This is a genomic window from Bacillus sp. P4_E1 (genome assembly GCF_056401715.1).
Map to the genome: position 1 here is coordinate 1 of NZ_JBFUIV010000015.1, position 115,343 is coordinate 115,343.

A 115,343-nucleotide genomic window follows, 5' to 3' on the forward strand; every position below is an offset into this window, starting at 1 on the left:
CTAGAGTTTATACTGAGCTGAGTAGAATGTATAGCGCTTTTCAAAGGCCTTTTCACCTGAATATTCATATCGTCTAATCCACTCGCGAAGTAAAACAGGAGTAACTCCTATAGATTTAGCAATTGTTTCTCCACTTTCTGAACCATCTAAATATCGTTTCACCGCTTGGATTTTTTCTTTTGAAGAAAATTTAGCCATAAAAAATGCACCTCCAATTGTTAGACCGTGTCTAACAATTGGGGTGCACTTCAACTAGGCCCATGACTTTTTCTATTTATATATATTCAGGGAACACTTTACAACTCTTTTCCTGCTCTATATCATGTCCAAAGAAAACAATTGGGTTCTCTTTCCTAACAACTTCTTTTAAACGTTTAATTGAAGATAAAGCTAATTCCGAATCAAATCCAGCGAACCGCACTTCATCTTCAAAATTTTCTTTCGTATACGATGCATCGATCGTTAATAACACTGGGCCAGAGTTCTCTGTCTCAATGAATAGCGACTGATGCCCCGGAGTATGTCCTGGTGTATACAATAATTGAACTCCTGGTACGACTTCATAATCCCCTTCAATGATCTTGTATTTCAAATTCGGCAATATACATTCTTTCATATATTCTTCACTATGTTGTGCCGCCTCATATTCAGCACGCTGCACAATAATCGGTGTATTTGTAAAAGCACCATTTCCTCCTGCATGATCAAAATGTAAGTGAGAACTAATAATATACAGAAGGTCTTCCGGCTCATAACCAACGCGTTTTAAAATATTCACGATTCTATCTTCTTCAGTCATTTTCGGTAAAATCTGTCCTTCAACAAATGTACCGTTAAAAAGGCCTTCATTATTAATCGCACTTTCTGGCATACCTGTATCTACTAAAATAGGTCCTTCTTCAGTCTCCAAAAGATAACACCAAACCGGTAAGTCTAATAATTTTCCTGGTGTTAATGTACTGTTAACAGACGAATGATCCAACATACAACGACCTGCTGGGACGAAATAAAGCTTTTTTACCGTCATTATGTATCCACCTTTACATTTAGTTTCGGATAAAACAATACAGTAAAGAATTCCTCTTGTTAGAAATAAACTCCTTCTCACTTTTCATTGTTTCAGCTATTATTTTCGAGTCATTCACAAATTCTCCTTACATCGTTAATTACTATTCGTTACCTCCTAAAAATCGAGAGTAATAAAACAACTGTTTGTATTCTGAAATAAAGTTCGAAGTAAGAAAGTACTTTAAGCAATACAGAAACAAACGCTAGTATACGAATGGAAAGGATACACACTTAAACGAATGTTACATATAAAATAACCGACTACCTACATGTTGAGAAAAGGAGTCGGTTATTTTTCTTATTTATTATTGCTCTTTATGTGTGGCGAGCTGAGTTTATAAAAGATAATATGCTATTGTTTTTTTACTGTAATATTTCCGTTATGTGTGTTTAATTTAATTACATTTTCTCCCTTTCCAATAACCGTATTCCCGTTATATTTATCCAGGATATTCGCGTTGCCATTGTCGACAGAAACATTAAATTGCACATTAGTTGGTTCTTTTTCGGTTTCAATATTAATTTTTCCATTGTGAGCCGTAAAATTGAGATTTCGATCCAGTTCATTCGTTTTCAGAGTAAGACTTCCATTTTTAGTTTGCCCCTCTATTTCACCTTCAACATGGTCTAGCATTATTCGTCCGTTGCTCGATTTCACATGAATATTTTGTGCCAATATATCTTTGAAATCCATAATTCCATTGTTTGTTTCCGCGATAATTTTTGGCGAATTGATTTCTCTTAATTCAACACGTCCATTGTTTGTATTTGCATTCAAATGCGTTGTGTTTAATTTTTTTATAGAAACGAAACCATTACTATTAGAAACTTTTAATGAATCATATTGTTTTTCGGGTAGATACACATTTAATGTTAATGGCGCCAATACTTCAGAAATATTAAAATTGAACCAGCTCTGTTGTTTTTCTTTGTAAGAAATAAGAAGCGTCGAATCTTTCTCATCCGTAGCTAATGTTCTTTTTATGTTAGGATTAACTTCGCCATCTAATTTTACTTTAATGTTACTATCTGTTGTAGGATTGATGTTAACACGAACGTTATTCGTATCGATAATGACGCTTGACACATTATTATTAATGACCTTTTCTTCTGAAATTGGTACTGCAGCAATTGAACGATAAGTGAATAAACTTCCGATAATACCAATAATGAAAATAATACCTGCAATAATTGAAAGACTTTTTTTATTTATCATGCTTCAAACCACCTTTTACTAGTGCTATATTGAACTTTAAATAACGAACAAATCCATTCTTTGCTAGCTTCGTCAAAAATAACATAGCAATAACAATGAAATATCCAAGTCCACAAAGTGCTAAACAAACGAAAAGATTAAATAACAAGAATGTATTTGGATGTATAATAGTATCAACTAAAACAAGTAATGGTGCACCTAAAAATGAGATACCTAGAACCCATCCTGAAAAAATCAATGCCGCTAATGTAATTGCAGGTCCAAGTACGATTAACAAATTGAAAAAACCTAATCCAATTACTGCCCAAATTGCCCGAAAAACATTTCCTGTTGTTGCACTTGTTGTTACTTTCTCAATATGATAATCTGCTAATAACTCTTTGGCGATTTGAGCTGGAGAACCTAATGAAGCTACAATTTCTTCTTCACTTTTCCCTTCCTCTAATCCGAAAGTAAAATGTTCTTCATAATCTTTTAAAATATCTGCACGCTCTTTTTCAGATAATCTTTTTAGAGATGCATTTAATTGTTGTAAAAATTTATTTTTCGTCATTACGTACACCTTCTTTTATTAATTGATTGACACCTTGTGAGAACTCATTCCATTCCTCCAAAAGTTGGTACAAATACGTTCTACCTTTATCCGTCAGTGTATAATACTTCCTTGAAGGCCCTTCTGAAGACTCCTGTAAATACGTTGTAAAATATTCTTCTTTAGTTAATCTACGAAGTAGAGGATAAACAGACCCTTCTGATATTTCAATTTGATTGGAAATACTTCGAACTAATTCATACCCATAACGGTCTTGCTGATCAAGTAAGACAAGAACACAAAGTTCTAAAACTCCTTTTTTAAATTGTACATTCAATATTCATTCACCCTATTCTAATTGACATCTACTACTGTTTATTATTTAGTACTGTTTTATAATAAGTAACTACAAGTATAATATAACACTCGGTATTGTTCATTGCAAGGTACACTGGAAAAATAAGTATACCTTTCATCCGACGCTTATAAAATCAAAACGATGGCTGGTCCTCTCCAGTTACAAAGTACTAAATGCGGCTGAAACAGGCCTTTTAGAAAATGGAAAGGACTCAACTTTTTACATAATGACACTTTACCTACTATAATAAAAGAGAAAAACTCTTACTTTAATGGAGGGAATAGAAATGAAAGCAATTGGTTTACATGAATACTTACCTATTGAAGAAGAAAACAGTTTAATTGATATTGAAGTTGAAAGACCTGTTGCCACAGGAAGAGATATACTTGTAAAAATTAACGCTATTTCCGTTAATCCAGTTGATACAAAAGTTCGATCTCCGAAAGATAAAAAAGAAGATATAGCAAAAATACTTGGCTGGGATGCTAGTGGTGTTGTCGTGCAAACTGGCGATGGTTGTACGTTATTTAAAGAAGGCGATGAAGTGTTTTACGCTGGAAGCATTACAAGGCAAGGTACATACAGTGAATACCATTTAGTTGATGAAAGAATTGTTGGTAAAAAACCAAAAACGTTAAGTGATGCTGAATCTGCAGCACTTCCTTTAACAGCCATTACCGCATGGGAAGGTTTGTTTGAACGTTTAGGGATTGATTATAATAAGAAAGATGAAAATTCATTTAAAAACATTTTAATTATCGGCGGAGCTGGTGGTGTTGGCTCGATTGCTATTCAGTTAGCTAAATGGGCTGGACTAAACGTAATCGCAACCGCATCCCGCAACGAAACTATACACTGGGTGGAAAAATTCGGTGCCGATTATATAGTTAATCATCACCAACCTTTAAAAGATCAAATATTAGAATTTGGGCTAAAAGATGTAGATTATATCTTCTGCTTAAACAATACTGATCAGCATTGGCATGCGATGGGTGACATCATTAAACCACAAGGGAAAATTTGCTCTATCGTAGAAAATGAGCATCCTCTTGAGATGGGGATTTTAAAAAATAAAAGTGCCACATTCGTTTGGGAGTTTATGTTTACAAAAGCGATGTATGAAACTGGTGATATGAGTACGCAGCACGAACTTTTAAATAAAGTAAGCGAGCTATTAGATGAAGGTATTCTTCAAACTACTTTAAATGATACGTTAACACCAATTAATGCAGAAAATCTTAAAAAGGCACATGCATTGCTTGAGAGTGGACGTACAATTGGGAAGATTGTATTAGAGAAATTTTAATAACAAAAAGTCCGATTTCTAAATAAGAAATCGGACTTTTTTATTACCTTTATTTACTTGAAATCTCTTGATCATTTTGAACGTCTAACGGAGCTCGCTTCCCTATTCCGAAAGCATAGAAACTAATTGTTACGATAGCTAAGAAAACAATACCTACAATTAGTGAAATACGTGTATCATCGTTAAACCACATTCCGATTAATACCATAATTAAAAAGGCAATTGTTAAATAGTTTGTAACAGGAGCAAATGGCATTTTGAATGGATGATCTTTCATCTCTGCTCCCTTTTCTTTTCTAAAACGAATTTGACTAATTAAAATGACAAACCATGGCACCATACCTGGAAGTACACTCGCACTATATACATATACGAATAAGTTTTTTGGTGCAATATAACTTAAAACAACACCAACCGCTAAACCGACAATTACACCAACTGTACCGAATAAAGGTACACCGTTATTCGAGATCTTCGTAAAGTATTTCGGTGCTTGTCCATTTACACCTAGTGTATAAAGCATACGTCCAGCACTATAAATACCACTGTTACAACCAGACATTGCGGCTGTAATAACAACGAAGTTAATAAGTCCCGCAGCTGCCGTAATACCAACTTTCGCAAAAGTTGCTACGAACGGACTACCAATTGAACTTAATTGATCCCAAGGATAAACAGTTACAATAACGAAAATAGCACCAATATAGAAAATTAAAATACGCCAAATTGTACTTTGAATTGCTCTAGTAAGTGTCTTCTTCGGATCTTTCGCTTCACCAGCAGTAATCCCGATTAATTCCACACCTTGATACGCCCCAACTACAAGTGATAATGCAAAGAAGAATCCTGAAAAACCACCTGTGAAGAAACCGCCGTTTGCCCAAAGATTAGATATGCCGATTGCTTCTCCTCCATTCCCAATTCCGAAGAAAATGAGGCCGAATCCGGCAATAATCATTAATAAAATCGTAACGATTTTAATCATCGCAAACCAAAATTCAAATTCACCAAATGACTTAACCGAAATTAAGTTAGCCGCACCAAGAATAACCATCGCGATAATACCAGGTATCCAAGCCGGTAAATCCGGGAACCAATATTTCATATACGCTCCAACTGCGATAATCTCTGACATCCCAACAATAACCCACTGGAACCAGTTACTCCACGCTGTCATATAACCAGCTAACGGATGAATATATTTGTGACCAAATGTCGCAAATGAACCTGTGCTTGGCTCCATATACAACATTTCTCCCATGGCACGCATAATGAAGAAGATGAAAACACCTGCGATTGCATATGCAAGCATTACTGACGGACCTGTCCATTTAATCGTGCTGGCTGACCCCATAAACAAACCAACACCAATTGTTCCGCCTAAAGCAATCATTTGAATATGACGTGCTTCTAAACCTCGTTTCAATTCTTTGTTTGCCACTTCATTTCCCCCTCTTAGATGATTCATAGCCGCATTTAAAGTAAGATGGTGTACCCTAATTCCTGTTTGGCCCTGAAAATGATGAAACAAACGTCATTTTAGACTAACTTTAAAGCTATCCTAAAATCTCATTTTGCCTCTTATAAAATTTCCAAAACCCCTCATCTTCCTATTTTCTATAAAATTTAAAATTGCTCACTTCATATTAATTCATTTATCTGAAAAGTTCAATTATTTTTTCAGTAAATTATTATATATTAGTTTGATTAATTTTTAACTAAATTAACAATAAAATACATCTATTCAATATGATTCCGGTATGAATGTTATTACAATATAAATAACCGAGGAGAAAATATCCGCCTCGGTTTCATACTGTATATACTTCACTCTTTATAGTTTGTACTGTAATTGCTTACACATGCGATTAACGTATCACGCAGAAATTTAATATATTAGTAGAACTACAAAGTCACTAACTTCTACTTTTCTTAATTATCCCATTATCACAGCTGAAAATTCTCTTTCCCATCTCCTACTTTAAGAAAAATATAACCGCACTTAAAACAATCAACAATACACCGGAAAGAGGAAAACTCTTCTCCTCAGCTTTTATCTTTTCCTTAATAATACCTTTAATTTTTGTCTTTATATCCTCTGGGCATTTTCTAAATAAAATATTAGTTGTATGTAATGGCCTATTCAATATTCGAATTTTAACAGGAGATTCTGATAAATATATATTATTTTTATCCAATGTAAATTCTATGTTCGCTTCGGTTAACCCGTCTTTCACTAATATATTCACTCGGCTAGAAGGTAGATTAAATACCGTATAATCGTTAAAAGCGAGCCCTCTAATCTCGAAATGTGAGTATATAAGAATAAAAGTTATCAGCAACAAACATAGTATCAATATAGTTTTTGTTAACGAAAGTTGCTCTAATACGTAGGAAGATGTTGTCATATAAGCGCAAAAGAATGCCATTAAATTACAAAGATAATGATTTAAAATGAAATTTTTTCTCACAACTATAATAAGTCCGGAAATGATTAGTAGAGCGCATACTAGGTTCATTAACATATTTTCACCCTCCCCAATAACTATAACTATAACTATAACTATAACTATACAACTTTGCTACATTTTAACATTAATTACATATTCATACCTATAGTTATGTTCATAAAATATAAAAGAGTCTCATTAAAAAATGAGACTCTTTTACAATTTCATATTTAAATCATTTTTGAAGTTTGTTTACCTAAAATAAACACTTTAGTAAATACCATCATGATAACTACTATAGCCAGAAAATAAAGCGGCATCACCATTAACGAGCCCGTATGAAGCTGACTCATTCCCCAAATTGTCATCGTTACAATTACATAGTAGCCTAAGCTAAACAATGCTCCAGCTGTACCAATGACATCTTGAAAATCTACTAATGCTAAGCTAAGACAATTCGGTAACGCTACCCCAATTCCTAATAGCAATATAAACATCGCTACTAAAAATCCAATCATATATATTATGTTTGGATTTGATCCAAATGAATTAATAACAGTTAAGAAGATAGCTCCTCCTGTCATTACAAGACAACCGATATATATAATTTTCTCTGGTTTATAAGTAGCAAGTAACCGCTTTGAAACTTTCGCTCCAATAATAGAAGCGGAAGCAACAACAATTCCTAGAAATCCGTACATACTAGGCGATAACTGAAAGTATTCAATAAAGATAAACGGCGCTTCTGCATAGTAGCTAAATAAAACACCATTCGCTCCTCCAATTAATAATCCATACGTTACTACTTTCGGATTTGTAATCAACCGTTTTAATACAGAAAATACATTTATTTTACCCGTTATTGCGTCCGTTTTTGTTTCCGGAAGCGAAACAAACGTATATAACAAAATCCCAACACTCATAACAACTAAACTTAAAAATACTATTTTAAATCCAAACATTTGATCAAGAAAGCCCCCAATTAGTGGACCTATCGCTGGTGTAAAAGCAATGACTGCCGAAATTTGAGCAAACATAACATGACGTTTATGCCCCTCTACACTTTCACGAAGAATCGTTTGTGTCACAACTGAACCAGCACTTGCTCCAAATGCTTGAATAAAACGACTAAACAATAAAAATTCAATAGAATTTGCAATATAGCATAAGAAACTTCCAGCGCCATATACTACAATTCCAAATAACATTGCTGGGCGACGACCAATTATATCTGATAACCATCCAATAAAAAATACACCTAAAGCAAATCCAGCAAAATAAACACTAAGTGTTAACTGTACCTCATTATTACTTACGTGCAACGCCTTTGAAATATCCGGTAAAGACGGTGTGTAAATCGTTTCACTAATTTGCGGAAATGCCACAAGAATAATCATTAACCAAAGTGATGGTACTGAGACTTTTTTCACTTTTAATACCCTCCTATAACTTTGAAAATCTCAGAAATGAATAGACTTTCCTTAGCTATGGAACAGGAGGGGCCATTATAGAAATTCGATCATAAAACAACAAAGAAAACACCTCAATTACGCATGTTAATACTTATAGGAGGGTAATATTAACATTGATTTTAAAATATAGTCTTTCAATTATATGATAGGTTGTGTTCGTTTTCTAGTGTTCATAATCTGAATATTTGTTAGTAGACGAATATCCTTTCAATTCTCTCGGAAAATTAATACGATTTGAAAAGCGCAACTAAACAACTGAAACGCCCCTTCAATTGTTAAAATCATTCTCACAATTGAAGGGGCGTTTTTTTATTGCTACATTTTCACTGATTGTTCTTTTTGATAGATAATTTCACCATCAATAATTGTTGTTTCTACTTTTAAATCTTTAATTTGGTTTGGATTGACACTTAAAATGCTGTCATTTAATATAACTAAATCCGCCAGTTTTCCGACCTCTATGCTTCCTTTTATCTCTTCTTCAAAACTCGCATAAGCACCATTCCATGTGTATAGTTTAATAGCTTCCATTACGCTTATAGATTGATTAGCACCAACCTCTATTCCAGACTTAGTTTTTCTATTGACAGCAACATGAATTCCTAATAAAGGATTATAGTCAGTAACTGGTGCATCCGAACTACCTGCTGCAATGATGCCACGATCAATAAAATCACGAGCAGCGTACATGTGATTAACACGATCACCATAGTGCTCTACATATATCTCTCCGAATTCATATGGAAATGGAGGATTTGGAATAGGAATCATCTCGAGTTTTTTCATTCTCTCTTGTAAATCTGGTGAAGAAATTCCCGCATGCTCGATTCGATGACGGTGATTTTTTCTTGGTGATTCCTCTAGCGCCCTTTCTACACAATTCAAATACATTTCAATAGCTTTATCACCTTGTGCATGTACAGTGATTTGATAACCTTTTTTATGCGCTTCACCTAAAACCTTATAGATTTCTTCCTCACTATAATAAAGAATGCCGTAATTGTTAGGGTCACTTGAATATGACTTACGGGTTGCAATTGTAGGCCCCGTGCTACTTCCATCTGTAAACAATTTAGCTGGTCCAACTTTGAATCTTTCATCTCCGGTACCAGTTACCACACCAGCTTCGACCATTTTATTAACAAATTCATGAGAGTTATTTATTTGACATATCATTGCATATATTCGGACACGAATATCCCTACTCTTCACAGCTCGCTGTAGTAAACGAAAACTCTCCGGTCCATCTCCACCTGCGTCATGTATACTTGTTATGCCAGCTGCAACGAAATGATCTGATGCAATTTTCACAGCCTTCATCATTTCACTTTCTGTATAACTTGCAACCTCGCTCATACTCATATTTGCTGCTTCAATTAACTTTCCTGTAAGCCTTCCTGCCTGATTTTTTTCAATAACTCCCCCACTCGTATCCGGTGTGTTCTCGTTAATTTGCGCAATTTCTAACGCTTTGCTGTTCACCACGCTTATGTGGTGACAAGTACGAGTTATAATAATAGGGTGTTCAGCTGAAATTTCATCGAGCTCAGTAATTGTTGGATAACGCTTTTCCTTCACAGCGGTTTCATTAAAGCCCCAAGCACGTATCCATTCACCTTTTGGCGTTTCTAAGGCCTTCTTTTTCAGATCATCTAATAAAGCATCGATAGAATCAATATGTTCAGCTTTACAACTGACAGCCAACTGATTTAGTCCATGAGAAATGATGTGAAGATGCGAATCAATGAATCCAGGAAGAAGCGTTTTCCCTTGCAGGTCAATTACATCCGTATTTTCTCCTATAAAACTCTTAACCTCCTGATTTGAGCCAACAACTACGATATGATTATCTTTTATTGCTACAGCTTCGACTACTGTATTCTTTTGGTCTACTGTAATAACTTCTCCATTTATCAATACAACATCAGCTTTCATAAACTCAACCCTTTCGGAATTACTCTTTTCGAGTAATTCATTCAGTATTTAAAGTTACATCTCCTAATAGGCTCATCCGCTTTTTAACAAGATTTATCAATAATTAATTAAAGTTGAGCTAAAGTGAAACTTTAATCAGTGGGGGGGTTTTTGTTCATCCCCCACTGATTATTAGCCCTCACCAATCGGGCTTTTACGGGCAGTTGATCTCCCACCTAACTTCTTTGCTCCAGCCGCATTTTGAGGTGGGAGTTTTACTGCCCGTTAATGCGGGATAAACATTCTTTCATTGTTTTAACGATAAAAGTAAAGTCTTCCTCTGTGATGCTTAATGGAGGAGCAAGCTGTAAAATATTATTGTAACCTGCAACAGTGTCACCATTTTTACCAATAATTAGGCCTTTTTCTTTACAAGCATTGATGACTTTGTTCATCTTTTCAATGGAAGCCGGTTCTTTTGTTTGCTTATCTTCCACTAGTTCAATGCCTAAAAGAAGGCCCTTTCCGCGAACATCCCCTACGTTTGGATGCTCTTTTACATCCTCTAGCTCATATAACAGTCGTTCACCCAATTCTTTGGAACGTTCAATGAGTTTCTCATTCTCCATAATTTCTAAATTCTTCAAAGCTAAAGCGCAAGCAGCAGGATTTCCTCCGAACGTATTTACATGGCGGAAGCGATCATAATCATCACTACCTACGAATGCCTCATAAACCTCTCGTCTAACTGCTGTTGCTGACAAAGGAAGATACGCACTTGTAATACCTTTTGCCATTGTTATGATATCTGGTTTGACGCCATAATTCATAAATCCAAACGGCTTCCCTGTTCGTCCAAATCCACATATAACTTCATCACAAATGAGCAACGCACCGTGCTTCTCGCAAATTTCTTTTACTTTTTCCATATATCCATCAGGAGGCATTAAAATTCCGCCCCCGGTAATAATTGGCTCCATAATCACACCGGCTACTGTCTGGCTTAACTCCCATGTCATGACACGATCGATTTCATTAGCACTTGCCAGTGTATGAACATCATCTGGATTTCGATACGTATCCGGCGGTGCTACATGCAGGAAACCTTGCCCGAGTGGTTCATATTTATACTTTCGCTGTGCTTGACCTGTTGCTGCAAGAGCCCCCATTGTGTTACCGTGGTAAGCACGATAGCGTGAAATAAACTTATAGCGTCCATGATCACCTTTTTGTTGATGATATTGACGAGCAATTTTAAATGCTGTTTCATTCGCTTCCGATCCACTGTTAGAAAAGAAAATGACGTATTCATCATCAAGCCATTCATTCAATTTTTCTGCTAATTTAATAGCAGGAACATGACTTTGAGTCAGAGGGAAATACGGCATTTCTTCAAGCTGCTCAAACGCCGCTCTTGCAAGCTCTTTTCGACCATACCCAACATTCACGCACCAAAGACCGGACATACCGTCTAAATAACGGTTTCCATCAATATCCGTCACCCATGCCCCTTCTGCTTTTGTGATAATTAAATTCGTTGGACTAGGGGCTGCTCCTCTCATCGCATGCCAAAGGTACTTTTCATCTGTTTTTTTCAAACTTTGTGTTTGCTCCGTCGCTTGCACAATCACCAGCTCCATTCTATCTTTTTATGGTTTTACATCACGCTTTCAATAACGAGCCGTAAGCATTTTCTTGCGAGTATAGAATTCTACGCCATCTTTTCCATTTGCATGGAGATCACCATAGAAAGATTTCTTATAACCTGAGAACGGGAAGAATGCCATTGGAGCAGGAACTCCAAGATTAACCCCAAGCATACCTGCATCAATTTCTTCACGGAATTCACGAATAGCTTTCGCGCTATTTGTGTACAGACATGCACCATTTGCGAATGGTGATGCATTAGCAACATGAATCGCTTCCATCAAGTCTTTTACGCGTACAATAGAAAGAACCGGTGCGAAAATTTCATCTTGCCAGATTTTCATTTCCTGTGTCACATTGTCAAAAATCGTTGGGCCAACAAAATAACCTTGGCTGTTTGCTACATCGTCTTCACGTCCGTCACGAATAAGTGTCGCTCCCTGCTCTACACCGGATTGAATGTATCCGAGTGTCCGCTCTTTATGTCCTTCACGAATAACAGGACCAAGGAAAACACCTTCTTCCAGACCATTACCAATCGTAATTGCATTAGCCTCTTGAAGCAGTCTATTAACGAGCTCATCTGCAACGTCTTCTTCCACGACAACAACAGCCGCTGCCATGCATCGTTCACCAGCTGAACCGAAGGCAGCACTTGTAATTTCTTTCACTGTAGAACTAAGGTCCGCATCTTTTAATACGATCGAATGATTTTTTGCCCCTGCAAGAGCTTGTACACGTTTACCGTTAGCTGCTGCTGTTTTATATATATACTCAGCCACAGGTTGAGAACCAACGAAAGATACAGCTTTCACATCCTCATTGTCAAGAATGCCGTTAACGACGTCATGTGCACCATGCACAATATTTAGTACTCCATCTGGAAGACCTGCTTCTTTAAACAGTTCAGCTATGCGATTAGCCAATAGCGGTGTTCTTTCAGATGGTTTTAATACAAATGTATTCCCGCATGCAATCGCGAGTGGAAACATCCAGCATGGCACCATCATCGGAAAGTTAAATGGCGTTATTCCTGCGATTACTCCGATCGGATAACGATACATCCCTGATTCAACACCAGTAGCAATATCGGGAAGTTGCTCTCCCATCATTAAAGTGGGTGCGCCTGCGGCAAATTCAACACATTCAATCCCCCGCTGCACTTCACCGTATGCTTCCTTATAACTTTTTCCGTTTTCCAAGGTTACGAGTTTAGCTAACTCTTCCCAGTTTTCAATCAATAGCTGTTGATAGCGAAATAGAATCCGAGCACGCCGAGGCACAGCGACCTTTCTCCATGTTTTGAATGCTTCTTTCGCAGTTGCTACAGCTCTATCTAAATCTTCTTTAGTCGAAAGAGGCACACGAGCAATAATCTCTCCTGTTGCTGGATTTGGTACATCTTCAACTTGCTTACTTGTGGATTCTATCCATTGTCCGCCAATATAATTTTTCAACGTTTGTACATTTTTCATTACTACCATGGTGAAGCCTCCTATTTTAAGATAACCGTCCTATGTTATCGTCCCCAAAAAGAAAGCGCATTCATTTGACGGTATGTAAACTTATTTACATACATTTCTTCAACATTATTAATCTTATTCATTGAATACGCAGGAGCAGTCATCTGCTTAGCATTTGTCCACTCCCCAGTTCACATTATTTCAGATGGATCTCATGGTTCATCTTATAATTCTTTTTCAAAAATACTGGGCAATCCCATTCACAAACAAGGTCCTTAGCCAAGGAAACGATCCAGTCCTTTGTAATATGATACTTTTCCCCATCAACAGTAATAAACACTTCACCATCTGTCACATAGAAAACTTCCTGCTCTTCTACATGCCACGTTCCTTTATTCGGTTCGCCTACCCACGGTTCCCATGCGTTGGCACCTAGTTGCTCTGCTTCTTCTGCTGTAAGTTTTTTCGCAAAAAACATGACAATCCTCTCTCTTTCTCTTTCTTATTGGTAATTTTGAAGGAATAAGTCTATAAATCTACTGTCTTAACATTTGTATTTTTTAAACGTTTAAACTCTTTTTTCATAAAGTATATGGCAATGAGAACACCTGGAATTTCTGCAGCAGGAGCAGCGTACCATACACCTTCTACACCCCAGAATTTCGGGAAAATAAATAGAAACGGTAACATGAACAACAATATTTTGCTTACACTAATAAACGTTGCGGACCAGTTTCTCTCTTGCGATTCGAAATAACCGGAGATAAGCAGGCTAACTGCACTAAGCGTAAACAAACAATTGAATACAACTGTCGTCCAAATGCCCAGTTTTTGCAATTCAGGATTACCACCGGAAAAAAATGACACAATTGGATCTGCAAAAATGACTAGTATGGCTGTCACGATTACAAAGAAGGAAACTGTAAAAATGAGTCCCATCTTAATTGCTTGTTTCACACGATCAAGGTTGCCCGCACCGTAATTATAACTAATAATCGGTTGAAGCCCTGTCATCCCACCAAGCGCTGCTAAGGCGAGGAGATTTGTAATGTAACCGTTTTGAATCGTGAAAGCTGCAACGTGCAGACCACCACCGTAGCTTTGCAGTAAGTTGTTGGTGAAAATAATTGCAATAAACATCATGAACTGACTCGAGAAAGATGCAAAGCCCGTCCAAACCACTTCACCAATCTTCTTGAGATTAATCATCATATCTTTCATTTTTGGCTTAAGTTTTGTTTTACCAAACCAGAAATAAAAGATTAGGAGAACAGGAATCGATTGCGAAATCGTATTAGCCCATGAAGAACCCATCATCCCCATGTCATACTTCACTACCATAATCCATTCCATAGTCCCAGCAACAACCGCTGCGACTAACCAACTGTTCATTGATAATATAGGCTTTTCATCGATATTAGCTAAAATACTTAATACAACGGCCAATATCGTTAATGGCAACGAAATCCATAGCAGTCGGCTATATTGCACCGCATACGGAAGTGCTTCATCACTTGCTCCGAATAAAATCATAATATCATTTTCAAAGACCAACCCAAGTATAGCTAACAAAGAAGACAGGAAAAGAGTAAACCATAAAGTTTGTCCCATAATACTTCTAGCTTCTTCGATTTTCCCTTTCCCCAGTCGAAGTGAAATGACCGCTCCGGCTCCCACACCTAAAAGAACACCAATCATACGGGTAATAACCATGACCGTAAATCCAATTCCGATCCCTTCGACTTCCAGCTCCTGAAAGCCACTGACGAAATAGCCATCAACAACCGATACAACTCCTAAAATTACGTTAGCCATAATTCCCGCCAAAGCAAACCGTAAATATAGTAACGGAATACTTTTGGTTCCTAGCACTGAATCATCCACCGGCTTATTCATTACTTCTGGTTGCTCTATTTTTGATGACGGACCGTTGTCCACTATTTTCATGAGCATATCCCCTTATAAATAATTTATATAGCACGTTTTGCTCAATTAATTCGCATACCACCCTACCGGATTTGCATGCTGGTGGATATTGATTTGCTTCGTTTCCATAAAGTGCTCCAGTCCGGCCACACCTAACGCTCTACCGATGCCACTTTGCTTATACCCTCCCCAAGGACCTTCCACATAAGCGAGATGATAACTATTAATCCAAGTAATTCCCGCACGCAATTTACTAATGACACGTTTTGCCAGGTCCATATCTTCCGTAAATACAGCACCGGCTAATCCATAAATAGAATCATTCGCTTTTTGGATGGCATCTTCCTCACCTTTAAATTTTTGTACAACAAGGACTGGGCCAAAAATCTCTTCCTTCACAATACACATATTCTCATTTACATCAGCAAAGATTGTTGGTGCAATGAAAAACCCTCGATCAAGCCCATTTTCTGTTAAGCGCTTACCACCACAAACTAATTTTGCACCTTCTTCGATTCCTCTCTGAATATAATGTAAAACTTCATTCATATGAGACTCGTTTGTGAGAGCTCCCATTTCAATATTCTCACTTTCCCCGTTGCCAACTACAATTTTGTTCGCACGCTCGGCCAATCTTTCAACAAACTTATCATAAATAGTCTCTTGTACAAGTAAACGAGATGCTGCTGAACAAACTTGCCCAGCATTGTGGAAAATACCAAACATCGCATTATCGACTGCGGTTTCAAAATCAACATCGTCGAACACAATAAGTGGAGATTTACCACCTAGTTCAAGTGTGATTTTTTTCATATTGCCTGCAGCTGCGCGCATAATACTTTGACCTGTTTTTGTTCCACCAGTAAAGGCAATTTTGTCGACATCATGGCTCTCTGCAAGCTCATTCCCAACCTTTGAACCAGGTCCCAATACTAAGTTTGCTACTCCATCCGGAAGTCCAACCTCTTCGATAATTTCAAATAACTTGAATACGCTTACAGGAGTGACGTCAGCAGGCTTAATTACAATTGTATTCCCTGCGGCAAGTGCAGGAGCAATTTGCCAAACAGCTAACATAAGCGGGAAATTCCAAGGTACAATAAGTCCACAAACACCAATCGGTTCATGAATAATAATCGTTTCTGAAGCATCATCACGAGTGTAAGATTCCTTTTTCATACCTTTAATCAAGTCAGCATAATAGCGGAAGCATTGAATCGATACAGGAATATCTACATAGGTTGTTGCACGGATAACCTTACCGTTATTTGCAGTTTCCAAACGGGCAATTTCAGCTGTATTCTCTTCAAGACGGTCTGCAATCTTATATAGATAGTCAGCTCTTTCATCAGCCGATAAACCCGACCAGATCCCGCTATCAAACGCTTTACGAGCCGCCTTAATTGCTATCTTCGCATCATCTGCTGATCCATGAGCAGACGTTGCGATAACCTCTCCGGTTGCAGGATTGATAATGTTTCGTCTAGCACCCGATAATGCTTCTACCCATTTCCCGTCAATGAACATGTTAATTTTCATAAACACCTCTCCTTTACGCGATAATATCTACGAGTTTGAAACCAATATGTGCTATATTGACCAGCATCGTTTTCTGATTATAAAATGGGAATGATTTAAGGCGTTCTTTTTCAAATCGATATCCACCTGCACTCCCCGTAACGATCCATTGTGCCAATAACTTACCAAACAATGTCGAGAGAGACGCGCCATGCCCCGTATAACCCGTTGCAAAATATGCGCCTTCTTTGGATCTACCGATAACCGGGAACGTATCAATTGTAACCCCGATAAATCCACCCCACCTGTAATCAATCTTGCTTCCTTCTAGTTTTGGCATTATTTTAACCATGGCATCGTAAACATTTTGATAAACAGCATCACCTAAGTTTGGACGAATATCGCCACCGCCAAATATGATCCGATTATCTGGTGTACGCCTGAAATAGTAAAGGAAACTGCTTGTATCAAAAACCATGCGATCTTTAGGAATGACGGCATTCACCAGTGATTCTGGAAGCTGTTCAGTACCAATAATACGTGCCGAAATTGGCAGTACGCCTTTATTCAATTCAGCCATAATTTTTCCGGAGTAACCATCTGTAGCCACAATAATGTCTTTCGCTGTAACAGTACCTTTTTCTGTAATAACTTTCACACTATTTCGGCCGTACTCAATAGATAGTGCTTTCGAATGCTCAAAGATTTTTGCACCGATCGATTTAGCTGCTTCTCCCAAACCAATTGCATAGTTCAGTGGTTGGAACGAGTAACTCGAGTCGTCGACTAAGCAACCATAATATTGCGGGGAATCAATTTCTTGATGCAACTGACTTCGATTAAGCACGCTACATTCATATCCAAAATTTTTGTTTAAGTATTCACTTTCAAGTTTCAACCCTTCAAAATGCTTGGCTTTGTAAGCCGCCACAATGTGACCTGTCTTTCTGAAGTTACAGTTGATTTGATGCTCGTCAATAATGTTTTTAACTAATTCAACACTAAGCAGAGAAAGATCGTTAAGCTGCCTCGCCTCTTCGGCACCATACTTCTTGGCAAGCTCCTGCATCGTTGACTTATAGCCTGGCAATACCATCCCGCCGTTGCGACCGCTTGCGCCATATCCGATTGTTTCCTGCTCAAGGACAATGACACTCTTCCCTAACTTTTGCAAATGATATGCAGAAGAAAGACCTGTGAAACCTGCGCCAATAATGACAACATCCGCCTCTTCATTTCCTTCAAGAGGTTTTCCTTTGTCATATCTGTTTGCAGTCGCTGTCCATAGTGAGAGTGTATCCATATGATCCATCTTATCCATAGCTAATCCTTCTCCTTTCATGACATGTATGTTACAATACAGTCAAAAATATTCTTAATATTCAAACTTATTGAGTTAATAATATGACTTGGAGTTCCCTCCAAGTCAATAGCCATTTGAGAGTTTTTTGAATTCATTTTGCGAAAAAAGTGGAGTAACTCCACTTTTTTCATCAGGGGGTACATCTATGAAAATTGGTACATTTGCGAAGCTTTTTCATGTTACGACTGATACCGTTCGTTATTATATTGAACTAGGATTATTAATACCAGACAAAAAAAACACTCAGTATCAAATGAACCAATTGTGTTTCGACGACATGGCTTTTATTACTGAGCTGAAAAAATTTCATTTTTCATTGATAGAAATCCAACGAATTTTATCATATCGACGTGTCACAAACTTCTCGGACCATGAGGATATCGACTACTACAACAACTCGCTCATTGATAAAAAGGACGAGCTAACCAAGAAAAAAGAAGACATATCAAAAGCTATCCAATTGATTGAAAAAGCGGTTCAAACTAGCTCGCCTTCATCCAAAGAAGAAAGTATTACAGGAATCCCGCTTGACTTTGTAAATTTTCTCTATTGTCCAAAATGCCGCATTCCACTTGAAATGAAAGATGTAACGATTAAAAAAGTCTACATTCACACGGGGAGTTTAACTTGTAGCTGTGGATACGAAGCAGCTATCGAGGAGGGTATTATCATTACCGCGAACTTGTACGAGACGTCTCCTTATCCATCTTATTTTTACGATAAAGAAACGATTAAAGAGATCAATCCCAAAATGATTAACTTATTTGAAAAAAGTAATTTTCGATTTCAAAAAGTTCTACAAAATATAGATTTGAAAAACAAATTAATTGTGGAAACAAACGTTGATGCTTTTGTATCACTACCCAAATATATCGATGTTCTTGAACCAAGCGCAAACTATGTATTCAGTGGCTATTCGCTTGCAATGCTCAAGAAGGTGAGAAATAGAATTGAGCGTATGAATCCGAAGCCACGCGTCCTTTATATTTTGAATTCCGATTTAAATCTACCATTGAAACCGCTTAGCATCGATGTTTTTGTGGATAGTTTTACAATAACTGATTTTTCACTGCTCAACCCAGAGTTCCCAAGTCATGTTCTAAAAAACTATTTACATAACAGTTCAACAATTGTCGGTGGATACTCGTATTATGATAACTCGGCCAAATCCTTGAAAAATATTTCAGCCTTATATCCAAATTCCCATGAGCATATTTTACATCCAAAATACTTAGAAGAAAATTTATCAGTTAACGGATTTCAAATCATGCAAAATGAAAATATCGGTTACTGTACAGATCCAGGACCTTATTTCGATTATCATGTAAGAGACGAAAAATTCCACATGCTCATGTATTTGGCTAATACGAAACAATAGCACAAAAAGCGCCATCACAAGTGACGGCGCTTTTTCTATGTAAGAGCTACTAGAAGGTACCCTTCTAGCCTACTCCCATTTATAAGTCCAAAACTGTTCAAGTTGCAGCCATTTTAATGTTGCTGCATCTTTGTTTTTTATTTTTGCATGCGTTTCTTCTAGCATCGCTTCCGTTTGTGAACGATGCGCGCCTAGTGCAGCTAATTTATGTTCAAATACTTCACTAATATTATTTACAACATCCGGTTCACCGAGTACTGCTTCGCGATTTCTCGTAATCGCAACCGCATGAATGGCTGGACGTTCTTCTTTTGGCATACGTGATACAGCGCGAACTACAGCGCGGCCAAATGCATCATGATCCGGATGTACGCCGTGTTCTGGATAAAATGTAATAATTCGAGATGGATTTACTTCTTGAATAATCGCTTCGATTTTATCGGCAACAAAATCAACATCTTCAAATTCTAACGTTTTATCATGGAAACCGAGCATTCTTAAATCTTGAATCCCCATCGCTTCACATGCATCTTTTAATTCTTTTTCACGTATATTTGGAATCGTTTCACGGTTAGCGAATACCTTTTTCCCCATGTTACGTCCCATTTGTCCAAGAGTACCACATGCGTACGTTACAGGTACTCCTTGATCTGTTAATAAGCGAATTGTTCCTCCCGCAGCAAATGCTTCATCATCTGGATGCGGAAATACAACAAGTACATGTCTCTCCATAAGTTTCCCTCCTTCTTACTTAAATGGCGTTAAGCTTAGCTCAAGCGCTACCGCTAAGCGGCCTTGGTTATCATGCCCTGCTAGTAATAAACGCTCTTTATCGTCTACTTCCCAGTGCGTAATGCCTTCTGCATATACCCAGCCATGATCCATTTTCAAACCAACTCGGTATGGGTTTGTTCCAGTTATTTTCCCACGCTCAAAGCGAATAATTGCATTTCGAATGAATGCTCCTACTGTCATCATCTTTTCATTAAAGTGTGACGCATACGCTCCATTCGTCGTTTCTAAATGAATATATACATCTTTATTTACAAAACGTTCAATTTCATTTTGAATAAGAGAACTATCTTTTACTATTTCCATCGGAATTCACCTCTTTAAACCATTTTACGCAAAAATAATGTAAATTGCTATCTCTATATTAGAGGACAACGCCCACTTTTCCTAATAATTTGCACTGTGTTTTTTATATTTTTTATATGATATGTAAAAATCACATTTTTTCCTTCACTTTGTTAAATAGTTTTCTTTCTTTTTTGAATTTGCTACAATGTATTTTATCCCGTATTAATACAGCGAGATACATTTCGACAATTGAATACATACTTTAAAGAAGGTGACATGATTGGAACAATCAGCACATGAAGTAGCAAATTGGCAATATTATTTTACAATTGCCGTATTTTTAGTCACGTACGGTTTTATTATTTCTGAGAAATTGAATCGTGCTGTAATCGCACTATTCGGTGCTGCTATTATGATTATTTTTGGAATTGTAGATTTACATACTGCTTTCACATCGCATATTCAATGGGAAACGATTACCCTTTTAATTGGGATGATGATTCTCGTACATATTACGAGTCAATCAGGCGTATTTGAATTTGTAGCCATAAAAGCAGCAAAAGCAGCTGGCGGAAAACCAATCCGCATTTTATTATTACTATCCCTATTAACTGCTGTCGGTTCTGCATTTTTGGACAACGTAACAACCGTATTATTAATCGTACCTGTTACACTATCCATTACACGTATTTTAAAAGTAAATCCTGTTCCTTATTTAATTTCAGAAGTATTATTTTCAAATATAGGCGGAACAGCAACATTAATTGGTGACCCGCCGAACATTATGATTGGATCAGCTAATAAACATTTAGACTTTAATGCCTTTTTACTAAACTTAGCTCCAATCGTAATCATTATTTCTATCGTTACACTTGGCATTATTTACTTCATGTATCGCAACAAACTAAAAACAACACCTGAGCAAATCGAAAAGCTAATGGCATTAAATGAAAAAGATTATATTAAAGATCAGAGCCTCCTTTTAAAATCCATTACGATTTTAGGACTAACTATTTTAGGCTTTGTACTTCATTCTATTATTCATGTAGACGCTGCCGTTATTGCGATGACAGGTGCTACACTTCTTATGTTAATCGGTGTGAAAGAACATGATATTGAAGATGTATTTGCCCACGTTGAATGGGTAACAATTTTCTTCTTCGCCGGACTATTCGTTCTCGTTGGCGGATTAATTGATATCGGACTTATTTCTTCACTCGCAAAAGAAGTACTCGACGTAACAAATGGCGATATCGGTTTCGCTGCTATACTTATCTTATGGGTATCTGGCATCGCATCTGCGACAATTGATAACATCCCATTTGTCGCAACGATGATTCCACTTATTCAAGATTTAGCTACAGGACTCGGACTATCTGTCGATTCTCCGCAAATTGAAGTACTATGGTGGGCGTTATCACTTGGAGCTTGCCTAGGAGGCAACGGAACATTAATTGGAGCATCAGCAAACGTAGTCGTTGCTGGTATTGCAAAACGTGAAGGACATGGGTTCTCTTATATGGACTTCTTAAAAATCGGTTTCCCCTTAACGATCATTGCGCTATTGTTATCACATGCTTACATTTATTTACGTTATTTAATGTAGAAGTTGTATTGCATGAAATTATGTCGTCAAATAAAAAAGGTTTGCAGCACTATGCTACAAACCTTTTTTCATCACCAAAATATACCTATAATTGCTAATCCACCTAAAATCATACCACCAATTTGTCCGATGATTGCTGGTGATAATTGAACACCTTTCCTCACTTCAACAACCGGCCTTTCGTGCCTTAGTTGCTGCACTTCACTTTGAAGTTGATGTACACTTCCATGTAATTCTTTAATAAGTTCTTTTAATTCAGCGACCTCTTCATTTACTGGCTTACTTTTTTCTAAGTTCATCTCGCATAACTCCTTATAAATTCAATCAGTTCACTGTAAAATTTCGCCAATTATCGTTATATCTCCTGCATACTACATATATAATATGGAATGTACCTTTATTAACAAGACCCTTTTAAGAACAAATTTAGATATTTTAGAAAGACAACTTTCATTAGTTCTTTATATATATAAAGGACTAATATATTCAACAATTCTATTCTTTATAGTTTCTTTTTCATACAAAAAGCTTCACTAAAATTTAGCAGGTGTACCTTGATGAAAATACATTTGCCATCTTCCTTCTCTAAATTTCCATATCGAACTACGTAACGAGTGTTGATTATTTATTTCATTGAATATTCGATAAGTAGTTAATGCTACATCTTTGGATAATGGATGTACTTCGAAATCACTCAAAGTCATTTTTACCACACCAATTCCACTTTTATCGATATCCTCATTTTTATATAAAACTTTACCAGAACTCCCAAACTCAAAAAAATCAGCGGCAAGTATCTTTTTAAGCTCCTTTTGAGATGTGCGAACCCCTGGTTTAAGTAATCGTTCCTCTAGCTGATATAAACACTCTCTTAATGAAGATAAACCTTCCATTAGTACACTCCTCCGCTCATCATTACCCAAATATTACAACTTTTCACTCTACACTACACAATTATTCTGTATGTTTTTGCTAGTTCTGCAGCTCTATCCATTCATCCCGCAATATCCCCATAATCATACGATCAAAACACTTTCCGTCTCGCTGAACTGCTTCTCTCATACACCCTTCCATCTGAAAACCCATCTTTTTATACAACGCAATGGCTGCTTTATTATAAGAAATAACATCGAGACCGACGCGGTGTAAATTCATTTCATAGAACGCATACTTTAGAATAATATGTATCGCTTCTTTCCCATATCCCTTCCCTCTATCATTTGCCTCTCCTATACCAATTGCTAATAGACCTGTTCTGTTATTCCACTCTATGCCGTGAATTGCAACAAAACCAATTAAACGATCATCTTGAACTGTTCTTAACATGAAAGAAATACTATTCGATCTCCGTCCCTTTAATAGCCCATCACTCGCTATTTCATGTAACGATTGCGGGAATGCTAAGTCTGTATCTACATTTCTTAAATATTCACTATCTTCTTGCCACACAGCCATTACTTCAGCATCTGTCGCTCTAATAGCTGATAATTTAATAGTTTTATTTTGAAAAAGATTCATTGTCATCTAAAACTCCCCTTTTTTTAAAATAGCGGGGACAATTATTCTAGCCTATTTATCCCCTTGTTCCATAAACTGTTTTTTTAACGGGATACTTACAATAAGCGCTGACATTGGCACATCTCCCTTGCATTGAATTAACTTCATTGTATAATTTTTCATTTATTCTAACAATAACAACGATAAAAAGACCCTCCAAATTTAGAGGGCCTTTCCTAATAGCAAAACTGTATTATTTCGTAAACATTTTCTCTGCTTCATCCATTGCCATTTTGTTACCTAAAGCAGAATAGTCAAGCCATGGTTGATCATTAATAATGTATACGTGCTTACCTTTAACAGCTTTTAAGTCTTTCCAAATTGGTGTTTCTTGCAGTTGTTTAAATGCTGCTTTCGCTTTATCGTCTCTGTTTACGACAACAAAAATAGCATCCGCATCAAAGTCAGGTAATACTTCTTGTGAAATTACTTCGAAAGGACGGTTTCCATCAATTTTCTCTACACCATTTGCAGGTTGTAATCCTAAGTCTTGGAATAGAATTGGTCCCATCGGTCTTTTCGTACTAAATACACGTAATTCTTTTGCAGTAACGCGAATTGCCATTACTTTTTCGTTATTACCTAACTCTTTATCTATTAAACTTTTTACTCGTTTTGATTGTTCTTCATAGTCTTGAATATATTTATCTGCTTCTTTCTCACGGTTTACAAGTTTACCTACTTCTTTTAAATGATCTCTCCACGTACCTTCATCTAAATTAAAAGTATGTGTTTTTGCAATTTTTTCGTATTTCGCTAAATCTTTACCAGCATATTTTTCATCAACATAAATTTCAGATGGCTTTAATTGAAGTAACGCTTCCATATTCGGATCTGTTACAACGCCAAGTTTCTTCGTATCTTTCAACTGTTCTTTCACGTGAGGTAAGAAATCTTTTAAATCTCCACCAATTACAGAACCTACCGGTGTAATTCCTAATGCAAGTAAGTTATTCGTTAAATGAATAGACATAGAAGCAATTTTTGGATCATTACTTTTTTCAGTTTTTTTAGTTGCCTCTTCACTAGATTTCGTTTGACCACATGCTGATAATACTAAAATAAACATAATGCTAAATAAAATAGTAAGTTTCTTTTTCATATGTTCTCCTCTTTGAAGTATTTATTTTGTTTTTGTAAGTAAATAAAGAAAATATGGCGCACCTAAAGCCGCTACTACTACACCAGCTGGAATAGAGTTTGGCTCAAATAAAGATCGTCCTATCGTATCCGCGAGTACTAAAATAATCATTCCAATTATGCCAGCTAACGGAAGAAAATGTTGATATGTACTACCTACTAACTTTCTTGCGATATGCGGAGAAACTAAGCCGATAAAGCCAATTCCCCCTGCCATTGATACACTTGCACAAGACAATCCTACCGCTGTAGCTAAAAGCAGTAACCGTTCTTTTTGAACAGATACACCAAGTCCTGCTGCTACACTATCACCTAGTGACAGTGCATTTAACGTTTTGGATTTCAGCCATGCGTACGGAGTTAGTATCAAAATCCAAGGTAATAATGCTAGGACATGAATCCAATCTCTTCCCCACACGTTACCAACTAACCACCTAGAAGCGAATGTATACGTCTCATCATTTAACTTGAGCGAGAAAAATAACGAAAGTGCACTAAAACCAGCTGAAACTGCAATACCAACAAGAATAAGTCTAATGGGAAGTAAACCTTTTGACCGATCACTCGCAAGCAAAACAATAAGAAATGCAGCTAGCACTCCTCCGCCAAATGTAAATAACGGTATTAAAATCGATGCACTCTCGTTAATAGAATGAAAGAAAGTAACAAATACAATAAGCCCGAAAGATGCACCCGAGTGTAATCCGAGAATACTAGGATCTGCGAGAGCATTCCGAGATAATCCTTGCAAAATCGCACCGGAAACTCCAAGGCCAATACCAGCTAACATTGTGATTATAATTCTTGGCATACGATAATCGTATAGCACGGTTGCACTCTCAAAATCACCATAGCCAAAAAGCGTTTGAATTACTTTGAGCGGTGCGATGCTCAGCGTTCCCGTATTTAAGCTAATCAAAACTATAGCAATACTTATACATCCGAAAATTGTAGTTACAGTAATAGCTTTCTTTTTATCCGTGCTAAAAAGATTCTTCACTTATAGCTCACTCCCAACTTTACGTGCTATATAGAGGAAGAACGGAACTCCAACAAGAGCTACCATAATTCCTATCGCAAGTTCTTTAGGAGGATTTACTGTTCTTGCTCCTAAATCAGCTAAAACTAATAAAATAGCTCCTAATAATGCTGACATAGGAATAATAAGTTGATAATTAACACCTACTAATTTTCTAGCAATGTGCGGGATGACCAATCCTACAAATCCAATGGAACCAACAGCTGAAACAGAAACACCTGCTAGAATCACTACCATAATCATCCCGAGTATTCTCGTTCGGTTCGTTTTTACACCTAAATTTGTAGCGACATCATCCCCCATGGATATGAGTGAAATAGATCGCCCTAGCGCTGTCGCAAAAACAATTGTTATGAGAATAATAGGCACTAAAAATTTCAAGTGTTCCCACTTAACTCCCGCAACACCACCAGCATACCAAAACGCTAAATCTTGGCTTAAGTCATAATAAATCGCGACACCTGAACTTAACGAATGTAAAAGCGCGGCCATAACTGCCCCTGCAATCGTTAACCTCATCGGCGTTAGCCCGCCTGATGTTGCTGATCCAATAATAAAAATGAGTACTGTACTTAAAACTGCTCCAATAAAGGAGACAATCATTAAATAGGAATACGGCATATGCGGGAAAAAAGCAAAGCTAAGTGCTACTACAAACATCGCACCTGCATTTATTCCAAGTACACCTGCATCAGCTAAAGGATTTCGTGTTACCCCTTGCATAACAGCTCCAGCGACTGCAAAAGCAGCTCCTACAACTGCTGCGCCAATTACCCTTGGGAGCCTTAATTCATAAATAATTTGATGCTGTGTTAATTTCGGATTATAATCAAAAACCGCTGCCCACACAGTTTGCAAATGGATATCCTTTGCACCAAATGCAACGGCTAAAAATATAGCTCCAATTAAACATATAATTGTTAAGCTCATGAAACATATGAACTTAATATGTATCCAGCGATTATTGCCAGCATGTACAGTAGACTTATGTAACATGTTTCATTTCATCCTTTATATTCAGTTCTTTTTTATAATTATTTTTTATTTATAATCATTATTGATAATAATTATCATTTTCATTTAGATATTATATCCCCACTTTTTTTAAATAGCAAACTATTTTTTTACTTTGTTAAACTATCAAAATACTTATTACAATTCCCTTCTAAAACTTCCAAATACATGCAAAATGATGTACTGTTTTATTTTCAAATTTGTAGTATACTAAGTTATTATTTTGATTTTTCAAATAATAATCCTGAAGGTGAAAACATGTTTTATGTAAAACAACTACTCTATTTTACTTATGAACAAGCATTATCCTGTTTGTTCCCTGTCGTTATTTTTTTAACACTTGCTCTTTCAAAAATCATATCGATTCCAGGGCTGTACCGATATGATTTCATACTCATCGTATGTCTTCTTATGCAGTGGATTATGTACAAAACAGGTCTTGAAACAAAAGATGAACTAAAAGTAATTACTGTCTTCCACCTCATCGGCCTTTTACTAGAAATATATAAAGTACATTTCGGTTCATGGAGTTATCCTGAAGAGGCGTATTCAAAAGTTTTCGGAGTTCCGCTTTACAGCGGTTTTATGTATGCGAGTGTCGCAAGTTACATATGCCAAGCGTGGAGAAGATTGCATTTACAAATGCATCATTGGCCGAAAGCTATTTTTGCAATACCTCTAGGAGCAATGATTTACTTTAATTTTTTTACACATCATTTTCTATATGACTTTAGATGGGTATTAACTTTAATTTTATTCATTGTTTTCTTTCGCACATTTGTGGAATTTTCATTACGAGGCGTTACATATAAAATGCCGCTCGTACTCTCATTTTTCCTTATCGGATTCTTTATTTGGATTGCAGAAAACATCGCTACCTTCTTCGGAGCATGGCAATATCCAAATCAACGGGAAACATGGAGCCTCGTTCACTTAAGCAAAATTAGCTCATGGTTTTTACTCGTTGTTATTAGCATTATGATTGTTACACAACTCAAACATTTGAAGGAATCGAAAAGATAATGCTAATTATGTAAAAACATTAAAATAACAACTTATCTTCCTTACCCAATAAAAAATCCACTCTGTAAAAACAGTTAGCCCATCACTCATTAGAGAGTGATGGGCCTTTTTTATTAATATTTTTTAAACCGTTCTCATCAAAGAGGTTATAGGTTCATCATAATTTACAAGCGCATAAGCAGTTGCACATTATGAACTAGTACTAGCAGAAGAGGTTGCTGCAGATGAAGCGGCAATCGTTGCCATCATAGCTGCCTGTTGTGCTTGTATTAGGACTTCTATCATAGTTTGTAAACCTGTGTTGGTAGCTTTACTCTCCTCACCTTTCTGACTTACAAACAGTTGAATAGCAATAAGAATATTCGTATCTGTATGCCAACGGAATAATTTCTCCCCCTGCAATTTTTCAATCAACGCTTTAATAGAATGAATCTCTTTTTCTCCATCCTCAAGTAACGCTAGTAGCCCGATAGCTGGATAATGCATCTGTTTCACTTTTACCTTTTCTTGTTTTAACAACTTCCATATGTTTGTGCATTTTGCAACTAACATTTCTTCACGGACATCCTTCTTTAGTGAGAGGATATGACTTAAAAACTGAAGATCATTCCCTTTACGCAAACCAGCTTTCGCTAGTTTCTGATAAAGACGTTCTACTCGGTCCATAAGTGTTTCTACATTCTCTGATTGTCCTGCTAGTAAAACCGCGAGTGGATAATCATTTGTACCTGTAAGAAAAAGATGATCCTCTTTCATCCGTTTATATACTTGCATCGAACGCTGAATGTGCGTGCCATGCTGTTCATTTTCTTCTGTTAAAAGCACAGCTGCTGCGAGATAAGTAAATATACTCCGGCTAAAGCCACCAGCGACCAATTGTTCATATAAATCTAAAAACCTCTGAAAAGCTTCCTTGTAATCTGTAAAGTGAATATCTAATGTTGCGGACACCACAAAGCGATGATAAGACTTTAAGTATGAAAACATCCCTACCTGATTCTTAATATAACTACTAATTTCTAAAAAACGTCCGAGATCAAACAGTTTATCACTACCTGCATACATAGCAGCAATCATCATACCTGTTCGAGAATCACTCGTTTTCCATTTTAGTTCTCCCTTTAACTGTGCATATGTATGTGTGTATTGCTCCAACTTTTGTTCCAATGTAATCATAGTATTCCCCCATTTTCTAGTTCCTCTCTTTTATTATACGTATATTCCATATTTAGGAATACCCTATTTCATACAGATTTTGCAACCTTATACTTTCTTCTGTATTATTTTCAATATTTTTCTATTAAGTAATACAAAAAAAATAATAACTACCATAAAATTTAGGATGTTTCTTTATCCTAATTGGTTGGTTGGTTTTCTTTCCTTCTTCATCAGCATCACGATGATTAGCGTTCATAATCCTTAATCCTTCAAGAAGTTCAACAACAAAAAAGGATAGATAATAAATTATCTACCCTTTTTTGTCTATATATTATTTAACTTTACCCAAAACTAAAGAGCCTTAATAATACGTTCCATCGCCTTCATTTGCCCAATATGGTCTGCTTCATGATAAAGCATCATACCGTATAGCTCTCCTACTGTTTCCAATCCTAGGAATGGCTCTGGAAGTTTATTTTCAAATGCTTCTGCTGGAATTTCTTGAATGCGCTTCGCTTGTTCTTTTAATTGAACCGTTAACACTTCTAATGATGGCCCTTCTGTTTTCCATTTAGATGGTCTTGAACCATATCCAAACATACCTGGATATTCAGTTGGTAATTGTTTAAATTCTTTTCCAAACATGAAAACTTCTGCTGCCGTTAACACGTGACCGATATGCCAGCGAATTGTATTGTTAAAACCCTCTGGCTGCGTATCCACAGTTTTATCATCTAACGTTTCCATAAATTGAAGTAATGCCCCACGCGTTATTTCAAATTGTTTTAAACCAATTATTCTATTCATTTTATCGTCTCCTTTTTTATGTACAATTTATTATGAACTAAGGATGTTAAACTTATTAAAGTTTCACCTTGTTTAATCTATCAGAAACAATTAAAAAATACATCTAATATGCTTACTGAAAACAATAAAAAAGGACCACTCCTCATAAATATAGAAATACTTACTGCACAAATATTACAGTAAACAAAAGAGGAGTGTAATTACATGTTACATGTTTTAAAACAACAATATAATCTTATTCGTTCTACAAGAGAAAATCTATTTACATTTTTGGAAGAAATTCCACGAGAAAAATTGCACAGTACAGTTCCTAATTTCGGAAGTGGCAGCATTTTAAAAACCCATATTCATGTAGCCGATTGCTACCGATACTGGCTTGGATCATTCGCATTCAAGCAAAAACGAGCAGATTTTTCATTCGCTAGTGATTATGAAATTGAGCATGCAGATGTCGAGAAAGTTCGTGCTAGATTTAAGTTAGTCGATGAGGTTGTAATGCGTTTTTTAGATGAATACAATGACCGTTGGCTCGAAAATATAGCAAATGAAGTAAAATGGCAAAAAGAACCTTGGAGCACAACTCCGTTATGGCTTTTAACTCATGCGGAAACACATGAATTTCATCATAAAGGTCAAATTGTATCAATGGCTCGTCACCTCGGATACACTCCTCCTGACACAGACCTTAGTTAATTAATTACTGCAACTGAACTTAATAAAGTGAAGGCTAATAATCAGTGGGGGCTTTGTTCGTCCTCCACTGATTATTAGCCTTCACCAATCGGGCGTTTACGGGCAGTTGATCTCCCACCTAACTTCTTTGCTCCAGCCAAATTTTAAGGTGGGAGTCTTACTGCCCACAAATAGCGGGATAAACACAAAAAGAAAGAGCACGTTTTGATTAATCTATTTCAAAACATGCTCTTTCTTTCCGTAAATAAGTTAATCGTTTATTATATTAATTCCTCACTTATAACACCCGTTAATTAAAAGACTCCCTCGTCACCTCAATAAATTGCTGCAGTGGCGCTGTCATCCATTTATCTTTATGCCAAGCAATTTGCGTATAGATCGGAGTGATTGTATTCTTTAAGACTAATTCCTTTATCGTTCCCTCTCGTATATCTTTTTCTACTACTATTGCTGGCAAAACTGCTATACCTAAATCTGCAATAACGCATTGTTTAATTGCCTCGACACTAACAAATTCAATCTTATTTGCTGGGTATACATCTTCCGCACGGAATAACTCTTCAAATAAAGTCCGATACGAGCAACCTAGTTCTGTTAGTAAAAGTGTTTCGCTTTCTAAATCTTTTGTAGAAACGGAAGGTTGTTCAAGTAAACGATGCGTAGGAGCAGCTACTACTTTTAATTCTTCTTTCATAAGTGGCTCCACATGTAAAACATCCTCTGTTTTACATTCGTCCAAAATAAATACAAGATCTACTTTCCCCTCCATCAATTGTTCCTTCGCATCTTTATTGGAATGTGCAGGTTTAAATATAAGCTTTATTTGGGGAAATTGTGCTTTAAATTTCTTTAATATAGATGGAAGCCTATATGTACATTGACTTTCTTGTGCACCGATTATTAACGTACCCGCTATTTCCTCATCATCTTTCACAGCCATTTTCGCTTCGTTACTGAGTGCAATCATCTTATCAGCATATAGTTGAAACTTCCTGCCTGCTTCAGTTAAGAAAAGACGTTTTCCTAATCTTTCAAATAATGGCGTACCGAGCTCAGCCTCTAACGTTTTAATTTGCGCCGTTACGCTCGATTGTGCAAAGTTTAATTTCTTCGCAGTTTGTGTAAAGTTCAAAGTCTCTGCAGCTATTTTAAATGTAATTAATTGTTTTATCTCCATTTATCATCCCTCTTTTCAATCGATATTTCCGATTGATTTTATCGAAATAATCCTCTTTGCCTATTGATATTTGTATTGTATGATAAAGAACATCGACAAACAATATAAATGGAGGTATTCCATATGAAAGCACTTTGTTTCGAAGCATTCGGAGACGCTGATGTACTACAATATAAAGAAATACCTGATCCAATCATACATCCAAATGAAATTCTTGTTCGCATGCAAGCAATCGGTTTAAATTTCGCTGATATTTATAGACGCCGCGGCGATTATCATCTCGCTGGTAACCCGCCTTATATATTAGGCTATGAAGGCGCTGGTATTGTTGAAAAAGTAGGAGCTAACGTTACTACTATCAATCCCGGGGACCACATTGCATTTGCTGACGTTCCATTCTCAAATGCAGAATTAGTTGCCGTTCCATCTGAAAAAGCAATTACACTTCCAGACTCTATTTCTTTTGAAACAGCCGCTTCTGTCTTATTACAAGGATTAACAGCACATTATTTAACGAAAGATAGCTATCAAATAAAACAGGGTGATATAGCTTTAGTACATGCCGCAGCTGGTGGTGTTGGTCAGCTTCTCATCCAAATGATTAAACTACAGGGCGGAAAAGTAATCGGTCTTACATCATCAAAAGAAAAAGCACAAGTAGCTACGTTAGCTGGTGCTGATCACGTATTTTTATATACTGAAGCATGGCATACGAAAGTACTTGAATTAACTAATGGTGCCGGAGTAAATGTTGTGTATGAATCCGTAGGTTCTACATTAGAAGAAAGCTTTAAAGCGACTAAAGTTGGTGGTACTGTCGTATTTTACGGAATGGCTGGCGGTAATCCAACGCCTGTAGATCCACGTATGCTTATGGATACTTCAAAGACTTTAACCGGCGGAGATCTCTGGAATGTGCTTACGACTCACGAAGAGCGAAAAGAGCGTTCCTCTCAATTATTCGAATGGATTACAACTGGAAAACTAAACATTGCAAGTCCTACTACATTCTCTTTACAAGATGGTGCTCTTGCACATGAATTATTAGAGAGCCGAAAAAGTACTGGGAAGATTTTATTAACCCCATAATTTACAAAATAAGAAAGGGAAGCTAGATTTTCTAGCTTCCCTTTCTTATTTCTATTTGAGATATAATTATATTTCCACACTTTCTTTCCCTTTTGCAACATAACTCATATCTCCAACAGACTCGACTGTGTATGTTCCATCTTGATATACAATCTTCGTCACACTAGCATTTTCCACTCCAAGTTTTGTTTTACTACTGTCTAACATTTCTATTAAGGCAGTAATCAAAAGCCCATGAACGACAACTAGAACGTTGCCACCTCCATTTTTAGCAGCTTCTTCACTAATTTTATCAATCTCTGTTTTTATGCGAGTAGAAAATAATTCCCAATCTTCCGCCTGTTTCGTAGGGTCTGCTGCTCTAATAAGATTAATCACTTCTTGAATAGAAAACTTCATGAGTTCTTCTGGAGATGCAACGCCCGCAGCTTTTCCAACCACATCCCACATATTTTCAAGTTTTTCACCTTCAAAAACACCAAAATTTAATTCTCGTAAATCTTTTCTTTTCTCAAGTTTCAATTTTGATTGCTCACTATATTTTAATACTAAATTAGCAGTTTCAATCGCTCGGCCGCTATCACTACTATACGCATTCGCAAAATGAACATCTTTTAATCCCGTTCCTAAATTAGAGGCAACTTCCACACCTTTTTCTACTAACGGAGAGTCTGCCCAACCTTGCGCGCGATGATTCGCATTTAATATTGTTTTACCGTGTCTTGTAACATATAACGTAACTACATTCTCATTGCTATCTGTTTCTCGCTTCTTCATTCTATTCTCTCCCTTTACATTTCTATATCAATTTTACCATCTCAATTATTCATTGAGCAAAATATACGTAAGTAGATCTGCTTAATAAAAAAAGCTATCTTTCTGTATATCCCTACAAAAAGATAGCATCTTTTATGATTACATTTCTTAATCGATTCTCCTACTCAGCAAAAGCACTCGAATACTGTACAACCCCTTCTACACCTTCAAGAGCATTTTCTGTTAATTCCATTACCATAAACACTTCTTCAGGCACTTCAAATGGTGCTTTTATATTCCACTCACTTGCTTTTTTAAATCCGAATTTCGGATAGTACTCTGGATGTCCTAATACTACAACTGACCCGTATCCAAGTTCTTTCGCTTTTTCTAACGCAGCTCCAATAAGCTTTCCACCAATTCCTTTCTTCTGATGGCCCCTAGCTACTGAAACTGGTGCAAGTGCTAATGAATCTACAGTAGTCCCATCTTGTTCTATTGTAATTTTCGATAACATAATATGCCCGACTATTTCCTCATCTACTGCAACGATTGATAATTCAGGAATAAACGCGTCACATTCTCTAATACGTTTTACAAGTTCATGTTCCTTTTTATCACTAAATTCTTCATTTAAAAATGCCTCTTTTACAACTTCTTCTGTCTTTCTATAATCATTTTTTTGTTCTTGTCTAATCGTTACCATTCTATATTATCCTCTATTCTTTCTTATTTCTTTTTCAATTTTACGAAGCGCTTTTTTCGATCCGCGCTCAATATCGTGTTGCATTTTTCTTTCTTTATAATCAACAAATAGTGTATTTAAATCATATCCTTCTGGGTATAATTCTTTCGCCGCTACCTCTAAAGTAATACGTTTCACATTCACTTCAACGAATTCACCGTTATAATATACAACGACATTATAGAAATTATCTTTTTCCTTATATACAATCCCGAAATCGTTATGATCTAACAAATTCACACGGTCGCCGATTTTATATTCATAGTCATTTTCTCTTTTTTCTTGCACCATTTTCGGTTTTCTAATCTTACTTTCATTCACTTTTTCTATAGCGTATTCTTTATTTCCCATATACTCTTTCGCTCTTTGCAGTACATGTTCTCTCACATTCATTTTATTCGCAATCCAAAGTGCATTACTTTCACCTGATTTACCTATCACTAATTTATAAAGTGGCTCTAGTGTTTCACTATTAAATTGCATTGCTGCGTTCATAAAATCATCGTGCATTTCTGAAAAGCGTTTAATTTCACCGTAATGCGTACTCGCAATTGTAATACATCCCGCAAGATAAAATTCTTCTAAAATAGATATCGCAAGCGCCGCACCTTCATTCGGTTCTGTACCGCTTCCTATTTCGTCAAATAACAGTAACGTATTATTATTTGACATCCTCATAATCTCAGAAAGATTTTTCATATGAGATGAAAATGTACTTAGTGCATTTTCGATACTTTGGTTATCACCAATGTCTACAAATACATTTTCGAAAATAGCAATTTCCGTTTCTTTATCTCCAGCGATGTGAAGGCCTGACATTGTCGCTAATGTTAACAATCCAATTGTTTTTAGCACAATTGTTTTCCCGCCTGCATTCGGCCCAGTAATAATTAAACTACGGTATTCTTGACCGATTTCAAAGTTTAATGGTACTACTTTTCCACTTAAAAGCGGATGCTTACAATTCATTAAATGAATGTAGCCATGATCGTTTAATTTCGGCTCTATTCCATCGATTGATTTACTAAACTTCGCTTTCGCAAATACCATATCATATTGGCTAATTAGTTCCATATTAATTTTTATATGATAAATATTTTCTAATACCATTCCTGATAAAGTCGCTAAAATTTGATACTCTTCCATCGCTTCTTCTGCTTTCCAACTTGCGAGTTCCGTATTTAACTTTGTAACCGTATGCGGTTCTATAAATACAGTTGAACCTTTAGCGGAAGCTTCAACTATACTTCCCGCAACTTGATTTTTATAAGAAGATTTAATTGGAATCGTATACCTATCGTCCTTCTTACTAATAAAGAATTCCTGAATATATTTCTTATTTGCACTACTATTTAAAAACTTCGTTAAACGTTCTTTTATTTTTCCGTCTACAGAATCAATGTTATTTCGAATTCGTTTTAACTCTTTACTCGCAGCTGCATCAATGCTATTTCCTTTAATTGAAAAGTTAATTTCCTCTTCAATACTTTTATATTCAGTCATTGAATTCGCATAAGAAGCTAATACTGGCGCAAAAAATTCTTTATCTAACATAAAATTTTTAATCTTTCTACAGCCACGTAAAAAGTCTGAAACACTTACTAACTCTGCTGGATCTAAAATCATCCCTTTTTCTAATTTTTGAATTGTACTAGCGATATTAGAAATTCCGAAGAAAGGCACATGCCCTTCTGCATCTACTATAGCTCGTGCTTCTGTCGTTTCATTCAAGCGATTCCTCACTACTTTTATACTCGTACTCGGCTCTAATTTATTTAATAGTTCTTTACCTAATCCACTTACACAATAAGATTTCACTATATCCTTTAATTCGTTATATTGTAACTTTTCAAAAGTCATCGTATTCATTTTGTTTCTCCTCACTATGATTGGTTTTTATCATCAATGAAGATACCTACTCATTAGATTCCAATGAGTTCTACATTATTCAATTATCATTTTTATACATTAAAAACATATACAAAAAAGCTGCGGGGATACCGCAGCTTTTACATTTACAAGGCATGTGTAATAACATATGAGAAAATAAGCCATAAAAACAGATGGCAATCCCCTTATTACACGCTTTATAAAGTATTGTAGGTATCTTCATAGGTTTCGAAATAAATGCATGACAAAATTAGGGGTATGATATACATAAAAATCCCCTGGTCTTATCCGATTTATTTCATTAAATTTTTCCTATTTAGTACCTACCGCACTCACAAAAAGCACCTCTCATTAATTTATATTTTATGTTCATTGAAATCTAATTTATTGAAATCATCATACTATATGTTTTGTAATAAGTAAAGATGTCAGACTTTTGCCCTTCACACCTGAGGAAGGACAATTTTTTCGGATAATGCTTTTTTCACTTTGTAGACTGTAAAACTTTCATATAATCAACCTTTTTCTCAAGGGTCTTTTTCGCATCTTCAGCCGTTACTATATAATCTACAGCAATATTTTGTAATACATCTTTATTAGTATTTGGCAGCTGAATCGTTATATCTTCTACACTACTTTTACTATTTTCAATCGTTTTATTAAATTCCTGAATACTTCTTGCAACCTCCGCTAATGTTTCCATATGTACAGGATTATTTACATCTAAAACAGTATTACTTCTAAAAACTACCGTATAATACTGCTGTAAATTTTTCTTCGCTATTTCTTTCTCAGCATTCTTATCGGAAACATTATCCCCAGTCTGCATTTGATCAAAAGTAAGTATAGTGTTATTCTCTTTTTCTCCATAGTATGTATTAAATTTCTTTTGTAAATCATATGTTTTCTTTTTCATTTTATAATTGTCATTATTTACTTCTGGAGAGATTTGTCCATCAAAATAAAGTTGAAATTGCAAATGCGGTTCATCGACTTGCTGCACAGAAGCTATTCGCCCCTTTGGACCAAGGAAATCCTTTCCGTTATCCAGTGTTTCAACTCCGTTTAATTTAACAGACATACCATATTCCGCTTTTGTATAATTTTGTGCTTTTTGTTCAATTTCTTCATCCGATATATCACATGATGTTAATAGTAATAAACTAAAAAATATGCTATATTTCATTTTTGTTTTTTTCATATTGCCTCTCCTTTTGCTACTACTTCCTCTAATAACCGCTACATCAAATTGTCTTCGCTGACTTGAATAATAAAAACTCATCATCTTGCTTTAGAAAAAACTAATAACCACAAGTGTAAAAACACCCATTTGTTATCACTTTACACTTATAGTGTATTTTTACACTATAATCATTTTATCGTAAAGCAAATATAACATCTATTAAAATCACGTTAAAAACATACTAATATTTAGTTCTATAGCAATCACAGTACGGTTTTTATCGTATCCAATTTTAAAGTAGCAACTTTAATTTCGTTGTAGAATAATTAAATAAGCGCCTCCGCTATTGCGAATGTCATTTACTTACCCTAATACATTTAATAATTATGACAAGCAGTCATAGGAGGTTACTATATGAGCAAAGAAAATATTATTTTACATGGACCTGCTCTTGAACCAAATTTAATTGGCCCCACACTCCCACCAATTCCACCATTTACATTCCCAACCGGACCTACTGGAATCACAGGACCTACCGGTGCGACAGGTTTTACTGGAATTGGAATAACTGGTCCCACTGGGATTATAGGACCTACTGGAATTGGAATAACTGGTCCTACTGGTGTTACAGGAATTACTGGAATCGGAATAACTGGTCCTACCGGCGCTACTGGAATTGGAATAACCGGTCCCACTGGAGCGACCGGTTTAGGAATTCTCCCGGTATTTGGAACAATAACTTCTGAAGTAGGTATCGGTTTTTCAGCAGTAGTTAATACAAATGTTAATTTGACAATTCCAGGACCTGTTAGTGGAACTACTCTAACCCCAGTAGACAACTCCATTACAATTGATACCACTGGTGTGTACTCTGTATCTTTTTCAATTGTATTTGTGATACAAGCTATTTCGTCTAGTATATTAAACCTTACAATAAATGATTCCATTCAATTCGCCATTGAAACACGAGTTGGTGGTGGTTCTGGGGTAAGAACTACATCCGCTAGAACTGATCTATTACCTTTAAACCAAGGAGATGTCCTTCGAGTACGAATAAGAGAAGCCACGGGTGACATTATTTATTCCAATGCATCTCTTGTTGTTTCAAAAGTCGACTAGTTCATTTATTAAAATAAAGATTTAGGAATGATAACAATGTAAAAAGAAGAGGAAACTTATATTTCAGTCTACCTCTTCTTTTCATCACCAATTTACTGCTGAACATATATGGAAACTGAGCCTCCACTTACATAGAACTGCCCCCATCCGTCCTTATTAATTGTTACAGTATTTGTTTGATTACCCGTAATATCGTACCATACTTCCCCAGCGTTATTCTTTCCAACATCCATCCACTTTGATCCTCCTGGTCCGTCCGAGAGTAATGTCGCTAAACCAGAATTAGCATGTACACCATCGCCTTCTCTTGTCCAGCCAATCACATCTGGATGGTCTAAATAATCACGCTGCGTACCATATGCAAAGTTTTTTCGTGCCGTCAAAATTGGATCAATTTTACCTTTTAACGCTGGAATTTCATAACTACTATTTCCGCTTGTCCCATAGTAATCACCATAGAAAACTGAAGGATAGCCCTCTGCACGAGTTAAAATAAATGCATATGCCAGCGGCTTAAACCACGGACTTACTACAGATTCCAATGACTGCCCAGGCTGAGAATCATGATTCTCAACGAGAGTAACTGCGAGTGCAGGGTGATTTTTCATTACTGTTCCATTTAAAATATTTCTCATATCATAATTCCCATTTCCTGTTGAAGCATAATGAAAATTGTAATGAAGCGGTGCATCAAACACAGATTGATTATAATTGACTTTCGCTAAATAATTGTTTAAAGCCTGAACATCATTTTGCCAATATTCAGCTACTGTAAACATTTCTTTCCCCGTTTGCTGTCTGGCATGATTTACCCAATCGCGTAAATATTCATGATCAATATGTTTAACAGCGTCCAAACGAAAGCCATCTAAATTTAATTCATTCGCATACCATGTTCCCCAATTTTTCATCTCATTCGCAACATCAGGATGATCAAAATCAAGATCTGCATACATCAAATAATCATAATTTCCATTTTCGCTAGACACTTCCCAATCCCACGCTTTATCTACACCCCTAAATTTATAAATTCGATTTAATTTCCTTCCTTCATCCCAATCCGTTCCGTCAAAATGATACCATTTCCATTTGAAATTAGAATAAGCATCTCCGCGACCTGGAAAATTAAACCCCGTCCATGCACTAATTTGATAATCACCTGATACTTCAATATTTCGATTGTTACGGTCTACCTCAACAGCTGTTACGGTTTCAGTATAATCAGCCCCACCTTTATGATTCATAACTACATCACCATATACGTCGATGTTTTGCTTATGTAATGCGTCAATTGCAGATTTCAACTGTGCTTTTGTCCCATATTTCGTCCGCACCGTTCCTTTTTGATTGAACTCCCCTAAATCATATAAATCATAGGCCCCATACCCTACATCATTTTGCGAAGTCCCTTTATATGCAGGTGGTATCCATACAGATGTGATTCCTTTATGAGCTAAACTTTCAGCATCGGAACGCAAACGATTCCAATGATTCCCATCATTCGGAGCGTACCACTCAAAATACTGCATTAATGTTCCATTGTTCACTGTTGCTGCTTCTGCCTTATTTCCCTCATATATATTAGGAAAAAGCAAAATAAACAATAAACAGACTACCGTAATCCTTTTCAACATATTTACACCATCCCCTTCAAGAAAACGTTTGCATAATTTATTAAAGTTATTATAATATTCGTTCTACAGTTAGTAAAGTAACAATCTTTTAATCTCTCACATTATTTTTCAAAATATGAATTCAACTATTCCACAAGTACCCCATATAGTTTAAAATTCACATCGGATTCAAAATTGTTTACAATTTATCTATAAAAGCATAACGGAGGGATTTCTATGACCGACTTTCAAAAACAATTTTTCGCAAGATTAAATATAGAAGAAAAACACAAAGTTTCATTTGAAGATTTACCTAACATTATGTATGCAATGGCACAAACTGTCCCTTTTGAAAACTTAAATATTCTCGAAAACAACTTTAAAGAAATATCAAAAAAAAATCTAAAAGAAAAAATTTTAATAAACAACCGTGGCGGTCTTTGTTATGAATTGAATCCGGCTATGTATTACTTCCTTAAAGACTCTAAATTCGATGTCCATCTCGTTTCAGGAACAGTTTATAACGCTGCAAATTCTATATGGGCTGTAGATTCAGGGCATATCGCAACTGTTTTACAACATCATAATGAACTTTACTTAATTGAAGTAGGTTTCGGATCATATTTACCCCTTTCCCCTGTTCCTTTCTCAGGTGAGATCGTTCATTCTGTAACAGGCGACTATCGTATTCGTAAAGAAACGACTGAAAAAGGTAATTATATTTTAGAAATGCGTAAAAGCAATGAGTTTCTAGATCAATCTTCTACTGATGATTGGACAGTAGGTTATGCATTTTACTTGGAAGAAGTGGATGAAACGAAAGCAAATGCAGCACAAAAAATAATTGTTGAACATGAAGGTTCACCATTTAACAAAGTACCTCTTGTTGTAAAACTTACTCATGACGGGCACGCATCATTAACAAAAGATAGCCTTACAGTAACGAAAAATAGAAATAAAACAAAAGAAACAATTACAAAAGAGCAATATACAAACCTCCTTCATTCAACGTTCGGCATTACATTATAACTTTTAAAGCCTCGCCATTTCCGGCAAGGCTTTTCATTTTCCAGCAGGGATTTTTTGCAATTTGTTGTATTTCATAGTTATATAGGAATATAACTACATATTTAGAAAGGAAATGATTATGACTGAACTTAAAGATCGACTACAAGTAGCTGATAAAGAAAAATGGGATTTAACGGATATTTATCATACAATTGAAGATTGGGAAAGCGATTTTCATAAAATTGAAGTATTAACGAATGAATTACACAAGTTTAATGGAAATATTCACGATGGCAATAGTTTATTAGCTTATTTAACAAAGAGTGAAGAAATATCTAGCATAATATCTTTAATGTTCGCTTATGCACGATTACAATCTGATCTTGATACACGCGATACTGACGCTCAATCCCTTGTCGATAAAGTATCACAATTACACGTGAAAGTAAGTGCGGCTAAATCTTTCTTTTCCCCATTCTTACTTAGTGTAGATGAAAACACATTACAATCTTACATAGAAGAAACCGAAGGCTTACACTATTATAAAGAAGACTTATTTGAGCTATACCGTTATAAAAAACACGTTTTGAATAAAGACCAAGAAGAGATTTTATCACAAATGGGTGAAGCACTCTCCTCCCCGCAGCATACATTTGGCATGTTAAATAATGCAGATATAATTTTTGGTGAAGTGACTACTGATGATGGAGAAAAAGTAAACTTAACACGTGGAATGTATTCAAAGCTAATAGAAGATGAGAATCGTGAGAAACGTGAAGAAGCCTATAAAGCTTATTACAAACCATACGTTCAATTAAAGAATTCTATCGCTTCTACTTTGTCCGCAGCTATTAAAAACAATGTTACTGTCTCAAAGCTACGAAAATATCCATCAGCTTTAGAAAAATCATTATTTGGCGACATGGTTCCGAAAGAAGTATATGAAAATTTAATTGAGACAACGAAAAAAAACATTCAATCATTACATACGTATAATGAACTTAGAAAAGAAAAATTAAATGTAGATGAACTACGACAATACGACTTGAGTGTTGATTTAGTAAAAGGTGTAAAACAAGACATTCCATACGACGAAGCGTTTGATATAATGATCGCGTCACTAGCTCCTTTAGGTAAAGAATATATCGAAACATTAAAAAACTTTAAAGATAAACGCTATATAGACGTGAGAGAAACACCAGGAAAACGTTCTGGCGCTTATAACTTTGGTGTATACGGTGTTCATCCTTTCATTCTTTTAAATCATCATGATGATTTAAATAGCCTTTTCACTCTTACTCATGAATGTGGACACGGCATGCATACACATTACTCACACGGATACCAACCAAGAATTTCTGCACACTATACTATCTTTGTTGCAGAAGTCGCTTCTACAGTAAATGAAGTGCTATTAATTCATTATTTATTAAAAGAAGCAAAAGAAACGAACGTACGTAATCATTTAATTAACTACTTTATCGATAGCTTTAAAGGTACTTTCTTTACACAAATCATGTTTGCAGAATTTGAAAAAATCACACATGAAATGGCCGAACAAGGTAAACCATTAAATGCCAAAGTCTTTAGTGAAATTTACGAAAACTTATTTAGAGAATATAATGGCGACTCCCTCGTATTTGACGAAGAAGTAAAATATGGCTGGTCTAGAATCCCTCATTTCTACCGTCCATTTTACGTATACAAATACGCAACTGGATTCGCTTCTGCCATTCAAATCGCCGATAAATTATTAAGCGGTGATCCAAATGCTCAGAAAAACTATATTGAATTCCTTAAAGGCGGAAGTTCTGACTATCCATTAAACCTACTGAAAAAAGCTGGCGTTGATTTAACTACACCAGAACCGATTGAAAGTGCATTAAATCGATTCACCCAACTTGTTGAAGAGTTTTCAGCATTATAGAAAAAAGCATGCAGATTATAGAATCTGCATGCTTTTTTCATTTCGGTTACTTTATGCTAAATGTTGCTGTGTCACACAGTGAATCATACCACCATACGCATACAGTTCATTTACATAAACACCGACAATTCTTCTTCCTGGAAACTGCCCTTCAATGATTTGAAGTCCTAACTTATCATGTTCATCACCGTATATAGGAACTAATACAACTTCATTTCCAATATAAAAGTTCAAATACGAGCCCTTACAGTCTGCTTCTTTTACCACTTTTCTTGTTACCGGTACTGGGATGAGCTGAAATGGATTTCCATCTATATTTCTCGCTTGTCTAAATTCTTGATAATGCTTTTCGTACGCCTCCAAAAGGTAGGATTCACTCTCCCCAAAAGGATCATATTCATAAAGAATTGTATTTTCATTTACAAAACGCGCTGCCCCATCAATATGGTAATCTGTATCTTCATCATAATTATCCTCTCCGCGAATACCAGTTATCCATATAAAATTCGTTACTCCCAAATACTTCGTTAACTCTATTTCAATCTCTTCCTGATTTAGTGTAGGATTTCGATTTTCATTTATAATAGAAGTTTTTGCCGCCATTAAGGTGCCATTTCCATTTATCTCTATTCCTCCACCTTCTATACAGACACTAGAATTAACTTTTGGAATGTTATACATTTCACTTATTTTTTCCGGAATACCCGCATCATTTTCATACGGATATTTCTCACCCCACCCATTAAAAATCCAGTGTGTTAAGCAGAGCTTGCCTTTCTTATCTTTTACAAAGATCGGTCCGTTATCTCTTATCCATACATCATCCGTTTCTTCAATTAAAAAATCAATTTTATCCATATCTACATTCGCTTCAATTAACTTCGATTTTACATGTACTTTTTCTTCCTCATCAAATACAACAATATGCACATTCTCACCGTAATGAAGCTCCTTTGCCATCGTTACCCAAATATCATCTAGCTTAGATTTGTAACCTTCACCTCTATGAGCTTTATCATGAGGCCATTGGAGCCATGTCCCCTCATGCTTTTCCCACTCAGCTGGCATATAAAACAAACTATTTTCCATATTTCTCATACGTGTTCACCCCTTCTTCGAATGTAAGTTCAGTCTAAACTTTGACATCATGTTAAGGTCAACAGAAATATATTAACTACTTCATAAACTGATTCTTTATTTTCCCTTGTGATACACTACTTCTCCTTGTAAAACCGTCACTAAAACTTTCGCATTCGGAATCTTATCGACACTCATTTTAGTAATATCTTCATTTAGCAATACCATATCGGCTGATTTACCTACTTCAATTGAACCAGTAATATTATCAAGACCTAGTGCTTTGGCGGGCTTAATTGTATATGCATCAATAGCTGCGTATATATCAGATAAGCCTTTCTCTTCAATACTTAACGCATTCGAAATTGTCACAAGTGGATTCAGTTCGTTTACGTCCCAATCACTACTAAGCGATACATTTGCTCCTGTTTTCCAAATGCGTCCTAACGGCATAATTCGTTTCATCTGTTGATTTGTAAAATACGCACTTGCCCAGCTTTGTTTAGGATCTTCTGCAAAATCATGACCTACTTGGAAATCAGCGCTAATACCTAACTTAGCAAAACGATTTATATCACTATCTTCTACCATTTCCACATGTGTAAGCGTATAAGGTTGATTCGCCCCTTCTTTTTTCGCTGCTTCAATTGCATTTAAACTTTCTCTTACTCCGCCATCTCCAATTGTGTGGATGAGTGCACCGTAACCAATTTTATTGAGTTCACTCAACCACCACTTCATTTTTTCTTCTGGAATATAGTTCAAACCGTACGGTGTTCCTTTAAACCACTCAAATTTATATTTTTCTAGTATTTTAGCTGTGCTGTTAATGCTAATTCCATCACTATACATCTTCACTTGATTAATAAGCATTCTAGATGATACATCATCACGCTTAATTTTTTTGAAATACTCCATTTGCTCTGCTTCATTTAAGTTCGGATATACCCACGGACGAAGTACTACTCGCGACGTTAACTTTTTCTCATCATTAACTTTATTCCAAACATCTAGCCAGCCTCGTTTCCAATAAAGACGTCCATCGCCGACTGTAGTAATACCATTCTTCGCAACCTCATCTAAACCGTCTAACAAACCTTCATAATTTTTTTCAAAGAGATTGGGCTGGGAATTCCATGCTTTTTCCATCACGATATCCCCTGCTGTATCATACAGAAGCCCGAAAGGTTCTCCTGTTTCTGGATCCCGGATGATTCTTCCGCCTTGCGGATTTTTCGTCTCTTTATTTATTCCTGCTGATTCCAATGCTTTTGAGTTAACCCATACAGAATGAGAAGTTCTTTCCATAATTAATACAGGGTTATTAGGAAATAACTCATCAAGAACTTGTAATGGCGTTTGTTGTTCAGATTTTTCGTCCATATCTTTTAACAGCTCTTCCAAACTAAATCCTGTTCCGCTTATCCATTCGCCATCTTTCACATCTTTTTTACAAGCCTTTAAATACGAGCGTTGTTCTTGCAGCGCAGCATCTGGCGAGACACTACAATTCCCTGCTGCTGGTGATTTCGCCTCAAATATATGATTGTGATTGTCCACAAAACCAGGAAGAATAAAACGTCCTTGTAAATCCACCACTTTCGTATCTTCATTTATAAATCCTTCTACATCTTTGTTTGAACCAACAAATGTAATTTTCCCTTCTTTAACGGCTACAGCCTCTACAATGTCTTGCTTGTCATTTGAAGTATAGATTGTACCATTTTTAAACACTACATTTTTTGGCAACTGATTTGGTAGAACGAAGCTACCATTCTCACCTTCTCCTACTCCAGGAGTACACGCTGAAACCCATGTCATACTTAGAATCAGACAAATAATCATGATTGTTCTTTTCATATTCTTTCTCCTTTTTATTATGATGAATTACTTACATAAATAGCATAAGGATTGACATAATGTTAATGTCAATCCTTATTCTCAGTCTATTTTCATAACTAAAAAACAAATTTGTGTCACATACTCCTCTACTAAACAATCACATTCAGGTCCCTTTATGTAGACCTCATATGGTGAACCATCTATTACATAACCATTTCTTTCAATCCATTTTTCTAACGCAATATAAGCGTAGCCTATATAGTCATAACTTCCATAATGCATAGTAGTAACGATTTGATGTGGATTTAATTTTTTTATTTCATATTCTTGTACTACATCTTTATTGTTCCCATGCATGACCGGAATCCTTAATTCAACATCACTTTCATTTGGAATATACTCTTCATCATAAAAGACCGTAGAGGGCGAACCGACCATTTGTAAGTTATGCTTTTGTACTTTTTCATATAAGTCATAAAAATAATCATCCATATCCTCTATATTTATTTGCAGTCTTTGAGCAATTACTGTTATTTCATTTCTCATTCCAATAAATATATCGTAATTTCTATGACAAGCAGTATTTAAAGCATGATTCATATTTACCATTTCATTCATTTCTGAAATAACCTGTAAATTTTGTTTCACCTCATGAGACAACTCTATAATTTGTGATTGCATATGTTTAATAAATGAATCTTGATCTGATGATTGAAGAATTATTTTAATTTTCGGTAAAGGGAACTTGTACTCCCTTAGCTTTTTAATTTTCAACGCTATTTCAAGCTGTCCTTGCTCATAATATCTATATCCATTTACCGGATTCACATATGCTGGTTTCAATATTTCCTCTTTATCATAATGCCTTAACATTCGTGTACTCATTTTACAAATCCGTGAAAATTCAGTAATTGTATACATATAAATACCCCTTGAATACATTTTCTTATATATAAGCTTATTTATTAAAACCAATCAAATATTTTTCTGATTGAAGAACCTTCATTCTGATCGTTCAGCCTTTTCATTTTTGAAGGTAACAAATGACTAGGACAATACCACGTTAAACAATTCATGGCGCCTCCCATTGTCGATATTTCTCCTACATGACTTTGAATAACTTGTTTCTCAGTATGCTGTTGAATATATCGTAAAACTTCCTCATCTTTAGCTAATCCAAACTTAGGAACGTAAAGCGTATCACATGTTTCTAACATATTTATATATAAACCTTTTGCTGACGCTATCTCTTCATCGTATTGACCCTTCTCTGTATATGACGAAGGAACAACTATAAATTCAGCCTCTGGCATTTGCTCTTGAATAATCTCTTGAACCTTATATCTAAATTCATGATCCCCTAAAAAATCACTAATAAACATTGTATGTTCATCAATAAATTTAACCATCCCGTCTGCGTGTGCAAGTACATCTCCCTCTTCAGTAGGAATAATAATAACCCGACTCACATCTAAATCCCATTCCAGTTGCTCTATAATTTCTTCTTCCGTCCAATCATAATTATCATCAAATATGCGTTCCGTTAATATAACGGTATCTTTTTTATTCCAAATAAGATTTCCACCGTCTAATATCAATGGAGATGTCACATATTCAAAGTCGTTCTTTTTCAACCATTTATTAAATTGTTGATCTAAATATCGTCCTTGATCTTTCGGTAAGTAATTTGGTTGATATTTGAATTTAACTAGATGATTTGTTACAACTGGTGCAACATCTCTTAGCCAAATATCATCATACTCAAAAAAGTTTGTATGAAAGTCTTGCTCTTCAACAGATAAAGATATAAGTTGATCGGTAAATGCTTTATTTTCATTTAAGTATTCATTAAAATAAATAATGTCTTCATAAAATGGTCGATAATATTCATTCGATTCATCTGGTATTGCAGTAAAAATAATGCCACTATGTTTTTGTTCCATATTACTTACCTCGCTTTTTAATAATGATTGAATAACTGTTTTCAATAAGCCAACTATTCCCCAATTCATTTCTCTTTTCATTACAATTTTTGAAACGTGCACATTTCATGAATGGATTATAGCACGGAGAAATATTATATATTTATATAAAAAATATAAAGCCGTCGTTAAGCCGTAAACTGACTCTTGACAAGATTTTTAAATTTTAATCGCCGTACACGATGACGGATTAGATGATTTTTTTATCAAGATTCAAATCCATTACTTCTAATAGAGCGTTTTGATTATATAAATTCACTAAATGTGTTTCTACCCCTATGCAAATCCCTTCTAGCGGAAGATCGTTTGGATCCTGACCAAATGGATCCTCAATTTCAACCCCTATTGCTTCAATCCCTATAAATGCAAAACTTATGAACGTAGTTGCAAGTACTGTAAACCATCCAAGACTATCAACAAGACCAATCGATAAAGTCCCGCAAAATTTGAGCAGTAAAATTTTAATATGAGCAAAATATGCAAAAGGAATAGGCGTTGTTTTGATCCGATCACATCCACCCACAGCCGTAAGCAGAGTATTCAAATCAGCTTCCATATTAATTATTGCATTTGGGTGAATTTGACCCGTTTTCAAACCTTTTGATAGTATAGTTTTTAACATAAAAACTATACTAATCGGTAAATGAATAGACTCAGCCAACATTTCTTTTTCCTTCTCAGAACAAATATCAAACAATGCTTTTATTTCGGATAAATCTTTTTCGTCTCTCAAATGTCCTTTCGCTATCTTTGGAAAACCAATTAACAAATGTAAAAATTTTAATTTTTCCTGATCCGTCTTTTTCCCTTCAGACTCCCAATAACATAAAAAACTAACTGCCAAATTTCTAGTACAAGCACCAACCGTGCCAAATAACTTTCTACCTTCCCAATACCTATCATAGGCAGTGTTAGTACGAAAAACTAACAGTAGACCTAAAGCTCCTCCAACAATTACCCAAGGAGTTTGATTAATTTTTATTTCTACATAATAATAATTAATCACAGTTACTATCGTTGAAATACATATATATAATAAAATTTGTGGGAAAATATCTCTTATAACTGTTCCCTTTAATGTAAATATTTGATGTAAACTATTTTGATTATTGTAATGAACCATATTTACAAAAACCTCTTTCCTTATTAACCTTTTATTCTTTTAAATTATGAAAGTATACAATTAAATAGTAGAATCATAAACCCTATTATTATAAAACTGGTTAAGATTATTTCTTTCAATACTGTTACTCCTTTTTACCAAAAGATAAAACATCTTTTTTGATTTAAACAACAAACGTTCACTCTTCTAAATCACGACGCATTATTTTAGAATTTGCAATGAATAAAGCACTAATTAATACAAGAATCGCGCAAGCATATATCAATGAATCCATTGGACTATCATGGTCTATAATAATTAGACGAACGATAGCCGTAATACCTATATATATAAAATAACGTAATGGAAAATGAAAGTTCATTTGAAAATACTTTATAATCATTACGATGAATTCAAAATATAAAAAAAATACGACAATGCTATCAATTAAATGATAACTAGATTCCTCACTATTTAATTTAAGTTCTTGTATAAATTGAATGACTTCTTTCATAAGAAACACACTTAAAACAATTCCCAAACAGATCAAAGCTACATTTATAATGTACTGTAGAACGATAGGGAAAAACGAAAATACTCTTTTAAAATTCTTTAACACAAACATTTTTCTCCTTTTCCATATAAAACAATAATGACAATATACTTTTATTTAATTATCGTTACATTAAAATTATACATTACTATCTTGTTACAGATGTTAAAACAAGACAAAATAAGTAAAGATAGCATTTCACCTATTTTGTCTATAAAGCAACATAACGAAACTATAATCGATTACTTCAATTGAATCGGTTGTTGCTGTGTCACACAATGGATCATTCCGCCATTTTTATAAAGCTCTCTCACATCAATTCCCACTACTTTACGATCCGGGTATAATGTCTGAATCGTATCGTTTGCGATTTTGTCATTTGGATCATTATAGTTAGGCACCAATATAACTGTATTCCCAACATAATAATTGATATATGACCCCTTATAATCTAGAGTTTTTCCACCTTCTAAAGTAACTTTATCTTTACTAAGCGGTAAGTATTCGTACTTATATTTCTGTCCTGAAGCATTTTTTGCATCTAACAATTTATCCATATCTTTGTTTGACAAGCCCCATTCAGCCAAGTCATCTTCTGCCATCGTTACGATTGTAGATTGATCATGGAATTTAGCAAATCCATCAATATGAAAATCAGTAATATCTAAATTAGGCACTCCATCTAACCAAATAAAGTTTGTCACCCCAAGGTCACTTATATATTTTTCAATTTCCGCTTCTGATAAATCAGGATTTCTATTTTTATTCGTTACTGCGCTTCGAGTTAATAAAGCAGTCCCATTGCTGTCTAATTCAATTGCGCCACCTTCAAGGACAAACTTCCCCCAATCAATTCTTTCAACCCCTAATTGTTTACTAACATTCTCACGTATACGGGCATCATTTTTATATGGCGTTTTCTTTCCCCAACCATTAAATGCTGGATCTAATATTTTCAGATTTTTATTATTGTCATAAACAAAAATCGGTCCACTATCTCTTGCCCACACATCATCAGTAGGAGCGATAAAGAAATCAACTTTATCCATATTCAGCCCTTTATCTATTAAAAGCTTATTGATTCGCTCTTTCTCTTCCTCATCATATGCAACAATGTGGACTTTTTCACCCTCAGTTAAAGCACTTGCCATCTTAATCCAAATAGGTTCAACTTCTTGTTTATACTCTTGACCATATGTGTATTCATGAGGCCATTGTAGCCATGTACCTTCATGTTTATCTTTTTCATCCGGCATCGTATATTTTCCAGCGTTTTTCTGTACCTCTACTTTTTTATCCTCTTTCTCTTTCCCTTTGGCATTTTCATTATTCCCTTCAAAAGAACATCCACTAATAATCGTTGTAGATAATGTAGCTATTAAACAAAACTTTACTATTTTTTTCATTTTTCAACCTCCTGTTCATGTCTACAATACTGTAAGGCTTAACATAGTGTGAAGCTCAAGCTTTTTCATCAATGTAAAAATTACCAATTATTCTTCCGCATGATAATCACATAATTTCAATACAAATAGATGACATTCACAAAATACACTTCCTATATTTAACATCCATATCATTTAACTTCCTTCATAAATTTATTCTAATACTAATCCCCTCTCATACATGCTTGTTCACTAAATAAAAAAATCGGTATTGATAATTTTATATCAATACCGATTTTTAAATAATTATTTTCCTTCTATTAAATCATTCGCTAATTTCCTAAACTCTTGATTAAATGTATCATTCATACCATTTTGTACGTTAGAGAATAATATTACAAACGTTCTTTTATCCCAGTTAAAATTATTAAAAGTGTTCCAGCCAGCTAATACACCGTGGTTATGATAATAATCTGGGTAAATATAGAAGCTAAATCCATATTTTCTCGCAGGTGATACTGTAAACATATCTGATAAGCTTTGTTTAGAAATCAGCTTTCCATCCATAATAGCCTCATCTAATCTTTTCATATCTTCAACGGTCGTATACATTTCACCACAACCATACAGCCAGTTCATTTTTAAGCGGGGTGCAGCTATTAACTCATTATCTTTTTTCGTGTAACCTTCTGCTAAGAAAATATCTTCAGGGAGAGTTGCACCCATACCAGATTCATTCATTTCAACAGGAGTAAAAATGTTTTCTTTCACATATTCAGCAAGCGGTTTATTCGATATCTTTTCTACAATATACGCAAGCACCATATAATTATAATCTGTATATTTCCATCCTGTCCCTGCAGGAAATTGCAACTTTTGCGCTCCAATCCACGTTACTAACTTTAAACGTGATGCCGCATCAACACTACCTTGTCCCTGATCTGGTAACCCGGACGTATGTGTTAACAAATTTCGTAACGTAATGTTTTTATCTGCTGGAAACGATGGAATATACTTATTTACATTGTCTTCAATATTCAATTTCCCTTTTTCTCTTAGCTGTAATATAGATATTGCAACTACTGTTTTCGTTATGGAACCGATGCGATATTTTGTTCTTGGCGTTGTTAAAACTTTATCTTTTACATTCGCATACCCGTAGCCTTTTCGTAAAACCACATTATTTTTATCCGTTACGAGAACCGTCCCGTTAAATCCTTTATCTTTTAAATATTGATCGAGTTTCGTTGCTGCAATATCATAACGTTTTTGCTGATTCGCATCAACTTTCGGTTGAACATTTCCAACTTTATCCTCAAAATTTGAAAATGCCTTCAAACTGTATTTCTTTTCTTTATTTGCATGTATGAGTGCAGCGACACTCCCACAAAAAATAGCAAAAACAAAGAAAGCGATTAACCATTTCTTAAACATATGGGAACCCTCTTTTATCTAGTTTCACTTTATACTTTTCCATTCCATTCTATTCTATATCTTTTAGTTTTTAAATATCTTATAATCTATCTACTCTATTATTCCTCATAGTAAACTAGATTCCTTTTTCTAACGTTCAAATTTTAACTACTCTCTATTGTAGTTCTTTTTTACAAAATTTCCACCTTACAATCGGATACATCCAACTTTAATTTTAATTTTTTATGTAACATTCGTTACACATTGACAAGAATGGAGGCGTTAATTTGAAAAAGACCGATAAGCGCAATCGTTTAGATGATATGATGTTTCATTATCGAGTAACAAAAAACAATATAGTTTTAATTGAATATTACGGAAAACAGATTATAATTTTAAAAGGAAATGATGCTGAAAAATTTTTAAACAAAATAAATCGGATAAGTAACGAAAAAGAAAAACAGCTTATTATGGCTAAAATTACAGGTAATTTCAAAAGAGGAAATGAGCGTTAATGAAAACGAATCTCATTTATAACTTGATTATACAACATATTAAAAAAGAAATGTCACTCCCACGACATTTCTTTAGATTTTCTTCATAAAAGATTTACATTTTTAATATTCGTTTACTTTTACATAAACTCACTGCTGAAACGCTTAGTAATGCAGCTATCCCCATCCATGCATATGTGTAGCCTTTTCCATCTACTATATAACCAAACAAAGCAGGTGCAAAGATAATAGCAATTTGATTAAGTGTAAGCGCAAAACTCACTGTTAGGCCTACCAATTCCTCACTTGCAGACTCAGCAACTTCAACCATAAAAAGACTAAACCAACCGATCGCAAAGAACCCTAGCAGTCCGCTCATCACAAACAATGCCTCAAGTGTCATTGTGTTTATACTCATTACAACAACTAAAATTAAGCAAAAAGATATACATACAGTTATTAATAAAGGTGTACGACGATCACCTTTGTAATATGTATCACTTATTGTAGCTAATATAATTCGCCCAATCATTCCTGCAACTAGCATAACTGAAAATACTTTCCCTGCTACAATAGGTGTTATCGATTTTTCAATGACTAAAAATTTTATAAAATGTCCGACTAATATCATTTGTAAAGAAATCATGCAAATACCTGTAATAAAAATTGGATACAGCTCTTTTTTACATATTACCTTTTTTAACTGCATCCAAAAAGAAATACTTACATTTTCTTGGCTCGTGTGTTCTCGTACGTACGATTCCTTATAAAATATGAAAAACAATAACCCGCCTATTATACATATAGTTGCAATTACATTTATCGTATAAGCTAAACTAAATTTAATTGTAAGCAAAGGGATCGTTACTCCTGCTAACGCCCCACCAATAGGTATACCAGCTTGCCGTATTCCCATAGCTAATCCGCGAATCTCTTTCGGAAACCATTTCAAGATTACTTTACTTCCCCCTGGGTGGGATACACTATAAAAGGTCCCTATTAAAAGAAGAACAAATAATAACCCAATAAATCCCCTTGCCATATGAGCAAGTAAAAGCGCCCCGCCAAGTAATACAGTGCTCGCTCCAATTAATATTCTTTCATTATATCGATCAAGTAACCTTCCGGCAAAAAGCATACAAAACAGCGGACCAATATTTACAGCACTTATTAACAACCCAACCTGCATATTCGAAAGTACATATTTCTGTTTCCAAAATAAAGCGAGTACCCCTACTCCATATGTTATAAGTGTTGCACTTGCCTGTGCTACCGTTGCCAAAGTTAACATGATCCATTTATTAGAACTACTGTACTTTTCAATTTTTTCTTCACTTATCAACGTTATCTCCCCCATATCCCTTTCATTGTATGAAGGTTCTGATATCATGTAAAATAAGTGTTAATAATAGAATCCATCAAAAAAATTGATACCTTTTTCGGGGTGATAATAAATGGACATAAAAGATTTAACGGTTTTTTACGAAGTTGCGACAGTAGGAAATATATCTCATGCTGCTAAAAACTTAAACTATGTACAATCAGCTGTAACGATGCGTATAAAACAACTAGAAATTGAGTTAGGTATGCCTTTATTTTATCGAAATGGAAAAGGCGTTACTTTAACTTCTAACGGAGAAATTTTATTAACATATGCAAAACAAATCATCCATCTAATCGATCAATCCATTCAAGCTGTCCAAAGTAACGGAACCGAGCCAAAAGGCACGTTAAAAATCGGGTGTACAGAATCGACAACAGCCGTTCGTCTCCCGCCTATATTAACGACCTATTATGAAAAGTATCCAGAAGTTGAATTGATTCTAGAAACAAATACGACAGACCAATTAACTCAGCTCGTTTTAGAGCGAAAACTAGACGGGGCTCTTATCGCTGGAAATATTCAGCATACTGAACTTCATACACTTTCATTTCGAGAAGAAGAACTCGTTCTCATTAGCAAGACTCCTCTATCTTCCTTTAAAACAATAGAAGAACTGAATTTACTCGCTTTTAGTCAAGGTTGTTATTACAGAAAACTATTAGAAAACTGGCTTCAAGAAGAAGGGATTTCACCTAAAAGAATACTAGAGTTCGGAACAATTGAAGCAATACTTGCATGTGTAAAATCAGGTATGGGTACGGCTATTATGCTGAAATCTATTATTCCAGATTACGAACATGGTTTATCTTTAAATACATTACCAAATCACTTTAGAAAGGTTCCTACTACTTTTATTATTCGAAAAGATATTTTCCACTCAGCTGCCTTGCAAAAATTTATGGAGATGATCAACAATGCGTGAAAAAAAATACGCGGAATGAAACGAAAAACAAAAACTCTTATAAAAAGAATTGAAGACTCTACTAAAGCATTTCCGTCTACTTTCTATAACGATGAATACTGGCATATGCCTTTACCAGGCTCTCAAGCTTTTATCGATTCTAGTACAACACCTAGGAAAGTAAAGCGATTGTGCATTCAAACCCTGTTAAATCAAGCGAATCAATTAATGACAATGAAACCGAACGATACAAATACATATCGAGTCGTTGTTATGATCAAAATAGCAAGCTTATGGAACTCACAAATCATCATATTTAAAAACGATGACTACTTTCAAAATTTTTTCAATAGAGATAACGAATTTCAAAAATGGATTCCCCTCTCCAATGCTTCCGACTTCGGGCATGAATGGAAAATATCAATTTCTAACAGTGTCCAAACATTGCATTTCCAAGAGATAATCAAGGATGAAGATGGATTTTATGATGAAGGAGAACTTTTGTTTATAGGAGAGTTATCATAAAAGGGGAACTGTCAAATGAAAAACTTCCCTTTTTCCACTAAACAACATCGCTATATAATGAATTTAACATTTCACTATATAGGAGGTTTTCATATGGTAATCCCTAAATACCCTGAAGTCCCACATCTTACGAAAAAACAAATTGAAGAAATAACCGAAATCGCTTTCCTAAAAGAATCAACACCACAACAGTGTGATGCAATTTTCGTTTTCGGTGGTTCCCATCCTGGTAATTGGCAAGCTCCTTTACATGCTTATCAACAAGGTTTAGGTGCACAAATTATCGTCACAGGTGGTACTAGTTTACATGGAATGAAACATCCAAACTGGAATTATGGAGATTTATCAGAATCAGAAGTAATTGTTAACAAGTTAATTGAACACGGTGTACCGGAAGATGCTATCATTTTCGAGAAAAACTCTCTCCATTCTATCGCAAATGTAATTGAAGCTAAGAAGATCTTTGATTTTACAACAATTAATAGTTTACTATTTGTATGTAAAAGCTTAGGAGCAGGCCGGCAATATAGAGTATTAAAAAAACATTTACCAAAACATATAACTTGTATTCCATATACATTTGATACAAGTTTTGATGGTGATTTTATAATTAATAGATATAATTGGATGGAAAATGAGAAAAGTCGCTCTATGATTTTCGGCGAATACTTGAGAAATGTTTGCTACGGCCGAAAAGGTGGAATTGAACCTCCTGAGAAAGAGATTGAAGGATTAGAAAAATACGTAGTATATTACCAACATCTTGCATAATATTTTTTCAACATAAAAAATATCGGGAAGCCAATATAAAGGCTTCCCGAACATTCTAATGATGCATAAATAACACTAAAATTACTTTTCCTCTTTCATTTTCCCACATTTCAACAAAGAAGAGATATTCATCTGGAAAATCTTCTAAAGATACTGGTTCATCAGTAAGACAAATATTATTGTGATATTTTGTATCCCATTCGGCTCTCACATCATCTATTGATTCACGCTCTAAATTACTTTTTCGATCGTCAAAATAATCGGATATAAACACTTCTTCTATTCCACCGTTATAAATCATTTGTTTCAGTTCTGCCAACGTAGGATTATTAGAATATATTTTATTTGAGAATACGATGTCATTGTTGTATAACCGCGTACTCTCATTGTCTATAAAATAACCTTTTCTTCTCATAACGCTCAGCCCTTTATGTTCATTTTATTATACAGATAAGGCATAACTAGCGATATATTATCATAGACGCCTACCATTGTACACATATTAAGCCAACGCAGCTGGCGGCAATAATTGTGGTCCTTCCCCGGTGCGCGCCAATACCCAATCATCGTAATACCACATTTCTGTTTGGCGACGACTCATCATATAATCCCAGCGTACTTCTCGCTCAAATTCAATGATTTGTCCGTCACCACCAATTGTCACCCAGTTAAAACTTCCGTTATTATGCATCATCTTTATCCATAGAACAGGAAACTCCACAGTTTGTCCCCCGTCAACATAATGTCTCGTTTGTTTTTCTATACGAAGCAAAGTTAGGCCCTTTGCATATTGTCGATCAACCTTTTCCATTACATCCATCGCTATTTTCTCTGCCTCATCTTTATGAGGTAGTTTATTAGCGTATACTGGCATCATATTCGTGTAACTTAAAAGATGCTTACTCTTTTGAGAAGTAATAGTTGTTATATGAGAGCCACCATAATTCAGTGGTTCTTCTGCTTGATAACGCTGAATTTCAACATTTACACCGTCACGTAGTTCTTCATGCTCATGCACTAATTTTACATACTTAGGAATTGGTAATAACATTGAAACTTCCTTACTACAGTTTTGAAAAGCATTTAATTGATTAGCCATTAAGCATCTCTCCCTTTACTCGTTTCGTTTTGAAATAATGCTTTCGGTACTTTCGAAAGCATTGTCGTAATCTCTCCTGCATAATATACATATAGTTCATGCATCGCTCGTGTACATGCTACATAAAATAAATTCCGTTCAGATTCTTTACTGTAAATATCACTTGAAGCATCAAATATAATAACAGCGTCGAACTCTATCCCTTTTGCTAAATAAGCAGGAATAATAACAACGCCCTTCTCATAAGTCGTATTTTCTTTCTGCACAAGATGGTAGTCTAATTTATCCCCTATTAACTCCATAGCCTTCATACATTCTTCATTTGTTTTACAAATGATCGCAATTGATTTATGACCTTTCTCTTGCAAATCTCTTGCTTTATCAATGATACTTTCCACACGCTCTTGTTCATCATTCATTTTTATACATAACGGCTTCTTACCATCCCGATTAAAAGCTTCAATTTCTTTCCCGTTCGGAATGATATGTTTTGTAAGTTCAATAATAGGTTTTGCTGAGCGATAACTACGATTTAACTGAATGGTTTCTACTTTGCTATTTGCAAACAACGTTGAAATTATATTTGTTCCTCTATTACTAATGAGCGAAAATGTTTTGATTTACATCACCCAGCAACGTCCACTTTGCCTTCGGAAACAGTCGTTTCATAAACGCTAATTGAAATGGTGTATAATCTTGTACTTCATCAACAAATACAAATTTCACAATATGGTTCGTTTTAAAACCTTCTATTAATTCTTTTAAAAATAAATAAGGAGCTACATCTTCATATGCTAATCGCTTTTCCTCTAAACACTTTACTGTTTGCTTACATATTTCTTCCCAACCATCCGGTGCGAAAACATCTTTCTGGATCGTTTCAAAGAACTGCTGAAATATTGCAGAATGATTTACAAAAGCTAAAGATTTCACCTTTCTTCGCACCGAACGGAAATGCTTTCTCACTACATATTTCGTTAACACTTCATGCTCTTTCTCGTAATAATCAAATTGATTATCCTTCTCTAACTTTTCATACAAACGATTATAATCTTCTTTATTTAAATATTGAATTTCCCGCTCTACCCATTCTTTTTTCGCTTCTTTCTTTTCAAAGCTATTTAATTTTTTACTAATCCATTCCGTTACAAGTTGCATTCGATTCGGTATTGAAATGGCTGTGTTTAGGGAATAAAAATAGTCATATATTGCATTTGCATGTATGATTATTTCCCCTTTAAATGTTACATCATGAAATTGCATCCCTTTTTCACCAAGGTTTCTCGCATACTTTTCAATCAGCCCCATAAATTCAATTGATGATTTATATTGAATCCCTTTTCTCCTTGTTTCATACACGTTTTCCTGTTCTTTCGTTAACATGTATTCTAACTGCGAAAAAGGATCTTCTACAGTAAAACTTTTTCCAATCATATGTTCCATGTATGCTTGGATAGTTGTTTGTTGCATATTCTCCTCACCAAGCTCTGGTAAGACGTTAGCAATATAGCTATTGAACAAATCATTCGGAGAAAATAGCAAAATTTGATCCGCGTTTACTGTCCCACGGTAACGATATAATAAATACGCAACCCGTTGCAGAGCTGCTGAAGTTTTCCCGCTTCCAGCCGTCCCTTGCACAAGTAATACATCACTTTTATCGTTTCGAATAATTTTGTTCTGTTCTTTTTGAATTGTTGCTACAATACTTTTCATTTGTTCACTTGCATTTCTTCCTAGCGCTTCTTGAAGGAGTTCATCTCCTATCGTTACACCTGTATCGAACATACTTTGAATGTTACCATTTCGAATAATATATTGACGTTTCAAAAGTAAATCCCCTGATATTGTCCCCATTGGAGCTATATACTTTGCACTTCCTAAAGAATAATCGTAATAAAGACTAGAAATAGGTGCGCGCCAATCATATACTAAAAATTCATCTGTCTCTTTATCATAAAAAGAGCCGATACCAATATAGATTTCATCAGTATCCGCCTCTTGTTCTTCTTTAAAATCAATTCTTCCAAAGTACGGTGTATCTTTTATTTTCGTTAAAAGATTATATTCATTTTTCGCATGTCGATGGGTATGCTCCCTTTCCGAAAGAATCTCGGCCTCTTGCCTGATACTAGCCGCCGTTTCAACCGCTTCTTTAATATTATCTATATTTACTTTTACATCTTCCCAAAAGTTTTTTCTTATATTTACAATTTCAGACTTCACCGAACCAACTCGGCTGTCCAGCTCATTCAGTTCCTCGTCTACTTTTTCAATGACTACATTTACACGTTGTTGTTCTTCTTTATAATGACTCATATAATCTCCCCTTCTCATTACGTTTCCTGATTGAAAGCCTTATATGATACGAAGTTCTTTACTTTTGAAAAATACCACGCGCAACAATTTCCCATGACTTTTGAAATTCTTCGTTTATCTTCTCTTCTTTCCATCGCTCAGAAAAAGCAGGGTGGTAGAACGGTGATAGGAGTCCAAAAATCATATGCGCTAAAAATAAACTGTCTTGTTTTTCAATCTCGTTACGCTCTATCCCTTGATTTATAACCTTCTCCAGTTGCCTAACTAATCTTTCTTCGTGTTTTTGGATAACAGCATTCTTTTGCTGAACTAACGAACTATTCAATGTAAATAGCTCTTCATTTTCCAGTAACTCTTTCTGTTTAAGTTGGAACAAACATAAGAACCACTCTTGTAAAATCACTGCTGTTTCTCCGTCTTTCCCACTAATTTTCTCAAGTTGATCCGAATACTTTAATAACCATCTTTCCAAAATAGCGTCTCGAAGTGCTGCCTTACTACGAAAATAAGAGTATAAAGCTGCATGACTAACATCAAGTGATTTCGCAATACTAACGAGTGTCGTCCTACTCCATCCATATTTAATCAATTCCTTTTCCGCTGCATCCAAAACAACATTTTTCGTCAATGCCTTTTCAGTCATTTCTTTCACCATCCATTTTGTTTATATAATAAAATTATCTTCTGTTATTTCAACAACTTACATTTTTTATTATTTGTAAGTTGCAATCAAAAAAATTCATCTTTCAAGTAGGTTATAAGATTAGCACATCCGCTTACAATTTACAATATTTTATTTTTGTAAGTTGCAAGCAATAAAACCACCGCTTTTGAAATACAAGCGGTGGTTTTATATTTAATTACATAATAAACGATTCATTATCTCTTCAAGTAATATACCCGGCTTTACTACCTCATTTTCCGTACGCCATCCAATAAATCCATCTGGTCTTATTACTACCGCTCCTCCATTTTCTATCCCGTATAGTTTTCTAAAAAAGTTACCTTGATCGATAAAATCACCAGTTAAACCTACCTGATACACTTTTATCTTTACTCCTAATCCAGATGAAACAACATTTGCAGCTTCATTCCAAGCACTAGGATCTGCTCCAGTAAGTAACACAAAGTTGCTACCAAATAGATCAAGTATAGAAACTTCATTTCCTTCATAAGTTCCCCAAAAATGTGGCGCACGCGTTCCAGGGCGTCCGTTCAAATAAACTATATCCATTCTATGCGGTGTGTTACATTCGTCTATAATTGCTTCTGAGCAATACTGATAGCCAGCAGTGACAGCTAAACTATCCATAGTATTCAAATTACCTTCCTCTCTATTCGCTGCACGAAATAATATACTACTCGCATGGTCCGTCGTTAATTTTGCAACAGGATATCTCTCGTCATGATACGTTTCTAACAATTTTGGATTTGCTTTCCCTTTTATAACAGCCGCTAATTTCCAAGCTAAATTATGTGCATCTTGTATTCCTGTATTTGAACCGAATCCTCCTGTTGGCGGCATAATATGCGCCGAGTCACCAACTAAAAAGATGCGATTGTCCTGAAATTTTACCGCTGTACTTTCACTCGCTTCCCACGGCAAAACACTTACTATTTCTGGCTTAATATCCGTACTTCCAATTGCAGTTTGAATAATTTGTTTACAGCGTTCTATAGAGAAATCCTCTGGTCGCTCCCCTTTTACTGGATCATAAGCTACATGATAAATCCATTTACTTTCGTTATCGACTGGAATAAGCGCACCAATTACTTCTGGATGAAGTATCATAGTAAAACCGAATGCGTCTCCTTTAATAAATTCACTCAAATCCGCTTCAAAATATATGTTCATATAATAACCACCGATTGTACCACGGCCCTCAGTTAGAATACCTAGCTGTTCACGTATTTTACTTTTCGCTCCATCTGCTGCAATTACATAATCACAATGAATCATGCTCTCTTCTTTCGTGTCACGATTTCGAATAGTTGCTATTACTCCGTTCTCATTTTGTTCATAAGAAACCAGTTCATGATAAAAAGATAGCTCTCCGCCTAATTTTTTCGCGCATTGTAACATCATCTCTTCTAAAGTAATTTGATAACAAGCAGTTTGTTTTGATGGGCTAATCTCTTCCACTTTACGAAATGAATTTTCGTTATTTTCATACTGCGCCGCCCTTATTTGTTCCAACTCTTCATGCTTTACCTCAGCTATTGTTTGAACTGCAATTCTCCCGTGACAATTCTCTAATGCTTTACCAGCTAATCTAATTCCTTTTTCTAGACCCAGTTCTCGGAATAATTCCATTGTGCGAAATGTAATTCCACCCGCTTTCGGATGAATCGCAGTAGACGGATGCCTTTCAATAAGTACATAATCAATGTTATGTTTCGTAAGAAATAATGCAGACGATAATCCTGATAATCCCCCTCCAACAATTAAAACTGGTACATGTTTCGATTCCATACATTTTCCCTCCACATATATTCTTCTGAGCTCAGTGACATAAATATAATCAAAAAACCAACAAAAATATAGACTTATATTTCATTTTGAATTATCATATAGATAGATTACGCCCCAAATTACTTTTATCCTTTCATACATCTACAAGTCACTTAATTTGTGTGTGTATGAAAGGATAAAAAAGAAGGCCCTACTTTACTTTGAACTATTCTCTGATATAGACATCAAAAATAATAAAAACATTATAAGCGGTCGTAACCTTGTAAATTATACAAGGTTACGACCGCTTATTTTATTGTTAAATGGCTACCCTTTATCCTCGGCAGACAACGCATTGTTAAATCATTTTCTACCTTTCAACTCCATTATTTTCTATTCCCTATAATAACTACTCCATAATTTTCAATACGTAAAAATGGCTTCGTCTCGATTTTCTTTCTCAATATTGCAGCTCATACAACATTCATGTAGCATTACCGTATCGATGTAATGGTTCATCATCTTAAACCTTTCGACTAATTATTGGAGGTATAGTGATTGAAATGAATAAACAAGAACAATTAAATGTTATTAAAGAAGATTTTATTAATTGTCAAAAAGTATTAGTGGCAATTGGTGACGAAACACGTCAAGCTATTTTGTTAGTTCTAATGAAAACAGAATGTCAAACTGGATTACGTGTTGGCGAAATCACTAAACAAACACACCTTTCTCGACCAGCAGTATCACATCACCTTAAGATTTTACGAGAAGCTGTTATTATTTTAATGCGTAAAGAAGGTACAAAGAACTTTTATTATATTGACATACGTACAAAATTAGGATTATTAAAAAACCTTGTATTAGATATTGAGAAGCTACTGCAAAACTTTTATTGAACTTTGGAGGTATAAGAAATGAGAGCAATGGTGATTGATAAGTACGGGAAAGTTCCAATGCGTATGACTGAGATGCCCACCCCTGAAATAAATGAGTATGAGGTGCTCGCAGAAATTCATGCAGCTAGCATTAACCCAATTGATTTTAAAATACGCGATGGAAAAGTGAAGTTGTTACTTAAATATAAAATGCCCCTTATTCTTGGTAATGACTTTTCTGGTGTCATTGTAAAAGTCGGAACAAAGGTGACTCAATTTAAAGTTGGTGATGAAATATATGCACGTCCAAGAAAAGATAAGATCGGTACTTTTGCGGAATATATAGCCATTCATGAAGATGATATAGCCTTAAAACCGAAAAATTTAACTTTTGAGGAAGCGGCGTCGATTCCTCTCGTTGGCTTAACATCATATCAAGCATTACATGACATCATGCAATTACAAAAAGGACAAAAGATTTTGATTCACGCTGGATCCGGCGGTGTTGGTACTTTCGCAATTCAGTTAGCAAAAATAATGGGTGCCACTGTTGCAACAACCGCTAGTGAAGCTGGTGAAAATTTAGTAAAGTCTCTTGGCGCAGATGAAATTATTAATTACAAAAAAGAAAAGTTTGAAGATATACTGAAAAATTATGATGCGGTATTTGATACACTTGGCGGTACAACACTTGAAAAATCATTCGATATTATAAAAAGCGAAGGGAACATTGTTTCCGTTTCAGGAATGCCGAATGCTCGCTTCGGTAAAGAATTTGGTTCAGGATTTTTCAAAACACTCTTATTTTCATTAGCAAGCAAAAAACTTACTGCACTTGAAAAAAAGCATAATGCTCAATATTCGTTTTTGTTTATGAAACCAAGCGGAGATCAATTACGTATAATTGCAAAGTATATTGAATCTGGACAAATCAAACCTATAATCGATCGCATTTTCCCTTTTAAAGATACTCAAAAAGCAATGGAATATTCAGAGTCTGGAAGAGCAAAAGGAAAGATAATTGTAAAAATCAAATAATAATAAAACTCCATTTTTTTAAAATGGAGTTTTATTATTTGCTGTTAAATAGACATAGTGCAATGAAGTCCTTACAATAGATTTCAAGGGGAAATATCATATTATACTTTTAGCTAATTTTACAAAGAATACATACGTACAAATACATAATAAAAAAATAAACAAGGAGGAGATAAAATGACTAAAAATAATGAAGCAGGTTGGAATTTAGATAATAGTTATACGACTTTACCACAATCATTTTATACAGAAATCCCCCCAACTCCTGTACACTCACCGGAGTTAATTAAACTAAATAATTCTTTAGCAATATCTCTTGGCTTTAATCCTGAGGAACTAAAAAAGGACGCTGAAATCGCCATTTTAGCTGGTAATACTATTCCAGAAGGAGCTCATCCACTAGCTCAAGCGTATGCTGGGCACCAATTTGGTCATTTCAACATGTTAGGAGATGGTCGTGCCCTTTTAATTGGAGAACAAATTACTCCTTCAGGCGAACGGTTTGATATTCAATTGAAAGGTTCCGGTCCAACTCCATATTCACGCCGCGGTGATGGTCGTGCTGCACTCGGTCCAATGCTACGTGAGTATATTATTAGTGAAGCGATGTACGCGCTTGATATTCCAACTACTCGCAGTTTAGCAGTAGTCTCAACTGGCGAACCAATCTATCGCGAAACGAAGTTACCTGGAGCTATTTTAACTAGAGTTGCAAGCAGTCATATACGCGTTGGAACATTCCAATACGCCGCAGCTCGAGGCTCAATCGAAGATCTCAAAGCTTTAGCTGATTATACGATAAAAAGACATTATCCAGAGGTTGAATCTACTGAAAATCCATATGTCGCACTACTACAAGAAGTCATTAAGAGACAAGCAAGCCTTATCGCAAAATGGCAACTCGTTGGCTTCATTCACGGCGTAATGAACACTGACAATATAACGATTAGCGGTGAAACGATTGATTACGGTCCATGTGCCTTTATGGATATTTATAATCAAGGAACAGTATTTAGCTCTATTGACACACAAGGCCGTTATGCATACGGAAATCAACCATATATAGCTGCATGGGATCTCGCACGTTTAGCTGAATCTTTAATACCGATACTACATGAAGATGAAGAAGAAGCACTAAAAATTGCACAAGATGAAATTTCAAAGTTTAGCGTGCAGTACGAAAACAATTGGTTCCTCGGAATAAAGAAGAAATTAGGACTATTTAGCAATGAAGAGCAAGATCAATCACTTATTGAGAAACTTTTAAAAGCAATGGAAAAATATAAAGCAGATTATACAAATACATTCCGTGCATTAACTGACAATATATTAGAAAATGCACCTTTATTTGAAAGTCCTGAATTTAAAGAATGGTACGAGCTATGGCAATCTCGGTTAGAAAGACAAAAAGAATCGAAAGATGATGCATACAAATTAATGAAAAATAACAACCCAGTAATCATCCCTCGCAACCACAGAGTAGAAGAAGCACTAGAAGCAGCTGTTAAAAATGGAGACTATAGCGTAATGGAGAAACTTCTTCAAGCTTTAGCAAATCCTTATGAATATTCTCAAGAACAAGCGGATTACTGCACGCCTCCAGCGCCGTCGAATCGTCCTTATCGTACTTTTTGTGGGACGTGATTGTTTATCTTTAACCTTTAAATTTATTATTCATACACTTATTTCCTTACACCACTTGAGAGAGTGGTGTTTTTGTCGAATTTATTTTTCTTGATTTTCAAAATACAAGAAGGTTTTACAAAATATTACACAGAATTATGTAGTATCGTAAATTAGGGGGGGGAATTCCCCTATTACGATTTGTGTTATTCTGTCTAATTTCACAAACGAATAACACAAATAAATAACTATAAGGAGAGATAAGATTTGAAAAGAAAAATTGGTACAGTTGTTGTAGGATTATCAGTACTTGGTTTTGGTATTTTTGGTGTAAGCATCGGGGATGGCGGAGTTGTAAAAGCTGAACATGGCGATGTTCCAGCGCCTAAATTAGAAAATCATGGTGACTACGGAGGGGCTCCTGCTTTCAATAAAGGTGATACTTTGGCTCCCACTTATGATCATGGAAGACCTCCAGTTTCTAAACAGGATAGCCATGCTGATTTCCCTGCTCCTAAGCAAGAAGGTCATGCTGATTTCCCTGCTCCTAAGCAAGACAGTCATGCTGATCTCCCTGCTCCTAAGCAAGAAGGTCATGCTGATTTCCCTGCTCCTAAGCAAGAAGGTCATGCTGATTTCCCTGCCCCTAAGCAAGAAGGTCATGCTGATTTCCCTGCCCCTAAGCAAGAAGGTCATGCTGATCTCCCTGCTCCTAAATTAGAAAATCATGGTGAGCACATTTAAAAATCCCCCCTTCAATTATGAAGGGGATTTTTAAAATTTATTATTTTTATTTGCTTTCTCAACTTTTTCTTGGTTTGAAATAAAATATTCATATTTTGAACCCCCCATAGCATTTACCATCTAAAAAATAACAAATATTGAATAAAATATACAAATATACAACTAAAAACGATCTAATTTTCTTATTTACAAGAATTTTATTTATCAAGTTATTTTTACATAATCTTCCGATAATTCGTGTTACCATTATAGATACAACTCAATAGAATATTATGAGGGGGGACCTTATGAACACTTTATTAACCGGTAGTACATACGCAACCAAACATCTAGAAGCGTGGTATCACGCAATTTTAACTCAAAATGTCGTAGTATCCCACGACTGCTATCATGCAGCAGCAAAAGAACAAAAAGAAATGCTTTTACAAGGAAATACAGAAAATGCATCCTACCAATTATTTTTTGATTTATTAAAATTCCGCTATGCAGTATTCACTGAAGGGCTATCAATTACAAAAGATAGTTTTGAATCAATTAACGCTTATGCTATACCATCTGATTTACAACTATCCTACTTATATCACTATTACAATGCAATTTACTACACTGCATTAAACAAATTCGATAAAGCTGATGATTATTTTGAGAAAGCAAAATCATCATTAACTAGTCTTACTAATGTGGAGCAAGCTGATTTTTATTATCGATATGCAGTTTATCATTTTCAAATGCAACAACCAAGCCAAGCTATAGTAAATGCAACTAAAGCATTAGACATTTTCCAAACAATAAACGATTGCGAACGAAACGTAACATCATGTTTAAGTGTGCTTGGTGGAGCCTATGTAGCAGTTGGACACTATGAAAAAGCTGAAGAATTATACTATAAAGCAATTGATATCTTACAAAAATTAAACGAAGAACCTTTACTTCTTCATGTACGAAATAATCTAGGTACACTGTACGCAAATCAAGATTTATCAGAACAAGCCATTCGCCAATTATCAGAAGTGATAGAAAAAATGCCAAAGCACTACAAAGCATTATTTTTACTTGCACAAGAAAATGGAAAATTAGGCAATATAGAATTAGCAAATAAGTATATCCAGACCGGAAAAGAGATTGTTTTACAACTGGACAACGAGGAGTATAAACATCATTTTTCTATTTTAGAAGCTAATATTAATGAATTTGAATTAGAACAGTTAGATAAAATTGTACAAGCAGGAATTCACTATTTTAATGAAGAATCTTTATTCAGTTACACTTCAGAGTATTGTGAGAAAATAGCAACTACATATCACAAGAAGCTACAGTTTGAAAAGGCTAGTGAGTATTTCCTCAAGAGTATTGAAGCAAACAAAAAGAATGAAAGAAGGTTATGAAAATGAGGAAAACAATTGGTAAAATCGCTTTAGGTATTGCTTTTGCTGGAATCGCTGCTTTTGGGTTAAATGCAAATCTGACAAATCAAGCTGGACATGAGCATTTCCCTGCTCCACAAAAACCTGACTTTGTTCAATCCGTTGACGTAAGCAAAGACTACAACACAACAACAGCTGAAAAAGCACTTTAAAAAATGAAAGGCCTTCAATTAAGAAGGTCTTTTTAAATACGTTTATTTAGTTAATGTAATCGAATATTTTTTCATAGCCAAATGGTAGTACAAATGACAATAAACGGCCTATCACAATTGAAACACTTGATAAAAGAATAAATTTCCGAAATGATATATCATTCCTCTTATACCCCGTAAAACAAGCCTTTGTTATAACAAAAACAGTCATCATTATGATAATCGCTGAAAAGATGGCTACTAAAAACACTTTCATTTTGTTTCCCACTATAAAATATCCTAACTTTAATTTTACCATTAAATGAGTATAACAAAGACAAACTATTTCTTAATATACGGTTTTCTATATGCCTCCGACGGGATTCGAACCCGCACTCCTTTCGTAAGCATAGGCTAAGGGGAACACGCTTCCCTACGGAATTTCACCGACAGGAGTTTCACCTGTCTCAGCTTATTTGCTTTTCGGTGCTTCTGAAACCTTCGCCTTGCGACCCGGTTCTACACTGTTTTCCGGCGCTCTTCCCTTCTAGAGCTACGGAGGCAGTTTTTCTTTCAAGTAAAAGATATTTCTACAAAAATAGAAATATCCCTTTGTTTCATATGAAATCACTCTATTTCCTTCATCAATTCTGCAATCCCCCTACTTCCTTCACTACCAACTTTCTCAAGTTCTTCTACAACTAATTTCCGTCTCTCCACAGAATGATTTTGACTTAACTTCGCTTTTCCTTCTATTTTATTTATCTTTATTCTAAACCCAACTATTCCCCTACTTAATCCTTCCATATAATTCGGATCTACATTATTCAGTGAGTAGGTGCTCTTTGGATTTTCATATTTATGTACTAAATCTTGAAGAGAATCTATTAATTCCTGTTCATCTTCAACAATTTCCAACTCTCCATATACATGCACCGCAACATAGTTCCATGTTGGTACTGCTTTATTTGTTTCATACCATGACGGCGAGATGTAACTATGTGGCCCTTGGAATATAGCGAGTACTTGTTGATTCCCACTATCTTTCCACTGTTCATTCGGACGTGCGAAATGGCCATGTAAAGTTAGAGTCTCCCTATTTAATAACAACGGTAAATGCGTTGCATATGGTTCCCCGTTATACTGAGAAAATAAAGTTGCAAAGCTATTTTGTTCAATCATTTCGTACTTCGTCTCTTCATCTTGTATAGTGAAATGTTTTGGTATGTACATAAGCTCCCTCTTTTCTTATCTTCTTATTTCCCATTATATTTACGAGATTTATTATTGGGCAGGGACAGATGATAATTGTTTTATAAGGTCAGTGCATATAGTAAAACCTTTGTTTCAAAAATAATAGGTGGCATTATATGATTTCTGCCACCTTAGTCAATTTTTTTATTTATACAAACTCCCTTATTCAACGATCCTTCATAGCTTTTTCTAATACATATTCAATAAATTCCGTTTTACCTAAGCTATAATTTAAGCGATTTTCCGCCGTTTCCGCTAATTCTTTCTTTAGCTTTCCATATTCAATAACAACGTTTGGATTTCCACGAAGATACTCACGAAACGCTACATGTCTTCTTAACTCTTCACTATTCTTATCGCATACATATAAATGATGTTCCATCCAAATTGTATTCTTCCCGTCCCTCGGAACATATTGACCCTTTCTCCCAAAAGCCTCTCTCCCCTTAAAACTCCACTCTTCTTGATGAAAATAACCTACCTGTTCAAGTCTATTTATTACTTTTGGAAAAACATCATAATCTTCTATTACAACATCGACATCTAATATCGGTTTAGAAGCAAGGCCTTTAACAGATGTACTCCCAACGTGCTCTATAGAAAAAATGAGTTCTCCCATTACGTTATTAATCAACGTCTGTAATTTACAAAATTCACTTTCCCATTGTGTATTATATTTCTCAACAGTAATAAATTGTTTCAATTGACCACCCTTCTCAAATCACTTTTATAACCTCTGAATATGCGTATCCTTAAAATCAGTTTCATACTTCAATCCATACCCAAGCATTCGATCCATTCCAATATGTGCTGTCCATATTAAACCAATCATTAAAATCGTATCCATCTTTAAATAGACCCCTATTAAAACAAGTAATATTGATATGATATATGTGTGAAATAGATTATATATTTGTGCACCGATACGTTTGTTAATAGCGTACGCCACCATTGCTAAATCAGGTGCAAAAAGTAATACAATAAATAATAACCAACTAAATCCACATAATGCATATATATAAATTGTAGCTAATAAGACCGCCAATCCTTCAAAGTGTATAATTCGTTTCTCCAAACTTCATCATTCCTTATCTGTTAGCTTGAAAATTTTATTCGGATTTAAAATATTTTGCGGATCAAGAGCTTTCTTTATTTTCTCCATTACCAATAATGCCGCACCATGTTCTTCTTCTTGATACTTCTGCTTTCCTATTCCAACGCCATGCTCTCCTGTACAAGTTCCGCCACGCTTAAGAGCATACAGTACAATACTTTCATTTATTTCATCCGCTTTTTTCACTTCATCTTTATCATTTGGATCAATCATTAAGAGCACGTGAAAATTCCCGTCTCCTACATGGCCAAGAATACCACCAACAAGGCCCACCTTATCTAACGTCTCTTTCGCATTTTGAATCGCGCCAGCTAACTCTGAAATTGGCACACATACATCTGTACTCATTAGCTTTTTGCCAGGGTAACTATGAACGTAAGAATAAGCTAAGTTATGTCTTGCATCCCATAATTTATTTCTTGCCGCAGTTTCAGTTTCAAAAGCAACTTCTTTACATTTATGATCAAAAACAATTTCCTTCGTAAACTCGATATCTTGCGTTAATCCCGCTTCATTTCCGTGAAACTCTAAAAACAGTGTTGGTTCTTCTCTGTAATTTGTCTCATTATAATGATTTACTTGTTTCATAGATAATTCATCAACAAGTTCTATTCTCGCAATTGGAATGCCAGCTTGCAGTATATTAATAACAGCTTCTACTGCATCATTTATAGTTGGAAACGATGCTCTCGCAGCCATAACATGTTCTGGTATGCCGTATACTTTTAATGTTAGCTCTGTAAAGCATCCAAGCGTACCCTCTGATCCTACGAAAATACCATTTAAATGATAACCTGATGATGACTTCGCCGCTAAATTGCCAGTATGTATCACTTGCCCATCAGCAAGCACCACTTCTAAATCACGAACTTGATCACGCATTACGCCATACTTAACCGCTGTCGTTCCGCTCGCATTCGTAGCAGCCATGCCTCCTAACGTTGCATCTGCACCTGGATCTACACTAAAAAACAAACCGTACTTTTTCAATTCTTTATTGAGCTGAGAACGAGTCACTCCTGGTTGTACTTTCACAAGAAAATCTTTCTCTCTTATTTCAAGTATTTTGTTCATTAATGAAAAATCAACTGTAATCCCCTTTTCATAAGGAATTATATGACCTTCTAAACTAGAACCTACTCCAAATGGAATGACAGGTTTTTTATGCTCACTCGCTATTTTCATTATTGCTCTAACCTCTTCCATCGTTTTCGGAAAAACAACTACATCAGGTAAACTACTATTATGGTAAGATTCATCTTTACTATGTAACTCTCTTACTGTCTTATTAACCACTACTTGATCTTCAGGAAGTACATCCTTTAATTCATTTACTAAACGCTCAATTGTTATTTCCATTACATACTCTCCTTTTATATTATTTACTCTACATTAATTATACCATTTTTATACAAAATAATTAGAATAGTTGAATTTATGAAATTTTATATACAAAAAAGAACTTGCAGTATTCCCTACAAGTTCTTTTTTAAAACTATATTTTAGACGATTTTTTCAATAAAATCATAAACCAAACTAAAGTAAATGCCATCATAGAATGAGAGAACCCTACAATATAAGTTAACCCTTTAAAGTCCGCTCCATTTAGTTGAAGAAGTCCTCTCGCTGCCAGCGATCCTAACATTAAAGTTAATGCGATATTATGTAAAATAAACCAGTTATTAAATCCTTTCACTTCATGAAACGCGAATACTTTCGCTAATCCTAAAGCAATTAAAAAGAAGAAAAAGCCAAGTACTAACGTATGCGTATGCAAAAGATTTAATAAAGTAGAGCCTAAAATCCCTTTATATTTCCCATACTCCCTAGCAAATATTCCTGACAATAAACCGATAATCAAATAAGTAAACGATGCATTATATAATTTCTTCATTATGTACCTCCTTGAGTAGAATGTGTAGTGTGTCATATTTAGTAATAATGATAGTTATATAGTAAAAACTCCTAGTTTCCTAGGAGTCATTGTATAAGTATCTCACTCTTTACAATTAATCCTAATTATAAAATATCCTTTTATACAAAACAATCGAACTTTATGTGAACAGTAACTCTCAATTAAAATAACTTGCACTTTTATTTCGCACAATCCATACTAATTGTTATAACTTTTAAAGGTGGTGCAATAGATTGATAGTTCTTGAAACTGAAAGACTCACTCTTCGCTGGCTCGATGTAAAAGATGCTCCGTTTATTCTTGAATTAGTAAATGATCCTGCATGGATTCAATTTATTGGTGATAAAGGCATTAAAAACTTAGAAGATGCAAAAAAATACATCTTAAACGGACCCGTCGATATGTACAATAAAATGGGCTTTGGTCTTTACTTAGTTGAACGAAAAGAAGATCTCACTCCACTTGGTATGTGCGGCCTTATTAAAAGAGATTCATTAGAAGATGTTGATATCGGCTTTGCTTTTTTAGAAAAATTCCGTTCAAAAGGGTACGGCTATGAATCAGCTGCTGCAGTAATCGAATACGGTGTACAAAAGCTCGGACTGAAACGAATTGTAGCAATTACTTCTATAGATAATGTTGCTTCAGGCACGCTGTTAGAAAAAGCAGGATTGCGATTCGAAAAAATAATTTCAGACTCAGGAGAAAATCTAAAATTATTCGGGTATAACGCATAACAAAAAAGGTCGCCATTCATGGCGACCCTTTTTTTCACTTCACTTCTACCGTATAATTCCCTGTTCCACCACCATACTGGTATACATGTAAATAGTACTTCCCTGGATACGTATAGTAACTACCTACTAATTTATTTCCTTGTTGCTGTGCATACGTAACATAATTATTTAAATCTGCTTCTGAATAAAGAACCCAGTTTACTCCGATATTATTTTCCTTCGTTACATTAATTTGAAGGTTTTTCGCAGTTTCTATATTTATTTCAAAGTAATCACTCGTATCACCGTTTCCTAAACTAGCACGTAAAACTTGATTTAACTGCAGTTTATTTGCCGTTTGGAATGAATTATTTGGCTCTTTTTCTACACTATTATCTTCTTTCTTTTGAACCGTTACACTTGTTGTAGCAGTATTAGTTAACCCTTTATCGTCTGTTACTGTTAATTTCGCTGTATACGTCCCTTCTTTTGTATAAACGTGAGTTGGATTTTGTTCATTACTTACAGTACCATCACCAAGCTCCCATTTATAAGAAATAATTTTCCCATCTTCATCTTTTGATCCATCGCTTTTAAACGAGATCGCTTCATTCGTATGTCCGCTATACGGACCATTTATAACCGCGACCGGCGCTTTATTCACTGCACCTTCTTCTGTATTAATACCGTGGAACACAACATCATATTCAAATTGCCCTGATGCATTCACACGATAATTCACAAAGTATGCTGTTACAGTTTTATAGCCTGTCCATTTTTTTGCACTTAAACGTTTTAACGTATCATTAACGTTTTGCGTAATTGTTTTCCAGTCTTCATTTTCTCCTTTTGCAGCAGTACCTGTATACGTTCCTTGCAGTGTAAATGTATTAAAGAATTGTGATTTATTTTTCTTTACTGATACATTACTTAATTTTGCTTCCGCTGTAATTTCTGCGGCAATATCTGAAACTGGTTTCGGTGCATGAGTTGCTAAATAATCATCTGACACTAACGGAACATTATATTTCTCACGGTTGTCTACTAACATTTGCATATAGTCTTGATACTCTTTATTTAAATTCGCATCTTTACTTAAAGCAGAGCGATATGCATCATATGCTGTTACATCATTTTTCCTAATAAGATCATGAACTTTATCAAACATATCGTATCTCTTATTGTACATATACGATTGTAAAGCAAAGGAATAATTATAGAAATCCCACGTTCCATACTTTGCATTTAACGTTCGCTCTGCGGTATAACGTTCTGCTGGATTCGAAGATAGTCCTCCTATAATACTCTTTCTTGGAACGACGTTGTCCGTTCTCGTTGCACCTGCAAAAAACTCAGCATTCCCTTCTTCAAACCAAGATAATCTCTCATTCTCATACATCTTACCTTGTCCCCAAAGTCCTGGCACTTCATATCTACCTTGTAAATAATGCGTGAATTCATGTCGGAACAATTCTTCTAAACTATAAATACTTTCTTCTGGCGTACGTTCATAAGTAAAGAACGTACCTGTTCCTTCTATATAAAGACCGCCGTTATTCGTTTCATACCCGTACAATTGACGATTAAATTGATATTCAGCCGGGCTATTATAAATAACCATCGTTAATACATCATCTGGATTTCCTTTTTCTAACGGTTGGTCACTTTCAACCGTACGATGGAATTGTGCCTTCACTTCTTTTGCTGCCCAATATAAACGTTTAACTTTCTCCTCAGTCACTTTATCTCCCGCTTTTAAAACAATTGCACCATCATCAAACGTATACGTTTTCGGCAAATACTTTTTCTTCCCATCTTCTCGTATTTGATCTAAATTTACAACGTTACCGTTTGCATCTTTCCCGCCATAATTCGTCGTAATTTGCTCAGCTGCTACGAAATATTGCTCACCTAAATAAGGATAGATTTTCATCGCATCTGTTACAACTTGTAATCCTTTTGTCCCTGTACTATGGAATGTGCCGAGTCTACCTGTATAATAAATTCCATTATTAATAAGCCATCCGTTTTTCTCTGTAATCGTTCCCATTAACGCGAATCTACTTAATTCATTAATATAGCTATCTATTTTTTGGTACCATACTGTATCTTTCGGTGCTTTTCTCGTATCGTACAAATACGATTGAATATCGTAATCAACACCTTGCATAATATCGTAAATCGCATTTCCAGCTGAAAGATTATCTACCAATGTAGAAAAATTATCATTATATTGCTTAAAAATCTTTGCAGCCGATGTTATCGTTTCCACATCACTCGAAGCATTTCCTATTAATTTCCCATATGATGATACAACTTTATTTTGTTCTAACGTACCGAGTTTGAAATTTGGGTTGTTCGCAATCGTTTTTAATGCAGGTAAGCACTTGTCATGATAGCTACGTTCATTTAGTTTACTTAATTCTGTATTATAAAACCCTAAATAAAACCCTGATCGCAAAACTTCCACTAATGTCTCAATCCCTTTTGAATCGTCTTGCGTATAAGCCTGTCCTTGCTGCTTCAATTTATCAATAATTGCCTGCATCCTACTATCATTTTGATAGAATGCAAGACTGTCCTTATTAAACTGAAATAGCCCCGTAATTTGCTCCCAATCGATTGTTACAAGTAAATCTACTAATTGTTGATTGCTTAATTGATTTAATTCAGCAATTGTATAAGTTTTTGCTACAGCTAATTGCTTACTTTCCTTTTTTACTTCAGGCGGTCTTTGCGATAAATCAGCAAATTGTAGCCTTTTCTCAAAAGACTTGCTTTCTAATACTTTCGATGAATGAGCTAATTCTTCCACGGGCAGTTGTACACCAACCGGCTCCATTTTTAGCACATTTCGATATGAAACTTGCTCTCCCTTAGTATCTTCCGCCAATATGCTTCCTTGAAAACTCCCTAACATTAAACTAGCAAAACTTACCCCTACTAAAACTTTTTTTGAATAGCCTTTCATGCTCTCCCCTACCTTACATTTTTTAGTGTCCCGCTCCGTTATTTTACTATTCTGACTATTTATTATGTATTGAGAAAAAAGAAGGGAACGTTCACACATGTATCCATTCAAAGCGAAATTAACACTTGACTTCACATGTGATTTATGTCAAAAAAGGATAGATAATAGCGAAATTCCTGCTACATCTATCCTCTATTTCAACACTATGATTTTAACTTTATAAACGTAATTTCCGGCAATGTTTGCATATGCTGAATAAATGCATTCTTTTCTTCTGACGATATATTTTTCAACTGCATTCCTACCTTATAAACTATTTCTGTATCTTGCTGTAAGGCTTCAACTTCATATGAAAGTATTGGAATACCTTTCACTCGTAGCGTCTCTACTATTTGTTGTACCGCTTCGTGTTTATTTATACACATTTGCACCGTTATATTTTGCGGAAATAAAAATTGCACCTTAAAAATACGACTTACAATCTCTAAACCAATCAAAACGAGAATCATCGCTCCGATCCCTACAACATACATACCTGCTCCAATTGCTAGCCCTATTCCTGCTGTAGCCCATAAACCAGCCGCTGTCGTTAATCCTTTCACTGCCTGCTTTTGAATAATGATTGTACCTGCACCTAAAAATCCAACTCCACTAACAACTTGCGCTGCAATCCGGCTCGGATCAAGAGCCATATGTTCTTCAAACACAATATCCGAAAAAGCATATTTCGAAACGACCATTATTAAAGCACTCCCTACGGCTACTAGGAAATGTGTTTTTAATCCCGCTTCTTTTGAGCGAATTTCCCTTTCAATTCCAATTATTGCTCCTAATAAACCGGCAACACCGATTCGTATAATAAAATCAATATGTAAGCTCACGGGCATTTCCCCCTTTCATTCATTATAGATAGATAAAACAAAAATTATCACAAACATCCGTTTATCGATATAAAAGCATTTCATTAAAATATACTTAATATCTCAACTTATTTATGTTAATATTTTAAATATTAACATAAATAAAACAACCTACTTCTCATACAAAAAAACTTTAAAGTTCAACGTCTAACTTATTTTCAGTTAAAAATGGTATATGAGTTGCATGAAATGAGGTTGAGAAAATCAGGAAACGCTTTCATTTTATATCATAATTTTTGTGAAATAAAACATAAATAAAAGGAGCTTACTAACAATGAACGTCTCTTTACTTACACCTACTACTGATTTACAAGAAGAATACTTAGATTTTTATAACGAATGGAAAGATAGCGGTGAAACGATGATTCCATGGGTTATTTCAAAAAATCCTTCTAATTTCACGGCAATGATTCAAGAATTACACGACGCACATAACGGAATAAATATTCCTGAAACTTGGGTACCAGATTCTACTTATTGGCTTGTTACAAATGAAAATAAAATTGCAGGAGCTGTTAATATTCGTCATAGTTTGACGGAGCATTTATTTAATGCTGGAGGCCATATCGGTTATGGTATTCGCCCTTCTGAAAGAAGAAAAGATTATGCTACAAAGTTACTAGAGTTATCATTAGAAAAAACGAAAGAATTAAACATCACGAAAGCACTTGTCGTTTGCGACGAAGTGAATACTGCTTCAGAGAAAACGATTTTACATAACGGCGGTCTCCGTGATGATGATTTCACTGAAGAAGATGGGAATGTTGTGAGAAGATATTGGATTGAGCTCTAAATAATCAAAAACAAGCCAGAAAGTGATTAAACACTTTCTGGCTCCTTTTTCCTTTTATACTGCTTCTATTTCAAACTGCACTGTAATACCACTTGGATCTACTACAGTAAATCCATTTGTAGTTTCATTTATTTCATGTTGTTTTTCTATTAATCTTTCTTTCACTTCATCTAACGCTTCTTTATGCGGTAGTACTATCGTATACACTTTTAGTCCAGTTGCATGTGCTGGTGGATGTGGATTATTTACCCCGTTCCACGTATTTGCACCAATATGGTGATGATACCCTCCTGCCGAAATAAATAAGCAATCATCTTCACGCTGTTGTACTTCAAAACCTACTGTATCTACATAAAACTCATGTGACTTTTCTACATCAGCTATTCGTAAATGGACGTGCCCAACGACAGTGTCAGCAGGTAATCCATCAAACTCATAATTAACGAGCGTTGCCAGTTCTTTTAAATCTAGTGGCGTACTTCCCCCTGGCCCTTCTCCCCATTGACCTCGAGGGCGATCTGCATAAATCTCGATACCATTCCCCTCTAAATCTTGTAAATAAAACGCCTCACTATACGTATGATCACTTGCACTATTAAATCTTGAAATTGGCAAAATTTCATTTGAATATGTATAACGTCCTTCTTGCTCAGCCGGACTATCTATTACCTTTTTATTGCGAATAACACCAAATAGTGCCGAAGCAAAAGCTTCACGAGTCGGAACCAAAAAGGCAACGTGATATATACCCGTCGTACGCGGTTCTTGTAGCGCTGCATCTTCCAACTGCTCAAGAACAAGTAACGTATTCTTACCACCTTTTCCTGTTAAATATGCTTTATTCCCCTCTTCCTTACTTACCTCTAACCCTACTACATTCTCATAAAAAGCAATTTGACGCTCTAAATCTTTTACTTTAAATTCGACATGACCAATACGTGTTTTCGGATGAATTTGTACCATGAATAACTTCCTCTCCTAATCCTTTATTTCAAAACAAACTAACATCGCCGTTACTATGAAGGATACAACTAAAAACACACTATGTAAATAAGAAAAATCAGAATTCATAGTTTTTTAAGAAGGCCATTAATGACAAAAAGCCATCTCCTCTGAAATTCAGAAGAGATGGCTTCAATTATAGAAACTATAAATATTTTACTTTCTTATCCTTTAACTACATATTTATTTCATCTTATGTACTTCAGCAACTAACTTTCCGCCTTGAATGCCCATATAAAGCTTAACAGGAGCATCATTCGTATTTTCAAATACTAAGTCTAAATATGGATAAGCAATTGTTGCATCTCTTCCCTGAGGGACATAACCTACTGTTTTAGAATGTGTAGTTCTCTCTACCATTTTCAAACCAGCTTGATCTGCTGCATTGTATAGCGTTGATGATGTTTGACAAACGCCACCACCATAACCATCTACTAATTTACCATCTACAATTTCTTTACCTAATTGATATCCTTTATCTGGCGTTGTATCACCGATTAATGCATTAAAAGAGAAACTGTCTCCTTTTGCTAATACAACTCCATTTATGCTCGCTGCCGACAAACGAATATTCTCAATACGGCCACCTGCTGATCCACCTAAATTCGTTTCATATCTACCAATTACCGTGCCACTTCCTTGCGCATCACTTAATGTTGCGGTAGGCTTTTTCTCAACGATAGGTAACTGATATGAAGAATCCCACATACCAACGTTTAATAATTTATCTACTAATTCTTTTTCCATTAATTCAAAAGAAGGCTTTCCTTCTTGCCATGATCCATCAGGAGCTATACGTGAAGGAACCATCTTTTTGTCAACGCTTTTCCCAACTTCACCTGCAACCTTCGTTACCGATTTTTTGAATTTCGCCTCATCTTCAAAATAACCTAAACTCGATAAGTCTATTTTTTTCACTTCAGTACCAGTACGCCCATCCACTAAGCTAATTGAATCCTGTACATCAGCCTTAGCCTCTACAACATTCCCACCAAAATCACTTACTAATGCCACATCACTTACTTTTGTACCACAACCACTTACTACAGCTACGCATAGCACCCCTACTAATATACCCTTTATTTTTCGGAACAATATACTCTCTCCTTTTCCCCAACATTATTTCTTATGTATTATTTCATTTTTATGTATCTTTTGTTACAATCATTTTACAATATATTTAGAAAATGTTACAAGTTGTTTTTTACTCTATTAAAATTACTCTTTTCTTTTGTAAATGTCTATACATATTTATATAAATTTTCGAGTTTGATAAAATTGTAACTTTTATGCAACCTATCTCCATCCAGTATATACCATTCAACAGATGAAATACAAATGTAACACCCTTTCATTTCACCTCTCTATTCACCTGCATGCTTCAGAAACCGCAATACCGCTTTCTCATATGTGATCATTATTAACAACTTAAACTGAGCTTTTAGCGGTAAAAACAATCATTCACTTCAGGTATATAGGTATTTGCCGTGCCACTACTCCGCTTTTGCACATACATTATGATGAATTTAACCTATTATAAAGAAATGGAGGATGTTTTTATGTATCCCTACAATCCTTATGATCCATATAACCAATATGGTTACCAACCTCAGTATGATTTACAGGCACAATACCAACAATATATAGATCAAACAGAACAAGTTAATCCATATGATCAAAATCGACAATTTCAACTTCCAATCTCTTTCCCTGGTACTGGAAACCGTCAATTAGAAAGACGAGTAAATGAGCTTGAGCAAAGAGTACGTCAACTAGAAAACACAGTTGAGCGTCATACGCGTAGATTAAACCGCTTAAATCAGCGTTTACGTACAGTAGAAAACAGGCTAAATATTCCATTTTCAGCATTAGAAGACGGATTTTAATTTCGAAAATAACAAATATATAAGGAAGGGGCTCCCCCTTCCTTATATAAATTGACGAAAGTTTTTTCCATCTTTATACTGATAAGAGTTAATGAAATGAAACAAGGTGATAAATATGGATTTTGAAATAAATTTTCTTTCTTTTTATGTAGTACAAGTAGAAGGAAAAGGTGAAGCAGTTGATAAGCGCTATAAACATTTTCAAACATTAGACGCTGAAGAGTATGAAGATAGCTCTTTAAAAGAATTTTTGAATGGTGAATTATTAAAAATTTCAAAGCGAAAAGTAGAACGTCACGCAAAAACAGAACAAGCCCCAACGAAGATCGGTCGCTTTATTGTAGAAGAAGGGCATGAACTCGATTCAAACCCTCATTACAACTTATTTAATCGTATTCGCTTTGCAGAAACAAAAGAAAACTTCAAAGATATGAGCGAACCTCTCGTTTATACATACCTTGACACAAGCGCTGTACGTGGTGGTGTGTTTTTAATCGCTCAAGCAAAACTACGCAAATACTTTGATGATCCATTCGTATTCGTAATGAAATGTGACTTCGAACCAAAGGTTGCTTCCATTTCTGATGAATCAACACTTATTCGTAACGTTGAAATGGCCATCACAACAAAGAATATGAAATCTATCCAGTACCCATACATGCCTGAAGAAGGTATGGTGGAGCCTGGCGAACTAAAAATACACCAAGCATCACACGCCCGCTACTTTGAAGACTTCTTAAAATTCGTCGAATACGAACGCTCTATGCCTGAAATTATGAAAACACAAGTAATGGACATGGTATACGACCAAATTGAAGATGTATTTGAAGAAGGTACTGAAGAACGTGAACAGTTCGACCAAGCGATGGAAGTATGGGCTGCCAGTCCGAAACGCGAAATTATGGAACAATTTTCAACAGAAGAAGTAATGGAAGCTACCGCTCAAATCGTCGAGCACGCCCCTGAAGTGGAATTAAAGCTAAAAGCAGATCATATCTCTGTGAAGGCTTTGCTTGCTGATTTCGGAGACCTAATACATATTGCAAAGGTAAACGACCGATATGTATTAATGATTGAGGCTGATACACTTACGTTTGAGAAAGGCTTCTCTCCCATTGAGTTTTTGAAGCCGGATGAATTACAGGACGTAATTGAGCGGATTGAGAATAAACAGCAGTATTCTTATGATTCGAATGGGATCGAATAAATGCTTCCATATACCTATTTTTACTGAGTTCTATTAACAAGCGCTCTTTTATTTGGGACATAGTTGACATTTATACTAAAAACCGATTCTACTAAGAATCGGTTTTTCTTCTTTATAACAAATATGCTTATTTTTAAAAAATATTTTTGCTCCAAGATGACATTTCTTGTAGCATCAAGCAGATTCCTTCCTTGTTGTACAAGCGTATTTCCATGAGAGACATCTACTTCAATATCCCTAGTTGACCAAGTCCTTCTATAAGTTTTTGGTGTTTTTCCTTTTAGTCATTATGTATGTTGTTAAAATGAAAATTTCACTTTACTACCTCAAATTTATTGTACTCGTAAAAAGATAATTGAAAACGATATTCCGGATGCTCTCTCACCCAATCGTAGGCTTCTTCTAAAATATCCATTTTATTTTGCACGTCATTAAGTTCACTACATTCGTTCCTTTTCTGTTTACATAGAGGACAGAACCCACCCACTATCTCGGCATTCATCGCACGAATCGTTTTACTTTCTAAGTCAACTACTAGACGAAGAATAAGAGAATGCTCCGCTTTTGTAGTCACCATCATTTCAGCAATTCCATCCTCATTCCAAAAGACACCATTTAATTCCATCTGTACGGTGACATCTTTGATTTCCAAGTCTATCACTATCACACCTCCCTTGTATAAGACTCTTACCTTACTCTTCGATTTTAATCTTTAATACACCACGAGCTAAAGATATATTAAGCTTTTTCCAATTCTTCTTCTTTGCTATGAAAGGAAGTGTAATTAGTGCAAATAGTGTGGTAAATATTATCAAAAAAACTAAAACGGTTAAAATGTTAAAGATTGCTTCCATTAAACTACACTCTTTTCTATGTATATCCGTACTAAAAACAACAAAATATTCCATTAACAATACAGGACAAGCCGTGAATTTTCCAACTAAACTTCAGCAACTTAATCCTGAAGTCTAGTTGTACATATGAATAAAATAAATTTTATTACTAACTTTCTTCTACTACTTTCTCCATCTCAGCCAAATACCTAAGCTGCCGCTCCGCTTTTCTCACCGCAGTAGGAAAGTGTTTTTTCAGAAGTTCTACTGCTGATTCACTTATATAATATCTTTCCGTTATACCTTCCCACGTGTCACTACTTTCAAATGCACTCCATACAAAAGGACGCTCTGTATTTTTTCTCAGTTCTTTAAACACCCATTTCCGCATCCTTTTTTTCGCTTTTTCTGTTAGTTTTCCGTTCTTTACAAGTTCAAGCTCACCATGTCTCTTGTATCGCTTGTTAATATCTCTCTCGCCATATACTTTCAGAAAGATATTTGCTGTATTCTCAGCATCTGCTAAAGCCCGGTGCTGCTTCCCTTCCCACGTTAAGCCGAGCTGATCCACTGCTAATTGTAAACTTGGTGTATGCTCAAATAATTCTTCATACGCCTGAAAAACAAATTTTTGCACATCAAATCTACTCTCTTTTTCCATACATGGGCATTCTACACCGTATAATGTACAATCTTGAGATAGAAAACGGTAATCTTCTTTTCCCCATGAAACAAATATTGAATCTTCTCCGATGAACTGAATAAATTTCTCTATAATTTGAGGGAAATTCCCTACACCTATTAAATCTTTCTTTGTAATTCCAGTTAATTTTGTTGTATGACGAGTTAATGGGGCACTTGGTTTTACTAACTCTGAAAATTCTCCAATAACCTTCATTGTACTCACATCTATTTTTACAGCTCCAATATCAACTATTTCTGACGGATCTTCTGATTTATACGGCCTAAAATTCCTTTCAATATCAAACACAATGAAGTGTGTAGCGTTTTTCAATTTATTTACCTCTTTCTAAATTCCTTTTCACACACATACTTTATTTTCAGTATTTATTTATTAATGCACTTTATGCATGAAAAACTTCGCATAAAAATCAAAAATTCAGTCTTATTATTACATGTACATAGGAGGATATTCAATAAAAACGCAAAAAAAAAAGAAGGGCAAGCCCTTCTTTTTTTCATAATTACTTCTTGTTTACGTTTGTAGCTTGAGGTCCACGGTTACCTTGTTCTACTTCGAAAGTAACTTCTTGACCTTCTTCTAAAGATTTGAAGCCGTCGCCTTGGATAGCTGAGAAATGAACGAATACGTCTTCTCCGCCTTCAACCTCGATGAAACCGAAACCTTTTTCTGCGTTAAACCATTTTACTTTACCGTTTTGCATTTAAAAAATCCTCCTACAATGTACCTATATGTACATATTCATTTTCAACCACTTTACAATAATACATCATATATTAAAAAACTGCAACCCCAGAGGAGATTTAACATTGCTATCCTCCTCGGAAGTTACAGCTCATTTAAATCTCTATATTATTAAAAGTAAAATGGTTTAAAGTAACTATATCATACCAATATAATAAAAGTAAAGTTTTTTTAAAGTTATACAGCTTTTTTTTTCCACTGCATCGTTTTTAATTCACCTGATCCAGCTACAACATAGCCTTCTTTTTCATTAACAATGCGCCAACCATGCCCTTTAACCGAATCACATACTGTAACAATTCCTTCTTCAAGAAGCACACGGCAAACAGTGCTAATTCCCGCCTTATTTTGCGTTGACGTTGTATATAACACATGTTGATCCACACTTAAATCTAAATAACTACTCGCTTTTTGTTCACTTTGACATGTATGCCAACCTATTTTATCACTTTCGATACTCTCATTTATTCTGCAAAAAGAAATATTTCCGCTAATCCCCTTGCACGATCCACTTGCCGCTACTAAATAGGAATTATGTATAGTCAACGCAGAAATCATCTGATTCATCGCTATTTTAATCCTTTTTAATTTACGTGTCTCTAAATCAAAAAGCCAAACACCACCATATTTAGTATGTATTTTCGTACCGATAAATAAGTAATGTTTATATAAAAATAATGATCGAATAGATGGTGCCTCACTACCGTAATTAAGAAATGGCTGAATAGTCTCCCATGTGGAACCAAAATTATTAGAATGATACAGTGTTTTATCTCCATGAGCAATTACTGTTCCATTCTCATTACTACATACATTCCAGCTCGTTGCTTTCGTTGGAAAGCGCTGGATCGTCCACGTTTCTCCACCATTCATACTACGAATAAAAACTCCTTCGTCTCCTACTCCGTAAACTACGTTACCTTCACTATGTAAATCTCGAATTCGTTTTTGGAAACCAGTTAAAGCCTGTTTCCATTCTCCATCTTTTTCAATGAATAAACCATTATATGTAGTAGCTAACAAAAGCTTTCCATCTCTTAACTTTGTAATAGCAGTTGCACTTAACATTGTTTCCACGTTGACACTCCCGTTCCTAGAACTTCTCGGCAAAAGCAATTGCAAAATCACTGCATTTTTCAACGTCTTCTTTATCTTCTGGAGCTAATTCAATTTTCAATCCTTCTTGTACAAGTTCTGCCCCACATTTTACAAGACGTTCTTCAAATATCGTTACCGCTTCACAAAACAGCTCATACGCCGTATCACCTGATCCAAAAACAGCCACTTTTTTACCCGTTAAATCTATATTTTCTAACTCATCATGGAAATCTTCCGCTTCAAATGGTAATTCACCATCACCCCACGTATAAGATCCTAAAATGATTCCATCATACGCTAATAATTCTTCAGCATCCATACCTTCCATCTCTTGTAATACTACTTCATGATCAAAGGCATCTAAACTTACTTTAATTAAATCAGCAATACTCTCTGTATTCCCTGACATACTTGCATACGCTATTAAAATTTTCGCCACTTTGGCATCCCCCTCTTACAATAAATGATTCTCATTCTCATTATATTAATAATGAGAATCAATTTCAATTATATTTTTTGCTATTTTATTTTATTCCATAAAAAAAAGAACAGATGACTATACAATCATCTGTTCTTTTTTATTACTTTTTAAAAATACCAAAGGGTTTTCCAACTGGTAATACAACTTTTCCGAAGTGTGTATTTAACACAGCTGCTGCTGAACCATAGAAAGATAATAATGAAATACATAGTTCAGAATACGCTGCTAAATTATGCATTGCGTGCGGCATAACACCTAAAGTACTTAATGAAAGACCGATAAATAAGAAATCAATAAGGACGAAAATCATAAATAATACTTTATGTGTTTCCATTGCACCAATTGTCATAAAGATCGTGAAAATCAAGTATCCGATAAAGGCTACACCGAGCTGTTTTGAATCTGCAGTTTGGGCTAATTTTTCGCCAAATACTCCAAGTTGAATTAACCAAGTCATTCCAACACCTAACCAAAATAGGCCGTACGCACCAAATGCTGTTGTACCGAACGTATTGTTGTGCTTTGCATCGTGAATGCATGCAAAGATTTGTGCAAATCCTCCTAAAAAGATTGCCCATGGTAATACAAGTGAAACGCCATCTGTTAAGCCTAACTTTTGAGACGATGCTACAAGTGTTACCATCGCTAATCCAAATAGACCGATTCCAGATGGATCTGCTGTTGTCATTTTCACATGATGTGTAGTAGTTTGATTGCTCATATAAACCTCCTGATTATAAACATACTCGAATACAATACTTAAATCAGAAGGCTATGTCAATGGTTTTTTTTGTATGTTGTCAGACCTTATATTCCATAATAATCAAATACACATTTGGCCACATCATAAGGTTTTACATTTAAATTTGGCAACTCATTTACCGGCATCCATAAAGGAATATAACTCCCTCTATCTTTCAGCTCGAACTCCTCGCCTTTACCACTTCCGAAAACTCCACCTATAATATGGGCATTATAATAATACTCCGTACCTTTATACTCCACCTTTGCAATCAGATGCTCCACTTGTATATGTACCCCTAATTCTTCATAAACCTCTCGCTTCGTTGCTTCTTCAGGCGTTTCTCCTTCTTCAATTCCCCCGCCTGGAAAAACAAAATACATCTCACCTTCTCGAACACGTTTTATAAGAGCGATTTTACCACCTTGTATAATTATAGCTGCACCGCGATTTCTTCTCACTTTATTACCTCAACACCAATCGCAACTGTTCCCCATTCTTTTTCTTGTTCTTTCGTATATATTCCGTATGTACTTTCTAACATTTCTTTTATACTAAGTTCTTCACAATCAAATAATTTTTTATCAATTTGTTCGTACATTGCTTTAAAGCTTTCGTATCGTTTTATCTCCGTTACTTTTACAGCCATCGTTTCTGCTGTCGTAAGGTTCGTAAATACAATTTCATCGTCTTTTTTTATAAGTTGACGTTTTTTATCGTATAAGCGTACTTCATATACTTTTTTTCCTAATTGAATCGACTGAAAAGGTTTATTATATAATCCCATTTCGTATCTCATACATTTCACTCCCTTTTATTCATCTTGCCTACTAACATTTTTGCACATTACTATTTCATACAACATAGTTCGCCTTACTTCACCTTACATATAATGTTCCATATCCATTACTTTCTTTAGAGAGGATGCTAAAATTGGTATGTTATATTTAAATCAAAAACCTGAATATAATAAATATGATATCGGTGATTATACTTACAGTAAAGTAGGCCCTATTATTTTTTCTTGGAATGATGAAACAAAATTAAAAATAGGTAAGTTTTGTTCATTAGGAGAAGAAGTCGTTTTCGTACTTGGCGGTGAACATCGTGCTGATTGGATAACAACTTATCCATTTAATGTCCTCTTCGAAGAAGGAGCACACATTACTGGTCATCCTTCTTCAAAAGGTGATATCGTAGTCGGCAATGATGTATGGATTGGTTATCAATCCTGCATTTTATCTGGTGTTACAATTGGTAACGGGGCCATTATCGGGGCCAAGAGTGTTGTTACAAAAGACGTACCTCCATATGCAATCGTCGCTGGTAATCCTGCCAAACTAGTTCGATATCGTTTCCCGCAAGAAATCATTGAAAAACTAGAAAACCTTGCATGGTGGGACTGGGACATTTCCGTTATAAAAGGGGCTATTCCATTTCTACTCTCCAACAAAGTCAACGAATTTTTCACTTCTCCCGAAGAAGAAGCTACTTGATCTAAACAAAAAGAGCATCCTATTCTTTCAGGATGCTCTTTTTGTTTTTATTTTTTATTTATTCGCAACTGATTACACGGAGAACAGTGAAATGGAATTTTGTCTAAACAATTAAAGTTTGTTTCACAAATTTGTTCTATCGTTGGAACAAATGGAATGACAACTATGTTACTATCTATTATTTGTGTAACAGGTGGCAATACTGTGCCTACTTGATGTTCGAAGCGAATACTCGCTTGATTAATATAATTTCCTGAACCACTTGGTGCACTCTGAACTGTTACTTGGAACGAAACTGTCCGTGCTTCACCTGGATTTAAACTTCCTATAAGAAACCCTGATACTGGGCTTACATTTGGCACTGGCGTATTATCAACAGTTACACTTCCAGGAACAAATCGAAAACTACTATCTAACATATCTTGAAAACGAATATTTTGTATCGCTGTATCCCCCGTATTCGTAATAACTGTCGTAAACGTAATAACATCTCCAATTGTTGCTGATTGAAGATCTGCCGTTTTTACGACTGTTGTTGAAACATTTTGAGGAATAAACGGGATAACAACTGTATTACTATCGCCTTCAACTACTACTGGCGGCTCATTAGGATTTACAGTTGCAAGCCCATTCGCTGTAGCTGTATTTGTTACTAAGTTATTTATTTGCCCTCCTGTTATTACAACTTGGAAATTAATAATTGCTGCATCATTCGGCTGAAAATCACCTAAAAGGATACCGGTATTCGGATTGGCAAATGGAAAAGGTACATCATTTACCGTTACCGTGCCATTTATAAATAACGTATTTGGGTCAATGATGTCTGTTAAAATAATATTCGTCACAGGAACTGTACTATCATTTATAACAGCAATTCCGTAAGTGACAACATCTCCTACCATTGCTACTTCAAAGTTTGCTCCTTTTGCAACAAATAAGATTGCAGTATTTACCGTTACAATAACTGTATTACTCGTGTCCATCACTGTAACTGGCGGTTCCCCTGGTACTAAAATATATTCTGCCGATGCCCCAGCAACGTTCACTACTGTACCACCATCTGGAAAACTTGTAATTGTAGCTTCATATGTTACAATCGCCGTCTCACCGACTGGAATGTCTAAAATCGTAAATCCAACCTGCGGATTTACTCCTGGACGTGCTACTCCATTTACCGTTACACTATTTGGTACAAAAGCCGCTTCCGGCGATAACACATCAATAAATTGAACATTCATTGCATCAGCCGTACCAGTATTTAATATGCGAACACGGTACGTTACCGTTTCTCCTACTCCAACAATTGAATGATCTACTTCTTTCAGCATATCTAAACTGCCTCTATTTACTGGTGTGACTGTCGTATTACTTGAATTCGTAATTGTAAACGGTGGTTCTCCTGGAATCAATTCAAAATCTCCAGTTACTCTCACTGTATTCATAATGCTACTAGAAGGCGGAATTACGATTACATTTACTTCAAATGTGATTAGTATGCTATCTCCTACTGCAAGATCCGGTAATGAAAAGCCTACAAAAGGATCTAAACCTACTTGTGGAATCCCATTTATTTGTACGCTTCCTGGAACGAATTCTAAATCAGGCGATGGGATATCAATAAACTGAACATTTGTCGCAGCTACCGTTCCTGTATTTGTAACTTGCACACTATAAGTTAACGTGTCCCCTAATCGTGTTGCTTCTTTATTTACGGTTTTTATAACATTAAATCGTCCTCTATTTACCCTTGTTATTGTCGTATTACTCGGCTCTGTTACTACAACCGGTGGCTCTCCTGGTACTAAAGTAAAGCTTCCCGTTATATTTGCAACGTTCGTAATGGTTCCTGATGACGGGATGTTTGTAACTGTCGCTTGAAACGTCACTATAACCGTGTCACCAACTAGTATATCTCCTACTCCAAAGCCAGTAATCGGATTTAAGTTTGGTTGCGAAACTCCATTTACCGTTACACTACTCGATACAAATGACGCTCCTGCTGAAATCGTATCAATAAACTGAACATCGTTAGCTGTTACTGTTCCTGTATTCGTTATTTGCACTGTATACGTTAATACATCTCCAACTAAGGTAGCAGCTCTATTGACTTGTTTAATAACATTAAAGCGTCCTCTATTTACAGTTGTGAGCGTTGTGTTACTTGGCTGATTTACTATAACTGGTGGTTCTCCTGGTACTAATATAAAGCTTCCAGTAACATTTGCCGTATTGGCAATTGTTCCGTTTGATGGAACACTAACAACGGTTACTTGGAATGTGACTTCTACACTTCCCCCTGAATTTATATCTGGAAGTGGGAATCCATTATTAGGATTGAACCCAGGTTGTATCACACCACCTATCGTTACACTATTCGGCACGAATGCTATAGAGGAAGGTAATACATCACTATATTGAATATTCGTCGCTGTCACTGTCCCTGTATTTTGAACTACTGTCGTATATGTGATTGTATCGCCTACTGCAACAATTGGCTCACTTACTGATTTTAAAACATTCAAACCAGGTTCATTTATTTCGGTTAATGTCGTGTTACTTGTCGTTGTTTCAGTAATAGGCTGCTCTGTTTCACTTACAGCAAATGTAGCCGTAACATCTACAAAGTTAACAACTGTTCCACCTTCTGGTATGCTCGTTACCATCTCTTGATATGTGACAAGTACAAAATCATCTACAGGTATATCTGGAACTGTAAAACCGATAAAAGGATCTAATCCTGGTGCTGGTACCCCGTTTATGCTCACACTTCCTGGTACAAATGCTACACCCGCGGAAGTAGTATCTATAAATTGAACATTCGTCGCTGCCACTGTTCCAAAATTAAAAATCAATACATCATACGTTAAAATTTCTCCTACAGTCGCTACTTCTTTATCTACTAGTTTTAACGGAAAAATAAACGCTATATTAATTGTCGTAACGACTAAATTTGTTAATATCGTTTCCGTAATCGGTGGTTCCTGCGGATTTGGTTGTGAAGTAAATGTAACGTCTGCATCATTTAATATGACTTCATTATCTGGAATTTCTGTAATCGTCACTCGGAACGTTACCTCAATACTTCCACCATTAATTAATAATGGAGTAACTGTAAATCCTATTTCTGGATTTAAACCAAGTTGCTGCACCCCACCTATCGTTACACTATCTTCTACAAATGTCGTTCCTTCTGGTATGACATCTTGGAAGAACACATCTGTAACAGGTATAATTCCTACGTTTGAAATTAGCACGGTATACGTTAATACATCCCCAACCGCTCCAGTTGCAACGTCAACTGTTTTGGTTGCTGTTACTTCACCAGGAGGAGGTAACGGTATCGTAACTACTGTCGTATTACTTGAATTTGTCGTTGTTACAGGGGGCTGTAAAGGATTTAATAAAAAAGTGGCTGTTGCAGATGCGGTGTTTAGTACGGCTCCGCGCGTGGATGGCGCAACTACTGTTACTTGGAACGTTACAGTCAATGATGTGCCAGCAGCTATATTAGGAAGCGTAAAACCTATATTTGGATCAAATCCAGGTTGAGGAGTTCCATTTATCGTTACACTATTTGCTACAAATGTTGTTTCTGGAGCAATTGGATCAATGAAAGAGACATTCGTTGCTGTTACCGTTCCATTATTTCTAATGACAACAGAATACGTGTAAATTTCTCCAAGTGCCGCTTGTTGTACAGATGAAGATTTTTGTATATTTAACTGTGCTGTGTTTACTTGCGTCACGACGAAATTACTATTCGTAACAGTCGTTATTGGAGGATTAGCTGGATTTATAAGAAAACTTGCAGTAACGTTTGATTGGTTTCTAATATTTCCACCACTCGGGACACTCGTCACTATAACTTGAAACGTAACTGTAACGGTTTGCCCAACTGGAATATTCGGAACTGGAAAACCTACCACAGGGTCTGCACCTTGCTGAACAACTCCATTTATCGTGACACTATTCGCTACAAACGCAGTTCCAACAGGAATCGGATCTTGAAAAATAATATTTGTTGCAGGAACAGTTCCTGTATTTTGAATAAGAATCGTATACGTTAACGTATCTCCTACACCTGCTTGCGGTGTGTTTACACTCTTTATTACATTAATTGATCCTACATTCACTCGCGTCACAACAATATTACTAATTGTTACAATTGTAATTGGTGGCTGCAAAGGACTTACTTGAAAATCAGCAGTCACATTTGCATTATTCGGAAGAACTCTATTTGGTGGTACACTCGTGATTGTCACCTGAAAAGCAGCTGTTACCATCCCTCCTACTGGAATATTGGCAAGCGGAAATCCAGTCGTTGGGTTTAAACCTGGCTGAGGTGTTCCGTTTATTGTTACACTATTTGCTACAAACGTTGTTCCAGATGGAATAGGATCGAGGAATGATACATTTGTTGCTGCTACTGTTCCACTATTTTGTATACGAACTGTATACGTTAACGTATCTCCTACACCTGCTTCAGTAGCGCTTACGCTCTTCATTACATTTAACCCTGAAGAATTCACGACTGTCATAACAGTATTACTTGGTACTGTTACAGTAATCGGTGGCTCTGTTGGATTTACAAGGAAATCTCCAGTTACATTCGCATTATTTACGACATTATTTCCTTGGGGAATTTCATCAATTAATACTTCAAACGTAACAATTACACTCGCGCCAGTAGGCAAATTATTTAATGGGAATCCAAGTTCTGGATCTGCCCCTTCTTGTAAAACACCATTAACAAATACACTGTTTTCAATAAATAATGTCCCTTGTGGAATTGAATCTTGGAAAAATACATTTGTAGCTGGTACACTACCTGCATTTATGACTTCGATTGTATATACTAAAACATCCCCTACCGTTGCAACATCCGTATTCACTGCTTTCACAACTTCAAAATTCCCTGATTGTACAGTTGTATTCACAATGTTACTAGGAACATTGATTGTTACTGGCGGTTCGCTCGGATTCACTTGAAAACTTGCTGTTACATTTGCTTGATTTAAAATATCTTCATTTTCTGGATTCTGTACAATTAATACGTCAAATATGACTACAACGGTTTGAGCCGCAGGAATATTTGGAAGAGAAAATCCTGTATTCGGATTCAATCCACTTTGCGGTACTCCATTAATCGTTACAGTATTTGCAACAAATGAAACAGCGGAAGAAATAGTGTCTTGGAAAAACACATTTGTTAACGGAACGTTTCCTGTATTTTGGACGGCAATCGTGTATGTTAAAGTGTCCCCTACTGCCGCTTGCGTTGTATTCACTTCCTTTATTACATTTAAACCACCTGTATTAACTTGTGTTACAACTGTATTCGTTTGTCTATTAATCGTTACTGGCGGCTGATTCGGAATAACGACGAAATTAGCCGATACATTTCCACGATTCGCAATCGTCCCTCCTGATGGCGTAGATGTGACTCGTACTTGAAAAGTCACTGTCCTACTTCCACCTGGAGATATATTCGCTACTGTAAACCCAGTCGCAGGATTTGCTCCAGGCTGTGAAACCCCATCTACAGTTACACTATTTGGTATAAAAGTCGTTCCAGTTGGGATCGGATCTTGAAAAATAACATTTGTCGCAAGTACATTTCCTGTATTTTCAATTGTAACGGTGTACGTAAGAACGTCATTAACTGTCGCAAAAGCTCTATCCACTGTTTTTCTCGTTCTTATATCAGCTATATTAATAGTAGTAAATACAGTATTACTTGTCGCTTGACCTGAAATTGGTTGTTGGCCAGGCACTGGAGTAAAGTTAAATGTTACACTTGCACGGTTCGGAATTGGATTTACAAGAGGATTAGATGTTACTCGAACTTGAAAGCGTACTACAGTCGTTTGTGAAGCATTAATACTTCCAAGATTAATACTACTTGATGGATTCGCTCCTGGACGTGCTACTCCATTTACCGTAACACTATTTGCGACAAATGTTGTTCCAGCAGGTATACTATCAACAAAAATCACATTATTTGCAGCGACATTCCCATTATTCGTCACATTAACTGTGTACGTTAATACATCATTAAGTGTTGCCGTCTGTAAATCTACAGATTTTTGCAAACTTACATTTGCGCGATTTACCGTCGTCTGTACTGTATTTGAAGAAGCTGTACTTGTGATAGGAGAACTTCCAACAAAAGGACGGAATTGGTATGACACCATTGCACGATTTGGAATAGGGTTTGGGTTCGGGAACGATGTTATTCGAACTTGAAATGTAACAATTCTTTGCGTGTTATTTGGGATTGTACCTAAATTAATTCCATTCGCTGGATTCGCACTCGGTTGTGTTACTCCACCTACCGTTACACTACCTGCTACAAATGTCGTTCCGTTCGGAATACTATCTTGTAATACAACGTTTTCTGCACTTCCTGTTCCTGTGTTCGGGACCGTAATCGTATAGGTGAGAGTATCCCCTACCCCTGCAACTGTTCTATTAACCGATTTAACAGGATTAATGATTGGACCTGTCGCATCAATTTGAACACCAAAACCAGCTGCAGCGTATCCATCTCCATTTGTGACAAAGCGAACAGTTGCTGACGTTTGATTGTTTACTAAAGAAGATGAGGCATCTACATTCGTAATATCCCACCCTTGTCTTCGGACCGCTAAAGCGATTCCTAACGGCTGATTCAAATCTCCAAATGTGCCGCTCGTATCTAGATTGCCACTATCATTACAAATTTGTGATTGAAAGAAATTATTCGCGGGGTTTCTCGGACCGAATAATGCGACTGTAGCATTTGCATTCGGTCCAAAGCGAAGCTGATCTCCAACAATGTTAGAATCACCTTCTTGAGCAGTTACGAGCACTCTTCCTGTAACAGCTCCTGTTGCCGGAGTAGCAAACCCTGAAATAGTAGCATCAACTGGCGGGGATGAAGCATCGATAATCTCTTGACCTGCATATACTGACAAATTCCGAAGTGGTAAACTTGCATTTTGATAAACTACCTCAAGCGTCCAGCCAGCTGAACGACTGATTGTTGGATCAGCTGAAGTTCTTGCAGCTGGCACGGCACCTGTTGTATATGTGCCTGCCCCACCTGTATTAACAAGATTCGTTACATTAGCAGAGCGAACATAATAAAACTGGTTCCCAACTGAACCTTGCTGCGCAGTTGCAGGATCTGGTGCAACAGAAAATGTTCCTGCTGGTGTTGTAAATGAAATATTATCATTTAAAAATGCTGTAACATCCTCTGTATCGGTTCGGTATGTGCCGGCCCATACTAGTTCTGCGTATAAAACACTACTCCCTGCTGGAAGGTTCAAAATTGCACTTGAAGAATTTAATGGCCAGTCATTCGTTGTTCCTGCCGGGAATCCAGGCACTTGAAGCGATGTATTTATCGTTGTAAACACATCAATCGTGCCGAAGTTATTGTTTGGTGCAGGTGATGTAGGACTTAGTCCCAACGTGTTCCCAGTGAACGTGACAGCACCAGTTACTGTTGTTGTAAAACGATTCATAAAAGGCACACAATCATCTCATTTCATTTATAGTAAAAAGTGCTCTATACTATAAAATGTAGACAAACTATATAATGTACGTTGTCCAACAAAATTCCACATATATGGAGAGGAGTTTACTATACTATGCGCTACGTTATCGTAACAGGAACTTCACAAGGTTTAGGTGAGGCAATCGCCGTGCAATTGTTAGAAGAAAATACAACCGTTATCTCTATTTCTAGGAGAGAAAATAAACAGCTTGCAAAACTCGCAGAGCAAAACGACAGCAATTATATTTTCCATTCCATAGATCTTCAAGATGTACATAATTTAGAAACTCATTTTAACGAAGTCTTTTCATCTATTCAAAAAGACAATGTCTCATCGATTCATTTAATTAATAATGCAGGAACACTTGCACCAATGAAACCTATTGAAAAGTCAGAAAGTGAACAATTCATTACGAACGTTCATATTAATTTAATCGCACCAATGATTCTTACTTCCACTTTCATGAAACATACGAAAGACTGGAAAGTAGAAAAACGCATTATAAATATTTCATCTGGAGCAGGAAAAAATCCTTATTTCGGATGGGGAGCTTATTGTACAACGAAAGCCGGTGTAAATATGTTTACACAGTGCGTAGCTACTGAAGAAGTGGAGAAAGAATATCCTGTAAAAACTGTCGCTTTCGCACCCGGTGTTGTTGATACAAATATGCAAGCACAAATTCGTGAAACAAATAAGGAAGACTTTATTAACTTAGATCGATTCACCGCATTAAAAGAAGAAGGAAAGCTGCTGTCACCTGAATATGTTGCGAAAGCTATTCGTAACTTACTAGAAACTGAGAATTTCCCGCAGGGTGAAGTAATTCGAATTGATGAATAACAAAGAGGCACGCTATAATAGCGTGCCTTTTCATTCTATTTCTCTAAAAATATAAGTACAGACTCCATAATCTTCTCATAACCAATTTCTTGATAAATTTTATTTGATGTCGGATTTGCCAGGTCCGTATATAATGTCGTTGTTTTGTAGCCTTCATCTAACATACGTTGACTAAGTGCAGCGACACAACTAGATGCGTACCCTTTTTTCCGAGCTTCTTTCGGTGTATATACAAAATTAACTGTTATATTGTTTGTAGTCGGTCTCGTTTTTGCAGCTACAGAAACAATCTTCCCGTCTACTTCTAAAACAAATAGACAACGATTAGTAATTAATGTATGAGCAGTTTGTTTCGCTTCTTCTTTCGTAGTAGGAAGCTTCACATCTTCGCAAAATTGATATATCCACTGCTCTATTAATGTTAGCTCATCACTACTTACTTCTCGAAAGATTCCATCTCCGTTCCACTTTTTCTTTACTTGTTTTAATTCATATATACCTTGCTCCATTGCAACATTAGTTTTCTTATTCTCTAACACTGCAATCTCTTCCGCTAATTTCTGTACGATTTTTTTATTACCAATCAATCCAGGAATATGTGGATATACTTTCGTTAACTCTTTTGCAAGTTCCTTAATAGCTACTGCCGAAATCTCAGACGTAGCAACAATTATTTGTTTCTTTTCTTCTGTTTGAAGAAATACAGCTGCAATTTCTTCCTCTTGTTTTGCTACTCCTATAAATATCGGTTCTTGGACCATTTGTAATACACCTAATATGAGATTATTTTCCTGCTCATTCTTCTCTAAAAATGGTTTAACCTCTTCTGTAAAATTAAGAATCTCTTCATATACATGTAGTTGAATCATCGACAATCTCTTCTCTCTATTTATAGTTTCATTAAGTATTGGCGATTAATTCATTAAATCCTTCTTTTACGATTTAATAATGTTCGAAGCTAACGTATTCAAATCATTTTCAGCTTGTAAAATTCTTTGTTTTTCCTTTTTAAATACCTCTTCTTCTTTTTGAAATGACTCTTTTCGATTTTTAATCATACGCTCAATCTCTTTTTTACTCGGTCCACCATATACATTTCTTTTTTGAATAAAAGCTTCTGGTGATATAATTTCTTTCCACTCTTCTTCTAATAAATTTACTTTCAAATTTTCTTGTAAGTATACATTTATCTCTTTGAAATTTAATTCATGTAACTCCTTTTTCTGCTCCAATGACATATTCGCAATCGCACTTGCTGCATGATGTGCATGCCGAAATGGTATTTCATAGTTTTTCGTTAAAACATCTGCGAAATCTGTAATCGTAATCGCTTGTTTATATGAACGACTTTTTAACGTTTCCTCTTCTACTTTCATCGTTCGAATAACTGCGTTCATCATACAAAAAACACGAATCGCCTTTTCGATTCCTTTATATAAATACGGCTGCAAGTCATCCTCCGTATCGACAATATCGCCAAATGGTGTATTATGAATCATTTGAAATACAGTAAATGCTTCCCCTAAAGCACTACTCGTAATAGCACGGGCATGTTCTATTGAAACAGGATTTCGTTTTTGCGGCATAATACTACTTATTTGCACATATGGCTTCGCTACAGTAATCCCATCATATTCTTTCGTCGCTAATAGTAAAAAATCATGAATCCATCTACTCGTATTCGTCATAATAACCATTAGTAACGAGCTAACTTCTAATAAATAATCTGCTCCAGCAACAGCATCATATGAGTTCTCAATTACATTTGTAAACCCAAGTAACTGTGCCACTCGTTTTCTCTTAATTGGGAAGCTTGTTGTAGAAAGCGCAGCTGCCCCCATTGGAGAATGATTTAAAAGATGATACGCTTTTTTCATTCTTTCTAAATCTCGTTGCATCGTATCATAAATTGCCAAAATATAATGACCAAATGTTGTCGGCTGCGCCGGTTGTGTATGTGTATACGCCGGCATAATTGTTTCCATATGTTCACCGGCGAGCTCCAGCATACTTTCTTGCAGCAATAAATGATGTTCCATTAACCGCAATACAAATTGCCGTAAACTCATGCGATACATCGTTACACCCATATCATTTCTACTTCTACCGATATGCATATTACTTACAAATTCACACTTTGCTTCTTGAGAAAGCAAATGTTCAACTAAGAAAAAAAGATCTTCATGTTGCTCTGTATATAGCAACTTCTCCTTTGGAATCCCCTCTACTTTTTTAAGTGCGATTAATATAACTTTCGCTTCTTCTCTTTTCATTAACTTCTCTTCAGTTAACATAGTAATATGTGCCCTATGCACTTGAAACATATCTTTTAATAAATAATTACGCTGAAAATTAAATACGTGCTGTAATACACAATCTACATATGTTTTCCCAGGGAAATCAGCGCCTTCATTCTTAATAAACTCTTCTTTACTCTGTTTCATCACCTTTTCCCCTTTCGCCTAAGTGTTACTACCCATCATACCCAAGGATGGTGAAAAAGTGCTTGTACATAAAAATAAACTCGGCGCTCATAGCACCGAGTTTATTTAATAAAAGTCGCATCATACTTATCACTTTGCAACACTTGAAAGTGTAGATTTGCTAAATGTTTACGTATTTCAGCACTGTCATCTTCATTTAAATTATTTGCCAAGAAAACAATTTCTGTACAGTTTCCGCGTTTATCCATTGCATAAACTGCTTTTGTTACCGTCCATGGTGTATAACCATTCTTTTGTCCAGCATGTCTGAATGTTTTACGATATTTCTTTGCGCTCATATCTGTTTCAACGATATTCGCCCACACTTTTTCTTCCGCTTCTGTAAGACCACCTTGATGATTTGCCTTTTGAAGCAGTACCATATAATCGTTAGCGGAAGCAGCCGGCAATCTATCCGACCAAATTTTGTCGTAACGTTCCTCTAAATACAGAGGAATTTCCTTCTGTAATAATGGCCCCTTCTTTTTTAAGCGTTCATGAATAATCATAGCATATTCACGATATTGCTCTTGAGACATTTCTTTTAACTTTTTCTCTATTTTATATTTTGGAACATGTAATTCTTTATGCAAATATCCCGGAATGTATAAAGATGAAACAATCGGAAATAGCGGTTGATGTGCAGGAAGTGCTAAACTTTGTAAATTCCGATTAATATTGTCTAATCCTAATACCTCCATTAAATATTCAGTATTTGCATTAGAACTAAACTTAACCATTCCTTTTGCAACTTCTTCTAAAGAAACCGCTCCTTCAGTTATCTTTTCTTTTTTTTGCAAATAATTTTGCCATCTATCTTGTGCACCACCATCTGTACCCGGCACATAATAACGATTCACATCATTAATTGAAACGAAACTAGACGGATCGATTTTCCCCTCTGTAACTTGTTTCGTATATTCAAGCGCCACAATTAACTTCATCGTACTAGCAACTGGCAATACAACATCCGGATTTACAGAATACACGACTTTATCATTTCTTTTTATTAAAAGTGCACTATTCTTTTCATCTTTATGTTCTTCAATAAAGGATGCTATGTACTGCGCATCATCATTATTTGAACTCCACACTTTTTTCACTAAAAAGTTACCTGATATCAGCAAAACAAAAATACCCACAATCACTGCGCATACTATAGTTTTTTTCAAGTAAAATTCCTCTCCTATTGTGTAACTCTTCTCTATTTATCTCTTAAAAACAAAATAATGGAGATGATTATTTAAACAATCATCTCCATTATTTTAACTTGTATGCTACTATTATGTCTACGTCATAATTTTCACAAAATCCTCTAGAAACTTTTTATAATGTAAAGACCAGCCAATTTTAACCCAATTTTTCAACGCTTTTGCTTCAGGTTGCGGGCGAAAATCAGCGATACTTTCCCCTTTCGCAACTCCAACCGTATCTACATCAACACGACGATACACGTAATCTAAAAGAGATGGATTTGCCGCTACCATCATCGTTACTACATCATGCACTGGGCTCCCTGTTATTTTAGGATTCAGATTTTTATAAGCTTTATAATAATAATCGAAAATCGGTTCTATTAATTTCTTGAAATTCGTTTTAGAATGTTTCGTAATGTATTTCACCATCTCCGGTGTAATAATCGCTTCTGATGTAACGTTAAGCGGTATTAATGTCACATTTTTCGCATTTTGCATAACTAATTGTGATGCAATTGGGTCACCATGAAAATTGGCTTCCGCGACCGGTGTAACATTTCCGGGCATTAAAAAAGCTCCGCCCATTATATAATATTCTTTCACATACTTCATCATTGGTTTTTCTAAAATAAATGCCGTCGCTAATGTTGTTGATCTGCCGGCATCAACAATGATTAGTTCTCCTTTATATTTTTCAATGATATCGAAAAATGCACAAAAAGGTTTAATATTGGGAGAAAAAGTTTTAGGAGGCTTAATAGGTCCCAAACCGTCTACCCCATGAATTTCCGGATAATATGTTACAAAATCCCCAGATAAAGGAATTTTCGCTCCATTAATAACAGGTATATCTTCCCGGCCCGCCATTTGCAATAAATACGCCGCATTACTCGTCGCCTTTTCCTGCGTTACATTCCCATATCCTGTTACTACTCCAACAATCTCAATATCAGGATGCAATAATCCATACATAATTGCTAAAGAGTCATCAATTCCTGGGTCTCCTAAAAATAATATTTTTTTCATAGACCTCAACTCCATCCCATCAATTGTTATTACTTTATGAATACATGACGGAATACAGAATGAAAAAGATAAATTTTGTATAAACAAAAAACGTAGGAACTTCATATTAGAAGTTCCTACGTTTTTCTATATTTTTATGCTACTTTTTTCATCGTAACCATACTACCAATTATATAAGAGATAAATGCAAAGCAAATCGGGAAAACAACTGTATGTATACCGAATGGATTAGGGTAGCAAAGGTGAATAAACATATAGGAACCTACTCCAACTAAAATAGATGCGAGAGCTCCAGTTGCATTTCCTTTTTTCCAATATAAACCTAACACAATCGGCCAAATGAACGCTGCTTCTAAACCACCGAAAGAAAATAAATTTAACCAAATTAAAAAGTCTGGTGGCTTAATAGCGGCAGCATATACGAGTAATCCTACGATACCAGTAATCAATAGGCTACCTTTCTTTATCGTACTATCCGCGGCATCTTTATTTATGTAGTTCACATATATATCTTTAATAATTGACGAACTTACAAGTAATAATAATGAGTTCACAGTAGACATTATCGCTGCCATTGGTGCAGCTAAGAAAACTCCAGCTAACCAAGGTGGCAACACTTCCATTGCGAGTAGCGGCATTACTTTATCTGGTACCGTTATGCCTGGAAGGACTACTCTTGCAAACACACCTGTTAAATGCATACCAATCATAATTGTACCGACGACAACCGTTCCAATGATTAATGCTTGGTGCATAGCTTTTGAATTTTTATAAGACATAGCACGCACACTAATTTGCGGTAATCCAACGACACCAATCCCAATTAAAATCCAAAATGATGTGACATATGATTTCGTTAAACTTCCATCCGCTCCGAACGGTGTTATTAGATTCGGATTAATTTGAATAAGTTCCTGCATAATCTTTTCAACTCCGCCACCAGCAATGACAGTAGCAATTAAAATGATTGTTGTTCCGACTAACATAATGATTCCTAATAACGTATCTGATAAAGCGACTGCACGAAATCCACCAATTAACACATACACAAGTACAGAAAATGTAAATAAAAATAGTGCCGTTGTGTAGGAAAGTCCTGTTAGCGACTCAATTAATCGTCCGCCGCCAACCCACTGGGCTACTGTTGCTGAGAACAAAAAGATTATAATACATAACGCAGAAAGAACAACTACCGATTTATTATTGTATCTGCCCTTTAAATAATCAATAAGCGTAATTGCTTCCATCTTTCTAGCGATAATAGCAAACTTTTTACCAATAACCGTTAAAACGATATATCCTGTTACAACTTGAATCGCTGATAACAGCACCCATCCAAGACCCATATTGTAAGCAATACCAGGCCCGCCGATAAAGCTACTTGCACTACCGTACGTAGCAATCATCGTCATAGCTAATAATAAGCCACCAAGTTCACGCCCACCAAGAAAATATTCTTGTAAAAATTTATTATTAGCGGTTGCTTGTACACGTCTTGATGCATATACACCAATTAAAAACACAACGATAAAAGAAATTATCATTGGGATTATTACATACCAATTCATCTATCATTCCTCACTTTTTTCTTCCTCATCGAGTGAAATATCTTGAAATAAAAAACGAACAACTAAAATAAGCAAAATAACCATTACGATAAATCCAACGATACAGCTATAAAAAAACCATGCTGGAAAACCTAATACATATGTATATTCACTTGGATCCTTACTTCCAAGCCCATAAGCAAATCCATACCATATTATAAAATTAATAATAGCTAATCCAAGACCAATTAACGCTTCTCTATGGGCAACTCGAAAGCGCGGATCATCATGATAATTCTTCATTTTCCCCCTCCTCTCACGATGTATAATTGTACCACTGTTTTTCTAGTTTTTCCTACTAGAAAACAAAAACGCGCAGGATTTTTTGTAATTATATAGAATACAATGTTTCATTACATATTTTTTACAATTGTAACGAAAATGAAATTTGAATTTTCAGCATTTTTTATTTATGATTTTAAGTAGAGGCTTTTCATCTAGTTCCCACATCCTTGATTTCGGAATAAACGCCGTCTCGTACTGCGTTTAAATTATATTTTCAAGGGGGTTATACAATGAGTCAACTAGCTGTAAATCTTCATGAAAAGGTAGAGAAATTTCTTCAAGGCACAAAGAAACTATATGTGAACGGAGCGTTCATTGAAAGCGCTTCCGGAAAAACATTTAAAACGCCTAACCCAGCAACTGGTGAAACACTCGCTATCGTTGCTGAAGCTGGTCGCGAAGACATTCATAAAGCTGTGGTAGCTGCTCGAATGGCTTTCGATGAAGGTCCTTGGTCACGCATGAGCACTGCTGAACGCAGCCGTCTTATGTACAAGCTCGCTGATTTAATGGAAGAGCATAAAGAAGAGCTGGCACAGCTCGAAACGTTAGATAACGGAAAGCCAATCCGTGAAACAATGGCGGCAGACATACCACTTGCAATTGAGCATATGCGCTATTATGCTGGCTGGGCGACGAAAATTGTTGGTCAAACAATTCCTGTTTCCGGTGATTACTTTAACTATACACGCCATGAGGCTGTTGGTGTCGTCGGTCAAATTATCCCTTGGAACTTCCCACTTCTTATGGCAATGTGGAAAATGGGAGCTGCGCTTGCTACAGGATGTACAATCGTTTTAAAACCTGCAGAACAAACTCCACTATCCGCTCTATACTTAGCTGAATTAATTGAAGAAGCTGGATTCCCGAAAGGTGTTATTAATATCGTTCCTGGATTCGGTGAATCAGCTGGACAAGCACTTGTTAATCATCCACTCGTTGATAAAATTGCATTTACTGGTTCTACTCCAGTCGGTAAACAAATTATGCGACAAGCATCTGAATCATTGAAACGTGTTACTTTAGAGCTTGGCGGTAAATCACCGAACATTATTTTACCAGACGCCGACTTATCTCGCGCGATTCCTGGTGCACTTTCTGGTGTTATGTTTAACCAAGGACAAGTATGCTCTGCTGGATCACGCTTATTTATTCCAAAGAAAATGTATGATAATGTCATGGCTGATCTCGTCCTCTATTCTAAAAAACTAAATCAAGGCGCTGGTCTTAACCCTGAAACAACAATCGGTCCTCTCGTTTCCGAAGAACAACAAAAACGTGTAATGAGCTACATTGAAAAAGGGATTGAAGAAGGCGCTGAAGTACTTTGTGGAGGAAGTAATCCATTCGATCAAGGCTACTTCGTTTCTCCTACAGTATTCGCTGACGTAAATGACGAAATGACGATCGCAAAAGAAGAAATTTTCGGTCCAGTTATTTCTGCAATACCTTTTAACGATATTGATGAAGTAATTGAACGTGCAAATAAATCACAATTCGGCTTAGCGGCTGGTGTGTGGACAGAAAATGTTAAAACAGCACACTATGTTGCAAGTAAAGTACGTGCTGGTACTGTATGGGTAAACTGTTATAACGTCTTTGATGCAGCATCTCCATTTGGAGGATTTAAACAATCCGGTCTTGGCCGCGAAATGGGATCTTACGCGCTGAACAACTATACAGAAGTGAAGAGCGTTTGGATTAACTTAAATTAACGAGAAAGAACCTGACCTACTCGGTCAGGTTCTTTTCATTATGTATTCATTTACACTTGCAACCCACCGCTCACATTTAATACCTCTCCTGTAATGTAAGACGCATACTCTGATGCTAAAAAGGCAGCTGCGTTTGCAATATCTTCCGGCGTTCCGATTCTTCCAACTGGAATCGCTCCAACCATTTTCTCTTTTACTTTATCCGGTATTGTTTTTGTCATATCAGTATCCATAAACCCTGGACAAATCGCATTACACGTAATACCAAAACTTCCAACCTCTTTCGCTGCTGTTTTTGTTAAGCCTACAACCCCTGCTTTTGTAGCCGCATAATTTGCTTGTCCAATGTTTCCTTCCCTACTAATAGAAGAAATATTAATAATCCGTCCATACTGTTGTTGTCTCATATAAAGAAGTGCTGGCTGCATACAATAAAAAACGCCAGTTAAGTTCACTTGTAATACTTGTTCCCAAGCAGACTTCTCCATCTTATGTAACATTGCATCTTTTGTAATCCCAGCGTTATTCACTAAAATATGTAATGTACCAAATTTTTGCACCGCATATTCAATTAACGACTTCGCTTCATTTTGATTACTCACATCACATCGATATAAACTCACATCATACCCTTCATCTGATAATTCACGTGTCGTTTCTTGTAGCTTCTCTTCATTTACATCACTAATTAATACTTTGGCCCCTAGTTTTGCAAAAACTCGTGCGATTTCTTTTCCAATCCCCTGCGCAGCACCCGTTACAACAGCTGTTTTCCCATTCAACAATTCCATCTCTATCCCCCATTTCTATTAGTTATATTGTATATTTCGGCTCTATGCTTTCCAAATCCTCTTTGTATAAAAAAGTCTATTTGTGTCAAACTAACTTTGCAACGCCGCATAAAACACAAGGAGATTGTGTCGAATGAAAAAAAAGAATGTAAATCGAAACAAAGCTGCCGATGGCATTGATGTTGAGTTCGCTCGCGAACTCGCTGACCACAATGACTTAGAAGCAAACGCACGTGCAAATGCCGCTGATGCACGTCAAAAACGCCAATCAACAGAAAAATAAGGAACTACAACGTTCCTTATTCTTTTCAACAGGGACCTACTACCCATCAAAATAAACCGAGAGTATCTCTCGGTTTATTTTCTATATTTCTTTACGTAGTGCGCTAAAGCAAGTAACGGATATATATGCCCATAACTATGATAGCGAATATAAAAGCCCCCCGGTAACCCTGTACCAGTAGGATATTTTTCATTCATAGTAGACTGCGCGAGCAAATATGTAATTCCTTTTCGAATAATCGGTGTTTCTTGATCGTAGTAAGAAATGAGTGCATCAAGTGCCCACGCTGTTTGTGACGGCGTACTAAAAGGTAAAGAAATAAATTTTTTCTCTACACTACTTTGACAGGATTCTCCCCACCCTCCGTCTTCATGCTGCAAATGTTCGAGCCATGAAGCTGCTTTTTTCAATGATGGATGAGTAGAAGGCACTCCTAATGCACGTAAGCCTGTCATCGTTGCCCATGTCCCATATATATAACATATCCCCCATTTTCCATACCATGATCCATTCTGTTCCTGTACATCCATTAACCATTTGATAGCTTTCTTTTTTTGCTCTTCAAGCAATTCATTCGGTGCATACGTTCCGAATAATTCTAACACCCTACCTGTAATATCTGGTGTGGACGGATCGGTTATCATATCACTCGCATTTTCAATCGGCAAATTCGATAGTAACTTGCTCGTTACCCCTCGTTCAAAAGCTCCCCAGCCTCCATCATTGTTTTGCAATCCTTTTACCCATTCCACACCTCTTCCCCACGCATCATCTACTCTATCATTCCCTCTACTTCGCGCTAACGCTCTAAGGGCAGCTGTAGTATCGTCTATATCAGGGATCGTCGTATTAACATCTGAAAATCCCCAACCGCCAGCTACAAGTGATGATGCATGTACGCTCCAATCTACCTTTTTAGTTTGTTGTTTTTGCAATAAATACTCCGTCGCCCTTTGAATCATCTTATTTTCATTTGTAACTTTAGCTTCTTGCAATGAATAGCTAAGTAAAGCGGTATCCCATACGGTAGAAGGAGAATTTTGCAAATGACTTCCTCTGTCCATCTTCCATATATAAGATTTTAATCCTGTCACAGCTTTCTCAATAATTGGAGACTGAATAGAGTGCCCTAATGCAAGCAAAGCATAAATCATATAAAACGTAGCACTGGCGTAACTATATAATGTTCCATTTTCATCTATACGCTCCTTCATAAAGCGCTCTACTTCTTCGTATCCTTTATGATGTAACGATAATGGATAAGATATTACCTTTTTCACATCACCTAAAAACGATTGAATCAGCGGAGACCGCTCCTCTCGAAACCATTGCCCACCCCCGCCTGCAATATGATTTAAATTTGGCAATAACTTTTTCTCTACACGGAATCTCTTATTCATACAAATCATCATCGGAATTAAATGTATACGCGCTGAGCTGCTTAGCCCAAATATACTGAGGGGCGAGTCATCTTGTAAAAATAAGATTGGCGTTGGAAAGTGAAAAAGCGCAGGAAATTCATATTCTCCATGAATCGCTAATAAAAATTTCGTCATAAAATGAGCACGAGAAACTCCCCCGTGTTCCTTAATAAACATTTCAGCTCGCCTCATATTCATATCTTCTTTCGAATATTTTTCCGAAGCAAGTAAAGCAGCATATGCTTGAATCGTCGCGGATAAATTCCCTCCCTTTTCATCTTCGTATAATTTCCAAGTCCCTTCATTTGTTTGAAGAGATACTAACCTTTTCACAAACGGTTCTATTTCGTCATTTCGCCCTAATAATTTGAGTAAAAAAATCATGTGACAATCCGTTAGCAAAGCTCCTTCAAAACAAAATTGCCACGTTCCGTCTTGCCTTTGCATCGTTTGAAGTGCAGTCGTTCTCCGCTCTATCTCCTCATGCACTTTGTCATATAGTAGCACACCGCTCACCCACCCTTTCTAAGTCCGTATACGATATTCGAAAACTCATCTAAATATGTATGAAAACAAAGAAAAGCAGAACGTGCATTACACACATTCTGCTTACAAACAATACCCAACCCCGACAACAATTCCTAATAGTGCACCAACAACAACTTGATACGGTGTATGTCCAACGAGCTCATTTAACTTTTTATATTCTGTTTGTCTACCATGAAAAAAATCATTCAATATTTTCGCTTGCTTACTTACCGCAAGCCTTACTCCTGAAGCATCGTACATAACAATAATGGCAAAAATAGCGGCAACCGCAAATATTGGACTCTCCACACCTTCCACCACTCCGACACCTGTAGCAAGTGCAGTAACAGTCGAAGCATGCGAACTTGGCATTCCACCTGAAGCAAAGAACTTAGCAAAATCAAACTCGCCTGTTTTTATTAATTTAAAAACGACTTTCGTTAACTGTGCTAAAAACCAAGAAATTATAGCTGCTATAAGTGGATCATTATGTAAAATTGTTTCCATGTTTTTCAGCTCCTCACTGACTATAATGGAATTTCTATATAATATAAGTATAAAGAAAAATGCGTAGAAAATACTACGCATTATGATACTTTTGCTGATTTATTTTTAATAAATTTTGGTTGCTTCTGTAGTAGAAACTTTGTTTTCGCCATTGAAAAGACAAATAAAGCAATCCATATACAGAAAAACGCAATCATATGAGTAGATGTGAAATGTTCACCAAAAACGAACACACCTAAAATTAAACTAATAGTCGGCGCGATGTATTGTAAAAATCCTATCATATAGAGCGGAATAAGTTGTGCTCCTTTAGCAAAATAAAAGAGTGGTAACGCTGTAACAATACCTGCCCCTATTAAAAGAAACGTTGATATTGCCGAAATAGAACCGAACGAACCAAAGCCATGAACTCCTGTCATAAACAAATATATAAGTGCAAATGGCGTCACTAACATCGTTTCCATCGTAAGCCCAATTGTTGCATCATAATTTAATAATTTTTTCGTTAATCCATATAATCCAAATGAAAAAGCAAGTGAAAGAGAAACCCATGGAATTGATCCGAAACGTATCGTTAAAATAACAACGCCCAATCCAGCTAAACCAACCGCAACATATTGCCAAAAATTAAGCTTCTCTTTTAAAACAACTGTACCAAGTAAAATACTTATAAGTGGATTAATATAATACCCAAGACTTGCTTCGATTACATGGTTATGATTTACGGCCCATATGTATACAAACCAGTTTCCACTAATAAGTACCGAAGCAATTGTTAATGACATTAATAATTTAGGTCGTTTAAAAAGGGCCACTAACTCCCCACCAAACTGACGAAACCTCTTCGTTACTCCTAAAACTAACAACATAAAAACAAATGCCCAAACGATGCGATGCGCTAATATTTCATCTGCCGGTACTTCCTCCACCCATTTCCAATAAATCGGAAGGACTCCCCACATCGTATACGCACCTGCTGCATATATAATCCCCTGCTTTTGCTCTGCTGTTTGACTCCCCATCTTCCTTTTTCTCCTCTTCTCTTTTTTTCTTCATTATAAAGTCTCACATGCTTACTTTACCAATATTCAATCTGCATTTCTTTCGACATTCCTCTTGCAAATCCTTTATATGTATAAAAACACTCCTACTGTTATAATAACGAGCACTGGAATACCGAAGACAAATTTACTTTTATGTGTCTTATGATGAAACATATACATACCAATCCAAGCTCCAACCGCTCCTCCAGCTGCAGCTGATAAAAACAACGTACTTTCTGGCGTTCTCCACTGCTTTTTCTTTGCTTTTCGCTTATCAAGCCCCATCATACTAAATGCTATAACGTTAATAATAATAAAGTATATCCATTTCATCTTATTCTCTCCCTTAAAAAATTCGCTTTATTGTAACACGAAAAAACCACACAGGCGAGTAGCCTGCATGGTTTTATAATTCAGTCTCTTGATTTTCTTGTTCTTTCTGTTCTTCCATTTGTTGTTCAGCGATTTCCGCTGAAATCATTCCATAATAAATTTCTGGATATAATCCAAATATTTGATATACACTTCCTAAAAATGGCATCGGAATCCCTCATTTCTAAAGTTGTATTGTCATTCTTAAGGATTCCCTTTTCACTCATTATACATTCGTTTTTGGCACTTCTTCTTCATCGGGAACATGTAATATATTTTGCCATTTTTTATAGGGCGCACTATTTGGATCCACATACCCTTTCGCATACGAACGATCCCACAATTGTTTCATAAACATCTCTTTCTCTTTCTTCGCAACCATATCTGCACCTGTTCCGTAATAGTTTTGGAAATACAGCTCAATTTCATCAAGGAATAGCCTTAACAAATCGTCAGATGTTTCTTCTAACGTCGGGTCATATTTTGCCTCACGGTCATACATTAAAATCATATCTAAAATATTATGAACATGCTCTTTACGGAGCCATCTTATATCTTGAGCGCCTAATACAAATGCATGTGTATATAAATGTCCACCTTGTATCATTGCCTTTTCTTGTTCTTCTTCAAATCGTGACAAGATGTTTTCATAAATAAACGGATTATGAAGCAATGCTCTGTGCAACTTATAACTTTCACTTGAAATATTTTTCCCCATCGACTGAATTAAAAAGCTACGGCCAACACCATTATATTGATACACGAATTGTCCATCAACAGCAACTAAGCTAATCCAGCGATACATATACGCGTATAGAAGAGCACGATTACATTTGTCGTAATCTAACTTCGTTTGCGTTGCATTCAAGTCTGGCATAAAGGCTGGTAAGTGCCAATATTTATCTAAATGCGGCGTCAAACTAGATTTTTTACTATTTAATTTGTTCACGCGGCGATAATACGATTGAAAATAATCACCTTTATCGTTCATAAAACCATTCGCAATATGTCCAGATGAAAGCTTAGGAAAATCTTGTAGCGATAATCCGTAATGAGCACGATAACAAATCACTTCAAATGGTGAAAACGCCTCGTTTACCGTATCTTTTTCTTTAAACATTTCTTGCAATAACTCTTCTTGCAATTCTTGTTTTAAAGATGGATGTACGCCCCAATATTGTAATTCTCTATGATGAGAAACTTTCGGAACGAACGGACTTGCTAAATGGAAAAGATCTTCAATTTTTTCACGAACGTATTCATCACGATCACGCTTCTTGAAATCTGCTTCTTTTCGCAATGCTTCAACGATATTAAGCTCTAATTTGTCACGATAGCGCACTTGAAGTTCGTCATAACAATAACTCAATATATGTTCACGATAGAAGTCTTCCACCTTTTTCGACTGAATTTCTTCGGCTTTCGCATCACGACAATATTCCCCGTACAAGCTCATATAAATTTCGGACGATATATCTTTCGGTAATACACCTAAATTTAAATGTTGCTGCATATCTTGCCAAATCTTTTCTTGCAATTTCTCTTCAGCTAATACGTATACATTCGTCGGGTTCGTTTTCCCCTCAAATTCCTTGCTTCGCTTTTGGATTTCAAACAATAAATTTTCACGTGTTTCGTATAAATTATCAAAGAATCTTTCCCAATATTGAATCATTTTATCAACTGCTTGGTATAGCGATTGATACACGAGTTCTAACAACATTTCTTTACGATACTCACTTAATTTGTGTACGTACTGCGTTACAATATCTTCAAATTCTTTTTTAAACAAACGCTGCTGATTATTAATCATTTTTCCAAACCAGCCTTGTTGCTGCGCAATTTCAACGCGGCGAACAGCCGTTACAGTTCCATCAATATTACTCACATTAAATTTCTTATCGTAGTTTTGAATTAAATTACGCTTTTGTTCATTATTTTCATGTAGTCGATTCATCTTCTCTACTAACTGCTTACGAATTTCATACAGCATAAAACGTGCTGCAACTGGATGAACTGGATCCGTTTTCTTTAAAAACCATGTATTTAATTGGTAAGACTGTCCTTCTGAGCCACTCGGTGTAAAGCGGTCTGATTCGATCATGTCATATAAAAGGGTAGTAACATGCTCATGTACACGGCTCGGAATGGCATAAGCATATAAACGAACCGCATGATCAACTCTCGCTACTTCCCCCTTCATTTGTTCCATCATTTTAAGCTTCGCAGCCGATATTTTGCACTCATGCTGCAGGCGGTTTAATTCCTCATCTTTTTGCACTGTACGGTGTACGTAACTCTCTACAGCATCTAAAAACAATTTTGATTTTGCAACACCGAGCTTACCACCCTCTGCCCCTTCACGTGTTTCATGGTACATTTGTCTATAAAAAATATGAGCTTGTTCTGGCCGAGTAGCAAGATGCTCTAAGTCTTCTAAATAACTTTTCCCGCGCTCTGGCTTTTCACGCTGCATACCACGTTTGACATCTTGGTCGTATCTTTGCTTTTTTTCTTGAAACAGTTGATCTAAATGAAGCCAAGATTCATCTAAACCTTGCACCGCCCATTTTAAAGCACAGTATTTCAAAACGTGCTCATACGGATAAATAAGTTTTGCCGTTCCTGCTCCGCAATATCTCCCTTTCCCACTCGATTCTGCCAATTGCTGAATTTGATTATCTTCTTGTGCAAAATGATTTGCAGACATTGGACTAAATAACTGTAAATAAATCGTATTTGCCATTTGCTCCATATAATCCGATAAATTGTGCAAATGGTGCCCATGTAAATTTTCATAATCATATAAGAAACAATAATTGTACGGTAAATGATGCTGCTTTATCGTATGGTTTGTTCTTCCGTCCTCATCCACTTGATCAGGACGATATTCTAATTCAATCGTTACGCCGCCTCGTTTTGATAATTCACCAGTCGATCCAAGCGTAATAGCGTGCAACTCTTTTAACGATGCATAACCATTCGCTTGCACAGTTTCAAACTCTTTCGCACTAACCGTTCTCGTCTTAACTAAAACATCTGGCATTAAAAACGCACCGCGAATTAAAATGTTATGATGCTGCAATTTCTTCCGGAGCATCTCACGCAAATATAATGCGATTTGTAAAAACATCCCTGAGCCTGTTCCGCCAGCTAGTGATGTTACAATAATGACACGTACACCATATTCGGTCTGATCACTTGTAACTGGAAAAATCTTCTCGATTTCTTGCCAAAACGATGTGAGTTTATCTTCTTTCATCGCAGCACGTAACGCTAACCGTGAAATGACGCGTAACTGTCCAGCCCCTTCTGTTAACGGTTTATCAAGTATAGTCGGGTCCATCGGAAACCACTCTGGAATCGTTGGATCTCCTGCAATATACTCTCTCGGTGTTTTACTCGAGCTCGTTTGCGTCTTAAACTTCCGAATATGATCAAATTTACTCAATGTATTCACATCTGTATCAAATACATGCATCGCTACCTTTTTACGACGCTCCTCAGGTAATCTTTCATATATTTGATGTGTGACAGTACTACCGATTCCACCTAAGCCAATTAAAATTGTTGGAACTTGTAATGTCATGTGAACCACCTTCCTATTCTTGCTTGTTTGAAAAGAAGAATAAAGAGAGCCGGGCCTCCTCCGCCCCTCTTACACCCTATCTACTATTCACATTCGTACCGGTAAATCTCCTTACCATATCCTCTATCAATTACTAAAAGTTCATTTGGATACAACGTCTTATGCTCCATTCCTACCTCTTCCTCTGTTATAAACATCCCATCAATAATCATCCCAACCACTTGCGATTCTTTCGCTACAAATATAGATTTCGATCCTTTTTTCGCTATTAATGTTACAGATTGCACAGTCTTTCTTTCTGCTCGGAATGGAATGCCAAAATAGTGCTTCCACCATTTATTTTTAAGTAACTCTGGTTCAGATTGATAAAGCCAATCTTTCGCTACTTCTTGATCCCATTCGTAATATAGTAATGCTTTCCTATGAAATCTCGGACGAACAATCCATCCTAAAATAATAATTCCTACTATTAAAAGTAATAAAGTAATAGGAATTACAAATTTAAAAACGAGCGCATACTTCTCAAAAAACGGCGCATTTTCAATGTGCAGTACGATCTTTTCCTTTACTTCTTGTAATGTTGAATCATTGATCGTGATGGTAGCCTCTACGGTGCCGGTATCTGTAAAATTGAATGTGTCGGAGTAATAAGGTCGAGGATAAACATAAACTTGACTACCATGCTGTTTTAATTCATAGTTGATCGATTGATTCGATGTGACACCAGTAGATTTTAATAGTTTCTTTACAGCCTCTTCTGTCATCGGTTTACCATTTAACTGGGGCTGTAAAATAAATGGTTTACTATTTTCTAAATTTGTTACCTTTTCTTCATAATCTTTCGTAACAGCTTGAAGTGTTAATTTTGGTTTTTCAGCTGGTTCAATCTTGAATTCTTTCGTCTGTCTATAAAATCCCTTTATATTCATATGGACTTTCCCGCGTACTAACTCTTTACCAACCTTTGTCTCGTAATAAAACACATGTCTTTTATCATCCCACTTCATCGGATACTGCTTTCCGTCTATTTCTACTTCTGCTTCGAAATAAGAAGTTTGAATTGGTAATTCAGTAGGTTTCGCTTCAATAACAGCTGTCACACCTTCATACATTTTCTCAACATTTTTTCTATCTTTATCATCTTTGTCGTACGTAGAAACAGTATAATTAAGCGCTGGTTCAACAAGTACTTGTAATCCCTCTTTCTCAATGTCCTGATCCACTTCTATCGTATATGTCCCTGGCTTAATCACTTCCTGGTTCGCTGTACTTACATGCACTATATTTCCGAATAATTTAGCTTCTCCTGGTGCATGTATAGAAAAAGAAGACTGCAATTGTAACGGTTTGGAAAGTTGCATAACTTTATAATTAGACAAAGAAGGTGATTGTCGTACAAGCGTCATACGCTTTAATGGAAACGGTGTTGTAATCTCTACTTTTTTCCCTACTATTTTCGTTTTGACAATCGACTCAACAGAAGAAAATGGATCACGATTTGCAACTAATGCTGCCACTTGATTCACACTTTGTACAATACCATCCTCACCGCTAGACGGCATGACAACTCCATTCATTTCTTTTTTCCAAATCTCTTTAAACGTATTTAACTGCAGCTTCTCTTGCTGCCCTAAATCCTCTTCCATCGTGATTAAGACTGGGTGTAAAGAGATCTTTTTAGAATCCATCTCTTTCTTAAACTGTGCTAACTTCTGTGTAATTTGTTCTTTTCCGCCAATCTTATCTTTCTCCAAATCATTAAATGCCCCGTCAGTTAATACAATAAGCCAAAATTCACGTTTCCCATCTATATCTGCTTCCTTTTTTATAGATTGCATCGCCGTTTCTACTGCGCTAAATGGA

General features: G+C 35.8%; 103 protein-coding genes and 3 pseudogenes (1 of these 106 running past the window's edge). 27 read left to right on the forward strand and 79 right to left on the reverse strand.

Going from position 1 to position 115,343, the window contains the following annotated elements:
* The 5 genes and pseudogenes from AC1DS7_RS19900 to AC1DS7_RS19920 all read right to left on the reverse strand — a co-directional run.
* Nucleotides 1–198, reverse strand: a pseudogene (locus AC1DS7_RS19900) (transposase); the annotation flags it as partial.
* A 76-nt stretch (nt 199–274) separates the two neighbouring features.
* A complete protein-coding gene (gene aiiA, locus AC1DS7_RS19905) occupies nt 275–1,027 on the reverse strand; it encodes a quorum-quenching N-acyl homoserine lactonase AiiA (protein ID WP_016100927.1) in 753 nt (250 codons plus the stop codon).
* A gap of 393 nt (nt 1,028–1,420) precedes the next feature.
* Nucleotides 1,421–2,284, reverse strand: coding sequence for a DUF4097 family beta strand repeat-containing protein (locus tag AC1DS7_RS19910; protein ID WP_016100926.1), 864 nt, complete (start codon nt 2,282–2,284; stop codon nt 1,421–1,423).
* On the reverse strand, nt 2,274–2,837 hold the full coding sequence (locus AC1DS7_RS19915; RefSeq protein WP_016100925.1) for an HAAS signaling domain-containing protein: 564 nt from the start codon (nt 2,835–2,837) through the stop codon (nt 2,274–2,276). The genes AC1DS7_RS19910 and AC1DS7_RS19915 overlap by 11 nt, the downstream gene beginning before the upstream one ends.
* A complete protein-coding gene (locus AC1DS7_RS19920) occupies nt 2,824–3,153 on the reverse strand; it encodes a PadR family transcriptional regulator (RefSeq protein ID WP_016100924.1) in 330 nt (109 codons plus the stop codon). The genes AC1DS7_RS19915 and AC1DS7_RS19920 overlap by 14 nt, the downstream gene beginning before the upstream one ends.
* Nucleotides 3,154–3,460: 307 nt before the next feature.
* Between AC1DS7_RS19920 and AC1DS7_RS19925 the strand changes: the two genes are divergently transcribed.
* A complete protein-coding gene (locus AC1DS7_RS19925; protein WP_016100923.1) occupies nt 3,461–4,480 on the forward strand; it encodes a zinc-binding alcohol dehydrogenase family protein in 1,020 nt (339 codons plus the stop codon).
* A gap of 49 nt (nt 4,481–4,529) precedes the next feature.
* On the opposite strand, the gene AC1DS7_RS19930 is transcribed toward AC1DS7_RS19925, so the two are convergent.
* From AC1DS7_RS19930 to AC1DS7_RS19975, 10 genes are all read right to left on the reverse strand, one after another.
* Nucleotides 4,530–5,921, reverse strand: a complete 1,392-nt coding sequence (locus AC1DS7_RS19930) for an amino acid permease (protein WP_016100922.1) — start codon at nt 5,919–5,921, stop codon at nt 4,530–4,532.
* Between the two features lie 535 nt (nt 5,922–6,456).
* Nucleotides 6,457–7,005 (reverse strand): hypothetical protein, encoded by a 549-nt coding sequence (locus AC1DS7_RS19935; RefSeq protein WP_016095173.1) that lies wholly within the window; start codon nt 7,003–7,005, stop codon nt 6,457–6,459.
* 155 nt (nt 7,006–7,160) lie between these two features.
* A complete protein-coding gene (locus tag AC1DS7_RS19940) occupies nt 7,161–8,360 on the reverse strand; it encodes a multidrug effflux MFS transporter (protein ID WP_016100920.1) in 1,200 nt (399 codons plus the stop codon).
* 357 nt (nt 8,361–8,717) lie between these two features.
* Nucleotides 8,718–10,337, reverse strand: a complete 1,620-nt coding sequence (locus AC1DS7_RS19945; protein WP_016100919.1) for an amidohydrolase — start codon at nt 10,335–10,337, stop codon at nt 8,718–8,720.
* A 254-nt stretch (nt 10,338–10,591) separates the two neighbouring features.
* Nucleotides 10,592–11,956 carry an aspartate aminotransferase family protein gene (locus AC1DS7_RS19950; protein ID WP_215588380.1) on the reverse strand — a complete coding sequence of 455 codons (1,365 nt, stop codon included), beginning with the start codon at nt 11,954–11,956 and terminating at the stop codon, nt 10,592–10,594.
* Nucleotides 11,957–11,986: 30 nt separating this feature from the next.
* The gene (locus AC1DS7_RS19955) at nt 11,987–13,447 is read right to left on the reverse strand and encodes a CoA-acylating methylmalonate-semialdehyde dehydrogenase (protein ID WP_060749118.1); all 1,461 of its coding nucleotides are present in this window, start codon (nt 13,445–13,447) and stop codon (nt 11,987–11,989) included.
* Nucleotides 13,448–13,622: 175 nt separating this feature from the next.
* A complete protein-coding gene (locus AC1DS7_RS19960; RefSeq protein WP_033729945.1) occupies nt 13,623–13,904 on the reverse strand; it encodes a cupin domain-containing protein in 282 nt (93 codons plus the stop codon).
* Between the two features lie 50 nt (nt 13,905–13,954).
* Nucleotides 13,955–15,373 carry an MATE family efflux transporter gene (locus AC1DS7_RS19965; RefSeq protein ID WP_061689252.1) on the reverse strand — a complete coding sequence of 473 codons (1,419 nt, stop codon included), beginning with the start codon at nt 15,371–15,373 and terminating at the stop codon, nt 13,955–13,957.
* A gap of 45 nt (nt 15,374–15,418) precedes the next feature.
* Nucleotides 15,419–16,891, reverse strand: a complete 1,473-nt coding sequence (locus tag AC1DS7_RS19970; protein ID WP_215588381.1) for an aldehyde dehydrogenase family protein — start codon at nt 16,889–16,891, stop codon at nt 15,419–15,421.
* A 13-nt stretch (nt 16,892–16,904) separates the two neighbouring features.
* Nucleotides 16,905–18,191, reverse strand: a complete 1,287-nt coding sequence (locus AC1DS7_RS19975; protein WP_061689250.1) for an NAD(P)/FAD-dependent oxidoreductase — start codon at nt 18,189–18,191, stop codon at nt 16,905–16,907.
* A 187-nt stretch (nt 18,192–18,378) separates the two neighbouring features.
* Here AC1DS7_RS19975 and AC1DS7_RS19980 point away from each other — a divergent pair, with 187 nt between their 5' ends.
* Entirely contained in the window at nt 18,379–19,611 is a 1,233-nt protein-coding gene (locus AC1DS7_RS19980; RefSeq protein WP_002128398.1) for a MerR family transcriptional regulator, read from the forward strand.
* A gap of 69 nt (nt 19,612–19,680) precedes the next feature.
* Here the strand turns inward: AC1DS7_RS19980 and bshB2 are convergent, their stop codons facing one another.
* Both bshB2 and AC1DS7_RS19990 read right to left on the reverse strand, forming a co-directional pair.
* Nucleotides 19,681–20,343 (reverse strand): bacillithiol biosynthesis deacetylase BshB2, encoded by a 663-nt coding sequence (gene bshB2 / locus AC1DS7_RS19985; RefSeq protein WP_061689248.1) that lies wholly within the window; start codon nt 20,341–20,343, stop codon nt 19,681–19,683.
* 15 nt (nt 20,344–20,358) lie between these two features.
* On the reverse strand, nt 20,359–20,709 hold the full coding sequence (locus tag AC1DS7_RS19990; protein WP_000407039.1) for a YojF family protein: 351 nt from the start codon (nt 20,707–20,709) through the stop codon (nt 20,359–20,361).
* Between the two features lie 262 nt (nt 20,710–20,971).
* Here AC1DS7_RS19990 and AC1DS7_RS19995 point away from each other — a divergent pair, with 262 nt between their 5' ends.
* Entirely contained in the window at nt 20,972–22,297 is a 1,326-nt protein-coding gene (locus AC1DS7_RS19995) for an ArsB/NhaD family transporter (RefSeq protein ID WP_002014220.1), read from the forward strand.
* Nucleotides 22,298–22,368: 71 nt separating this feature from the next.
* Here the strand turns inward: AC1DS7_RS19995 and AC1DS7_RS20000 are convergent, their stop codons facing one another.
* The 6 genes from AC1DS7_RS20000 to AC1DS7_RS20025 form a co-directional block, all read right to left on the reverse strand.
* Nucleotides 22,369–22,596: a coiled-coil domain-containing protein gene (locus AC1DS7_RS20000; protein ID WP_002111012.1), complete on the reverse strand. Its 228-nt coding sequence runs from the start codon at nt 22,594–22,596 to the stop codon at nt 22,369–22,371.
* Between the two features lie 234 nt (nt 22,597–22,830).
* A complete protein-coding gene (locus AC1DS7_RS20005; protein ID WP_002033457.1) occupies nt 22,831–23,190 on the reverse strand; it encodes a nuclear transport factor 2 family protein in 360 nt (119 codons plus the stop codon).
* Nucleotides 23,191–23,269: 79 nt separating this feature from the next.
* A complete protein-coding gene (locus AC1DS7_RS20010) occupies nt 23,270–23,821 on the reverse strand; it encodes a GNAT family N-acetyltransferase (protein ID WP_002142599.1) in 552 nt (183 codons plus the stop codon).
* 226 nt (nt 23,822–24,047) lie between these two features.
* The gene (locus AC1DS7_RS20015) at nt 24,048–24,956 is read right to left on the reverse strand and encodes an iron-hydroxamate ABC transporter substrate-binding protein (protein WP_002014213.1); all 909 of its coding nucleotides are present in this window, start codon (nt 24,954–24,956) and stop codon (nt 24,048–24,050) included.
* 21 nt (nt 24,957–24,977) lie between these two features.
* Complete coding sequence (locus AC1DS7_RS20020) at nt 24,978–25,994, reverse strand: FecCD family ABC transporter permease (RefSeq protein WP_016100912.1); 1,017 nt, start codon at nt 25,992–25,994, stop codon at nt 24,978–24,980.
* Entirely contained in the window at nt 25,995–27,029 is a 1,035-nt protein-coding gene (locus AC1DS7_RS20025) for a FecCD family ABC transporter permease (RefSeq protein WP_002142603.1), read from the reverse strand.
* Between the two features lie 276 nt (nt 27,030–27,305).
* Between AC1DS7_RS20025 and AC1DS7_RS20030 the strand changes: the two genes are divergently transcribed.
* Entirely contained in the window at nt 27,306–28,070 is a 765-nt protein-coding gene (locus AC1DS7_RS20030; protein WP_016100910.1) for a DUF817 domain-containing protein, read from the forward strand.
* A gap of 189 nt (nt 28,071–28,259) precedes the next feature.
* Here AC1DS7_RS20030 and AC1DS7_RS20035 read toward each other — a convergent pair.
* Nucleotides 28,260–29,296: pseudogene (locus AC1DS7_RS20035) on the reverse strand (DUF4003 domain-containing protein).
* A 283-nt stretch (nt 29,297–29,579) separates the two neighbouring features.
* Nucleotides 29,580–30,035 (reverse strand): DinB family protein, encoded by a 456-nt coding sequence (locus AC1DS7_RS20040; RefSeq protein WP_016100908.1) that lies wholly within the window; start codon nt 30,033–30,035, stop codon nt 29,580–29,582.
* A 204-nt stretch (nt 30,036–30,239) separates the two neighbouring features.
* Here AC1DS7_RS20040 and AC1DS7_RS20045 point away from each other — a divergent pair, with 204 nt between their 5' ends.
* On the forward strand, nt 30,240–30,728 hold the full coding sequence (locus AC1DS7_RS20045) for a DinB family protein (RefSeq protein ID WP_016100907.1): 489 nt from the start codon (nt 30,240–30,242) through the stop codon (nt 30,726–30,728).
* A 289-nt stretch (nt 30,729–31,017) separates the two neighbouring features.
* Here AC1DS7_RS20045 and AC1DS7_RS20050 read toward each other — a convergent pair whose 3' ends face one another.
* Complete coding sequence (locus tag AC1DS7_RS20050) at nt 31,018–31,905, reverse strand: LysR family transcriptional regulator (protein WP_002033449.1); 888 nt, start codon at nt 31,903–31,905, stop codon at nt 31,018–31,020.
* 123 nt (nt 31,906–32,028) lie between these two features.
* On the opposite strand from AC1DS7_RS20050, the gene AC1DS7_RS20055 reads away from it, so the two are divergent.
* Nucleotides 32,029–32,994: a quinone oxidoreductase family protein gene (locus tag AC1DS7_RS20055; RefSeq protein WP_078205241.1), complete on the forward strand. Its 966-nt coding sequence runs from the start codon at nt 32,029–32,031 to the stop codon at nt 32,992–32,994.
* 66 nt (nt 32,995–33,060) lie between these two features.
* Here AC1DS7_RS20055 and AC1DS7_RS20060 read toward each other — a convergent pair whose 3' ends face one another.
* The 4 genes from AC1DS7_RS20060 to AC1DS7_RS20075 all read right to left on the reverse strand — a co-directional run bounded on the left by AC1DS7_RS20060 (nt 33,061) and on the right by AC1DS7_RS20075 (nt 37,586).
* The gene (locus AC1DS7_RS20060) at nt 33,061–33,771 is read right to left on the reverse strand and encodes a histidine phosphatase family protein (protein ID WP_016100905.1); all 711 of its coding nucleotides are present in this window, start codon (nt 33,769–33,771) and stop codon (nt 33,061–33,063) included.
* A gap of 160 nt (nt 33,772–33,931) precedes the next feature.
* Entirely contained in the window at nt 33,932–34,456 is a 525-nt protein-coding gene (locus AC1DS7_RS20065) for a GNAT family N-acetyltransferase (protein ID WP_016100904.1), read from the reverse strand.
* Between the two features lie 6 nt (nt 34,457–34,462).
* Complete coding sequence (locus AC1DS7_RS20070; RefSeq protein ID WP_002033444.1) at nt 34,463–36,364, reverse strand: endonuclease MutS2; 1,902 nt, start codon at nt 36,362–36,364, stop codon at nt 34,463–34,465.
* 505 nt (nt 36,365–36,869) lie between these two features.
* On the reverse strand, nt 36,870–37,586 hold the full coding sequence (locus AC1DS7_RS20075) for a hypothetical protein (RefSeq protein WP_002033442.1): 717 nt from the start codon (nt 37,584–37,586) through the stop codon (nt 36,870–36,872).
* 396 nt (nt 37,587–37,982) lie between these two features.
* Between AC1DS7_RS20075 and AC1DS7_RS20080 the strand changes: the two genes are divergently transcribed.
* Nucleotides 37,983–38,687, forward strand: a complete 705-nt coding sequence (locus AC1DS7_RS20080) for an exosporium leader peptide-containing protein (RefSeq protein WP_002142612.1) — start codon at nt 37,983–37,985, stop codon at nt 38,685–38,687.
* A 92-nt stretch (nt 38,688–38,779) separates the two neighbouring features.
* Here the strand turns inward: AC1DS7_RS20080 and amyS are convergent, their stop codons facing one another.
* Nucleotides 38,780–40,321, reverse strand: a complete 1,542-nt coding sequence (gene amyS, locus AC1DS7_RS20085) for an alpha-amylase (protein WP_016100903.1) — start codon at nt 40,319–40,321, stop codon at nt 38,780–38,782.
* A 216-nt stretch (nt 40,322–40,537) separates the two neighbouring features.
* Between amyS and AC1DS7_RS20090 the strand changes: the two genes are divergently transcribed.
* Together AC1DS7_RS20090 and pepF are read left to right on the forward strand one after the other, a co-directional pair.
* Nucleotides 40,538–41,329: an arylamine N-acetyltransferase family protein gene (locus AC1DS7_RS20090; protein ID WP_016100902.1), complete on the forward strand. Its 792-nt coding sequence runs from the start codon at nt 40,538–40,540 to the stop codon at nt 41,327–41,329.
* A gap of 118 nt (nt 41,330–41,447) precedes the next feature.
* Nucleotides 41,448–43,235 carry an oligoendopeptidase F gene (gene pepF / locus AC1DS7_RS20095; RefSeq protein WP_476999165.1) on the forward strand — a complete coding sequence of 596 codons (1,788 nt, stop codon included), beginning with the start codon at nt 41,448–41,450 and terminating at the stop codon, nt 43,233–43,235.
* 51 nt (nt 43,236–43,286) lie between these two features.
* Here the strand turns inward: pepF and AC1DS7_RS20100 are convergent, their stop codons facing one another.
* The 8 genes from AC1DS7_RS20100 to AC1DS7_RS20135 all read right to left on the reverse strand — a co-directional run bounded on the left by AC1DS7_RS20100 (nt 43,287) and on the right by AC1DS7_RS20135 (nt 52,610).
* Entirely contained in the window at nt 43,287–44,333 is a 1,047-nt protein-coding gene (locus AC1DS7_RS20100; RefSeq protein WP_016100900.1) for an agmatine deiminase family protein, read from the reverse strand.
* 96 nt (nt 44,334–44,429) lie between these two features.
* Nucleotides 44,430–46,172, reverse strand: a complete 1,743-nt coding sequence (locus AC1DS7_RS20105; protein ID WP_215588386.1) for an amidohydrolase — start codon at nt 46,170–46,172, stop codon at nt 44,430–44,432.
* A gap of 81 nt (nt 46,173–46,253) precedes the next feature.
* A complete protein-coding gene (locus AC1DS7_RS20110) occupies nt 46,254–47,075 on the reverse strand; it encodes a MerR family transcriptional regulator (protein WP_016100898.1) in 822 nt (273 codons plus the stop codon).
* Nucleotides 47,076–47,119: 44 nt separating this feature from the next.
* A complete protein-coding gene (locus AC1DS7_RS20115) occupies nt 47,120–48,097 on the reverse strand; it encodes an agmatine deiminase family protein (RefSeq protein WP_016100897.1) in 978 nt (325 codons plus the stop codon).
* 229 nt (nt 48,098–48,326) lie between these two features.
* On the reverse strand, nt 48,327–49,259 hold the full coding sequence (locus AC1DS7_RS20120) for a bestrophin family protein (RefSeq protein ID WP_476999166.1): 933 nt from the start codon (nt 49,257–49,259) through the stop codon (nt 48,327–48,329).
* 178 nt (nt 49,260–49,437) lie between these two features.
* On the reverse strand, nt 49,438–49,857 hold the full coding sequence (gene psiE / locus AC1DS7_RS20125; RefSeq protein ID WP_016100895.1) for a phosphate-starvation-inducible protein PsiE: 420 nt from the start codon (nt 49,855–49,857) through the stop codon (nt 49,438–49,440).
* 176 nt (nt 49,858–50,033) lie between these two features.
* Nucleotides 50,034–51,197 (reverse strand): agmatine deiminase family protein, encoded by a 1,164-nt coding sequence (locus AC1DS7_RS20130; RefSeq protein WP_016100894.1) that lies wholly within the window; start codon nt 51,195–51,197, stop codon nt 50,034–50,036.
* Between the two features lie 285 nt (nt 51,198–51,482).
* Nucleotides 51,483–52,610 (reverse strand): serine hydrolase domain-containing protein, encoded by a 1,128-nt coding sequence (locus AC1DS7_RS20135; protein WP_002014186.1) that lies wholly within the window; start codon nt 52,608–52,610, stop codon nt 51,483–51,485.
* A 266-nt stretch (nt 52,611–52,876) separates the two neighbouring features.
* Between AC1DS7_RS20135 and AC1DS7_RS20140 the strand changes: the two genes are divergently transcribed.
* A complete protein-coding gene (locus AC1DS7_RS20140) occupies nt 52,877–53,104 on the forward strand; it encodes a hypothetical protein (RefSeq protein WP_016100893.1) in 228 nt (75 codons plus the stop codon).
* Between the two features lie 94 nt (nt 53,105–53,198).
* Here the strand turns inward: AC1DS7_RS20140 and AC1DS7_RS20145 are convergent, their stop codons facing one another.
* Complete coding sequence (locus AC1DS7_RS20145) at nt 53,199–54,425, reverse strand: MFS transporter (protein WP_215588391.1); 1,227 nt, start codon at nt 54,423–54,425, stop codon at nt 53,199–53,201.
* A 112-nt stretch (nt 54,426–54,537) separates the two neighbouring features.
* On the opposite strand from AC1DS7_RS20145, the gene AC1DS7_RS20150 reads away from it, so the two are divergent.
* The 3 genes from AC1DS7_RS20150 (at nt 54,538) to AC1DS7_RS20160 (ending at nt 56,664) form a co-directional block, all read left to right on the forward strand.
* Nucleotides 54,538–55,389 (forward strand): LysR family transcriptional regulator, encoded by an 852-nt coding sequence (locus AC1DS7_RS20150; RefSeq protein WP_215588392.1) that lies wholly within the window; start codon nt 54,538–54,540, stop codon nt 55,387–55,389.
* Nucleotides 55,390–55,404: 15 nt separating this feature from the next.
* A complete protein-coding gene (locus tag AC1DS7_RS20155; protein WP_033729923.1) occupies nt 55,405–55,893 on the forward strand; it encodes a DUF3916 domain-containing protein in 489 nt (162 codons plus the stop codon).
* A gap of 93 nt (nt 55,894–55,986) precedes the next feature.
* A complete protein-coding gene (locus AC1DS7_RS20160; RefSeq protein WP_002167869.1) occupies nt 55,987–56,664 on the forward strand; it encodes a YdcF family protein in 678 nt (225 codons plus the stop codon).
* Nucleotides 56,665–56,719: 55 nt separating this feature from the next.
* Here the strand turns inward: AC1DS7_RS20160 and AC1DS7_RS20165 are convergent, their stop codons facing one another.
* From AC1DS7_RS20165 to AC1DS7_RS20185, 5 genes and pseudogenes are all read right to left on the reverse strand, one after another.
* Complete coding sequence (locus AC1DS7_RS20165; protein ID WP_476999167.1) at nt 56,720–57,079, reverse strand: hypothetical protein; 360 nt, start codon at nt 57,077–57,079, stop codon at nt 56,720–56,722.
* A gap of 87 nt (nt 57,080–57,166) precedes the next feature.
* On the reverse strand, nt 57,167–57,763 hold the full coding sequence (locus AC1DS7_RS20170) for a hypothetical protein (protein ID WP_016100887.1): 597 nt from the start codon (nt 57,761–57,763) through the stop codon (nt 57,167–57,169).
* Nucleotides 57,763–60,082, reverse strand: a pseudogene (gene helD / locus AC1DS7_RS20175) (RNA polymerase recycling motor HelD). Before helD ends, AC1DS7_RS20170 begins: the two are co-directional and overlap by 1 nt.
* Before the next feature lie 58 nt (nt 60,083–60,140).
* Entirely contained in the window at nt 60,141–60,725 is a 585-nt protein-coding gene (locus tag AC1DS7_RS20180) for a TetR/AcrR family transcriptional regulator (protein WP_016100884.1), read from the reverse strand.
* Between the two features lie 213 nt (nt 60,726–60,938).
* Nucleotides 60,939–62,555 (reverse strand): FAD-dependent oxidoreductase, encoded by a 1,617-nt coding sequence (locus AC1DS7_RS20185; RefSeq protein ID WP_476999168.1) that lies wholly within the window; start codon nt 62,553–62,555, stop codon nt 60,939–60,941.
* Between the two features lie 533 nt (nt 62,556–63,088).
* Here AC1DS7_RS20185 and AC1DS7_RS20190 point away from each other — a divergent pair.
* The 6 genes from AC1DS7_RS20190 (at nt 63,089) to AC1DS7_RS20215 (ending at nt 68,393) form a co-directional block, all read left to right on the forward strand.
* Nucleotides 63,089–63,433, forward strand: a complete 345-nt coding sequence (locus AC1DS7_RS20190; RefSeq protein WP_016100882.1) for an ArsR/SmtB family transcription factor — start codon at nt 63,089–63,091, stop codon at nt 63,431–63,433.
* 18 nt (nt 63,434–63,451) lie between these two features.
* On the forward strand, nt 63,452–64,450 hold the full coding sequence (locus tag AC1DS7_RS20195; protein ID WP_016100881.1) for an NADP-dependent oxidoreductase: 999 nt from the start codon (nt 63,452–63,454) through the stop codon (nt 64,448–64,450).
* Between the two features lie 177 nt (nt 64,451–64,627).
* Nucleotides 64,628–66,094 carry a protein adenylyltransferase SelO gene (locus tag AC1DS7_RS20200; protein WP_016100880.1) on the forward strand — a complete coding sequence of 489 codons (1,467 nt, stop codon included), beginning with the start codon at nt 64,628–64,630 and terminating at the stop codon, nt 66,092–66,094.
* A gap of 246 nt (nt 66,095–66,340) precedes the next feature.
* On the forward strand, nt 66,341–66,817 hold the full coding sequence (locus AC1DS7_RS20205) for a hypothetical protein (protein ID WP_476999169.1): 477 nt from the start codon (nt 66,341–66,343) through the stop codon (nt 66,815–66,817).
* 287 nt (nt 66,818–67,104) lie between these two features.
* Nucleotides 67,105–68,202, forward strand: coding sequence for a tetratricopeptide repeat protein (locus AC1DS7_RS20210; RefSeq protein ID WP_016100878.1), 1,098 nt, complete (start codon nt 67,105–67,107; stop codon nt 68,200–68,202).
* A gap of 2 nt (nt 68,203–68,204) precedes the next feature.
* Nucleotides 68,205–68,393, forward strand: coding sequence for a hypothetical protein (locus AC1DS7_RS20215; RefSeq protein WP_002033627.1), 189 nt, complete (start codon nt 68,205–68,207; stop codon nt 68,391–68,393).
* Nucleotides 68,394–68,439: 46 nt separating this feature from the next.
* Here the strand turns inward: AC1DS7_RS20215 and AC1DS7_RS20220 are convergent, their stop codons facing one another.
* The 6 genes from AC1DS7_RS20220 to AC1DS7_RS20245 all read right to left on the reverse strand — a co-directional run bounded on the left by AC1DS7_RS20220 (nt 68,440) and on the right by AC1DS7_RS20245 (nt 72,634).
* Nucleotides 68,440–68,649, reverse strand: a complete 210-nt coding sequence (locus AC1DS7_RS20220; RefSeq protein WP_476999172.1) for a hypothetical protein — start codon at nt 68,647–68,649, stop codon at nt 68,440–68,442.
* 350 nt (nt 68,650–68,999) lie between these two features.
* Nucleotides 69,000–69,605, reverse strand: a complete 606-nt coding sequence (locus AC1DS7_RS20225) for an FMN-binding negative transcriptional regulator (protein WP_016100876.1) — start codon at nt 69,603–69,605, stop codon at nt 69,000–69,002.
* Between the two features lie 187 nt (nt 69,606–69,792).
* On the reverse strand, nt 69,793–70,329 hold the full coding sequence (locus AC1DS7_RS20230) for a GrpB family protein (RefSeq protein ID WP_012261365.1): 537 nt from the start codon (nt 70,327–70,329) through the stop codon (nt 69,793–69,795).
* A 24-nt stretch (nt 70,330–70,353) separates the two neighbouring features.
* The gene (locus AC1DS7_RS20235) at nt 70,354–70,701 is read right to left on the reverse strand and encodes a DUF4260 domain-containing protein (protein ID WP_016100875.1); all 348 of its coding nucleotides are present in this window, start codon (nt 70,699–70,701) and stop codon (nt 70,354–70,356) included.
* Between the two features lie 6 nt (nt 70,702–70,707).
* Nucleotides 70,708–72,099, reverse strand: a complete 1,392-nt coding sequence (locus AC1DS7_RS20240) for an FAD-binding oxidoreductase (protein ID WP_016100874.1) — start codon at nt 72,097–72,099, stop codon at nt 70,708–70,710.
* Between the two features lie 136 nt (nt 72,100–72,235).
* The gene (locus AC1DS7_RS20245; RefSeq protein WP_002033617.1) at nt 72,236–72,634 is read right to left on the reverse strand and encodes a DUF2871 family protein; all 399 of its coding nucleotides are present in this window, start codon (nt 72,632–72,634) and stop codon (nt 72,236–72,238) included.
* 254 nt (nt 72,635–72,888) lie between these two features.
* Between AC1DS7_RS20245 and AC1DS7_RS20250 the strand changes: the two genes are divergently transcribed.
* A complete protein-coding gene (locus AC1DS7_RS20250) occupies nt 72,889–73,392 on the forward strand; it encodes a GNAT family N-acetyltransferase (RefSeq protein WP_002033615.1) in 504 nt (167 codons plus the stop codon).
* Nucleotides 73,393–73,426: 34 nt separating this feature from the next.
* On the opposite strand, the gene colA is transcribed toward AC1DS7_RS20250, so the two are convergent.
* Nucleotides 73,427–76,342 (reverse strand): collagenase ColA, encoded by a 2,916-nt coding sequence (colA, locus tag AC1DS7_RS20255; RefSeq protein WP_016100873.1) that lies wholly within the window; start codon nt 76,340–76,342, stop codon nt 73,427–73,429.
* A 203-nt stretch (nt 76,343–76,545) separates the two neighbouring features.
* Nucleotides 76,546–77,223: an MgtC/SapB family protein gene (locus AC1DS7_RS20260; protein ID WP_002066498.1), complete on the reverse strand. Its 678-nt coding sequence runs from the start codon at nt 77,221–77,223 to the stop codon at nt 76,546–76,548.
* Nucleotides 77,224–77,536: 313 nt separating this feature from the next.
* On the opposite strand from AC1DS7_RS20260, the gene AC1DS7_RS20265 reads away from it, so the two are divergent.
* Nucleotides 77,537–78,055, forward strand: coding sequence for a GNAT family N-acetyltransferase (locus AC1DS7_RS20265; protein ID WP_016100872.1), 519 nt, complete (start codon nt 77,537–77,539; stop codon nt 78,053–78,055).
* Between the two features lie 54 nt (nt 78,056–78,109).
* Here AC1DS7_RS20265 and AC1DS7_RS20270 read toward each other — a convergent pair whose 3' ends face one another.
* Both AC1DS7_RS20270 and AC1DS7_RS20275 read right to left on the reverse strand, forming a co-directional pair.
* The gene (locus AC1DS7_RS20270; protein ID WP_088031026.1) at nt 78,110–79,018 is read right to left on the reverse strand and encodes a VOC family protein; all 909 of its coding nucleotides are present in this window, start codon (nt 79,016–79,018) and stop codon (nt 78,110–78,112) included.
* Between the two features lie 222 nt (nt 79,019–79,240).
* Nucleotides 79,241–80,152 (reverse strand): VanW family protein, encoded by a 912-nt coding sequence (locus tag AC1DS7_RS20275; protein ID WP_002033606.1) that lies wholly within the window; start codon nt 80,150–80,152, stop codon nt 79,241–79,243.
* A 464-nt stretch (nt 80,153–80,616) separates the two neighbouring features.
* Here AC1DS7_RS20275 and AC1DS7_RS20280 point away from each other — a divergent pair, with 464 nt between their 5' ends.
* Both AC1DS7_RS20280 and AC1DS7_RS20285 read left to right on the forward strand, forming a co-directional pair.
* Nucleotides 80,617–80,943, forward strand: a complete 327-nt coding sequence (locus tag AC1DS7_RS20280) for a hypothetical protein (protein ID WP_002087720.1) — start codon at nt 80,617–80,619, stop codon at nt 80,941–80,943.
* 115 nt (nt 80,944–81,058) lie between these two features.
* Nucleotides 81,059–82,150: a DUF3900 domain-containing protein gene (locus tag AC1DS7_RS20285; protein ID WP_002128454.1), complete on the forward strand. Its 1,092-nt coding sequence runs from the start codon at nt 81,059–81,061 to the stop codon at nt 82,148–82,150.
* Nucleotides 82,151–82,463: 313 nt separating this feature from the next.
* Here AC1DS7_RS20285 and AC1DS7_RS20290 read toward each other — a convergent pair whose 3' ends face one another.
* The 9 genes from AC1DS7_RS20290 to AC1DS7_RS20330 form a co-directional block, all read right to left on the reverse strand.
* Nucleotides 82,464–82,811, reverse strand: coding sequence for a hypothetical protein (locus AC1DS7_RS20290; RefSeq protein WP_002087722.1), 348 nt, complete (start codon nt 82,809–82,811; stop codon nt 82,464–82,466).
* 31 nt (nt 82,812–82,842) lie between these two features.
* Entirely contained in the window at nt 82,843–83,058 is a 216-nt protein-coding gene (locus tag AC1DS7_RS20295) for a hypothetical protein (RefSeq protein ID WP_002014377.1), read from the reverse strand.
* Between the two features lie 94 nt (nt 83,059–83,152).
* A complete protein-coding gene (locus AC1DS7_RS20300) occupies nt 83,153–83,998 on the reverse strand; it encodes an exonuclease (protein WP_002167856.1) in 846 nt (281 codons plus the stop codon).
* A gap of 190 nt (nt 83,999–84,188) precedes the next feature.
* Nucleotides 84,189–84,389 (reverse strand): cold shock-like protein CspB, encoded by a 201-nt coding sequence (cspB, locus tag AC1DS7_RS20305; RefSeq protein WP_001179147.1) that lies wholly within the window; start codon nt 84,387–84,389, stop codon nt 84,189–84,191.
* 218 nt (nt 84,390–84,607) lie between these two features.
* Nucleotides 84,608–85,507 (reverse strand): WD40/YVTN/BNR-like repeat-containing protein, encoded by a 900-nt coding sequence (locus AC1DS7_RS20310; protein WP_002087724.1) that lies wholly within the window; start codon nt 85,505–85,507, stop codon nt 84,608–84,610.
* Between the two features lie 16 nt (nt 85,508–85,523).
* Nucleotides 85,524–85,967 (reverse strand): flavodoxin, encoded by a 444-nt coding sequence (locus AC1DS7_RS20315; protein WP_001062757.1) that lies wholly within the window; start codon nt 85,965–85,967, stop codon nt 85,524–85,526.
* A gap of 142 nt (nt 85,968–86,109) precedes the next feature.
* On the reverse strand, nt 86,110–86,730 hold the full coding sequence (locus AC1DS7_RS20320) for an acetate uptake transporter (protein ID WP_000070943.1): 621 nt from the start codon (nt 86,728–86,730) through the stop codon (nt 86,110–86,112).
* Between the two features lie 86 nt (nt 86,731–86,816).
* The gene (locus AC1DS7_RS20325) at nt 86,817–87,212 is read right to left on the reverse strand and encodes an NUDIX hydrolase (RefSeq protein WP_002128457.1); all 396 of its coding nucleotides are present in this window, start codon (nt 87,210–87,212) and stop codon (nt 86,817–86,819) included.
* A complete protein-coding gene (locus AC1DS7_RS20330; RefSeq protein WP_002167855.1) occupies nt 87,209–87,550 on the reverse strand; it encodes an ASCH domain-containing protein in 342 nt (113 codons plus the stop codon). The genes AC1DS7_RS20325 and AC1DS7_RS20330 overlap by 4 nt, the downstream gene beginning before the upstream one ends.
* A gap of 139 nt (nt 87,551–87,689) precedes the next feature.
* On the opposite strand from AC1DS7_RS20330, the gene AC1DS7_RS20335 reads away from it, so the two are divergent.
* Nucleotides 87,690–88,247 (forward strand): CatB-related O-acetyltransferase, encoded by a 558-nt coding sequence (locus tag AC1DS7_RS20335; RefSeq protein WP_002128459.1) that lies wholly within the window; start codon nt 87,690–87,692, stop codon nt 88,245–88,247.
* A 47-nt stretch (nt 88,248–88,294) separates the two neighbouring features.
* Here the strand turns inward: AC1DS7_RS20335 and AC1DS7_RS20340 are convergent, their stop codons facing one another.
* Complete coding sequence (locus AC1DS7_RS20340) at nt 88,295–95,767, reverse strand: DUF7507 domain-containing protein (RefSeq protein WP_476999170.1); 7,473 nt, start codon at nt 95,765–95,767, stop codon at nt 88,295–88,297.
* Nucleotides 95,768–95,884: 117 nt separating this feature from the next.
* Here AC1DS7_RS20340 and AC1DS7_RS20345 point away from each other — a divergent pair, with 117 nt between their 5' ends.
* Entirely contained in the window at nt 95,885–96,634 is a 750-nt protein-coding gene (locus AC1DS7_RS20345) for a (S)-benzoin forming benzil reductase (protein WP_002128461.1), read from the forward strand.
* Between the two features lie 35 nt (nt 96,635–96,669).
* Here the strand turns inward: AC1DS7_RS20345 and AC1DS7_RS20350 are convergent, their stop codons facing one another.
* The 6 genes from AC1DS7_RS20350 to AC1DS7_RS20375 all read right to left on the reverse strand — a co-directional run bounded on the left by AC1DS7_RS20350 (nt 96,670) and on the right by AC1DS7_RS20375 (nt 103,189).
* On the reverse strand, nt 96,670–97,503 hold the full coding sequence (locus tag AC1DS7_RS20350) for a GNAT family N-acetyltransferase (protein ID WP_197236425.1): 834 nt from the start codon (nt 97,501–97,503) through the stop codon (nt 96,670–96,672).
* Nucleotides 97,504–97,569: 66 nt separating this feature from the next.
* On the reverse strand, nt 97,570–99,078 hold the full coding sequence (gene argH, locus AC1DS7_RS20355; RefSeq protein WP_476999171.1) for an argininosuccinate lyase: 1,509 nt from the start codon (nt 99,076–99,078) through the stop codon (nt 97,570–97,572).
* Between the two features lie 101 nt (nt 99,079–99,179).
* Nucleotides 99,180–100,289, reverse strand: a complete 1,110-nt coding sequence (locus tag AC1DS7_RS20360; protein ID WP_002128464.1) for a serine hydrolase — start codon at nt 100,287–100,289, stop codon at nt 99,180–99,182.
* Nucleotides 100,290–100,406: 117 nt separating this feature from the next.
* Complete coding sequence (locus AC1DS7_RS20365; protein ID WP_033708028.1) at nt 100,407–101,339, reverse strand: nucleoside hydrolase; 933 nt, start codon at nt 101,337–101,339, stop codon at nt 100,407–100,409.
* A gap of 134 nt (nt 101,340–101,473) precedes the next feature.
* Complete coding sequence (gene panF, locus AC1DS7_RS20370) at nt 101,474–102,907, reverse strand: sodium/pantothenate symporter (protein WP_078203402.1); 1,434 nt, start codon at nt 102,905–102,907, stop codon at nt 101,474–101,476.
* 3 nt (nt 102,908–102,910) lie between these two features.
* On the reverse strand, nt 102,911–103,189 hold the full coding sequence (locus tag AC1DS7_RS20375) for a YhdT family protein (protein WP_002014357.1): 279 nt from the start codon (nt 103,187–103,189) through the stop codon (nt 102,911–102,913).
* A 272-nt stretch (nt 103,190–103,461) separates the two neighbouring features.
* On the opposite strand from AC1DS7_RS20375, the gene dhaS reads away from it, so the two are divergent.
* Entirely contained in the window at nt 103,462–104,946 is a 1,485-nt protein-coding gene (gene dhaS, locus AC1DS7_RS20380) for an aldehyde dehydrogenase DhaS (protein ID WP_002014355.1), read from the forward strand.
* A gap of 50 nt (nt 104,947–104,996) precedes the next feature.
* Here dhaS and fabG read toward each other — a convergent pair whose 3' ends face one another.
* Nucleotides 104,997–105,737: a 3-oxoacyl-ACP reductase FabG gene (gene fabG, locus AC1DS7_RS20385; protein ID WP_002014354.1), complete on the reverse strand. Its 741-nt coding sequence runs from the start codon at nt 105,735–105,737 to the stop codon at nt 104,997–104,999.
* A gap of 133 nt (nt 105,738–105,870) precedes the next feature.
* On the opposite strand from fabG, the gene AC1DS7_RS20390 reads away from it, so the two are divergent.
* Nucleotides 105,871–106,020, forward strand: coding sequence for a YfhD family protein (locus tag AC1DS7_RS20390; protein WP_002066466.1), 150 nt, complete (start codon nt 105,871–105,873; stop codon nt 106,018–106,020).
* Between the two features lie 74 nt (nt 106,021–106,094).
* Here the strand turns inward: AC1DS7_RS20390 and AC1DS7_RS20395 are convergent, their stop codons facing one another.
* From AC1DS7_RS20395 to AC1DS7_RS20425, 7 genes are all read right to left on the reverse strand, one after another.
* Nucleotides 106,095–107,948: a terpene cyclase/mutase family protein gene (locus tag AC1DS7_RS20395; RefSeq protein WP_016100858.1), complete on the reverse strand. Its 1,854-nt coding sequence runs from the start codon at nt 107,946–107,948 to the stop codon at nt 106,095–106,097.
* A 102-nt stretch (nt 107,949–108,050) separates the two neighbouring features.
* Nucleotides 108,051–108,476: a divergent PAP2 family protein gene (locus AC1DS7_RS20400; protein ID WP_000447809.1), complete on the reverse strand. Its 426-nt coding sequence runs from the start codon at nt 108,474–108,476 to the stop codon at nt 108,051–108,053.
* An 80-nt stretch (nt 108,477–108,556) separates the two neighbouring features.
* Nucleotides 108,557–109,498 (reverse strand): EamA family transporter RarD, encoded by a 942-nt coding sequence (rarD, locus tag AC1DS7_RS20405; RefSeq protein ID WP_002014350.1) that lies wholly within the window; start codon nt 109,496–109,498, stop codon nt 108,557–108,559.
* A gap of 105 nt (nt 109,499–109,603) precedes the next feature.
* Nucleotides 109,604–109,852, reverse strand: coding sequence for a DUF1294 domain-containing protein (locus AC1DS7_RS20410; protein WP_000871335.1), 249 nt, complete (start codon nt 109,850–109,852; stop codon nt 109,604–109,606).
* Nucleotides 109,853–109,925: 73 nt separating this feature from the next.
* Nucleotides 109,926–110,060, reverse strand: a complete 135-nt coding sequence (locus AC1DS7_RS20415) for a hypothetical protein (protein WP_002014348.1) — start codon at nt 110,058–110,060, stop codon at nt 109,926–109,928.
* Nucleotides 110,061–110,117: 57 nt separating this feature from the next.
* Nucleotides 110,118–113,480: a tubulin-like doman-containing protein gene (locus AC1DS7_RS20420; protein ID WP_002087746.1), complete on the reverse strand. Its 3,363-nt coding sequence runs from the start codon at nt 113,478–113,480 to the stop codon at nt 110,118–110,120.
* Between the two features lie 83 nt (nt 113,481–113,563).
* Nucleotides 113,564–115,343: the 3' portion of a vWA domain-containing protein gene (locus AC1DS7_RS20425; protein WP_215588408.1), read on the reverse strand. The gene runs 317 nt beyond the window's last position; the window shows 1,780 of its 2,097 coding nt (coding positions 318–2,097); its start codon lies beyond the right edge, outside the window; the stop codon is at nt 113,564–113,566.

Coding starts and splice junctions, on each gene's coding strand:
- AC1DS7_RS19945 (WP_016100919.1), bottom strand. CDS start 10,337: ATGAAAGCTGATGTTGTATTGATAAATGGAGAAGTTATTACAGTAGAC.
- AC1DS7_RS20415 (WP_002014348.1), bottom strand. CDS start 110,060: ATGCCATTTTTAGGAAGTGTATATCAAATATTTGGATTATATCCAGAA.
- AC1DS7_RS20350 (WP_197236425.1), bottom strand. CDS start 97,503: ATGATTCAACTACATGTATATGAAGAGATTCTTAATTTTACAGAAGAG.
- AC1DS7_RS20065 (WP_016100904.1), bottom strand. CDS start 34,456: ATGGTAACGATTAGACAAGAACAAAAAAATGATTATAGAAAGACAGAA.
- AC1DS7_RS20330 (WP_002167855.1), bottom strand. CDS start 87,550: ATGAGATACGAAATGGGATTATATAATAAACCTTTTCAGTCGATTCAA.
- AC1DS7_RS19925 (WP_016100923.1), top strand. CDS start 3,461: ATGAAAGCAATTGGTTTACATGAATACTTACCTATTGAAGAAGAAAAC.
- AC1DS7_RS20005 (WP_002033457.1), bottom strand. CDS start 23,190: ATGGAAGGTTTATCTTCATTAAGAGAGTGTTTATATCAGCTAGAGGAA.
- AC1DS7_RS20015 (WP_002014213.1), bottom strand. CDS start 24,956: ATGAAAAAGAAACTTACTATTTTATTTAGCATTATGTTTATTTTAGTA.
- AC1DS7_RS20165 (WP_476999167.1), bottom strand. CDS start 57,079: ATGAGAAGAAAAGGTTATTTTATAGACAATGAGAGTACGCGGTTATAC.
- AC1DS7_RS20245 (WP_002033617.1), bottom strand. CDS start 72,634: ATGAAGAAATTATATAATGCATCGTTTACTTATTTGATTATCGGTTTA.
- rarD (WP_002014350.1), bottom strand. CDS start 109,498: ATGGGGAGTCAAACAGCAGAGCAAAAGCAGGGGATTATATATGCAGCA.
- AC1DS7_RS20155 (WP_033729923.1), top strand. CDS start 55,405: ATGAAACGAAAAACAAAAACTCTTATAAAAAGAATTGAAGACTCTACT.
- AC1DS7_RS20075 (WP_002033442.1), bottom strand. CDS start 37,586: ATGAAAAAAACAAAAATGAAATATAGCATATTTTTTAGTTTATTACTA.
- AC1DS7_RS20055 (WP_078205241.1), top strand. CDS start 32,029: ATGAAAGCACTTTGTTTCGAAGCATTCGGAGACGCTGATGTACTACAA.
- AC1DS7_RS20160 (WP_002167869.1), top strand. CDS start 55,987: ATGGTAATCCCTAAATACCCTGAAGTCCCACATCTTACGAAAAAACAA.
- AC1DS7_RS20420 (WP_002087746.1), bottom strand. CDS start 113,480: ATGACATTACAAGTTCCAACAATTTTAATTGGCTTAGGTGGAATCGGT.
- AC1DS7_RS20215 (WP_002033627.1), top strand. CDS start 68,205: ATGAGGAAAACAATTGGTAAAATCGCTTTAGGTATTGCTTTTGCTGGA.
- colA (WP_016100873.1), bottom strand. CDS start 76,342: ATGAAAGGCTATTCAAAAAAAGTTTTAGTAGGGGTAAGTTTTGCTAGT.
- AC1DS7_RS20220 (WP_476999172.1), bottom strand. CDS start 68,649: ATGAAAGTGTTTTTAGTAGCCATCTTTTCAGCGATTATCATAATGATG.
- AC1DS7_RS20170 (WP_016100887.1), bottom strand. CDS start 57,763: ATGGCTAATCAATTAAATGCTTTTCAAAACTGTAGTAAGGAAGTTTCA.
- amyS (WP_016100903.1), bottom strand. CDS start 40,321: ATGTTGAAAAGGATTACGGTAGTCTGTTTATTGTTTATTTTGCTTTTT.
- cspB (WP_001179147.1), bottom strand. CDS start 84,389: ATGCAAAACGGTAAAGTAAAATGGTTTAACGCAGAAAAAGGTTTCGGT.
- AC1DS7_RS20210 (WP_016100878.1), top strand. CDS start 67,105: ATGAACACTTTATTAACCGGTAGTACATACGCAACCAAACATCTAGAA.
- AC1DS7_RS20030 (WP_016100910.1), top strand. CDS start 27,306: ATGTTTTATGTAAAACAACTACTCTATTTTACTTATGAACAAGCATTA.
- AC1DS7_RS19970 (WP_215588381.1), bottom strand. CDS start 16,891: ATGAAAATTAACATGTTCATTGACGGGAAATGGGTAGAAGCATTATCG.
- AC1DS7_RS20285 (WP_002128454.1), top strand. CDS start 81,059: ATGGATTTTGAAATAAATTTTCTTTCTTTTTATGTAGTACAAGTAGAA.
- AC1DS7_RS20150 (WP_215588392.1), top strand. CDS start 54,538: ATGGACATAAAAGATTTAACGGTTTTTTACGAAGTTGCGACAGTAGGA.
- AC1DS7_RS20280 (WP_002087720.1), top strand. CDS start 80,617: ATGTATCCCTACAATCCTTATGATCCATATAACCAATATGGTTACCAA.
- AC1DS7_RS20070 (WP_002033444.1), bottom strand. CDS start 36,364: ATGAATACGATGACTTTTGAAAAGTTACAATATAACGAATTAAAGGAT.
- AC1DS7_RS20410 (WP_000871335.1), bottom strand. CDS start 109,852: ATGAAATGGATATACTTTATTATTATTAACGTTATAGCATTTAGTATG.
- AC1DS7_RS20335 (WP_002128459.1), top strand. CDS start 87,690: ATGTTATATTTAAATCAAAAACCTGAATATAATAAATATGATATCGGT.
- bshB2 (WP_061689248.1), bottom strand. CDS start 20,343: ATGGAGAGACATGTACTTGTTGTATTTCCGCATCCAGATGATGAAGCA.
- AC1DS7_RS20320 (WP_000070943.1), bottom strand. CDS start 86,730: ATGAGCAATCAAACTACTACACATCATGTGAAAATGACAACAGCAGAT.
- AC1DS7_RS20090 (WP_016100902.1), top strand. CDS start 40,538: ATGACCGACTTTCAAAAACAATTTTTCGCAAGATTAAATATAGAAGAA.
- AC1DS7_RS19955 (WP_060749118.1), bottom strand. CDS start 13,447: ATGGTAGTAATGAAAAATGTACAAACGTTGAAAAATTATATTGGCGGA.
- AC1DS7_RS20130 (WP_016100894.1), bottom strand. CDS start 51,197: ATGAAAAAAATAGTAAAGTTTTGTTTAATAGCTACATTATCTACAACG.
- AC1DS7_RS20390 (WP_002066466.1), top strand. CDS start 105,871: ATGAAAAAAAAGAATGTAAATCGAAACAAAGCTGCCGATGGCATTGAT.
- fabG (WP_002014354.1), bottom strand. CDS start 105,737: ATGGAATTGTTGAATGGGAAAACAGCTGTTGTAACGGGTGCTGCGCAG.
- AC1DS7_RS19960 (WP_033729945.1), bottom strand. CDS start 13,904: ATGTTTTTTGCGAAAAAACTTACAGCAGAAGAAGCAGAGCAACTAGGT.
- AC1DS7_RS20050 (WP_002033449.1), bottom strand. CDS start 31,905: ATGGAGATAAAACAATTAATTACATTTAAAATAGCTGCAGAGACTTTG.
- AC1DS7_RS19975 (WP_061689250.1), bottom strand. CDS start 18,191: ATGGATAAGATGGATCATATGGATACACTCTCACTATGGACAGCGACT.
- AC1DS7_RS20400 (WP_000447809.1), bottom strand. CDS start 108,476: ATGGAAACAATTTTACATAATGATCCACTTATAGCAGCTATAATTTCT.
- AC1DS7_RS20045 (WP_016100907.1), top strand. CDS start 30,240: ATGTTACATGTTTTAAAACAACAATATAATCTTATTCGTTCTACAAGA.
- panF (WP_078203402.1), bottom strand. CDS start 102,907: ATGAATTGGTATGTAATAATCCCAATGATAATTTCTTTTATCGTTGTG.
- AC1DS7_RS19965 (WP_061689252.1), bottom strand. CDS start 15,373: ATGAAAATAGTGGACAACGGTCCGTCATCAAAAATAGAGCAACCAGAA.
- AC1DS7_RS20295 (WP_002014377.1), bottom strand. CDS start 83,058: ATGGAATATTTTGTTGTTTTTAGTACGGATATACATAGAAAAGAGTGT.
- AC1DS7_RS20135 (WP_002014186.1), bottom strand. CDS start 52,610: ATGTTTAAGAAATGGTTAATCGCTTTCTTTGTTTTTGCTATTTTTTGT.
- AC1DS7_RS20200 (WP_016100880.1), top strand. CDS start 64,628: ATGACTAAAAATAATGAAGCAGGTTGGAATTTAGATAATAGTTATACG.
- AC1DS7_RS19915 (WP_016100925.1), bottom strand. CDS start 2,837: ATGACGAAAAATAAATTTTTACAACAATTAAATGCATCTCTAAAAAGA.
- AC1DS7_RS20365 (WP_033708028.1), bottom strand. CDS start 101,339: ATGAAAAAAATATTATTTTTAGGAGACCCAGGAATTGATGACTCTTTA.
- AC1DS7_RS20180 (WP_016100884.1), bottom strand. CDS start 60,725: ATGACTGAAAAGGCATTGACGAAAAATGTTGTTTTGGATGCAGCGGAA.
- AC1DS7_RS20105 (WP_215588386.1), bottom strand. CDS start 46,172: ATGAAAAGAACAATCATGATTATTTGTCTGATTCTAAGTATGACATGG.
- AC1DS7_RS20270 (WP_088031026.1), bottom strand. CDS start 79,018: ATGGTACAAATTCATCCGAAAACACGTATTGGTCATGTCGAATTTAAA.
- AC1DS7_RS20115 (WP_016100897.1), bottom strand. CDS start 48,097: ATGGAACAAAAACATAGTGGCATTATTTTTACTGCAATACCAGATGAA.
- AC1DS7_RS20185 (WP_476999168.1), bottom strand. CDS start 62,555: ATGGAATCGAAACATGTACCAGTTTTAATTGTTGGAGGGGGATTATCA.
- AC1DS7_RS20040 (WP_016100908.1), bottom strand. CDS start 30,035: ATGAATAGAATAATTGGTTTAAAACAATTTGAAATAACGCGTGGGGCA.
- AC1DS7_RS19910 (WP_016100926.1), bottom strand. CDS start 2,284: ATGATAAATAAAAAAAGTCTTTCAATTATTGCAGGTATTATTTTCATT.
- AC1DS7_RS20240 (WP_016100874.1), bottom strand. CDS start 72,099: ATGGAAATAACAATTGAGCGTTTAGTAAATGAATTAAAGGATGTACTT.
- pepF (WP_476999165.1), top strand. CDS start 41,448: ATGACTGAACTTAAAGATCGACTACAAGTAGCTGATAAAGAAAAATGG.
- AC1DS7_RS20120 (WP_476999166.1), bottom strand. CDS start 49,259: ATGGTTCATTACAATAATCAAAATAGTTTACATCAAATATTTACATTA.
- AC1DS7_RS20100 (WP_016100900.1), bottom strand. CDS start 44,333: ATGAGAAATATGGAAAATAGTTTGTTTTATATGCCAGCTGAGTGGGAA.
- AC1DS7_RS20110 (WP_016100898.1), bottom strand. CDS start 47,075: ATGTATACAATTACTGAATTTTCACGGATTTGTAAAATGAGTACACGA.
- AC1DS7_RS20060 (WP_016100905.1), bottom strand. CDS start 33,771: ATGAAGAAGCGAGAAACAGATAGCAATGAGAATGTAGTTACGTTATAT.
- AC1DS7_RS20375 (WP_002014357.1), bottom strand. CDS start 103,189: ATGAAGAATTATCATGATGATCCGCGCTTTCGAGTTGCCCATAGAGAA.
- AC1DS7_RS20080 (WP_002142612.1), top strand. CDS start 37,983: ATGAGCAAAGAAAATATTATTTTACATGGACCTGCTCTTGAACCAAAT.
- AC1DS7_RS20010 (WP_002142599.1), bottom strand. CDS start 23,821: ATGACAATGAATCTTTTTCAAAATAAAACTATTAAATTATCAGCTATT.
- AC1DS7_RS20000 (WP_002111012.1), bottom strand. CDS start 22,596: ATGAACTTAGAAAAAAGTAAGCCAGTAAATGAAGAGGTCGCTGAATTA.
- AC1DS7_RS20025 (WP_002142603.1), bottom strand. CDS start 27,029: ATGTTACATAAGTCTACTGTACATGCTGGCAATAATCGCTGGATACAT.
- AC1DS7_RS20345 (WP_002128461.1), top strand. CDS start 95,885: ATGCGCTACGTTATCGTAACAGGAACTTCACAAGGTTTAGGTGAGGCA.
- AC1DS7_RS19950 (WP_215588380.1), bottom strand. CDS start 11,956: ATGGAGCTGGTGATTGTGCAAGCGACGGAGCAAACACAAAGTTTGAAA.
- AC1DS7_RS19935 (WP_016095173.1), bottom strand. CDS start 7,005: ATGTTAATGAACCTAGTATGCGCTCTACTAATCATTTCCGGACTTATT.
- AC1DS7_RS19980 (WP_002128398.1), top strand. CDS start 18,379: ATGAAAATTGGTACATTTGCGAAGCTTTTTCATGTTACGACTGATACC.
- argH (WP_476999171.1), bottom strand. CDS start 99,078: ATGAAACAGAGTAAAGAAGAGTTTATTAAGAATGAAGGCGCTGATTTC.
- AC1DS7_RS19990 (WP_000407039.1), bottom strand. CDS start 20,709: ATGGAAATAGTAAAAGATAGTTCTCTTATTCAAAATGAAATTGAACGT.
- AC1DS7_RS20195 (WP_016100881.1), top strand. CDS start 63,452: ATGAGAGCAATGGTGATTGATAAGTACGGGAAAGTTCCAATGCGTATG.
- AC1DS7_RS20225 (WP_016100876.1), bottom strand. CDS start 69,605: ATGTACATACCAAAACATTTCACTATACAAGATGAAGAGACGAAGTAC.
- dhaS (WP_002014355.1), top strand. CDS start 103,462: ATGAGTCAACTAGCTGTAAATCTTCATGAAAAGGTAGAGAAATTTCTT.
- AC1DS7_RS20265 (WP_016100872.1), top strand. CDS start 77,537: ATGAACGTCTCTTTACTTACACCTACTACTGATTTACAAGAAGAATAC.
- aiiA (WP_016100927.1), bottom strand. CDS start 1,027: ATGACGGTAAAAAAGCTTTATTTCGTCCCAGCAGGTCGTTGTATGTTG.